This window comes from Pedobacter hiemivivus (genome assembly GCF_004331685.1).
GTDB classification, from domain to species: Bacteria; Bacteroidota; Bacteroidia; order Sphingobacteriales; family Sphingobacteriaceae; genus Pedobacter; species Pedobacter hiemivivus.
The window spans coordinates 1-115,343 of the sequence record NZ_SJSM01000005.1; the positions used below are offsets into that span (position 1 = coordinate 1).

The window sequence follows — 115,343 nt, forward strand, 5'->3', positions numbered from 1 at the left end:
CTTAAACATACGGATCGGACTCTCCGCAGTACGTCCATTGGTGTGGCAGTACTTCTCGAGCAGTTCATCATAAATGAAACTGAAGTCTATTAGATCGTTGATCTTTCGAAGTAAATTGTCTTTGGGAATGATCAAATCATACAATCCTGAGTAGGCACTGAATTGAATCTTTTGTTGATGAGCTAACATTGGGCACCTTTTAAAACCTACTTTTAAGGTACAAAAAAAGAGCAGATAACCATAGTTCTTCTGCTCTTTTTGGACTCCAAATATTTAAAAGGACTTTTTCAGTGCCCTCGAATAAATCAGCAGGGCTTTTTTAATTATAAAACTTAAGGCTTACGCTACATTTACAGCGCTTCAACTTTATCCAACAATTCCTGAGCAAGCTTTTGAATTTTAGAAGTCTCCGCATTTGCCAGTTCCCTCGACTTTTTTGCAGCTGTAAGTGCTTCCGGTTTCTTTTTCATCGCCAGGCACACATATCCAAAAGTAGACTGGATACTGTATTCCTCTGGATCAAGCACGACAGCACGTTTAGCCATCAGGTATGCCTGTTGCAAAATAGCTGGTGAGGCCTGATCATTACCGATTTTACCTCCCGAAGCCCTTCTAGCCAGAAAACTCAATTTCTCCGCGTCATCCTTCAACTCATTTTTCAAGGCTGCAGTCGTTAGCTTCACGTAATCATCAGTCCTTCCCTTTTCAAGATAATACTCAGCCTCTAACATTACACCTTGTTTTTTACGACCAATTTTATCCGACTTCTTGAAATAAGCCAGTTTGTCCATAAAAACCTGCTCGTCACCAGTCCTCATCAAACCATACATGGCGCTCGTAATTAAACGATCCTTAAGCTGCTCTCTATCTTCCAACTTACTCCAACTGTTGTAAGCCTGTTGATTGGCCATAAAGTGTGCGCCCAATTTATCGCTTTCAGTTCTTGCCAAAGCCTTTATGATCTTCCAACCCAGCTCTGTGTTTAATCCTGGTTCAGTAACTTTAGCCACAATCTCTGCACTGATTTGATTGGCAGTATTGCGATCAGCCCGCTCCAGCGCAAGGTAATAATCCAATAAGAAAGGCAGGTCTCTGGCTCCTTTGTCGAACTTATCTTTCAACGCCGCTGTATTTCTTTTTGGATCGGTTGCTCTCTTTGCTTCAGCAAGAAAAGCTTCAGCCTCCATCTTGGAAGCGGTGCGATGCACCACATCACCTGCGGTATTTACAAACAAGTAAGTAGGGAAAGATTGTACGTTATATTTTTTACGCATCTCAATACCTTCGCCCTTTTCCATGTCAACCTTTAAATTCACAAAGTTGTCATTGTAATACTTGTAAACGGCAGGCTGGATGAATATATTCTTTTCCATCCATTTACACGGGGCACACCATGAAGTGTAACAATCAATAAAAATAAGCTTCTTTGATTGAATTGCTTTTTCCTTCGCTTCGCTCCAGGAGCTGTTGAAATGAATTTCTTCCTGCGCATATGAGCCTATGGCCACAAACAGAAAAAGAAAGGTGAATATGTTTTTCATAATTATCAGTTAATTTTAAAATTTAACGTTGATACTGAGGTATAGTAGGATTAAAATCAAGCACTTTTGGTGGTACAGGCAAAATATACCTGTTATCATTTGGAGGTAACGAGTAAGACTGAGCTCCAACTTGATGCATTACCGTTTTAGCAAAACGGCTATCCATATTTAAACGTTTTAAATCTATTAAACGAGTAATACCTAAATAAGGCATTTCTCTTCTACGTTCATCAAGCGTGAGCGCTAAAGCTATATCATTGGTAGCTGCTGATAGATCTATATTATTGATAATCCTCGATTTGCGTAAGGTATTCAGATAGCCCACCGCTATATTCCTATCTCCGATTCTGGCTTCACATTCTGCGGCGATTAAATAAAGTTCTGGGGTACTAAAACCAAGGTTAGGTTGTATATAGGGTGCCCACAAGAACCTTCCAGGAAATAATACAGGTGCAGAGCCGAAATTGGATTGTCCATCGCAAAAGAAGAGTGCCAGACGTTGATCTGTTGCTCCTACAGGAAGATTGCCCCTATAAGTAGCGATTAAATTATCGCTTGCATACAGTTTTGCATCTAAACTAGATAAGCTAGCAGAACCTGGAACACGTGCCCAAATGCTCTCAACACTCTTATATCCATCAGGGAAGGTCACCAAGGCATTCGCCTTAGTACATACTCTACCAAAAGTGGTCCCGTTCTTTGTGGTGTACAGGCTGTAATCGATCAAAGCACTATTTATTTTAAGTGCTTCTTTCACATTTTTCAAAGCTTCAGCATAATTTCCCATATATAGGTACATCTTGCTCAAAAAGGCAAAACCTACACTTTTACTCGGGTGAAAAATATTAGGTACTGTAGCAGATAAATTTGGCAAAGCTTCATCAAGATCCTTTTTAACCTGTGTATACACTTCGGCTACTGTATGTCTTGTATACGGTGCATTGATATCTTCTGTTAAGATTATCGGAACTCCCAAATCAGTTCCCGCAGTAGTTGGGCTATAATGTGCTGAATAACCATTAACCAATGTTAAGTATTCAAAAGCACGACCTATCTGAGCCTCAGCCTTCAATTGTTTTCTACTGGCATCTGTTCCATCAGGTACCTTTTCTATGTTATTGATTACCGAATTATAAACATAAATATGTGCATAAGCAGTTTCCCAAAATGGATCGGCAGCTGCCTGGTCAAAAACTGCTCCTCCTTTAAATTCATACAAATTACGCAGTTCTAAACCCATTATCGGATACTCGGTGGCTCTGTTAGGATCATTGACTTCACCTGCACGGAGGTTATCCGTTAAAAAATTAGCGTAAGGCGAGGAAAGTCCTGCCAACGATTGATTATTTAGTAATTTCTGATAGTCGTCAAAAGTTGAAGGAATGGTATACCCTTTCGGTTTAACATCGAGGTATTTTTTACATCCAGAAGCAGCTATACTTGTGAATGCGACGAATAATATAAATATTTTCTTCATGATGAGATTCAATTAAAAATTAGCGGAAAGACCGATTGTATAAGAAGCTGGGTACAATGTACCTCTGGTAGGTGATATAGGTTTTGTACCATTCCAAATCTCTGTATCCAGGTTATTTCTGTTAGCAGCCCATCTCCATGCGTTTTGTACCTGCAAGCTTAAACGCATCCTTTGTAAATAACTCTTTTTCATCCAATTACCTGTAAAATTATAACTCAACGTAACATCTCTTAGCTTAATGTAATCGGCTTTTTGAATATTCTGATCACTAGCTTCCCATATATTGGTTATTGCACCACCTACAATGCTAAATGCTGGAGCCATCCCCGGAATTAACTCATCCCCTGCCTTTTTCCAATAAGTTAAAGCTGACCTTTCCATGTTAGTGGTATAGTTTAACTCTGCAAGTTTAGTTAAGTATGGTGCAGTTACATCACGCATTACATTTCCACCATAGTAGATAAACATAAAGAACAAATCAAAACCTTTATAGCTTAAAGTGTTTTGCAAGGATGCCGAATATGGAGGTATTGTTGTACCATTATAAACTAAATCCTTTACACTCAATTTATCAGTCGAACTAACTTCTACTCCATCGGCAGTAAATGCCTTCGGATTACCTTGACTATCTAAACCTGCATACCTAACACTATATAAAGCCCCCATTGGTACACCTACTCTATTCTGAATATCGCTCAGATAAAAGCCAACCGTATTGGAAGTGTTTTCAAGCTTGGTTAACCTGTTTCTGTTATAATTGAAATTTAACCCGGTTGACCATCTAAAATCTGTGTTGGTTATAATGTTACCATTTAAATTAACATCTACGCCACGGTTTGTCATGCTACCATAATTGAGCACTAATGAATTCCAGCCCAATGTTGGATCTGATTTCAAATCACCCAGCAAATCGTTAGTTGATTTATTATACACATCTACCGAACCATACAAACGTCTGTCAAGTACACTAAAATCCAAACCAAAATTAGTTACGTTGGTTCGTTCCCAACGCAGACCATTATTAGGTGGACTTGAAATATTATCCTGTGATTCACCTGTCAAACCATTATTGCCATTAGAAACAGAAATCATATATGGACCACCTCTTTTAGGCACATTTCCACTCACACCGTAAGTAGCACGTACCGCAACACGGTCCAACCAGTTCATCTTATTTTCAGCAATTACATAAAGTAATCCGGCTGACCAAAATGGCTTGAACTGATATTTAGGATCTGTTCCAAAAAGATTAGACTGATCAACTCTGATACTACCCGAAACTGTAATTTTATTGTCATAGGTATATGAGCCATTTCCGTAAAGAGACACATACCGATCATCTGTACTTACGAAACCTTTTTCAGCCCTGAGATCTCCTTTGGGAAAGTTAAACTGATCAAATAAAGCCTGCGTGTTTTGGACAGCCGAACTTAAAAGTTGTTCATCGATTGGCTTATAGTTTAAACTAAAATCGTCGTATCCATATTTATAGATATTGGTAGAAGAACCAACAATTTTTCTTTTTTCAGTTCCAACAATTGCATCAACACGATGTTTCGAGTTAAACTCTTTATTATAATTCAACTGTGCCCTAATTGTGTAGGAGTTCTGATCCCCCCTTTGTTCATTCATCTGTCCACCTACGGGGATCATCTTTGTCTGCTTTACGTCTTTTACGGTAGCATCATTAATCATTGTTTTTACCCTGTAGGCGTCTTTACTATAAAATTGTTTGTAATACAGCTCTGTTCTCTCATTTTGATAAAGTAAATCTAAATTTAACCCATCCATGAGCTTTAAATTAGCTGAAACATTAAGATTTAAGTATTTACTGGTATTGGTGAGGTGACTTTTATTAAGGTCTGTAATCGGATTATAATTTTCATCCTGAAGTCCCAATGAATTTAAACGATTTATTTCAAACGGTGATTTCGAGTTCAACCAGTTGGTCGCCAAGCTACCATCGCTATTCCTAAGCATATAAAAAGAAGCCTTACCTGTATTCAAGAGCCCCATTCCAGGAGTATAAATAGTCGTTCCTGCAAGAGGAGCTAAAGAAGTACCATTGTCGTAATCGTTTTTGGTGTTACTTCCCAATACCCCAATATTTACAGTTGCCCATTTCGTGAAGTTAAAACTGTTTTTTAAGTTAAACCCTATCCTATTGTTAGTTTGTACGCGTTCGTAAGGTGCATTAGCCAAATAATTTCCGGAAAGGTTGTATTTATAAAAATCTGACCCACCTGAAAATGACAGATTGTGCTGTTGGGTAATTGACGTTTTACGTAAAAATTCATCCACCACCTGATCATACCTATCTCTGTTGCGAAGAACATCCAATTGTTTTTGCAGCTCAGTTTCCGTAATAAGACCTTGCCTCGCATCATAAAACAAACGATAAGTTTCTACCATTGATTTACGGGGATCTATAGATGCAAACGAACCTGAACGTTTGTTAAACATTTCTCTTTGAAAATCAACCAGTTCAGCACTGCTCATTTTATTGGCATAAGCCCTATCCGGCAAGCCTACAAATTTTGCAGTTGCATTATACCCTATGTTTAGCTTACCCTTGCTACCGCTTCTTGTGGTAATTACAATTACACCATTAGCTGAGCGAGTTCCATAAATAGAAGCTGCTGCAGCATCTTTCAATACAGTAACGGATTCAACATCACTAGGATTAATCGCCTGTATATCACCTTCAAAAGGTGCTCCATCAACAACATATAAAGGCATCATCGAATTAGTAGTTAATGTCGATACACCCCTGATCTGGATATTCGGTTTATCATCCCTACCACTTTTAAACGAAGTTAAACCGGCAACCATACCTTCCAACCTTTCCATAATATTAGTTTGCAGTTTTCCTGCCATCGCCTTATCAGACACTACGACGTAAGACCCAGCAGCACGAGTAACAGGTATTTTCTGATAACCTGTTGATACCACTGATACCTCAACCAATTCTGAAGGATTAATGTCTAAACGAATTACAAGTGGGTTCGCTTTGCTTGCGGAAACCTCCTTTGTAGTATAGCCAAGAAAAGAGATCACCAATATGGTTTTATCATCTACCCCTTTCAATTCAAATTCGCCTTTCTCATTGGTCAGTACGGTTCTGTTGGTATTTTTAACTCGAATGGTTGCCCCCGGAAGTGGCTTACCACCTTCATCCAGTATTTTACCTGTCAAATCTATTGCGCTGAAGTAATTCGCTACTTTATCCAACAGACCGATCTCTTTCTTTTTAAGGAGTACTGTTTTTTCAATGATTTTGAAAGTAAGATCCTGGTTCTCAAAACAAGCCTTTAATGCTTCTTCCAAGGTTGCCTTTTCTAAATTAACAGATACAGGCTTTGCATCCTTAAGGAGCTTGCTATTGTATAAAAAAGTATAGTTGGTTTGATTGCGTATTGTTTTAAGCACTTCATTAAGACTCGCATCTCTTTTATGTAGTGTGACCAGCTGACCAAAGCTACTGGCTGCAGCTTGCATAAGCGACAGGGTGAGCAAAATTGCAATTAAATTAATTCGCATAATAATCTGTCTTCTCGTTGCGGGTTGTATAAGCGAAATCCACTTATAAACGTCCACAAATGGTTTAAAGTATGGTGTAACCCGAGGCTTACCCATACCACATGAAGTATTAATAAAATACATACATTTGTAAGGTTAGGTTGATAATAGTAATCGTTGTTGCTACATGTTTTTCATCCTGATTTTAATCAGGATAAACTGAAGAATGGTTAACCGAACGGTGACAAGGACTGCAATCCGAGTCTATGCCGGGTAAGGTGCTTCAACACTTTTCCCGGTTTTTTTATTCAGTTACCTCCTGGTCTTTTAATTTGGATGTAAATGTCTTTTCATTTGTTTTGGTTTAAGGTTATAATTGATTCATGTTACGGTTATTTAGAAACAACAATTCTACTTCTGTTATTTCCAATCTTTTCTATGCTGAATTTTACATCAAGATATTTTAACATATCTAAAAAAGCTGATGCATTTACATTTCTTGATACTTCTCCACTAAACTTTACATTGGGGATTTCACTTTCGTAAACCACATCTACATCATACCATCTTGAGGCCTGACGCATGATGCTGGTTAAGTCGCAGTTATTAAACTCAAACATCCCATTCTTCCAGCTCATCACTTCATCTATATCGGCTTTAGCAACACTAAGCTGGCTTTCTACCAATCTAGCCTGCTCTCCTGGTTTCAATATTACATCCGCTGACGTTTTCGCATTCGACTGTTTACTCAGGGCAATAATTTTCACCGAGCCCTCTAATAAGGTTGTTTTAACCTCATTTTCATCCCGATAAGCACTCACATTAAAGTGGGTTCCTAAAACCTCCACGTCTTGTTTGGTAGTTTTAACATGAAATGGTTGGTGTTTATTTTTAGCTACTTCAAAATAAGCTTCGCCAGTCAACTCTACTCTACGTTCATTTACAGCAAATACTACAGGGAATTTTAACATTGATGCGGCATTTAGCCAAACTTTACTTCCATCAGGTAGGTTTAACTGATACTTACCCCCTCTTGGGGTAGAAATGGTATTGTATAACAACACTCCCGATTGCGCTTTTTTCTCTGGTACAGACGGGTCGATATTGTAAATAATCGTCCCGTCTTCAGATTTTGTGATTGATATCCCTTCCTGTTTTGCTATCTCTCCGTTAGCAGTTTCGTTAAGTATTATTTTTTGCCCGTTAGCCAGGGTTAACACAGCATTGTTTTTGCCCGGAAGTAAATCTGACGCTAACTTATTTGTTTGTTGAAATGGATTTAATTGTTGGAGGTAGAAAAACAAGGCAATACCAGCAACAACAATCATGGCTGCCGCTACTGCAATTTTAGGCCACAAGGTCAACTTTCTAGTTACTGGCTTAGTCTCCGGCTGCAACATATTCCACACCTGATCCAGATCTTGTGCCTGCTCATCGAGACTTATATTTTCTACCGCATCAAGCGGATAACTTAAATGCCAACTTTCCAATAAAGCTTTCTCCTGCTCAGTACACTCACCCGCTTCATATTTTGCTAACAGCGCTTTTGCCCTTATTTTCCCCATAGTCTAAAGCACCTTATCGTGCTTATATGATGGAAGACAAACAACTTTACCCCATGGGGTAAATAAAAATGAAAATAATTTTAAAAGATGTGATTTTAGCTCACAATGTGAACAGGAACAGGTTTAAACCTAGTCTTGTCCTTAAAATTTTAAGCGCATGCTGAATGTGTTTCCTTACAGTTTGATCGGAAAGTCCCAATTGGTCGGCAATTTCTTTATGACTTAAGTTCGATTTACGACTAAGCTCAAAAACTTCACGCATCTTTTGAGGCAGTGCGGCAATTTCTTTTTCAATAAGATTGCTCAACTCTTTTTCCCGAACCAGGTGATCCGTGATACAATCGCCTCTATCTATAAAACTTTGAAGGGAGGTAATGTATTGCGATTCTAACTTTTTACGCGATACCCTATTGAAAATTTTATTCCTTAAGGAAACGTAAAGATAACCGGAGAGGCTGGTGCTAAATTGAATGCTCTCTCGTTTGTCCCATAAGACAGTAAAGAGCTCATGGATAATGTCCATGGCTTCATCTCTATCCCGCATCCATTTATAAGCATGGGTATGGAGGATCAACTTATATCTGTTATATATTTCGGTATATGCCGATCTGTTCCCAGACTTGAGTAAACAGACAAGTTCAGTGTCCGACGCAGATTCATATTTGGTTTCCATACCTTAATTCCCTAAACAAAGGTAACAAATAGGAAACAATTCCTATTTCAAATAAAAAAGCGCCGCCTACTTGAGCTATTAAACAGCATTTTACTATTAGTTAAAAGTAATACCAGTACTTCGCTCTAAGACAAGAACCTACCTTTTAGGTACATGATAGGTACCGCAGCCCTACATAGAAGGTGTTTACACCTATGAGGTACCTATCATGTACCTATGATGTACCTATAATGTACCTGTTTATTATAGGCCCTAACCGAATAACAAGTGGAGGACTACCGGAGCTAAACCTCAGCCACAAATCAACACATAAATACCTCATAATAAATAATTTACAACACAAAAAAGCAATAAAATCAATAAAAAATGGAGCATATCGTAAAATGTCCGTTTATGTCGAGAAATGTAATAATACGTCACAAAAACATTGTTTTACTACACGACCAAATATTACTTTATATTAAATAAAAATACAATTAATAAATAAAATACTTTATAATAATAAACAAGGGAGATAAAACAATATACAATGTTCAAAAAAATACACTGTTACTTTCTTAATAAGAATAATATCAACTAAAAACGACAACAATATTAATCAAACACATAAAAAAAGAGACTGTACAAAAAGGCACAGTCTCTAAACAAAGAGCTAACAAATTAACTTAGAGGTTACTTATTAAAAACCTTAACAGAACGTCCTGCTTTTCCTTCAGTATTAAATACGCGAAATTGCAATGTTCCCTTTGATTGAATTGATTTTGAATATATCTGGCTTTTCACCGTTGGTACTGTTCCATCAGTAGTATAGCGGATAATGTAACCAGGCAGCTGAACATTCGCTGTTACCTGCCCCCCTTCAACCACCACTCCAGCAGTAGGAATCCTGTAATTAAAACCACCCGAATAATGATTCAATCGTGGCATTTCCCTTTTCCCTAGTATATTCACAAACTCCGACCAAGCCTGATTGTACAAGGCAGTACTTTTAGCTGGATCTGCTTCTGTAGCCCATTCTGGGTCCTTAGACCAAGCTCTTTCTGCAATACCAAATAACTTTGGCAATAACAGATATTCAAATCTTTCATGGCTTTTTATAATCTCACTCCACAAAGGGGCCTGCATACCAACTATATTTGATTTACCGAATTCAGTAAGCTTCTCTTTACCTTCCAATTTTTTTCTGTCTATCGGATTACCACGCTCATCTTCCTGTATATTTTTAAACATATCATAAGGAATAAAATAAAACGGCTTATCCACATCAACGTATCCGCCCCAGTACTGACCTATTTCTTCAAAGCTTTTAGTGGTTGCCATGTCGATGTAAAGGTTAGTTACCGGAGTAAGCACAACTTTATAACCGGCATTGGCCATTTTATAAGCCAGATCTTCATTACCTTTCAAATTGTTCCATACATCGGCATGAAAGTTTTCTTGGGTAAAGCGCTCATCCAATACCATTTTCTTTTGACCGTTTACTAGCGCTTTTTTCAAACCGATCTCTTCCCAGCCAGACAAATAAAGGCCTTTGGATTTAAGCATGATGTTAATTTTATTAAAATAGTAATGCCACATTTCATCAACCCCTTTAATTGAAGGATCTTTTTTAAGCAGCTCTGCTACTAATGGAGATTTCTCCCAAACACCTTCAGGTACCTCATCACCTCCGAAATGAATGGTAGCCAATGGGGCATCTGCAGCCACATACATCGCTCGCATTTCATCCACTACTTTTTCAAGGAAATTATAGGCCGAAGGAAGCGCCACATTGATCACATTATCATTAAAGCCCTGAACAGACTCGTACACCGATTTATCATTTAAATCGCGCAACAGATAACGCTCAGCCTCTTCTTTCTTACCTTCTTTCATAAACCGCGCATACCTTGCATTCATTGATTTTATAGCAGCTCTGGCATGTCCTGGAGTTTCAATTTCAGGTACCACACGAATGTGACGTGCAGTTGCATATTTAAGAATCTCAATAAAATCATTACGTGTATAAAACCCACTTCCAGAGTTTACACCTTTATCGGCACCTGATCCATAAGATGGAAGAATGCAGGTCATCTCATCTACTGAATGTCCACGCTGCGACCCAACCGTAGTCAGTTCTGGCAAGCCCGGAATCTCTAATCTCCAACCTTCATCATCGTTTAAATGAAAATGGAGTACGTTCATTTTATAAAGCGCCATCAGATCCAGCACTTTTAACACCTCCTTTTTAGATTGAAAGTTTCTAGCCACCTCCATCATAAAACCGCGAAATCCAAACCTTGGCGCATCCTCAACTTCTACCGCAGGTACTCCAATTTCCTTTTGGACAGCTTCCCATGATGTAGGAGGAAATAATGTTTTTAAAGATTGCAGGCCATAAAATGCACCAGCGGCATCATTCGCAGTAATCAATATTCTTTGCGGCGTAACACTTAATTTGTAAGATTCCGCACCACTTACTACTCCTTTTTTAAGGATAATAGCGTTTGTTGTACCTGCCTCAGCTATCACTGGCTTTTTGCCTAAAACCTTTAACAGTTCCTCAGCGAAAAGTCCAGCATCCTTTTTAAATGTATTATCCGCAACTATTGCAACCTGAGGCGTTAGCTTAAATACACCTTTGGTTTCCTGATATGAAATTGGTGTTGGGAAAATCTTTGGAAGGTTAGTCAGCGGAATATCTTTTATTGTTTTATTTTGATGGAAAGTATGTTCGGCAACTTGAATTTCGAGTTTGTCAACCTGGGCTACCGGATTAATATTGGTAAGCTCGATATTGTATCCTTTTGATGGCGCATGATCCCATACCAGGTAAAAACCTGAGGACAGATCGGTTTTATTTTTAACTTCCGTTGAAAGTACTTTGTTCTTGGCCGATGCACCTGGTTTTAAAGCAGCAAAGCCATTTAAAGGCAGCAACTGAAACAAATCTCCATTTACCTGTTTTATTTTTGCAGCAGTAGCATCAGGACCATCAACATTTAATGGTCTGGAATTGAAATAAAGTGTCCAGCCTGCTGCAGGAAATATTTGTTTCCCCTTGTTGGTGATGGTTAACACTGATAAAGTCTGATCTCCGACATTATTCAACACCTCTCGGGTGATGTGAAGATTACTTACGTTAAATTTGGATACAGACTGTGCATCGGCAATCATAAAACTACAGAACATCAGCATGGTTAAGGCACAAAATTTCTTCATTTGATTAAATAATTAAACACGTATGTATATTTTTCGTTTGTCGAGGATATAGCCCACAACCCAGCAAACAAGCATAAAGCAAATGGCAAAGAGCAAAGAACCTAAGGCTCCCGGTGCTATTGCCTGGAAAAAATTATTGTTGATCCATCTGTTAAAATCTGAATTAGGAAAAAGCGTATTAATGATTATGAGCAATATTTCGGATACAATATAGATAAACAATGGATTTTTTCCAAAAACAGTAAAAAAACTAGTCCATTTCATATAAGACTTTACTTCAACGACATAAATCAAACTTCCAATCATAACCAGGTCAAGTCCACAAGTGATCAAGACAAAAGAACTTGTCCACAATTTTTTATTGATTGGAAATACCCCATTAAGAGAAATGGCCAATAAAATCAGTAATCCACCGGCCAGTAACAATTTGGAAATGGTTTCGTAGCCCTTCCCTTTTTCCTGAATAAATCTACCGGCATAATAACCAATAATCACATTTACACAAGCAGGTATGGTACTCAATATTCCTTCAGGATCGAATGCAATCCCCTCACCATGGTAAAGGTGTTGATCACCCAACAGGTGCAAATCCAGGTATTGACCTGCATTTCCAATCATGCTATAAGGGTCTGCTGCATTTCCAAATAACAATAAGACTGCCCAGTAGCCAATTAAAAATAAAACACTAATCAGCACCACAGTTCGGGTGCTGAAGTAGTGAATCAAAAGGGACGCGAGACCATAACAAAGGGCTATCCGCTGTAAAACACCAAAAATACGCGTGTGTGATATAGGAGATAAACTTATTCCTCCACTTTCATTGTATCCGAAAAAAGGAAACCAATACATCAGATAGCCGATGAGGAAAATGAGGAGCGTACGTTTGAATATTTTTGCCAGTACAGCAGCGTTTTCCATCTGTGCAAATTTCTTCATTGAAAAGCTCATGGCATTTCCTACGGCAAATAGGAAAGATGGAAAAACAAGATCTGTAGGTGTAAAACCATGCCATGCCGCATGTTGCAGCATGGCAAATGGTTCTGCACCACTTCCCGGTGTGTTCACGATGATCATGAAACAAACGGTCATTCCCCGAAATACATCAAGGGACAAAAAACGTTGTGGTTGATTCATTTATGTATATTTTGATTAGTTATATCCTGGGTTTTGTTTCAACACCGCAGCGCCCTGAGCTTGACTCAAATCGATCTGGCGTTGTGGTATTGGGTAATAATCATTTTTACCTTTAACAAATTTACCTCTCCTCACATCCGAAGTGATACTACCTTGATAGCTAAAATAGGCATTCAATTCCTGATCCGCTATCCCCCAACGAACAAGATCAAAGAACCGATGTCCCTCCATAGCCAGTTCAATTTTCCTTTCGTAATAAGTCGCTTTTAATGCATAATCTTTACCATTAGCTAAGAAATTACCAAGAGGATACTGATTAATTTTATAATTAGCAGCAGGCTCATGAGAAAACCCAGCCCCTGGATCGTGATCATCCTCGTACTTATATAGCCAGGTTACCGGATTCGCAGCCCTTGCTCTAACTAAATTCACATAACTTTGTGCCTTATCTAAACTCCCCACCTGCGCTTCACATTCTGCAGCCATCAACAATACATCAGCAAATCGGATAATTGAATAATTGATAGCGGTGCCAGGAGCCCAAGTCCCCTGGTCTCCATCAACTTCGGCCGTTTCGCTCCAATAAACATTCTTCTTTGGACCATAAGGTCCGCCATAACTTTGATCCCTAGCCCAAGGCTTACCCGGGTAAATCCCCCAATCATGGTACGGAATCCCCCTGCGCCCAGCCGTCCAGTCAAGCCGTGGATCAAGTGTACCTGCGTCAGGTGTAAAATCCTCATCTGCCTCTACCCCCATATCCGTTTTTATTGGAAAATTATTATAATCTGTCAGATATGGTAATCCTGTAGCCGGGTTGGTGCGAAAATGATTCACCATATCAATAGATGGTTGAAAAAAGCCGCAACAGCTAAAGGGACTTCCATCACCATACGGGAAGTTCAACATATCACCATTGTTCGCATTTGATGGCCCAGAAGCATCTACATTTGCAGCCATCTGAATCACAAACACCGCTTCGGGGTTATTTTCCCGACTTGGCCTCCAATTGTCTTCAAACTCTTCATTTAGCGCATACTTTAAACCAGAACTTGTAGTTCCCTGCGCAATTACGAGATCATATATGGGTTTAGCATCTAAATATTTATGCTGATACATATAAGCTTTTGCAAGGTATGCACCTGCTGCCCATTTATTTGCCCGCCCCAAGTCTGATTGGGTTGGAAGAAGATTATCGTAAGCATACTTTAAATCATCTACTATTTTTGGCCACAAATCTGTATTATTGGGTTGATTAAAAACGACGGTATTTTCATCAATCCAAGGTACCATGTTCCACATTTTTTTAAGCTCGAAATAATAGTGAGCACGAAGAAAGCGCCCTTGAGCACCAAGGTTTTTCCGTTCGGCATCGCTCACATCAGTAGCCCTTGCCAAAAACTTCAATACATTATTTGCACGAGCTACGCCTTCAAATAGGGCTTTCCATTTCCCATTGAAATAGGCATTATTGGCATCCGAATAAAAATTAGCGATTGGATCTATGGCTGGCTGATCGGCCCCATCACTACCTTTCGAGGCATCTCCCCCGGCTACCGATCCAAATACCCAATTGGTTGGTGAAGCATGCCAGGCCTCGCCGCCACCGAGCGCCTGATCACCACCTTGCATACCATCAAGGGCTGCATAAGCACCTATAAGCAATCCATTAACTCCATTTTTATTGGCAATAATAGGCTCGCTCAGTGAACCCAAAGGAGGCTGTTCCAACGCCTTTTTACACGCGTAAAATTGTATGGTAAAAAATAGTACCATTAATATATATGCTGATCTTTTCATGAGTTTAAATATTAAAATTGTAAGTTTAAACCTAGCAGGAAGGTACGCTGACTTGGATATGATCCATCGTCAATTCCATAAGCCGTTTTTCCACCTGTTTTATCTGAATTTTCACTTGAAATCCCAATCTCAGGATCTACACCAGCGTATTTGGTGATCGTAAATAGATTGGCTCCCGACAAATAAACCCTCAATTTGTTAATGCCCAATTTCTCTAATTTACCCGCTGGCAAAGTATAACCTATCTGTGCATTTTTTAATCTCAAATAAGATCCTTTTTCAACAAAATAGGAGTTCGGGACACTGTTTGTACTAAATGATTGTGCCGTTTCTTGTATTGGAGCTTTTGCATTTTTGTGATTTGGAGTCCATGAGTCGTAAAGTGCAGTGTAACTTTTTGCACCTTTAAAGGAAGATTGAAAATCTGTCCACCATTTTACCTGGTTCCAAATTGAATTTCCTTGTACGCCGTAAAAGAAAACGCTAAAATCAAAATTCTTATAAGCTGCGCCTAAATTGAGTCCATAACTAAAGTCTGGATTTGCATTCCCTAAAAAAGTACGGTCATCAGCAGTTACCCTTCCATCGCCATTTACATCAGCATATTTAAAACGCCCTAAACCTATATCATTTTGATAAACGGCTGTTAAATCATTTGTTGCAGCCTGAGCGCGTGCGTTCTCTGCGGCAATTTCTTCATCCGAGTTCCAAAAACCAACTACCTTATATCCATAAAATTCACTTACGGACTGCCCTACTGCATTTCTGATGATGTTACTCCCATCAAACCTACGGGCATCAATATCATAATATTTAGCATCAGCAGAGATCTTCTGAATCGTATTGCGGTAAGTAGTGATTGTGGCCGTTCCATTTATTTTAAAATTGCTGCTTAAATTGGTGTTGCCAGATATCGAAACATCGAAACCGTCATTTTTCATTTCACCAATATTTACAAAAGGAACGGTGGCCGAACCTATTGAACCTATCATTTCAGGATTGTACAATAAATCCCGAATATTTTTGCGGTAATAATCTGCAGAAATCTCCAATTTCCCGCCCCACAAAGTAGCATCAAAGCCAATATTCGAATTTATATTCTTCTCCCATTTAGCGCCGGGATTGCCAATCTGGTTTTGATAAAAACCTGAAACAATATTGTTCCCCCCATTTATAGCATAATAAGACTGCGCTATGGCGCTGCCATAGGTAATAAATGAATTTCCACCAGTTACATTAAGCTGATTACCCATGATCCCCCATCCACCTCTTAACTTTAAATCTGTAAGCCATGGAACATCAGTCAAAAAGCTTTCTTTGGAGATTCTCCAACCCGCACTTACAGCTGGGAACCAGCCATATACATTCTCTAAAAATTTAGAAGAACCATCCCTTCTAATGGTAGCACCCAACAGGTATTTGTCATTAAAATTGTAGTCCAACCTTCCAATTAAAGAAAATAAGGCATCGGCTGTTCTGGAACTTGATGTCTCCATTGGTCCGCTTCCTGTCGAGAGGTTGGTATAATCTGGATCAAATGAAAAATATCCCCTATTGCTCCCGTTCATGGTACTGTAACGGTTTTTAAAATACTCTGTACCCACCAACACCTTTAGATTATGTTTATTAAAGGTTTTATTAAATGTCAGCGTATTTGTCCATACATACTCTAAACCCGTATACGAGGTTTCCGAATAGCTGTTATTGATGTTGTTTTCATTATTTTCATATTGAGGATACACAAATGAATGTGAAGAGCCTGAATAGGAATCACCGCCGAATGTAGTGCGTAGTGTAAATACGTCGAAAAGATCTGCTTCTGCAAAGATATTTCCAAACAACCTATTGTCGGCCGCTTTATTATCCTTAGTACGGTACAACATAGCCACCGGATTAAATGCATCGCCGAGCTGGGAGCCATAACTACCAGCAAAATTCCCCATAATATCGTATACAGGAATTATTGGTTGTTCACGAAAGGCATGCCCAATGGCATTATCACCACTTAAGCCTTCTATCTGTGGATTGTTAGTGATGCTATAAGCCAGATTTTCGCCTACCCTAACATGCTTACCAATGTTGTATTGTGTATTGGATCTTATGGTATATCGTTTTAAATAAGTTCTATCCAACGTTCCCTTCTGATCAAAATAGTTTACAGAGAAGAGGTAACTACCTTGATCAGAGCCCCCACTTACCGCAATATTCTGGCTGGTGATTGGCGCCGGATTAAATATTTCTTCATACCAGTTGGTACCAGCCTTATTGGCTTTATTAATTCTATAAAAATCATCGTACTCAGTCTGCGAGGTAAATAAAGGTTTTACTTTGTACAATGATGGGTTTACTGAAGGATCCCCTTCTTTAGCTCCTAAAGGATAAATATAATCTGGCAAAACATAAGTTGGTCCATTTCCATATAACGGATCGTCAAAATCATGTTCTCCTGAATTTGTTTCCGCCAGCCTTTTTAGGTTCGCCATATCCTGAGGAGATAAGATATTCCATACATTTCCACTTTTGGGACGTTGTGTACCATAATAAGCATCGTATTTTACGGTTACTTTATCCTTTCCCTTCTTGGTGCTAATTACGATAACCCCATTGGCAGCCCTTGAGCCATAGATTGAAGCAGCTCCGGCATCCTTAAGTACCTGCATAGACTCGATATCATTTGGATTGATATCTGCAACATTAAGGGTGGGTACACCATCTACTACATAAAGCGGATTGTTGTTACCAAATGTATTTACACCCCGTATGCGCACTTGAGGTTCTTCACCTGGTTGTCCGGAACCTAAAATAGTAACACCAGAAGCCTGACCTTGCAGCAGGTTACTTACCGAGCCACTTGGTTGTTTAATCATATCGGCAACATTTACCACAGAAACAGCGCCGGTAAGGTCTTTCTTCTTTTGAGTTGAATAACCCATCACTACAACTTCTCCCAAAGAAGTTTCCTCTTCAGTAAGCTGCACATTTAAAACCTTTTGTCCGTTAACAGCTACTTCTTTCCGAATAAATCCGATATAGGAAAATACTAGAACAACATTCCCTTCTGGAACATTGATGACATAATTCCCATTTGAATCAGTAATAGTAGCTGTAGTGCTTCCCTTTACTTTTATACTTACGCCCGGTAAGCTCTCTCCCTTAGCAGAGCTTACTTTACCCTTAACAGGTGACTGCAATTGTTCTATATTTAACTGGTTTCCCTTTTTCAAGGTCGACTTATCATATAGTATAATCCGGTTATCTATGACTTTGTAAAAGATATTTAATGGACTTAATGTCTCGTCAAGAATATCTCCAAGCCGTGTTTTAATATAATTGGCAGATGTTTTACGTTCCGTTTTAACTACAGATGGGCTGTAGATAAACTTAACTTTAGTTTTATTTTGTATTTCTTTTAAAATTTCTGCGATCCTTCCCTCTTTAACACTGAGGGAAATTTCTTTATTCAATATTTCCTGAGCGCCGGCGTTTTTTGCTGCAGCACTACAAGTAAACAGAGTTACAAGAAATATTTGGGCTATAGATAATCTCATTGCTATTTTTATTAAAGCAACAAATCGCTTTTTTTTCATAACTTTAGAAGTTTTGTTCGTTAATGTGAAAATTTCGTACAGAATCCTTTAACTGGCAATGTCCCGCAACATTGTCAGTTTTTTTTTGACCTTTTGGTTAGTAAAATTCTTTTCTTTTCATAAGCTGGTTAGGTTTAAGTTTAGGTGATTTTGTTTATTGGTTTGTTGAAATAACTATTTTCGTGCCTTCTACACGGTAGTTGGCTTTTATAGACTCACATAAGAAATCCAGCTGATTGTACAGGCTTTGCTCAGACAAATCGCCGGTAAACGTATAATTGTACAAAGCTTTATCTTCCACTACAATTTCGACTCCATAGGCTATTTGCAGACGATTCAACACCTCTGCTACACGAGTATCATTAAATGAATAGCTTTCTTTAATTACTTGCTTATTTTCTTTTAGATCAATTGGTAATGGTCGATCTACCAACGTTGTAGCAAAAGTATTTTCTGCTGCATTATAAACTGTTTTTTGATTTGGGCTAAGCACCACCTCATGGTTTGATTTTAACAGGTTTTTCATATTGAAAGCCAGGTTTTCTGAATTCGCTGAAACAATTACCTTCCCTGTTTTAACGATTACCTCCGTCTCATTTCCCCAACCATTGTTTTTTACGATAAAGCTGGTACCTACTACCCTGGTGATGACATTCTTATTGTACACCAGAAATGGTCTTTCCGGACTTTTGCTGATCTGAAAAAAGCCTTCCCCTTCAAGGGATACTTCGCGAAGAGATTTTGAAAAATGTATTGGATATTTCAAACTAGCTTTAGGTTGAAGGGTAACCTGGCTCCCATCTTCCAATTTAAACAGCACCTCTTTATCTGTGCTATTCCTGTACTCCTTAAGTTGGTTTAAAGCCAGCGAAGCCATAAACTTTGGTGCTTTGCTTTGATTCACAAAAAACGCATAACCTGCAAGTAGTATAAACCCTGCAATTGCGGCAGCTGCCCATATCCTAAGCGATGGAGAGAACTTAACAACTGGTGTAATGGCGTCCTTATGTACCCTTTCCCAGAGTTTTTGCTCCAACATATTTATTTCAGTGGCATCCACATCCTCCATGTCCTGCTTATCCAACATCCCATACCATTTCTCAACAATTTCTTTTTCTTCATCTGTACACCTGTCCTGCAGGTATTTTTCTAATAATAGATGAAATGCTTCTCTGCTCATTTTTATAGCTTTTATAAAACATGTAAGCTAAGTGGCAGCTATCCCTAAAAAATAATTCAAAAAAATTAAAGCTTATAAAAAGAACCGGATAATCAATGCTAAAAAAAGATACTCTTTAAGGTAAAAACGGATGTATTTTAGCGATTGGGTGATGTGGTACTCTACGGCCTTTTCGGAGATATTAAGCTGCTTAGAGATGTCTTTTACAGAACGATGTTCCATGCGGCTCATTCTAAATACTTCGGCAGTTTTTTTAGGCAACAATGCAATCCCTTTGGCAAGGGCATCAGAAAGTTCGTTAAGCATCAACAAATAATCGGTGTTATTTACTACACCAAAATTATTAGATGCCTTTATATAGTTTTGATAATTCTCCTGAACAAGCAGAGACTTGTAGTGATTGATGATGCTGTACCTTAAGCTTCCAAACAGATAAGCACCCAGAGATTGAACAGCAACAGTTTCTCTTCTTCGCCAAAGCTCAACAAACAAATTCTGGGTTAATTCTTCGGCTAGCTCTTTATGATGTACCTTTCTATAGGCTACACGATATACCTGCTGCCAATAGCGCAAGTATATTTCTTTAAACGCGCGCTCGCAGCTGCCCTTAAAAAGGACAATCAATTCATCATCAGATAAGAGCTTATAATCCATGATTTTACGTCTGCTTAAGACAAATTTAACAATATAATTGAAAGTCCGTCATAAAAGTGTTACAATCCTATAAACGCAAACACCCAAGAAATTTGTCTTCTTGGGTGTTTTATAATTATAAAATGGATTTAAGATTGTTTACATAAAGCTTCCATCTCCTCTACGCATAATTCCTCTGCCGCCACGCCCTTGGGCGCCCGACCATTTTTGCAGTCTCATGCTGAGTTTAAGCATAAAGTATCTACTAATAGGATTTACCCTTGTGTTCGTATAGCCACCATCGGCTAATTGATCATAACTAAGCGTATTATTCTGGTTTAAAATATCAAATGCCTGAAAAGTGATCTGACCTCTGCGATTAAACAGCTGACGCTCCAAACTTGCGTTTATCACTAACGGTCTATTATTCGTATTTCCAACTACCCCATCTATGTACTGCTTACTACCATTGTAAGCAAACATCCATACGTCCCATAAATAGATCCGTCCATCTAGATTAAGAGAAAGCGTGTTGATCGTATTGTTAACAAAGCCAGGTGTTGTATTGTCAGATTTATCAATTTTATATCCGATATCGGCATTGATCTCAAACCATTCTGTAGGATTGATTTTCGGGCCAAAACGTTGATTTAAAGAGGTGATATTAGTCGTATTCAAAACTCCATCCCTCATACTCAGGTTATGGCTATAGTTTGCAGTACCGTTAAGTTGCAGGTTATATTTTCTGTTGTTGAGCTGCTTACTGATGTTGTAATTACCAGTCAACCTATACACTCCGCTAACATTCAAAAAGCGTGTTTCATTTATTCTGGTTCCCGCGAGGCCTGGATTCTCAACATTTGAAATATTCTGAATTACAGCATTCTCCGTATAAGACCCATTTGCAGTGAATGAAAGATTAAGCTTCGAATTTGCTATATAATTATTATAATCACCTCTTATAGTATGCACAAAAGTAGCACGCAAATCAGGATTACCAATAATCGGATTATTTGGATTCGTAACATCCCTTACTGGTTGTATCTGATCAAAAGTTGGCTCAACTGCATTTCCTGAATAGTTTAGAGACACTTTTTGTTGTCTGGTCCAACGATACTCAAACCTCGCGATAGGAATCAAATTAAAGCTGCTGCGTCTTGTTGTAGTGCCGAGACTTAACTTAGTACCAGATAATAAAGATGGCACACCTGTTAAACCAACAGAAAAACGAACTTTGGACGTATTAGACATTCCATATCTAAAATTCAAAGCAACCCGGCCTTGTGTAAAGGAATAATTATAGATATTACTCAATGAATCTACGACACCAGACAAACCATCCGGCAAAATATCTCTTGTAGTGGCAGTATTGTCATATCCATTATAATTCACCTGAGCATTCACCTCAAATTGTGTATTGACTCCGAGAGGTTCAACATAAGTCATACTTCCTCGATAATTATCCCGACGATTCTTACGGGCGATGATCTGATTGGTTGTTGAATCTTTAGTAGTTAAATCTTCAAGAAAATACTTCGTGAAGTTAAGTCTAGCCTGCTCGTTGTCCTGATTATTTTTATTCAGATCTATCTGTGTCGAAAAATTTCTTCTATATTTTTTAAATGTATGCTGATAAAAAACAGAAACACCAAATTCAGGCGCTGTTCTGGAAGTTTTGTTCTCTATAGTACGGTCCTGATCCATCTTCAGCGCGACGTCACTTCCCCTTTGCGTTACCTTAGAATTATTCGTATTATCAGAAGAATTTAAATTAAAAGTTGGGATAACTTTTAAGTAATCATTTGAGTCCAGATTTACTTCGAACTCAAATTTAAACTGATGGTTATTCGATTTTTGAAGGCCATTACTAAAATTACTAGAGCGCAATTGTCCGCTGACAATACTACTATCTGGATTACGAATAGTTATATTCCTTAATGATTCAGCGTCATTCTCATTGTCTCCATTCGAATTTCCAAATTGATAATTCAAATTATATTCTATCTTCTTCCCGATTTTATCACGCAAACTAAATCTGGCATCGGCATTCGTATTCGAACCACTAAGTGCGTTGAGATTAATCACATCCTTATAATTGCCATTTAATCCCATCTGTTGATTTCCGTTAATTCGAGTAGTGAATAACCCAGCTTCCTTTCTCTCGTTACTACCACCAGCAGCGTTCAAATTCATCATATTACCAACAGACTTATCCGTTCTGGTAGTAATGTTCAGTATTTTCTGAGGATCTCCATCCTTAACACCTGTACGAGCTGCCTGATCACCATAATCGTCTACAATCTGAATTTTATCAACGATCTCTGCAGGAAGGTTTTTAATTGCGTTTGCGATGTCCCCCCCAAGATATTCCTTACCATTCAATTTAGCTCTGGCTACTGTCTCTCCCTGATGTACTAAACTTCCATCGGTTCCGACCTCCATGCCTTCCATCTTCTTTAACAGCTCGTCAACCGTAGCATTCTTCCTTACTACATAATCACTGGCTTTATATTCAACCGTATCGGTCTTATAGGTTATAGAGGGTGTGCCATTAATGACAACTTCATTTAAGGTATTTTTTTGCTCTTTAAGCATAATGGGATCCATTACAATCCTCGGAATGATATCATTTTGTTTAAAACGCATAACTGGCGATTTTTCATAGCCTATACTTTGCACAACAAGCGTATAAGTTGCAGATTTCACGTCTTTGAAAACAAAGATACCATCACTATTGGTGGAAGTTTTTAAGGTATCCTTATCCGATGTTAAACTAACCGTTGCACCTATTACTCCCAAATCTGTACTGTCTTTTACAATACCGCTAATTTGCCTGCTCGGCAACGGCGGAGGAGTTTCCTTTTTAGCTGGCTGCTGGGAAAACACCTCTGTAAAGCTAAGCGTCAATAATAAAATGACTGCTAGTTTTTTAAAATGCTGTAGGTATTTCGACTTAAAAAGGACATCATAATCCTTAGCCGCGACCCAATTAAAATAATTCATTTGTGTGTTTGTATGGTTGGGGTGTATTTGTGTGTTTCTTTACTTTATTGAGGTTTTATTTCTTTGCAAGTGTGTACTTTCCCCAAAAATCGGTCGGGCTTAACATAGCCTGGAAGTCCATCCCTCCACGGCCTCCGCCACCAAAGTGACCTCCGCCACCACCACCGCCGCCAGAACCTCCACGACCGCCACCGCCAAAGCTACCGCCACCTCCACCGCCACCAAAATCTGGCAACTGTAAGCCGTTCAGCTTAATGTTATAAGCGAATTCTTTTGGTTCGGCTACTGAAATACCTAATGCTTCTAGTGGGATTGCTACTTCATAAAAGAAAGCATTATCCTTATCAATATTGGCGAATGCTTTAATACCATATTCGTTATAGATAGATACTAAGGTATCCGTTGTATTTTTAAACCCTCTTATTTTGATCTCCTTAGCAGCTGCCAATTGTGTTTTTTGCCTGGCAACCATAAAAGAATCTCTTTGTTTTGCGCTCTGTGGACCACCGCCACCACCCATAGACATCGTCATTCCCATTGCCCGTCGGCCACCGCCACCGCCGCCACCACCTGGCCCTCTACCAAATTGGGTCGGAATCGGATAAGTCAATGTTATACTTTCCTTCTCTTTCTTTTTGCCATCCGGGTTTACCGAAAAAGTAATACCTCCAGCCAATATTTTAGAATTGTTCCCGATCTCAGTAGATTTAATAATCAGATAAAGATTTTTATCATCATTACTGATAATATAAGAAAGGTTGGTCCGCTTATTTCCTGAAAAATCCGAGTCTTTCCACTCGAAATTCTTACCGTCAATTTTAATCGCGTGAGGAGCGAATATGCTAACTTCTTGTAGATTATTTACCTTTTGAGCCTGAGCAACTGAGCCTAGACCGGCAAACAAAACCGTACAAAATGTTATTTTAATAAATCCTGTTTTCATATTTGGTGTTATTATATTAATTGCGATATTAAATTTAAGACTTTATAAAGTGGCTTAGGTTTAATGTCCCATTACATATTAATGGAATTATTAATTCATCAATTTATAAAAGACCACGAATTAAGCACAAAAACCACTCTATTAGAAATTGTTATCGTAATTTGTTACACAAGCATCCAAACTTTAGGATTATTTTTTTGCTAATGATCAGCAATTATCTCTTTAGGTTTCTGGAAAATATAGATTAAATAAACCAAGGCTGGTAAAATGAATAGACTACCAATAAGCAATGCATACCCTAATGAGGCTATCGTTTTTACTTGCCCCTGGTGGGCAACAAGAGAAAGATTTTCACCATTTTTTAGCAATACGATATCAGGAAAATGTGTATACGTTGCAGCAAACAAAATCATAGCCACCTGAAACCCTGCTAACAATCGCAACAGAATCGGTTTATCCTTATTTAGTGCATAAAACATAATAATTAAAGAAATACTTGCTGCAATAATTGCAATTAAGCCCGGCGTATCGCCAAAAATCCATGTGGCTAACGGAATATGCTCCGCATAGGCTGCAGCAAAAACCAAAGCTCCACAAAACATAACGATAAAGATCGCGCGCTTCGCTTTCCCAACAAAATGCTGTCTGTCGCCATCATTATCTGTTTGTCCAATGATAAAAATAATAGCCAGGAAACCACAAATACTCACCGTAAAGATCCCTACGGCTACAGAAAACCAGTTTAACCAGCTAAAAATATAAGCCGACACAAAATCATTTGCCTGGGGATCAATCTGTCCTGAAACAGAGCTAGCCGCAATAATTCCTAAAAAAAATGGGGTAATTAAGCTCGAATACACAAAAATTGGGGTATACACTTTTTGCATATCATCTTTCACCGCATCATAGTTCCTGAAGACAAAAGCCGTCCCCCTTGCAATGATCCCCAACAGCATACACACCAATGGAATGTGTAAGTAAACCGAGATCGTAGTATATATTTTAGGGAACCCTACAAATAAGATCACTACCGCAATAATAAGCCACATATGATTAGCTTCCCAAATAGGCCCAATGGCCTTATACATCGTTTTACGAGTTTTGGCTTTATTGGTTTTAGAGGTAAACAATTCGATAATACCGGCACCAAAATCAGCTCCACCCAGCAGAATGTACAACAAAATGGAAGTCCAAAGGAAAATAATAACTACATAAATCATAATTGCTCATCTTTTGATTGGTTTGCGGAATCATACAATTTGTCGACCATACTGATCTGTCTAAATAACAATAAACTTACGATGACAGCCAAAGAAATATACACCGCTGTAAATAAGTAAAAGGAATAAGCGATACCGGGCATAGGCGTTACGGCATCTGCCGTTCGCATCACGCCCCGAATGATCCAGGGCTGTCGACCTACTTCTGTAACCGTCCAGCCAGCTTCGAGGGCTATAAAACCCAAAGGAGTTGCGATGACAAACAATTTTAACAACCAACGACTACGTAGCCAATCCTTTTTCTTCCACAAAGCGATGAAATATAAAACAGCAATTAATACCATAGCCATCCCTAAGCCGACCATAATCTGAAAAGCATAATGGGTAACCGTTACTGGTGGCTGGTCTTCCTGAGGAACACTATCGAGTCCCTTAACTTCTCCATTAAAATCGCCTGTAGCCATAAAACTCAATAAGCCGGGAATTCTAATCGCATAATCCACTTTCTTATTCGCCGTATCCGGTATCCCACCTATGATGAGCGGCGCAAATCTTTCGGTATGAAAATGAGCTTCCATGGCCGCTAACTTTTCTGGTTGTCGCTTAGCCACATCTTTGGCCGAGATATCACCACTTAAAGGTTGCAGACAGGCTGCTACAGTACCAAATACAGCAGCAATTTTAAACGCTGTACTATGAAATTTCACACTTTTTCCTTTAAGGATCATTAAAGCATGAATACCTGCAACCGCAAAACCTGTTGAAACAAATGCGGCGATACACATGTGCAGCGATTGAGAAAACCAAGCCTCATTAAACATGGCTTTTATAGGGTCTATGTTTAAATACTGTCCGTTTACATAATCAAAACCGGCAGGACTATTCATCCAGGCATTTGCGGCAACCACCAGAATTCCTGAAAGTAAGCCGCTGATACCAACAACCACTCCTGTTGCCCAATGAAACCATGGATTGAGCCTATTCCAACCATAGAGATAAAAGCCCAATGCAATCGCTTCAATAAAAAATGCCGTTCCCTCCAAAGAAAACGGCATTCCAAATATCGGTCCAGCGTGCTCCATAAATTTGGGCCAAAGCAGGCCGAGTTCAAAAGACAATACAGTGCCCGAAACTGCTCCCGTGGCAAAGAATATAGCTACTCCCTTACTCCAGGCTTTGGTCACATCCCGGTAGACTACTTTTTTTGTCCTGAGCCAATAAAAATGGGCTAGAGACATAAAAAAAGGCATTACCATACCGATACAGGCAAAAACAATATGAAAGCCTAAGGAGAAGGCCATCTGGAGGCGGGCAGCTAAAAAATCGTCCATAATATAATTTAATAAACGTACGTGCTAAAAAGAAATCGTGCCGTAAAAGTACTGCTTATCCAATCATCCAATGCATGTTTTTCAATGAAAATTTATCTATTGAATGAAATAATTTAATATGAATATTTTTTTTTTATACGCTAAACATCGAGAGGTTTACCAATAAAAATTCTGATAAAATCAACATAAATCAATTGAACCATGAGCAATTTAAAACATTATCACTTTTCAGCTCTCTTTGCATTATTGTTAGTACTGGCTTGTAAAAAAAATCAAAACACTAAAATAGAGATCATAGCGCCCGAACCACCCGCCGTAATTAAAAAATTTATTCCTATAAAGCTTGAAGGTTCCGGATTAATTATCAACTTAAAATATATGGAAAACACGACATTACTCACAGAAATTTCTGAAGCAGCAGGCGTCAAAGCCCTCATCATTTATGATGCAGATCAATATCCATCCATACTTGAAAAATATCAGCGCGACAAATTAATTTATAAAACGTATTACAGAAAGGAGGATAAAAAAACAATCAACAAAATGCTGATGTTCGATTATAACGACCTTCAACACAATTTCAGTCCAATAGGATTCTACACACTAAGCTATAATAATCTGCAACAGGTCAGCACAATTAATTATTACAACAAATCAGATCAGCTGACAGATACCCATATCCAATCCTACACCACATCTGGAAACCTATCAACAGTAAACGCAACCAATAATTTAGGATCGACAAATGTGCATACTTATATCTTTGATCAAAAAAACGGTATTGCCAGTAATATCCGCTACACTCAACTGCTTGCGTTTGAATTCGAACATTGGTTCCTAAGCTACTGCATTAACAATCTACTCAATTATCGAAACCAGAAATTTCCATTGGAAAATGTAGATTTCAGCTATGAATACAATGCAGATGGCTACCCTTCAAAAATGATCATCACCAAAAACAAAAGCATACAAAGTATTAAAATAACCTACAAATCCATCGAACTATAACTACTGTAAAAGCTTTTGTGCCCTGAACAAGTTATCGGAAGATTGTAATATCTTGGCCTTTAATTTAGGGTTATAATCAGGATGATTTTTTAAAAAATCAGTCACAATAGTAGCGGCCTCTGCACTTTGATAATAACCGAATGTAGCTTGTAACCAACTTTGAGGGAAGAAGATATCACCTGTAGTTTGGATCTCCTCCAGCAGTTCCAAACTTTTCTGCAGATATTTCACAGAAGTCGACTGTCTTAAAGGATGGTGCAGGTAGTAAAGTGCCGCTCCTACATTAGATTCCTTTTGTCTGTTTACTTTCTGCTCGAGGCTCTTAAAGAACTGATCTCTTTCTGCCTGATTGGAAGAAAGCGCAGGCATGATGAACTCAAACCGAATCTTTCTATCCGCGTCAGTAATACGTAACAGTTGATCCTTCAAAATATTGGAATCGTTCCCCGCTCTTAATGCCAAAGAAAAAGCTAATCCGGTATAGTCATCTTCAGAAAGCTTCAAGCCTTCAGGGGCTTTTTTTGTTTTCCAAATATCATATAACTTACTGTTGGCATCCTGACTTAAGAACACGTCCTGATAAGCTTTAAACAACAGTTTTTTAGAATTAGGTGCGAGCTGTATCAACATAGCACTCCAAATTCTTTTTTCCAGTAATTCGCCTAAACTGATTCGCTCCTGGGGAGTCATAAATTCCCAATAAATGGTACCTATATAATTTGTCATCAATTTGAGATTCAATTCTTCCTTTTCTTTTCTCAACCCATCCAGAAAAAGGGTTAACAATTCTGCAGGTTTCACAGACCTGCTATTCAGCATATTCTCATATAGCGAAATATATGCCGCAGCACGATTTAGTGGTTTATCAATGGTATACAATTGAGGAAACATTGCCCGATCTATCGGCCATAAACCATAACCTTGTCCAGAAGAATTGAACAAAACAAATAATGGCAGGTCCATTCCCTCCACTTCTTTCAATTCAACCTGTGGAGCGTTTAAATTAACCGTTACTTCCTTCGTATGATCAGGGTAATATAAAGTCAGTTCAAAAAACTGAGGCCAAATCCTCTCCCTACCATACTCTGCAACCTGTTTGATTACAAATTTGTTTATTTTATCACCTTTCTTTTCTATGGTATATTCCAGCACTGGTCTTCCAGGTTCATTTACCCACACTTTATTCCAGGCTTGTAAGTCAGCATCCGCATATTTATCCAAAATGGTAATCAAATCGGGCCAGGATGCATTGCTATTGGCAAACTTCTTAAGGTATTCTCTTACCCCTTGCTTAAATTTGTCTTTTCCCATCAAACGCTCCAACTGCTGCATCATAATAGGAGCCTTATGATAAATGATATTTCCATACAAAGTCCCTGCATCTTTTAAGTTATCCAACTCCTGTCTTATCGGATTAGACCCCGTCGTACGATCCACACCATAAGCTGCAGGAAAATGATCCACTAAAAATTTCAAATCAAATACATCTTTACCAACAGTACCTTCCGCACTTTTATCAGCCATAAAATTGGCGAACACTTCTTTCATCCAAACATCAGTAAACCAGTTCATCGTTACCAAATCACCAAACCACATGTGTGCAGTCTCGTGGGCAATCAGGTTACTTCTAGAATTCAACTGATCTTTTGTAGCTGTTCCATCCAAAAACAAGGTTGAAGCCTTGTATTGTACCGCCCCCACATGCTCCATTCCGCCAAATTGGAAATCGGGAATGGCGGCAAAACCAAATTTCTGAAATGGATATGCAATGCCTGTCCAGTCTTCAAAATACTTAAGGGCATCCGTATGGATCTTAAATAGCTCATGCATGCTGTACCGTATTTTTGCTGTATCCGTTTCTCTGTACAAAAAGTCCGTGTTCATCTGTCCTACGCTACCTTTTTGGAGTTCAAATTTTCCGGCGACAAATGAGAACAGATAGGTACTTAAAATATCGGATGTTACAAAACGATAAATTTTACGACCATTTAACAGCGTCGAATCTTTTAATGGCGCATTTGCCATTGCTTTCCAGCTTACCGGAACTTTTAAAGTTAAATTATAGGTGGCCTTTAAATCGGGCTGATCAAAGCATGGAAAAACAGTTCTTGCTCGATCTGGAACAAATAAAGTATATAAATAATCTCCATTGCGGTTCAAAGCAGATTCACCTGCCTGAAATTCTATTTTAACTTGATTAACTCCTTTTTTTAGGTATTTAGCGACTATTAGCAAGTGTTCTTTATTGTGTTGAATGGGAACGACCTTCTCATTTACAACCAGTTTTTTCAATTTCTCAGGGTCCTCTTTGAAGTCAAGCTGTAAAATCTGTTTGTTTTCAGTTAAATTAAAGCTTAGCACCTCTATAGCAGCAATTTTTTCCGCTTTTTTAGCAGGAATATCAAATTCAAGTGCATAATGAATGTCACTTATAGTTGCTTTTCTATGTATAGCCAGTTTTTTTGAAACACCAGTTTCAACTTCCTGTCCAATCACCTGCTTAGCGGCAATCAATAAAATAAAAAAAACAATAAAGCCAGATAAAGCGTTCCGTGTATTAACCATAGCAGCTAATTTAAGTATGATTTTCTAATTTCTTCGTCAAGTTTCCACTTAGCCCTTATATTTAATACAGAATATACAATGATAGGTGTAGATTAGTAGCATCAAATTTATAATTGGTTAATTAACCTTTTAAATATATATATTCATATGAAACAGACTATTAAAGCAATTTTGTTGTTCGCGTTAACCGTATCATTAACGGCTGACCTTCAAGCTCAAGGCTTAAAAATGCCTCAACCGAGCACAAGTCAAACTGTTACCCAGAACTTTGGGTTAGGTAAAATCACCCTTAATTATTCTCGTCCCAATGTAAAAGGTCGTAAAATTTTTGGCGATCTGGAGCCTTATGGATCGGTATGGCGTACTGGTGCAAACTCGGCTACTACAATCAGTTTTACTGAACCTGTTAAAATTGATGGTAAAGAGTTACCTGCTGGCGAATATGGTTTATTTACCATTCCAGGCAAAGATGAATGGACAGTTATATTCAACAAAGGCGCGAAACAATGGGGATCTTATGAATATAAAGAAGCTGATGATGCTTTAAGAGTTAAAGTTAAAGCCAACAAATTGAAAGATAAAGTTGAAACTTTCACTATTCAATTTACCGATGTATACCCTACAACTGCTAAATTACAATTGATGTGGGAAAATACTGGTATAAGTGTAGACATGACCACTGAAGTGGATGCTACAGTAATGGCTAGTATTGATGCAGCGATGAAAGGCGAGAAAAAACCTTACTTCCAGGCAGCTCAGTATTATTATGCAAATGATAAGGATTTAAATAAAGCTTTAGAATGGGCTACTGCAGCAGATGCTGCTGATGGTAAAGCACCCTGGATAAAATTATTAAAAGGCCGTATCCAATTAAAAACGGGCGATAAAGCAGGTGCTGCAAAAACAGCTGCATCTGGTTTGCAATTAGCTACAGAGATGAAAAATCCTGAGTATGTTCGTTTACATACTCAATTACTAAACGAGGCTAAGAAATAGTCTCCTTTGTTTTATTACAAAAGCCGGATATTTTAGTAAATATCCGGCTTTTGTATGTCTAATACACGAAGTCTGAGATCGCTCTCCAATCATCAACATTAAAAGTAAGTAGATAACCCGAATTGAATAGCAGCTGTTTTGGCAGGTGGATTACCTAAAAGATCTTTTTGCTGCTGTATTCTATAACTCATTCTTAATACAGTTTGCGGTCTTGGTCTAAAGCTAAGCCCTGGCATTATACTCCATAACTGATCCCCAATATTTTCACCAGTTTCTACAAACTTGCCGACATTCCAATCCACATATTCCAGTCGACAGGCAAGACTAACCGTCGCCTTTTGCCAGCCCAATATTGTCTTTTTTAAAATCGGTTGAACGATATCTGCAAACCCGCCCTGCTGCCTATTACCGAATTGCTGAGTATACGTTGAAGGAACATTTACCTTAATCCAAGCCCACTCTGCAGTAATAAAAGTATGGAGTCGCGGTAAAGTAGTATTAAAATCTACCGCAAATACATCCAATCGTCTTTTATCATCGATCACAATCCCATCATCCTGCCATTTGTTATAGATCCCACCCATATAGGACAATCCTATTTCTCCTATTTTATTGTGTCTTACCGCAATTTTTCCGGTTAGCAAAGGTTGTCCACTTGCCATTTCTTCAAATCTTTCCGTATTTTCCTTAGCCGCAGGCAAAAAGGTCCTATTTTCCACATTGGCAATAATCGAATTGTCAAAGCCACTTGAAGCGTAGAGTTCATATCCAAACATCCAATTGGTATTGTAGTATTTGCCATAAATACCAAATCCAGCATTGCTCCAAGTTGCTGGTAGCATCTGTGTCATGGCAATAGGCCGATCTGTAAACTCCCACTTTGGCCCATCATGATTCTGATTAAATGCACCTATAGGATTCATGATCATTCCACCTCTTAAATTCAACAATGGGTGAAGTTCAAGATCCAATGCAGCAAATTCTATGGCGATTTCCTTATCGGCAGGTTCAAATTCAATTTCTGACAAGAATTTAATTCGTTTTCCAATACTAGATGCCACAAACAAGGTCATTCTTCTAAACTGAAACTGCTGTCCATCAGAAATGCCATCTGTACCTGTGTATTGCCAGTTGGCTTCCATATATCCTCCAACTGAGACCGGTAATTTCCCTACCGCTACAAATGGACGATCATATACAGCATCCATATTCAATGTTTGCTTTACGGTATCACTCCCCGGCTTTTTTAAAAGTTTGGGATCTATCTGAGCCTTGACCGTAAGGCTGGTGATTAGAATGATAGTTAATATAGTAGCTAATTTCTTCATACTGCTTTTAGCGAAATTTTGAGATGATCTTGTTCAATCGTTATGGGGAATGTGCGTAAATCGGTATCCGCAGGTCCATTTTGCATGATTCCTTTGTTGTTAAATTCACTACCATGAGCAGGGCATTGTAGCTTATCTCCAAATACCTGTAACTCTGTACCCTGGTGCGTACATTGCATCCATAATGCACTATAGGTCTGCGCATCAAAACGGTACACACAGATGGGGTATTTCAAAAGGTCATTGTTAATGATCACATACCGCTTAAACTCCTTTTTACTTGCCTTTTTGATTTCGAAATCTGTTATTGGCACAATTAAATTACTATCTGCTATTTCTCCTGTTAATACTTGTAGCGAACCGCAGCTTTCTAAAAGGGTAGAAATTCCAATTCCGCCTAAGCAGGCAAAGCCACATGTTTTTAAAAAATCTTTTCTTTCCATGGTTATAGTGAGCGTAAGAATTTAAGTAGATTGTTTTTTTCAGTGGCAGAAAGTTGGACAAATTTATTCTTTGCTGAGGTCGCCTCTCCTCCATGTAACTGTATGGCTTCTTCAATACTTTTCGCCCGCCCATCGTGCATTAAATGATATCCTCCACCTTGCGAATTTGCAGAGAGCCCTAAGCCCCACAATGGTGGTGTTCGCCATTCATAAGTCTTTGCAGAACCTTCTGTGTAACCATCATCCAACCCCGGCCCCATATCGTGTAGCAATAGGTCCGTGTAGGGTTGAAAAGTGGCATTTGATAAGGCTTTGATAGATGAAGGGCCTGTTTTGAGCGTAGGTTTGTGACAACCAGAGCAATTGATACGGTCAAATATTAACCGACCATTTTGAACTTCTGGATCTCCTTGATTGCGTTGAATTGGTGACTTTAGTGTTTGTAAGTAAAACACAACATTGTTTACGGTTTGAGTAGAAATTTCCGGATCGATGGTTAGGTGAGTATAAACATCTACTGGATCATAGCTAGAGGCAATACCGATATCCTGGTTGTATGCATTAACGGTTTGGTGCAGTAAATTATAGGCCGCCGCTTTTTTACCAAACCGATGAATGTACTTCCCATTTTTAGGAATAGCGTTGTTAAATGGCGTTACATAATTAGGTAAGCTACCATAGTTCGGAACTCCAGAAATGCCATCATGATCAAGGTCATCTGGATCAGCCATAGCCAAAATATCTGTATCAGAAACGAGTTCAAAAAAACCTAATCCAGTATTTGCAGGTGGCGTAAATTTAGAGAAAGTCGCTCCGGCTGGTATTTGTTCGGGCATATGCCCAGGTATTGCCCTATTTTGTAATTGCGGTCCACCCTGAGCTAAGAACTTGTTACCGGTTTCATCAATCTGCCCAAATCTGGTGAGTGTGGTAAAAGGGTGTCCTTTACCGTCTCCAGCGTGACAACTGCCACAACTGGTAGCAACAAAGATTGGCCCCAATCCCATTTCTGGTGTAAAAACTTCATCATTAAAAGCCACGTCTCCCAAGAGAAACCGCTGGCTTTGCTCGTAGCTTAATTCTGCTACGGGGCCGTCAAGCAACTCATCCTCTGGAGCCGCTGATGGCATGACCTTCTCGCAAGCCACCATTAAGGCAACCAGACTGCAGAGAGATCCAAGCGTAAAAAATAATCGTGTTGACATTTCGTTAGGTTATTTTACAAACCTAACTATAAAAACATAAATAACTAACAATTATTTTAGATTAATCTAACTTTTAAGTAAGGTAAGACTTTTTTACCCTCTATTGAGATATGGAGCATCGGCTAAATAGTGTAAAATAGATTCAGGATCTTTATCTGCCACCTGATTGGCGGTGAATTCCTGAAGGTGCCCTAATTTTAACAAAGAGCCACAACCAGCATCTTTAAACAGTTTACTTAGTTGTTCATTTTTCTCAATATGATATGCATTGAAAGTCGGAAGTGTATCTATCTCCAGATATTTTTTATCCTCCTTAACAATACTTAAAAGACGTCCAAGTTTTTCACCTTCGAAAGTATCGTTGTTGGTTAGAAATAAGAAAGTGTGGATCATCAGTTTACTTCCATGTAGCTTCACAACAAGATATCCAACTTTCTGACCAGAGACTAAAAAATCGACATGACTCTCGTTTCCGTTCCATCGGTGAGCTATTTCTCGCTGTAAAAAGGTAAGCAACAATATTTGGTGCATGATACCAGGGGTGATATTGATTCTTTTCTGTAGCCTGTCAAAAGTATGCGTACTGATGTATAATTCCAGAGGAATATCAAGACCTGCAGTCATAAATCCCAATTGGGAAGGCTTCACATTAAAGTGCTCCCACTGGAAGTCCGGAGAAACCCAGCCCAGTCGTATAGCAGCCCGCATGCCTTTGCTTGTATCTATCGTCTCTTTTTTAGGTTTAAAAGTGTAGATAATAATATCATTTAAGGGATTAAATGGGGCAAAATAAGGTGTCATTGAAAGATCTGCCCTGTAAATATGGTCATTGTAATCACTCAGAAATATACAGGTTTCAGTTACCAGGTCAATCAATATTTCCTGCAGATCGTGGTGGAACTTACTTTCATGTGAACCGAAAGCAAAATGCTTCTTCATTTCTTTCCGGCTTGGATCACCATTAATTTCAAGCTCGCTCATACTATCGCTTAATGTCATTCCTTCGGAAAGATACCACGCTATCGGGATTTTATTGCCATTCGGTAGCGTCAATTCAACACCGTCCATAAATTGTAGCAACAATTTATTAAACTGAACTATTCTGGCCTTCGCAATATCTGTACCGGGAGCGGCTTTAGCTTTTAGCACTGGATAACGACATTCGTAAAGTTTATCGAAATAAATGGGTGAATACTTTTCCAAGAGGTCTTCACCACCAACAAGTGTAATTAATTTCTTAATACGATCTAAAAACCTTTCCTTTAAAACCTTGCGTTGATGTTCGATATTTGCAGCAGACTTAACTGCTGCTTGTTTCTTTTTCTTTCTATCCATTTTAGCGTTATGTGATATTAGCAATATAACTAAAAATCGCATACAGAATAGGGCTGAAAAAGAACTACCTTCTTTCGCCAATTTGCTGCCGCCACATCGAGTAATACAAACCCTTCTCTTCCAGTAAATCCTGATGTGAACCTGATTCAGAAATCTTTCCTTTTTCCAACACATAAATCACATCGGCATGCATCACGGTAGACAAGCGGTGTGCGATCAGGATCGTCATCTGTTTGCGGCTGTCAGATATTTCCCTGATCGTATTAGAAATCTCCTCCTCTGTCAGGGAATCCAATGCGGAAGTGGCCTCATCGAAAATCAGCAAACGGGGTTCTCTTAATAAGGCCCTGGCAATTGACAAACGTTGCTTTTCACCGCCTGAAAGTTTCATACCATTTTCACCAAGTACAGTATAAATTCCGTTAGAAGCTTTTGCAATTAAACCGGAAGCCGATGCTTTACTAAGCGCAAGGTTGATCTCCTCATCCGTGGCGGTAGGTTTAACAAAGCGCAGGTTATCCTTAATGGTACCTGCATACAGCTGAGTTTCCTGTGTTACAAATCCAATCTGCCTTCTCAGTGGATTGTAGCTAACCCGTGTTGAGGAAATCCCATTGTAACAGATCTCCCCCATAACCGGCCTGTACAAGCCGACAAGAAGTTTAACCAGCGTCGACTTTCCTGAGCCCGAAGGCCCGACAAAGGCTATGGTTTGTCCGGACTTTATGCTAAACGATAAATCGTCTATCGCATTATATCCGGCTGTTTTATGTTTAAATACAACATCATTGAACTCCAGGCTTTGCAAATTGCCTACTTCAACCGAATTATCTGGGCGTTGCTCCACAGGGCGTTTCATCAATCTATCAAAAGTATTCAAAGACGCATCGGCTTCCCGATAAAGAATGATCATGTTTCCAAGATCCTGCAAAGGTGTAAATATTGCGGTTGAAATAAACTGCATCGCGATCAATTCACCCGTAGAAAGTACCTTTCTAAAAATCAGCCACAAGAGGATAAATAGTATGGATTGCTTCAGTATGCTGAGCAAATTTCCCTGTAAAAAAGAAAGCACGCTTACTTTTCTTGCCTTAAGCATCTCGAGGTTAAATATTTTCAGAGTCTGCTCGTTTAACCTCCTGATCTCCGAAAAGGTTAAGCCAAGGCTTTTGACTAATTCTATATTGCGTAGACTTTCGGTAATCACCCCCGCCTGGCTATCCGTCTGTCTGTTAATAGAGCGCTGTATATATTTTATTCTTTTAGAGAGTAATCCGGTAAGCGAGCCCAATAATAGCACTCCGACAAAGAACACGGGCACCAACAGCCAGTTCTTGCTGATACTGTACCAAATCAGAAAGCCAACTCCAACCAATGAAGAAAACAGCACATTGATAAATGCATTGGAAAAACGCTCAGTATCTGTTTTTACCTTTTGCAGTACTGATAAGGTTGTACCACTCCTGCTGTCCTCAAATTCCTGAAAAGATAGCCGAAGCGTTTGTTTCAACCCATCGTTGAAGATATGCATGCCAAAACGTGCTACAGCTTTGCGGGTCACATAATCCTGCGCGGCCTTGCAAAGCCTGGCCAGTATGGCAATTCCTAAGGCCAATAATAGCCAATACAGAATACCACGTATCAGTTCATTTTCGGGAAGTCGATCCTTATTCGTTGCATATTTATCAATGATAAGACCAAATATAATCGGATCGAGCAGGCTGAGTAGTTGTGCCGAGGCCGCAAGTAAAAGCGATATGACAATTAGCAGGCGATGAGGACGAAGATACTTCCATAATATAATCATAGTTTAATGGGGCTCTTACGTTCCATAATCGTATTTCATGTATTTATAACACCTCAATATTGACAATTGTTTAAGTTGTTGTTTTCCAGAAAGACCAATTAAACCATTTGATTTTATTCTACTCTATGGAGTTATAATCACTTTGAGTTTTATAAAACACAGAATAACTATGATTTTAAGATTCCACCTGTTCTGCACCTTTATTCTGGCTGTTTTGCTAGTTCCTTCGATGCCTTCATATGGCCAAAGTGTAAAAATAGAGAATCCCAATCCACAGGTCATGGAATGGAAGATCGGCGACACCATAAGGAAAGCATTGGTGTATATCCCTAATGGCGCTAAAACTAACAAAACGCCCATTATTTTCACTTTTCATGGTCATGGTGGCAACATGGAAAATATGTACAAAACACGGAGATTTGACCAGTTGTGGCCAGAAGCCATCTTTATATGTCCGCAAGGATTGAATACAGTTGGGCAGTTAACCGACCCAGAAGGAAAATTGCCTGGCTGGCAAAAGGGTATTGGAGCATATGGCGACCGCGACTTGAAATTCTTTGATGCTATGCTCGCGTCTTTACAAAAGAACTACCACATTGACACAAATAGGATTTATGTCACTGGGCATTCTAATGGAGGGGGTTTTACCTATCTACTCTGGGCTGCCAGAGGGCCAGTATTCGCGGCTGTGGCACCAACTGCCGCTGTTGCGGCAAAAGTAATGAAACAACTCAAACCAAAACCTGTATTACATCTTTATGGTGAAAAAGATGAGCTCGTAAAAACCCAATGGCAGAAAGCTACTTGCCAGTTCTTGTTAAGATTAAATGATTGCAGTGATACAGGCGTACCTTTTGCAGCTAATGCCATCTTATATAAATCCAGTATCGGCAGCTCTGTAGTGATCTATAGTCATCCCGGAGGACATGCTTATCCTCCTGCTGCCAACCAGGTGATCATCGATTTCTTTAAACAGCAGTCGAAATGATCATACAAAAACATCATCAATAAGATAGATAAAAATGGTTATTTTCGATATATGAGATTTAGCTTATTATACGTGTAGTTTCAATCCAAAAAAACGCAATGAAATTAAAAGTCATCATAACTGGAGCTACCGGAATGGTAGGTGAAGGTGTACTACAAGAATGTATAGCCAACCCAAAAGTAGAAAAAATCTTGTTGATCAACCGCAAGCCAAGTGGATACGCACATTCTAAAATTGAAGAAATCATACACAGTAACTTCAATGATATAGGCCCCATTGTGGATAGCGTAAAAAACTATGATGCCTGTTATTTTTGCCTGGGGGTTTCTTCTCTAGGGATGAACGAAGAGGCTTACACCAAAGTAACCTACAACCTGACTTTAGATTTTGCAAAAATTTTATCAGCAGTCAATCCGCAAATGACATTCTGTTATGTTTCCGGAGCCAGCACCGACAGTACCGAAAAAGGAAAACAAATGTGGGCCAGAGTAAAGGGAAAAACAGAAAATGACCTGATGAAACTTCCGTTTAAAGCTGTTTATAATTTTCGCCCTGCTTTTATGAAACCAACAAAAGGTGCTAAAAACATGAAAGGGATCTATAAAGTGATCAATGTCCTGTTTCCGTTATTTAGAGTTTTTAGTCCCAGTTATTTTCTCACCCTGGAACAGGTGGGAAAAGCAATGATAAATGTGACTATTGATGGATATTCGAAACAGGTTTTAGAAGTAACAGATATACTTTTGCTTTCTAAAACATAGTTTACTTCCTTAGAATCTTATCCATTGCTTTTCCTTTTGCCAATTCATCAATCAATTTATCCAAATAACGTATCTTTTGCATAAGTTCATCTTCGATTTCTTCCACACGGTAACCGCAGATTACACCGGTAATTTTTGAAACGTTTGGATTTATTTGTGGCGCCTGAGCAAAAAAAGTTTCAAAATCAGTCTTGTTATCGAGATGTAGTTGAAATGTTTGTCTATCATATCCAGTCAGCCAAAATATGATTTCATCTACTTCCTCTTTTGTGCGGCCTTTTTTCTCCGCTTTTTGGATGTAATGTGGGTAAACGCCTGCAAAAGACATTTTATATACTCTATTATTATTCATTTTACCCGTTATTAATTAACACAGCAGATCCAAAAGGATTGTCAACTATCCACAACCAATTCCCCTCCTCATTTCTTTTCATTACACAAGAAGTATGGCCTGTCATTTTAATCGGATGTCCATCTGGTGTATTTCCAGTCATTTCCCATTGATCAAGCCACATAACCAGATCATCAACCACAGTTACATGCGGAGTTCCGCCTTTAATATCTAATTTTAATGCGCATATGTTATTCATCGCCGACTGAATCTGATCAAGTCCCCTTAGCTCCTTCCCCTCTCTATCTATATAAACCGCCTGAGTATGAAAGCAACTTAATGCTCCTATTGCATCTCCATTTTTTATACAATGGCGAAAATATGCTACGGCTCCAGTTTCTGTTTTTCTATTAAATTCTTGCATGCTACTTTTTCAACTTTTCTTCATCAAATATAGATTCATTATTAGTAAATTAGAAAACCGTCTTTATTGAAATAAAGACGGTTTTCTAAACAATGATAACACAGCATGTAAGCTATCTTCAATTTTTCTCCTTTTAAACTCATGTCAAATCCAAAAACCAGCATACTATTGCAGGTATTAGAAAGCGTAATCAATCATCATGACAGGATTATGAAGACTACACTTAAACCCGAGAAATGTTTAATATTTTACTAGGTTTTGATATCATATACCCCACCTATTCTATACAGGTTCTCTACGGGTTCTTTACGACTTTAGCCGTAGGGGAGCCGTAAGGAATACGGTATCTAATTGGCATATTTCTTTGTCCCGGCAACACACAGAATCACCCCAGCTGTTACGCCTAACCTAGCAAAAATGATTTAGTTCCTCAAATAGAATCTATAATTTTATGTATTGAGTCTTTTTGCCTTTTGATTACAAATTCCTTTGCCTTAGCCAATTTCTTGAGTGCTTTGGGATAATCTCCATGAATTTCCATCAGTGTATCTCCAATTTGGTTCCCACTGGTAAAATCAATTTCAAAAAGCCATTCTGACAAACCAATATCTGCCCACATCTGTCCCTTTCGAGTATCTGTTGGCTGTCTGAGATGAATAGCAGGGACATTTGATGAAAAGGCAATGATCGGTGAGTGCATTTCGAAACTAATCAGCGCCCTTGCCTGAGCATAGACCGATTGAGCCTCATCCGGAATCCAATAGGTATCCCGCCACACTACCTGTTTTTTCACATCTTCGGGAAGTGGATCTACCAATATTTCTTTGGCTAGCTCAACCTGATAAATAACTTCGGGGCAGGCCAATACCTTTAAGCCGGTTTCCCTTACCCATCTGATGATCACCTCACGAAGTTTTGCATGGTCTGTTTCATTATAATACTGGGAAATCATGTATTTCTTTGACTCCTCCTCTGTGGGCTGTACCCCCTTCATTTTCCAGTATGGCGTATACCGAAGGCGAGGTATCACACAGATAAATTCTCCTTTTTTCAAACCTACCCTATTCAGATAATCAGTTGCAAGCTGATCATTTCTAAGGTTAATCGCAAAAGTTGCATCCGGAGCAAACTCCGTTAACGGGCATTTTGACTTTAAAGATTTTAAATAATCTAATGAAGCAGTATCCCTGCAATATATAAACGAAGCCTTGTTGATTAAGTCTAAAGATGCTACATCACCATCAACCAACGAAATACCGTACATACCAAAAGGCTTACCAGTTTGTTTATACCATGCCCTTAGATCGACTGGAACAACAATCCAGGGACCAGAGCCATGTACCATAATGTCGCATGTTTCAAATGCTTGCTGCAGTTCTGGTGTAGTTGGTTTTCCGTTAGTATCAATTTTTCCAGGAGCAAGTTTTAATTGACTAAAACTCTTCTTTAGCAACTTATCCACACCATTCTCCAGATTATTTGGCCATAGCGTTATCTCAGCCCTAGGGAGATAGGTATTAAACAGCTCCATAATTCCAAAAGTGTGCCCAATATCGCCGATATTAACAGTCTGCCAGGACGAACGCAATAAGATTTTTGCATTGGGTTTAATTGCACCGCTACTGATGGCCCCCATCAGTGGTGCAGCAATAGGAAGTGCAGCAAAGGCCGCCAGATCCTTTATAAATTTTCTTCTTTCCATCTTCAAGTTCTATGGCTTTTTTTCAATTTTAAAAATATGAGGCTTTGGCTGGTTTACCTCGTAAATAGCCGCAGCTAGAACCGGTAATTTCTTTAAGGCCTCTGCTTCTCCATTCTTTTTCAAAATGTAGTTTTTAAATTGTTTCTGATAATATTCATAATGGCCCCCATCTTTTAAAGATTCCAGTCTTTTATCCAGATATTGCTCCACTACAGTTATATCGGATTGATCTTTAAGGCCCGAAAGCTCGTTAAATTCAACAAACCGAAGATTACGAATCACTGCTTCTGCATCCCTGTATTTTACACAGGCATCCATCACATTTATAGCCTGCTGATATTGAGGTGTGTTTTGATATAACGACAGATTAATTCCGGTTAAAAACGCTTCATCGGTAAAGGAAGCAATTAAAACATCATCAATAAAAAGATTATAGCTCCCCGGTTGTAAACTTTTCACCTGCAATAGCTCAGTGTTAAATTCTTCATAAAAAGGAACCCAACTAAGCGCTTTTTTTGCAGATTCTTTAACCGGACAAGGCAGACTCTTTTCAATACATTCAAAACTGAGCACGTTATTTTTATTGGATTGCTTTTTTATTTCTGCGTTAAAGCTATTCTTTTGTGATGCCGACAGGTCATTCCCAATCACTAATTTCGAGACATATTGAGGGGCCTTTGTATCCTTAAGAAACTGGTAAGCCATTACAAAATGACCGGCAGACAAGGGATGTACTCTATCTTTACCGATAATGGTAAATGCAGGATCTTTTGCCTGTTCTTCTCTATTGATACGCAGCAAAACAGTCTGAAAATCGACTAAGCCGGTTTGGTACTTTTCAGATAGGGAATGCATTTGTTCAGCACACCTTTGTAAAGCATCATTAACACCATACAAATTCGGAGTTTCTATAACTGCCGTCTGATCATAAATTGAAGGTTTAAGGAGAATTACATTCCCTACTCGTTTTTTCAAGATACTTACAGCGGCATCTGTATTGCTGTTGTAAGCCGTCAACGCCTTTTCCTTTAACTCATCATTAGCATCTTTTTTCCCATAAAGATCTCGTTTCACATCGTTCATCCCAATCATCATCACCGCATGGGTAGGTTCATGGATCAGAACATCCTTATCCATCCTTTTCAAGATTCCGGCAGCAACATCTCCGGAAATCCCACAATTGAAAAAATTGATTTGTTCCTTCGGGAACCGTGTGGCATAGTACATCCACAAATCATTGTAATACTCCCCGTTATTAGTAATGCTATTACCGACAAAGCAAACCTTACTCCCATTAGGAAAAAGGGATTTATTAAGCGCTTGTGCAAATCCATTTAAGGTATGAATGAACAGCCCCAGGAACAGAATTATTTTATATTTCATATGCATTGACAATAGATTAATTAAAACACTCTATTTTAAATACCCAGGCATGTTCGCATGGCATTGTTGCTGGATTTAAAGTAGGAGCTTGGATCCTTAACTGATCTCCTTTTATGACAGATTTAACTGAAGCTCCAGAACCTAATAAACTTACTTTACCTGCTTTTTTAACCTTACTGATCAGCAGATCAGTTTCTGGCCATTTTGTACAGATCACGTAAAGATCTTTTCCTTTTTGAGTGTAAAAAATAGTTTGGCCCTTACTATGCTGAGGTCTGTTGGCCCATGAAGAAGTACCATATATGGCTTCTCCGTTTACCTTCAGCCAGCTACCCATATCCAATAAACGTTCCTGCATAATTACCGGAATGAGTCCATTGGCATCGGGTCCGATATTAAGCAAAAGATTGCCGCCGTTACTCACTTTATCGATCAGCAAATCGACTAACTGTTTGCTTGAAAAATAATGATCTAAGGTTTCGAACCGATTAAAACCATAGGAAGTTCCTATTCCGCGGCTCTCTTCCCAGGGATGTTCAGCTTTTTCACCTATCCCTTTGGCATCATGTACCAGCTCATATTCAGTTGTGTAATAGCCGCCATGTTTACTTCGTGTTTCTTTTCCCCAACGGTCATTTACCACAACAGTATTTTTCACTGCAGATTCATTATATAACCAGGATAGAAACTTCGTGCTTTTAAGTTTTCCCGATTCATAATCCCATTCCCCGTCCGAAAAGATCACCTCTGGCTTATAACGGTTAACCAAGTCTTTCATTTGAGGCAACATATGGCTCTCCACGTAACTGTCTATAGTTTGGGGTTTATAAAGTGGGTTAGTCCATTCCAGCAGGGAATAATAAAACCCCATCTTCAATCCCTTAGCTTTAACCGCATTGGTAAGATCACCAGCAATATCGCGACGTGGTCCAACATCAACACTGTTCCATTTATTGCTTTCAGCACTGGGCCATAAACAAAATCCATCGTGGTGTTTAGAGGTAAGCACCACATACTTTGCACCTGATTTAACGAAGAGCTCGGCCCATTCATCTGCTTTAAAATATTCTGCTTTAAACATTGGTGCAAAATCGCTGTATTTAAACTGTTCGCCATAAAACTTCCTATGATGCGCACTAAATAATTTATTGCCCTGTATCAGTCTGTTTTCATAATGTTCGGCATATTTTTCGTAAACCCCTTCAACTTCATTAACAGGTGCATAGGCTGGGACTGAATAAAGCCCCCAATGAATAAAGATACCAAACTTAGCATCAGTCCACCAACCCGGAGTTTCTCTTTTATCCAGTGATTGCCATTCGGGCTGATACGTTTGGGAAAAGCTATTCCCAGTTATGGTCATTAGTAATAAGCAGCACAGTAATCTCATTTATCTTAGGGGTTTAAAAGTCATTGAAATGGCACCTTCCTTAACCTGTTTGGTTAAACGGATAGCCAAACGGGTATAAGGTTTTCCTCCTTCAGACAGCTCTTCACTTTTAATTTCAAATTCATTTTTACTCTCTATGGTAACTAACATCTTATCTTTCTTACCGGTGATTTCAATTTGACGGGGATTGATCTGCTTCCAATTTCCCCTTGTAATTAAGGCAGTCTCATAGGTTTGACCATTACTGAAGCTGAAATTGTCACCAACTGTCAGAGATCCCCTTGGCTTGCGGTTGTAAATAAATTCCCTTTCTAGTTTTTTCAGTTCCTTTACCGGGTAAGCTGAAGCAATGTCCATCACCAGCTTATCCTGATCATCAGTAAAGTTAGTACTGATGATATTGGCTTTCGCCGCAGCTCCAGGTACCTGCTCCTGACCTGCAACAAGAGGTACCGGATGCCCATAAGAAGCAATGGTTTTATAAGTGTACCTTTCCGGCCCAAAAGTTTTGGAAGTATAAGGTATAATTCCCGGATCCCCCATCAATACCTCATCTCCAATCACAACAGAGAAAGATCCAATATCGTTGTGGTTATGGTGTTCATTATTGTTGCCTCCTTTAATAGCAACACCCATATCTAAATCCGAGTTTTTCCCCGGCCGAACAGTAAGTACCCCTGCTTGGTCGAAGTAAGACCTGAGTTCAGTACCCTTAGCATTTACGGTAACCTTCGCAGAAGATATTTTTTCGGGGAAAACGGCTAGAATACTTTCAGCCAAATCTGTGGAACGGCCTTCAAAAGTGCTTTTCTTAAAGCTTGAAATATCTATACCAAGGTTCCTATTTACATAATAGAGAATAAATGCGGATGGCTGGGTATAGGGTCTGCAATCACCAATTGAAGGAAATACATCATGGATAATTACTGTCTTGGGAAGAAATTCTGCAATCAGTTTTACCTTGGGGTCTGCAAACAGGTCAATTTGGCCATTAGTGCTTTTGTATACTGTTTCACGTAAAAGAACAAAATGCCCGAAACCATAATTATAATAGCCCAAACCTTCAGTACAATAGCCATCAGGCAGAAAACCATGAACGCCGTTTTTATGATAGCGCTCCGCAATGGCGATAAATTTAGCTCTTTCTGTTTTGTCGTTAATGACAGTTTCGGCAGCACCAACAGTACCTGAAAGACAAACCGCATTAAAGTTATTGGTATTCGTTAAAAAGAAATTCTCCTTGTTGCCAGTGGCAACTGAGTTCAATACAGGATCGAATACCCGCAGCTGCAGGGCTTTGATCGCTTCTGCTTTAACCTTTGGATCGATCTTGTCATCCAGCAGGTATAATGCCTGAGCAATATGATGGGCATAACTTACGGCCGATAACTCGACCAGATATTTTTTCCCCTCAAAATTTACTTTATTATAATCATGTGTAGGATTTACCCATGATTTCTGACGACACAGCTCGAGTATTGCATTTTCTGCTGCCTTGGTATATTTCCCTTGATCCATAAGGCATTCTGCAAATACATACTGTGTTAGCCATAACAACCGTTTTTGAAGCATGTTCTTTCCAGGAACAGAAGTTCCCTTAGTCCAGTAAGCGAGGTAGTCTGAATCGCTCCAGGCTGGAAAAGGTTCGTTTAATGAACTATCGGCACTTTTGAGCAGTTTAGCATATTTCCCGGTCTTAAATAGCCTGTCCCATTCTTTACGATTGTTATAAGTTTCCCCAAATCCAGCAGGTTTTTCCGGCAACATCGCTGCAATTTGCTGAACCCTTTGCATATCCAAGGGCTGCAGTAGTACTATCGGCTTAGAATTGTCATAAACATCATTTTTAAGGGTTTGCCCCTTTACCATACCACCTCCAATCAGAAGCAAAAAGAGCGTAACTTTTTTCAATAATTCCATCTCTACTATTTTATTGCGTTACAGTAATTTCAAATTCCCTGACCACTTTTTTATTGCCATCAATATTGTTATTAAACCCAACTAAAGTTACTTTATAAACACCTGGGTTTTTATACACATAACTATAATTGGTTAATCTGCGTCCCGCGAGATTCTGTATTGCTAATCCAAAATCAGCAACTTCCTTTGTTGCATTTAAATTTAAAGGTCCTGTAACCAGCCAATCTTCATTATCTGCTGAGTTTGCAGCCCCACCATTCATCCTCAATTCAGTTGCAGAAACCACCCATGCAGCAGTTGGATTTTTAAAGTTATAGGCCATCCATGGCCCCGTGGCTAATGAAACAAGGGGCAGGGTTGATTTGTCGGGAAACAAATTACTGATAGAAAAGGCGCGGACAACCCAGGTAGGCTGTGCAACTGTGGGTTTCATTACCGCATCATACTTAAATGCCAGTGCAAAAGGAGTATCGTCTGCAGCATATGTGCTCAGATCAATGATTCCAGATACTGTGCTGGTGGAATTGACAGCCAGCGTTACCTGATCACTGATGTCCGTCCAGTTACTGGCCAATATGTTTTCTGAAGTCTTTCCAAGCAGATTCTTAGTAACCAGAACTTTAAGAGAATTGGCTTGTGCTGTTCCCGCAAGGGCTGTTGTAAACTGTAGCTGCGGAATTCCACGCTCTATCGTCACCACATCTTTATTTGCATACCTGAAGCCACGTTCCCCAGAATAGAAAACAATATTTTCTACATCGCCAGAAAAGTTAAACCTCAGCGTATCATCAACTTTATATTGAAACTTGCTCAGTTGAACTTCGAAGTCAGGTTGAACAACATCCATTTTTTTGCAGGAAACAAACAGTAGCACAGCAAAAAGCAGCATATATATACATTTCATAATTTGAAGATTAATATCCCGGGTTTTGTACTAATAAATTATTCAGTTGAATATCATGGATAGGAATGGGCATAAAAATATTCCTGGATGAAACCTTGGTAGCAGCTGTGGTAATATTCGTTGCCGTTCCGGCATTGCCATTTGCATAGGTCAGAAAAGCTTTCATATCTGCTACAAATTTCCCCCAACGAATCAGATCATTTCTTCTTAAACCTTCAAAACAAAGCTCCCTTGACCTTTCTTCCTTTATCGCATCAAGCAGTGTTGTTTTGCTGGAAATCTCTAATGTCGACAGGTCTGCATCGGTAGATTGGGTGATCGTGGCGGTAGCGGTAGCACCTGATCCACCACCTCCGGTAATCGTAATGGTGGGTGCAGTTGTATAATAAGGCCCTGAGGCAGTCAAAGTTCCGGGTGAAGTAATGATGATACCAGTAACAACCCCAGCTGAAATGGTAGCCTCGGCAGTAGCTCCACTGCCACCACCGCCAGTAATTGTTACTGTTGGCACGCTCGTATATCCTGTCCCCCCTTTAGTTACTGCAATGTGTTTTACTACATTTCCATACAATATACCGTATGCTCTTTTACGAACCATATTCACATACTGATAGGCATTAGCAGGCCCATTCACTTCGTTTTCAGCTTCAGCAAGCATCAGCAATACATCCGAATAACGGAGGAATGCGAAATTCTGGGAAGTGTAATTTTTGTCTTTTGGCTCCACAATCTCGTATTCCCTACGCCATTTCCCTGCATTCATGAGCCATGTATTTGTAACATTCGTCTTCACAGCGGTTGCTCCTGAGCCCCAGGTATAATTGGCACAATTCCAATCCCTTCTCCAGTCGAATGAGGCTTTGTTTGGTGTGGCAGTACTCAATGGGTTTAATTGATAAGAGTTGTACAATTTCCGGGTTGCATTTACCGATCCGGAGCTAAATCCTTTATTTGCATCATTGCAGGTAATTCCGCAAAACCTGCCTGTATAGGTATTTCCAAAATTAACCCCACCCGTATTGTTGCCCCAAAATTCCAGTTCCCACATGCTTTCCTTCACATCGTACTGCTCTTTTGCATATTTTAGGAATATATCTCTGTAATCCGGATTTAGTGCATGTTCAGGTGCATTCCCTGTCGGATGTACTACTTTATCCGCCCAAAACAAAGCATCTTTATATTTTTCTGTATCGTTTAAAGGAAAGCCCGCCATATAAAGATATACCCTCGCCAACATTCCCTGAACAGCTGTGCGGGTAACTTTACCACCCATACCCAATGATGTAGCAGTCTGCGTTTGCAATAAGGATTCGGCATCAATCATATCCTTAGTGATTTGTGCATATACCTCCCGCATCGGGGTTCTCGCAATATTCACTTCAGTTACTGATGCTGTAGGCGTTAGGATCAGTGGAACATCTCCATAATTACTAACCAACATGAAATACTGAAAACCGCGCAGAAACAAGGCCTGCCCTTTGATTACGTTTTTTGCAGTCTGATCCATCTCCACATCATCAACCTTGGAAAGCAATAGATTGGCTCGCTGAATGCCCGTATAAAGGCCTTTCCAGAACAGTTCGTTCTTTGCATCCGCAGCATCGTACTGATAAGTAGTGGTTAACTCTACCGTCTTTCCATAAGATTCATCTGTATTGGTAGTAAACATATACAGGTAATTGTTTCCATATACCTCTATGGTGCCCAAAGCATTATAAACTCCATTGAGCGCACTTTGCAGCTGCTCTGGTGTTTTGTAAAAAGCTTTCGGATCAATAAAATCAGTAGGATTGGTGTCCAAAACTTTCTGACAGGAAGTAGTTATCGCTGCCAGTATGATGAGGTAAAAATATTTTAGCTGTTTCATACTTTTATAATTAAAATTTAGAGCGACACGTTTAATCCGAATATGAGTGTACTTGCACGTGGATAGGCAGAAAAATCGAATCCAGGTGTAAGTGCTGAGTTTCTAACAGAAACTTCGGGATCAGGTCCGGAATAGTTTGTCCAGGTAGCAATATTCTGAGCAGAAGCATAAATCCTTAAACTTTTAAAATTGGCCTTTTTGAATATTTTCGCTGGAAAGTTATACCCTAATGAAACTGTTTTTAATCTGAGGTATGAGCCATCTTCAACCACCCTGCTTGAGTAATAAAAAGGCCCCTGTCCACCTGTCCGGAACAAAGTATTGCTGGGGTTGTCAGGCTGCCATCTATCGGCATAACTAGCAAACTGATTTAAAAACCTCGACTGCTTTCCATTCCCCTCAAACAACAAACGGTTGGCATTGATGATGTCGTTTCCGTAAGACCATTGCAGGAACACGTTCAGGTCAAATCCTTTATAAGTAAAATTATTTGACAAGCCTCCTGTATGGATAGGAAGACCACGTCCGATTACGGTGAAATCTGATGCATTAACGTTTCCATCTCCATTGATGTCTTTATACTTAATGTCGCCAGGCTGTACTGTAGGATTCCCATTTCTTGGGAGATTGGCTTTAAGCGTATAAACACCTGTAGGACTTTTATCAAAATCTTCATATTGGTAAACCCCGTCCCAAATAACACCATACAATTGTCCTACAGGTTGCCCAATTACAGCGATATAAGGAGAAAGGGCATTCCATTTCTGGTCAAAACTTACCGGACTGGTTATTGAAGTTTGGTTTTCAGCAAGTTCCAGTACTTTATTTTGGTTGAAACTAATGTTAAAATTTGAGCTCCAACTAAATTCTTTACTTCTGACATTGATAGTGTTCAGCGAAATCTCAAGACCTTGATTTTGCATTTTACCTATGTTTTTAAAAGCATCAGATAACCCAGTTGTATAAGGCAATAAGGCCAATAGCAACAGATCATGGGTAGTTTTTCTATAAAGATCGACCGTTAAATTTACCCGCTGTTTAAATAGACTTAAATCATAACCAATATTAAGCTGCTTTGTGGTTTCCCATCTCAGCGTACCATTTCCAAAGGCCGTCAATATCGCCCCTTTTGAGGGAGAACCATTACCATAAGAATATCCGGCCGAATTGGGTTGGGTAATCTGATCCAGATATGGAAAGTCGCTAACGCGGTTATTACCAGTCTCCCCATAACTTAAACGTAATTTTGCGTCAGACACAAATTTCAATTTCTTCATAAAATCCTCAGCACTCATGCGCCATGATATTGCTCCCGAAGGGAAGTATCCCCAACGATGTCCAGGGGCAAATTTTGAAGATCCATCAGAACGGAAGGAAGTAGTAAAATAATATTTTGATTTATAATTGTAATTTAAACGTCCCAGATAAGATACCAGACCAGACCTTGAACTTAAGGAAGTACCGATCTGAGAAGGAGACTCATCCAGACCATCCAGTCCCAATGACTCGTTTGGAACATTGAGCGCATTGAAACCGGTTCTTGCCATTTTGATTCCTTGCACCGTATATCCCCCTAAAATGGTAAAATTATGTACTTTATTAAATACCTTTTTATAGGTAAGCGTATTTTCGTTCAATAAAATTGTGGTAGGATTATTATAAATTGATCCATTCACACCACTGGAATTGCGGTAATTACCTGCTTGTGTTGAAGAGTTATTAAATGTTTCATTTCTCAACATCGTATTGGTAATCCCACCTGTAACCCTTAGGGTAAGATCCGGTATAATTTTATACTCGGCATAAGCATTGGCAATGAATGTTGTGTTTAGGCTCCTGCGAAGTTCATTTTTGGCAGAAATCACAGGATTAACCCGGTAATCAGCAATTACGTTGTAATCAAAACCAGGATCAAACAGTTCATCATCCAGGTTATTGTCATTGCCAGTTACTGGACGATAACCCCATACTGCATAAAGGAGATTGGTACTGGCCGACTGTGAGGAAGAAACATCTTTTACTATCGTTCCATTAGAAACACTGTAGCTATAATTCACATTTGCGCCAATTTTCAGCTTCTGATTTACATTCTGATCCAAGGTAATACGGCCCTGGTAACGCTTGAAACCAGAATTCAAAATCACCCCATCTTGGTCGATGATGTTACCCGAAATCGAATATCGTGTTTTATCTGATCCTCCTCTTATGGAGATGTCATGGTTCTGCATAGGCGCAGTTCTATAAATCTGATCCTGGAAATTAAGCGCTTTTACATTTCGATAATCTTCCAGAGTTTTTCCATCTTTCAGATAAGCAAGAGCCGCAGCTGTCGGATCAAGCTCCAATTGATATCTAACAAATTCATAGGGGCTCATTAAATCGATGGTCTTCGTATTTTTCTGAACACCATAATAACCATTATAGGCAATTACAGGTTCGCCCGCCTTCCCCCTTTTGGTAGTAATGATAATTACCCCATTTGCCCCTCTTGCACCATATATAGCTGTCGCCGATGCATCTTTTAAAACGTCAATAGACTCAATATCGGCAGGACTTATAGAATTGCTATTCGCATCTTCCAAGGGAAAACCATCCACGACATATAAAGGAGAGTTATCCTGTGTGATAGAACCAGCGCCACGAATCACGATGTTGTTGGCTTGACCTGGCTGACCGTCAGTGCCTGAGACCAGAACACCGGCTACTCTGCCACCAAGGGCTTCGTCAAATGATCTTACCGGGGCCTTTTCAAAATCGCTCATTTTTACCTGGCCAACTGAGCCCGTAAGGTCTTTTCGGGTAGTTGTGCCGTAGCCGATAACGACAATTTCATTCAATGCATTGTCAAGGGATTTAAGTGCAAGGGTGATGGTGTTCCTATTATTTAAAGGAATATCTCTGGACTGGTAGCCGACATATCTGAAGGATAATGTAGCATTTGCATTTGAAACAGTAAGTACAAATTTACCCTCAGCATCAGTCGAAGCTCCGGTTTTAGTACCCTTTTCAAATACAGTGACACCAAAGAGCGGTTCATTGTCATCAGACGTCACTTTACCTGAAATCTTCTTGCTTTGTGCATTACTTTGGGTTGATAGAGCCATTAACAATATCCAGGAAAACAATACCCTGAAAGTAACAACGCCGCAAAGCTTTAGGGGTTTAAGTAACATATTTATATTTGGTTAGTTGCAATAAAATCAATATCTGATCAACATTCTTAGAGCGCTATACAAACCTAATAAATTATATATTGTATACAATATATAATTGAATAAATAAGAATATTTTAATAAAACATAGATAAACAGATGAATTTATCAATATATGGTTCGATATCTTGTTATTTAAACAATACTATTAAATAACTAAAGCATTTCACATTCAAACTTTTAGCGAAAATATAGACCACCGTTAATGTCTATTGTGGCTCCTGTAATATAGTTACCGCCCTCTCCTGCCAAAAATGCAACCGCAAGTCCGATGTCACGAGGTTGTCCAATACCAAGTGGTACACCTTCGGCTATTTTAGCAACCCCATCAATGCCATGTGTTTTATTTAACAGATCAGTTTCAATAATCCCAGGGGCAATACAATTTACCCGTATCCCAAATGCTGCACCCGTCCGTGCTAATGTTTTGGTTAGTCCTAAAATTGCGCTTTTGCTGGCCGAATAATGTGCATGGCCATACAAAGCCCCCTGCTGTCCAACCACAGAGCTGATGTTAATGATTCTTCCATCTTTCTGTTCGCGCATCATTTCCATGGCATATTTCGAACATAAAAAACAACTGGTTAGGTTAGTTTCGAGAATATATGACCAATCCTCAGCTGTGATCTCAAAAATATCTTTTGCCTGCGATGTACCGGCATTATTAACCAATATATCCAATTGACCAGTTTGATCTTTTACAAAATTAAAAAGTTCTGCTACTTCATCTTTTACACCCACATCAGCAGCCTTAAAAAACACTTTTCCATTAAACCTTTTAAGGGCAGTAATGAGCTCCTGAAGTTCATCACTTTCCGCTCTGTCATTCAATATAATATTTGCACCTTTTTCCGCAAGGGTTAAGGCTACGCCTCTACCTATTCCTCTTAATGATCCTGTTATTAATGCTGTCTTACCAATTAATTCGCTCATGACAATAAATTTTAATTAAAATTCTGATCTGGTGATGCTTTATGTACTTCCTTAAACAAGGTAAATCTTAAAGCAATAAAAATAAAAATGCTGCCCAATAAATAGGCAAAAGAAAGTGATGACAGGCCATCAGATAATCCCAAAGTAGGTTTTAAATACCCCAAAATCCAGGGTGCAAAAGCGCCAATTAAAAAAGCAAACATGATCATTGCCCCTGAAACCGAAGCTCTAATGCGAGCTGGAGTCACCAGGAACAAAGAGGCATAAATATTAGAATCATAAAGCCCTCTAAAAAAACCAAACAGTCCCATTCCTGTATATACCCAAAACAGATCATTTGCAGAACCCAACAAATAAATAAAAGGACAACCTAATAACAAGCCAAATGCTTGTGTTTTCAGTCTTGCACCAACATTAATCTTCGCAAATCGATCAGAAAAACGTCCGCCTAACAAAACGCCAAGAAAAGCAAACACATGATGGTAGAACATGGACGAGAATCCTGCATTTGCTAAAGAAAGGTTAAACTTTTCATGCAGAAAGGTTGGAGCCCAGGTTAAATATCCCACATTAACAAATACCATACAAGCGAATGCTAGGGTAAGCAGAATTGCTGTTTTTCTTTCAAACAATCCTTTTAAGCCATCAAACAGGGTTACTTTCTGAATCACCGCCGACACCTCTGGCAAAACAATTTTCTTAAACCTTAGCACAAGGATCCCAGAGAGCAGGATACCTATCCCACCAAAAAAATAAAATGCAGTACTCCATCCAAAGCGCTCGGCGATCAATGCGCCAATCAAACCGCTCATAATGATTCCTGCATAAAGCGCAGTTTGATGAATAGCCATAGCTAGACCAGTTTTATCACCATATTTTTCTCCGATGAGGGCATTAGCTGCCGGGGCATAGAAAGATTCGCTGCTCCCCACAATACCTCTTAAAATAACAAGATGAAACAGTCCTGCACTGAGGCCAGTAAAAAAGGTAGCCGTACTCCATAATAACAGGCTAAAAATAATCACCTTCTTTTTACTAAAAACATCCCCTATATAACCACTTAAAGGAACGCACAACCCTATTGCCCAAATAAATACGGATGCGATCATCCCCAATTCGGCATCTGTTAGCTTCAAGTCTGCTTTAATATGGGGTAAGATCACATTAAAGATCTGACGGTCTGCCTGATTGAAGAAAAAAACCAACCATAACAGCACAATCAATTCCCAGTTAAAGGACTTGGTACTTAAGCTACTCTGAGCATTTCGTTTGAACATATCTGATGTTATTCTCTAGATGGATTACTTTACAAAATAGCCCTTTGCATTTTCAGGCCGTATTTCGGTCAGTTTTCCATTGTAATGTCTTAAATCTCTTGGCTCATAGTTATACTCCGCAATTGCCTCTTCATTGATATCTATTCCTAGTCCTGGTAAATCGTTAATTTGCATCATTCCATCCATAAATTCAACTTTTTCAGTACTTATTTTATTCCGGTAAGGCACATCACTGCTCATGGTTTCCAAGAAATGAAAATTAGGGGTAGAAGCTGCAATATGTAAGGTCGCAGCATTGGCTATCGGTCCGCTTGGATTGTGTGGACAAAGCGGGATATAATAACATTCTGCCATAGTCGCAATCTTTTTAAGTTCCGAGATACCACCTGCATGACTTACATCGGGCTGGATAAAATCTGCGCATTCCTGGTTTAGAAAACTTCTGTAATCCCATCTGCTGTACAATCGTTCTCCAGCGGCAATCGGAACTTTGGTTTTCCTTCTTAATTGCGCCAGTCCCTCCATATGATCAGGTGGAATTGGTTCCTCAAACCAAGTAATGTCAAAATCTTCAAGCGCATGCGCAACTCTTATAGCGGTTGGCATATTAAACCGACCATGTCCTTCAATTAAAATATCAATATCACTACCCACAGCATCGGTTACTGCGCCAATACAGGCTAAAGCGTATGAAAATTCCTTTTTACTCAGGTTCATATATGCTGAACCAAATGGATCCCATTTCAACCCCTTGAATCCAGTTTTAACGGCTTCCCTGGCTTTCTCTGCAAATTCCTCAGGTGTCTTTGCAGGCGCAAACCAACCATTTGCATAACATGGCACAGCATCTCTTACTTTTCCACCGAGTAACTGGTACACCGGAACACCTAAATCTTTTCCCTTAATATCCCACAAAGCCATATCTATGGCAGCAAGGGCGCTCATTAAAACCACGCCACCACGCCAATAAGCATCACGATAGCAATCATGCCATATCGCTTCTATATTATGTGGGTCTTTTCCTATTAAATATCGCTTAAGTTCATTTATAGCTTGTAAAACTGTCTGCTCCTTCATTTCTAGAGTCGCTTCCCCAACTCCGTAAAGACCAGAATCTGTAATAACTTTCACAAACACCCAATTTGTTCTGTAAGCATGACAAATAAAGGTCTTAATTTCAGTGATTTTCATAATGGTTGTGTTTATAATTCTATGCTGGTATCTATTCGCATTATTTTTGTGTTTAATCCCTGGGCGCTGCACAAAAAGGCAAAATATGAGGGATCAGCTGTATTCTCGGCAAACATTCCATAATGGTTAGGAATAACAATTTCAGAATTCAAGTCGAGTGAAAAACGTACAGCATCTTCGGCATTCATGTTGCCCAACTTTCCGTTGATACAGACAAAAAATAAGTCCAGTTTTGCTCCCGACATTTTGGTAATCAAACCGGCAAGCTCAGGTACATATTCTGTATCTCCCGAAAAATAAATAGTATGTTGTTTATCATTAATTAATAATCCCGTAGAAAAGGGATCAGAGTGAAAAGCCGGAGTAGCGGTAAGTTTTAATCCCCCTAATTCAAGGCTTTCGTATTGCTGGATTAAAACCATATTCCGACCATTAATTTTCAGCCGTTTTGCGTGTTCAATCACACTTATAGGGCCTATTATTTTACACATCGGATAAAGCTCCAGAATACTGAGGATAGTTTGTGGATCAAAATGATCCAGATGGTTATGTGTACAATAAATATAGTCAGGATGTAAATCTTCAATGGCCACAGGTACGGGAACCATTCGTTTCAATCCTTGGATCTCTTCTATTGAATTACTTAGATAAGGATCTATGACTAACCTAATGCCCGCAGCATCTAAAATATAGCCGCTCTGTCCTATCCATTTTATAATCATCTGATGGTTTAATTTTTGGTTAGTATGCCTATACGCTTTTAAATCATGCGTATTCGACAGCAATCCAAAATTATAACATTATATATTGTATACAATATATAATTGAATATTTAACAAATTAGGAAATAATCCCACAAACTATTAATATTTTACTAATGAATAGGCGTGAAAAATAAAAAAAATGCTATTTAAACTTATCGCTCATCTGAGCCAACAGATCTGCTTTAGCGTTTACACAGTGTATTGCTGCAGCAGCTTCCACGGCTGCAGGATTTCTGCTTTCCAAAGCATCGAGGATAGCTCTGTGCTCCTCTATAACTTCCGTTGTCCGCCGCGAACCAAAGCCATAAGTAAGGCGTAATGTATTAATCAGTTGCCAATGCTTTTCCAAAATTTGCAAACCTTCGCTGTTATTTGCCAGTTCATATATAGTCGAATGAAACCTTCTATTTAATTGCAAACAGGTAGTATAATCTTCTTTTGAAGCCGCAGCTTCATAACTTTTTTGGATTTGATTAAGTGATTTGAGATCTTTCTCCTTTAAATTTTCAATACACTTTACAGTGAGGTATACCTCAATTAACTGCCTGATCTCGTAGATACTTTCTAAAAACTGTCTGTCTACCTTTCTTACATGAGCCCCTTTATTTGGCTCAATAATCAACAAACCTTCACCCTGCAATTGTTGCAAAGCTTCCCGAATTGGCATTTGGCTTACTTTATACCGTTCAACCAACTCTGCTATTTTTAATCTTTCTCCTGAAATAAAATATCCCGAAAGAATATCTTCCCGAAGTTTTTCTCTTACCCTGGAATAAGTAGGATTTGCCAGTTCGCTTAAAGAATCAGATTGTAATTTGTCTTTCAATTTCGAAATTTTTTAAATAACCATCAAATATACAATATATATTGTATACAATCAGATAGCACCAAGGCATACAAAAAGGGCTATAGAATAATCTATAGCCCCGTTAGCCCAGAATCTTTTTTAGAATTAAGGTGTTGGTGTTACCAGAGTTTTTGGCACTAATCCTACATCAATCTTACGCACCATCTCCTGCAAATGGAGCTTGGTTAAACCAGTAGCAACAGGTATCGCTTTTTTGATGTCGGTCTTAAGACTTATTAAATGAGCACGCATGATACTCGCACCATCTGATTTAGTAACATCAGGATTCATGTAAATATTAATCCCCCCTAATTGATTGGTCATCACAATTTCGGTGGTGGCAACAAATGTTTTTATAGCATTGCTGATATAAATCTGCTGAAGATTTCTTCTATAAATATCGATCGGTTGGTGCTTGTAAAGCTCTCCCCAAACACCCATTTTCAGATCTTTAAGGTACTCCATTACGGTATAATTTTTAACCGGATCTGTCGCTTCCCTATTGATCATTTTCACAAAAATATCCGACCCCATCATACGCATCAACACGACATATTGAAGATTACCTATGGTATTCACAGGATTAGCACCTGTTACATCCGATATCTGTTTGTTGATTAACCAGGTTGGTGTATTAAAAAACTGATCATTGATGAATTTCATGGCTTCTTTCTGTGTCGCATAAGGTACAGGGGCCAATAATCCGCCTGGCTGTTCCACACTTTTAAAGGTGGTGTAATTACCAGCAAAATTCCGGATCACATGGCCTAGATATAGGGTGTATTGTTTGATTACTTCCTTATACATTTCACCGGCCTTCTCATAACCTTCGTTCGGTTCACGGTTCCAGGTGATCAGATTCGGCACTACCCTTTTCAGATTTTTGATACCGTAAGCACTTGCTTTCATGGCATTATCTCCCATATCTTCACTTTGCGAGCGTGGATCTGTATACAAGTTTTCTCCACCAAAGAACAGGCGTTTATTGCTGCTTAAGCTGTCTATGATTAGTTTATTCAGGTAAGGAGTTTCATCTTCTGCAGTTTTAAATTCAGGCATCCAACGATAGCCAAACTGTATGGCCCATTTGTCGTAATCTCCTATTCTAGGAAAAATACCCTTCTCCGAAATACCATCTTCCGGTTGTGCCACATAATTAAACCTGGCATAATCCATAATAGATGGCGTATGTCCATGCGCTTCCACAAAAGCTTTGTCTCTCAACTTTTCTACCGGGACAGTAGAGCTTGATCCAAAGTTATGTAACAGCCCCAAAGTATGTCCAACTTCGTGCGAGGAGACAAAACGGATCAATTCGCCCATTAACGCATCATCAAATTTAGGCTTACGAGCCCTTGCATCTAAAGGCCCCGCCTGTATCATGTACCAGTTTCTAAGCAACTGCATGATATTGTGATACCAATTGATATGGCTTTCTATAATCTCTCCACTGCGCGGATCATGAACATTAGGTCCACTGGCATTTGCCACTGAAGAAGGCTTATAAACGATGGCGCTATGTGTAGCATCGTCAATACTCCAACTCGGGTCGTTTGTTGGTGCAGGCAGTGCCACAATGGCATTTTTAAAACCTGCTTGTTCAAATGCTTTTTGCCAATCGTTTACTCCGGCAATTAAATAAGGCACCCATTTTTTAGGTGTTGCAGGATCAATATAATAGACGATCGGTTTTTTAGGCTCGACCAATTCTCCACGCTTGTATTTTTCAATATCTTCATCTTTAGGCTCAAGGCGCCAGCGTACAATTACGGCCGACTGCTTTACCCCCTGAGCATCGCCATCAAAATCGGTATAGCCACGTGCAAAATAACCTACTCTAGCATCCGCATAACGGGCTTTCATAGGAACTTTTGGTAGCAATACCATAGAGCTATTCAGTTCATAGGTTACCGGGATGGTAGAGTTATTAGGCTGCCCACCAACAGGCCCCCTTGAATAAGTACGAACGGTGCGAACCTCTACATTCTTGGCAAAAGCACTTACTGAAGTAATATAAGATTTATCTGCCTGAATCCCCCCAACTCCTAAAAGTCCTTTGGTGGAAGCACTAAAGAAGAAAATCTCGTTTTCTGTATTCATAAAGTCAGTTATCTCTATAACCGAACTTTTAACACTACTGGAATCTCCTCCATATGCCTTAACCTGGAATGAAGCTACGATAGGCTGGATATTAGAATTCCGGACAGACTTGTATAATCCATTTGAAGTACTGTCGGCCGATCGTTCGTTAAAAGAATTGAGGCGTAGCAAGATGCGGTCATTAGGCCCTTTTTCAAAGCTTACCACATTTTCAGCAATACCATCACCTGCATATCCCATCATTTGTGGTCGTGGTCCTGCTGCAGATTTAGAGATCCTGTTTACCACAAGCATTTCCCTTCCCAGTATGGTATCAGGAATTTCAAAATAATACTTAAGACCGATCTGATGAACATTGATCATTCCAACAGAAGTTTTTGCTTTTGCTGTGATCACATCCTTATAGGCCTTTGGTGCACCGGGCACGCTGTCTGTTTTTTTTACCACTGCAACAGGTACTGGTGCAGATTTGGATGATTTCTTTTTCTGGGCAGTTGAGGCCATAGCAAAGGCCCCCAAAGCTAGAGTGAGTAGAATAGGTTTGAACATTTGTGTGTGTGTTTTGCCTGATTTTTAGGTCAGGCATCAAGAAATAAATACTATTTTCTGGTTGCTGATTCTGGAATAAGTTCGGCAAGTTTTTGATTAAGCTCCGCACCTCTCAGGTTAACCGCAATGATTTTCCCTTTAGGATCAATCAGAAAGTTTTGGGGAATAGAGCGGATCATGTATAATTTAGCAACATCATCATCCCAAAATTTTAAATTCGAAACATGCTGCCAGGTAAGCTGATCCTCATGTATTGCTTTTAACCATGCGTCGCGTTTGCCCGTCTGGTCTAAGGAAACAGAAAGAACATCGAAATTTCTGTCTTTATACTTTTGCCATGCTTTTACCACTATCGGGTTTTCTTCTCTGCAGGGTCCACACCAGCTTGCCCAAAAATCTAACAGCACATATTTGCCTTTATAATCTGCAAGGCCGATGCTTTTTCCTGAAGTATCTGGAGCGACAAACAAAGGAGCTATTTTTCCAATACTTACCGCCTCAAATTTATCCAACGTAGTTTTGGTTTTAATGCCTGTCGGTGTTTGTTGCACTTTGCTATCCAATTTATTAAACAACTTTTTTAGTGCAGGCACATTAGCCGGCAATGGTCCAATTACGTCATTCAGTGCAACCAGGCTAATAAAATAATCGGGATGTTTACCAATGAATACTGCCTGTTCTTTTTTCTTTTCCGCTTTAAGAACAGCCATTTCTGCACGCCATGCGCCTAAACCAATGGTATCGTATTTTACTTTTTTTGTCTGCGCATCTCTATACGCCTTTTCGCTTAAAACAAGTTTTTCCTGTACACCCGTTAAGGCAGCTTCTAATTCTATTTTTTGTTTTTGGATTGCAGGCGATTCCATATCTGGATCCTGCTGCGCAAAAACAGCCCCTGTTAGCATACAGGCTAACAGGGTGAAGTTCAATTTTAGTTTCATTTATGTTTTTATGTTTTTGTGTTTGTGTGTTTATTGATTAAAAAGTCCGGCTTCCGCTTCCTTTTTCCATGTAATTGATACTAGTAACCTTACCCTGACCTTCAAAGTTTGGCTTATCAAGTGCCTGGATTGTTCCGGTAGTACTGATTTTATGTAACCACACCTTATACTTGCCTGCAACGTAAGACGCAATCACCAAATAATCTGTAGTATATTTTTCAACGTTACCTGCCGGCTGTGGATATTTAATATGTTGTATACAAGTCACCGTTTCTCCTACAGGAAGTGCGAACTCCAGTGTTTCTTGCAAAGAAACAGCATCTGTTAAATAAACCTTGTTTTCTTTGGCGTAATAGATATAATCTGAGTCATAATTACCACCAATTATATCCGCTGACATCAAGCCATGTGCCTGAGGAACGGTTTTTGTATCTCGTACTAATGCCGCATTATTTGGAGAAGGTGGACCAGTAAATTGTCCATAAGATGTATTCAACCTTGCCAGGTAGCCTTCACCATTTTTTTTCCTAAATAATGCAATAGCCACATTCCTAACAGCAGGATAACCGGCCATCCAAACAATTTCCGCATCCAGATTTTTAATCAGATCAGCATGGGCTCCCAAAGGATAATAATTAGCATCATTGATACCAATGATAGACTTAGAATTGTCATCAAAAGCAATGCCCATTGCGCCAATTGCAGCGACAGGTGCTACTTTAAAATTAGCTATTGGAGGGTCAGCGAAATACGCTCCTTTTACCATGGTATATACTTTACCATCATTAATCAGATTCAAATAATTATTTCCCATTGGTTGTAAAATGTTCTGCGGTTTTCTAACAGCAGGCGTTGTAAAGAACATATTTTCAAATCCCATAAGTTTTTTCCCATTATCGATCCGATAAATACCGGCATCCTTATCAGACAAAACAACTAATACGTTGAAAAGCTCGTTAGAATTGATGCCTGTTTTAAATCCGCTGGAGAATATAGATTTTACTGATTTACCCAGTAAACTTTGCCCTCCGTTAAAGTGAGCCATCCAGTTATCTATTCTGCCGTTTGCATGAATGAAATCAAAGTCCGTATTAACACCATCATCTTTTAACAAATACCATCCGTTCATTGTTAACGTTGAAACAGAAACGTTACTACTGATCATTTGTGTTATTCCGGTTTTTTTGTTTTTTACATTGAATACCAGAAAATAATCTCCCGGATTAACTTTTACTTCATATGTTAAGTCTTTAGTCCTCGAAAGCGTGTCTCCACGTGCAACAACTCCTGCAGAAGGAGTATAGTTACTAGTAAATAAAGTCCAGAAATAATCGTAGTCCGACTCATTTGCAACCGTAGGATTAATTTTCAATACATCTTGAAAAGTATATACGCTGTAAGTTTTTTCAAAACCATTTACAACAGGTGTGGCAAGATCAGGCTTAAATTGATTCTTATCTTTTACACATGAATAGGTAAGAATGCAAAATAAACCTATGATTAAAATATATATTTTTTTCATCAGTATATATTATTATTTAATTATTAAATTAAACATGGTCTTATAACCATGTGTTCTTGTTATTTCTGATGCCAATTATGGGAACGCCACTATAGGACTAGTGGGATTGCTTGTTTCTCTTAAAGGAGCCTTACCACTTGCTAAATTGGCCGGATCAGCATTAAATATTTCAAGCCTGGCTTTTAATAAGTTTTTATAATGCTGTTGTCCACCAATCTTGGCAATAGCCTGGTACCATTCCTCATCAACGCGCTCTTTTAGCGTGTCGTACATAAATTGGTGTTTACCTGTACTATATTTACCGAACGAACTGAAAGCCGCAGCAAGATAACTATCTACTCGCCAGGAAAAAAAACGCTCTAAACGGTCAGAAAACAAAACGGTACAACTCCTGTCTTTTACTTGGCCCAAACCAAACTGGTCATTCGCAACCAGTCCCAGTCGTAAACGAACACTTTGCACTTTCAAACTTGGATCACGCAGCATGATGATAGGGATCATGGCTACCACTGCATTAGCCTTAACAACCATCATTTTTTTTAATGATGGATCGTCTAAAGGAACATAGTGTACACCAGGAATAGCAGGATTGAGTACACCTTGTTCAACAACAGGCATTAAATTTACAGCCCTGTCAAAATTTGCGATTGGACCTATTGTGTTCACTTTAATATAAACAGTATCCCGTGTAACGGTTGCCGGCTCATAAAAAAAAGTATTATTTACTGTAGAGGTATCATTCAATTGTACACGTGCTATATCACTATACAACAACCCTTTTGGTTTAGAACATCCGGTAACAACAGCTACCAGATAGATCAGTACAAAATATATTAATCTTTTCATCTTTTTAATTAGTTATTGGTATAAGATATTTCACGGTCGGGTTTTGGAATTAAATACCTTTCTGGCTTTGCATTATAATACGAACCGGTCCAGCCCGATGGTAAAGTGGTTACATTATACCGCTTAAAAGTAAAGAAGCTTTGTCCCTCTGCATAAAATTCACGTACATATTCCCTAATCATTTTATTTCTGCGATCTCCAGTCCAGTCATTCACATTAAATGAGGTAAAAGGAATTCCCTTTTTTACACAATAAGCAATATAAATTCCTTCCGCCTCAGTCTTTGACTCTGCACATTCTGTACCGATCAAGTACATTTCACTTAAACGAAGCAATGGAATTTGAAGCACTTGGTAATCTGGCAATCCTTTTTTCTGTATAAACTTTTTATACATCACTTGAGTAGATGCTTTGAGCGTCCACATATCCTTCCATCGTATATCAGCCAATCGCTCTGAAGGAGGAAAAAGATTATTCAAATAAAAATATCCATCACCACTTGGGTAATCTATACGAAGAAGACCTCCATCTTTTCCAAATGATGAATTGGCTATGTCTTCAAGATTATATACACTTAAGGCTGATATATGCTCTGCCGACATTGTATAATCCTCTGCAGCACGATCGGTTTCTACACCTAACCTAAAAGTATGCGCTCCGTTATCATCTACTGCATCAATTACCATTTTGGCGTATCTGGCAGCATTTTGTTTGTTCGCATTATCTAATGGTACCAACCATAAATACACACGTGCCTTTAGGGCCAGCACGGCATAATAATTCATCCTAACCTGTCGGTATTGTAAATAAGGATCATTAACTACAGGAGTAACAGTTGAATTTAATTGCGCAATAGAATATTTCCGGATCGGATCAACATCTTTTAGTAAAGCTTCTGCTTCCTCAAGATCCGACAAGATAGACTTTGCAAATTCAACATAACTTAATGGAAGATGGGTATTTTTAGTAACTGTTTTTACATAAGGTAGAACACTATTGGCAGTTATATTTGTTGGTAAAGGCCCAAACATGCGCAATGCATCAAAGTGACAAAAAGCACGTAATGTAAGCGCTTCACCTTTTACAATCTCATAGTTACCTCCAGTGAAAACAGCTTTTTTTGCATCAATGTTTTCTAAAATACCATTTACATCTGCTATAACCTTGTATAAATTTTCATATGTACTGCTAAACCAGTCCTTAACAGTTTGATCTGTATAATCACCGTTAATTAATTTGGTCCGCGAGATATTAGCAGAATTGGGATTATCCCAGTTGATTGCCAAATACTCTACATTACCCCACATCATATCACCTCCATAAATGCTGCCACCTTTCATCCGAATATAGGCACCTGTTAACACATCACGGAATCCTTTCTGTGTTTTAAATAATTCCTCCTGAGTAGATTTACCTTGTGGACGAACATCAAGAAATTTCTTGCAACTAGTGCTTAAAATACTCAATAATATAATAGTTGTTAGTATTCTTTTCATGGTTCTAATTTTTAAAACGATGTGTATAATGACAAAGAGAACTGTCTGGTAAACGGATAAGAGGTTCCACGTTCCTGGGGAACTGTAGAAATGTAGAAAAGCTCTCCTGTATTAGCCGATAATGACAGTGAATTCATACCGAATCGACGTAAGAATTTTTTATCCAGCACATCATAAGACACATAAACATTTTGACAGGTTAACGTATTTTCATTCTGAACAAAACGAGAAGAAGCATTTAAGTTTATAGTCTCATTTAAACCTCTGTAAAGACTAATGTCTCCTGGCTGTTTCCAACGATCATTATAAACGCGGGCATCCACATTCATTATGCGATCTGCATTCTCTACTTTATCAACTACCGTTTGGTTGTACAACTGACCTCCAAAACGGAAACCAAAAGAAGCACTTACTGATAGATTGCGGTAACGTACCATCGTATTAAAATTACCTCTATATTTAGGCTGACCAACACCTGCCGCAACACGATCTTTTGGATCCCAAAGATAAGTTACACCACCATCCTTGTTTAAAAATAGTTCTTTTCCTGTACTTGGGTCAATTCCCAGTGAACGAACTACATAAATAGTATTTTGAGAAGTTCCTTCCCGGATAATCTTGTTTGGAGTACTTGTATTCTTAGTATCCAGCGCTAATTTCTCATTTGCCGCCTTCATTACTTCAGATAATTTAACAATCTTATCCTCACCATAAGCAATATTTCCACTAACAGACCATGAAATTCTACGTTCATTGTCTCTGATCAGAAACGCATTTACACCAACCTCAACACCACGTGTCTCTACTTGACCTATATTTTCATTATAGCTGCTAAATCCATTAGCATATGGCAGGTCCATTGAAGAAAGTAAATTTGAGGTTCTCTCCAGATATGCGTCTGTAGTCAACCTTATTCTATCATTAAACAGACCTAATTCTAAACCTGCATTGTATTTATTTGTAGTCTGCCATTCCAAATCTGCATTTCCCAATTCATTTTGACGCACACCTACCCAGCTTTTATATCTATCATTCATGATATAACTGTAGGTACCTAGTGCTTGATAGGCATCAAATTGAGTAGATCCAGTAGAACCATAAGTCGCCCTCATTTTCAAATGATTTATAAACTTTAGATGATCCTTGATGAAAGATTCATTATGTAGATTCCACCCAAGACCTGTAGACCAGAAAGGAGCAAAACGGCGGTTTACACCAAATTGAGAGGCTCCGTCAACACTATAAGAAAAATCAACCATATACCGATTATCCAACATATAGTTTGCAAATGATGACATCCCCACTCTTCGCTTAGTAGACTGTGAACCACTAGGAGTTGAATTCTCTTTATATTGAAGTGCTAACGCTAAATAATCAATAGATTGATCAGGGAAACCCTGTAAGCCGAAAGTGTAATATTTAGAGTTACTCTCAGACACATCTAATTGCGCACCTGCAGAAATTTGATGAATATCTGCAAAAGTCTTATAAAAAGCTGCTCGAACATTTCCCGTATAACTAAAGTCTTTTCCGCTGGCATAATCATAACTACCTCTTTTAAATACATCTTCAGGTTTATAGCCTGCAAAGGAAGAGTGGTCTGCTGGCTTAAAGCTGTCACGATCAATCATGTTTGTTGTTACGCCAATTCCACTACTTAACGTAAGTTCTCTTATCGGACGGTATTCAAGTTGAAAGTTATTGGTAATACTGGTGTTATTCTTTATGTCAAACACATTCAATGTCGCATCATACAATGGACTAGCGTATGGTTTATTTGGATGCTTTCCGTTTATACTCATAACATCCGCATTAAACGGTGTAAAGAATTGCACTGGTCTTCCTGCAGCATCATATGGTTCCCAATAAGGATTCAACACTACATAATCTGAAAATGAACCATAAGGTGACTCATTGGATTTGGTATGACCAATCACTAAATTATTACGGAAAGTAAGATTGTTAAGTCTGTAACTTAAGTTCACAGTACCATTAAAAGTATTCCGGCCAGACTCCTTCATCACTCCGTTGATATTGTTATATTGTAATGCCATATCATACCTGAACGTCTGGTCGCCTCCTTCCACTTTTAAATTGTGTGTTTGATCAATTTGCGTACGCAATGGAATAGACATCCAGTCGGTATTTACTCCTTTAAGAACCTGCCCTAAAACCTGATTATAATATTGTTGCATTTTTATATTCTGGTCTGGTGTTTTAGTCGGACTTTCATAATAACCAGATAAACGCTCTAATTCCAACTTATCCTTTGAGTTCAACAAATTATAACTCTCAAGGTCGGGTACACTTAAATTTAATCCAACCCGATAAGTAACGCGCAGTTTTCCGGGAATCGGCTCTTTTGTTGTAATTACAACTACCCCATTTGCTCCACGAGAACCGTATTGAGCTGTGGCAGAACCATCTTTCAATATAGTAATGGATTGAATTTCGTTGTTATCCAAATCCATCATACGTTGCATGGTTGTCTCAAATCCATCTAATATAATAAGAGGAAGATTCAATGCTCCCGCGGTTTGATCTGTCAGCTGATTAATATTCGGTAAACTTTTTGAGCCCCTGATTTGAATATCAGGAATTCTGTTTGGATCAGAACCAAAAGCATTACTAGTAATTACATTGAATGCCGGATCAATATTGCCCAATGTGGTAAATATATTACGTCCCTGAAATTGTCTTAGTTCTGCCGCAGTAATTGTTTTTGCAGCACCAGTGTAACTTTCCTTAGTCCGCTTAAAAATACCTGTAATTACTACATCATCCATTTTGTTTTCTTCTGGCTCCATTTTTACGGTTATGGCAGACTGATCTTTTTTAAGCTTTACCTCCTGCATTGTATAGCCTAAATAAGTGACCACAAAAATTGCCTTACTATCAACCTTAGTCAACAGGACTACCCCTCCAGCTCCAGCTACAACCTTACGGTTCGTCCCCTTAACAGCAACCGTAGCACCTGGCAAAGGCAGCCCACTTTCGTCGGTTACAATTATCCGTACATCTACATCGGCAAAAGCCGAAATAACTTTATCCAGAAAGGTTGATTCTTTCTCTTTAAGCATGACGGCCTTGTCCTCAACCTTATAAACCAGCGGTTGGTTACGAAAACAAATAGCCAAAACTTCCTCTAAAGAAGCTTCTTTAACATGAATGGTTACAGGATTGGCCTTTCTTAGCAATTCGTTGCTATAAAAAAAGTCATATTTACTTTGGTTCCTAATCTCATTAATAATCTGAGTAAGCGGGACGTTGGTTTTGCTGAGTGTAATTTTTTGTGCAAAACCTATTGCAGATACCTGCATTAGCGACGATATCAGTATAACGGTGGTTAATCGCATAATAAACAACATTTTTCGGAGATACCCTTCGGGCACACCAATTTTCTTAGTATAAATTCTATACATTTGTTTTGGTTTGGCTTTATGCAACATGCCTCAGGCTTCGAATCTTAGAGCAGTTGCAATAAATAGTTGATAATTAATTTATTAATGAAGGTCTTACTCAGCCAGAGGTGCTTCCAGGCACTTCTGGTTTTTTCCTTCCGTTTGCTATCGAATGGGCTTTTGTAGATATTTTTTCATGTTTGTTGGTTTAGGTTTAATACTGAATTGATTCTCTTTTTATTATTTGATAACGTAGACTTTTTTTCCTTCAATCTTAAAGCGAACATCACTGTTAAATCCAATGATTTTTAAAACAGCTGAAATGTTCCTGGATCTTGATATTTTGCCCGAATAAGTTAAATCACGTTCTGGAATCGTCTCGTAAATCACCTCAACACCATACCAGCGAGAGATTTTACTCATGATACTTTCCAGACTTTCATTAAATTTAAAATAACCATTTTTCCATGCCACCGCATCCTCCAGGTCAACATGATCAATTACATTGACCTTAGCCCCCTCAAGTTTACTCTGTTGTCCAGACGCAAGTAAAGCACTAGCCTTTCCAGCACTTACCTTTACAACTCCCTCTAAGAGTGTAGTTTTAACCACTGGCTCATCTGCATATGCCATTATATTAAAATGTGTGCCCAAAACCTCAACTGTTTGTCTGGAGTTATTTACCTTAAATGGCATTGCCTTATTTTTTGACACCTCAAAATAACCTTCTCCCTTGAGCTCCACGTTACGATATGCACCAACAAATTTAACTGGATAACGTAACGATGATCCAGAATTTAGCCAGACCTTTGTACCATCAGAAAGATTAACCTGATATTGTCCACCTATTGGAGTTTCTATGGTATTGTATTGATCTGAGGCAGTTTTATCAGCTACATCGGAAATCTCATAAATAATCTGCCCATCTGCCTTTTTAACAACTTTAATTCCAGACTGACTCATTACGCCTCCATTGGCTACCTGTTCCAGGTCAACCTTTTGACCATTTGCCAGTATCAGAATCGCACTATTTCCCCCTGGAGAAATATCCTTTGCATTTACTATATCTACAATCTCACCCGTATTTTGACTGATAAACAGTCCTCCGCCAACTATTAGTAAAACCGCAGCAGCTGCAATCCCCCATCTTTTCCAGAGTGGATATGATTTTGGATTAATATTTACTTTAGATTGGGCTATTTTATGCTGCAATTCCGCAAAGTTTGCATCGTTGACCCGTTTTCTGGATTCCTGCCCCATCGATATTAGCATTTTTCTGAAGCCATCAATTTGCTTCCTATCCTCAGGATTTTTTTGCAACCATTCTTCCCAATACTGTACATCATCACTGTTCCTTTTAAAACAATAATTGAGAAAACTCTCCTGATTTACCAGCTCCAGAATATCTTTACCTAGCATTTAATTTTATTAAACTTTAAACAATAGAGCAGAAATTTGAAATATTACCTATGAATTTTTTAAATAAAATAAAATTAATAGTGAAAGCAGGGAAAGAAGAATAGACAACGGCCCAACTCCTTCCTCTCCAATTATCTTTTTAAGCCTTTCTACAGCATTGTAAATGGTATTATAGGCTGTTTTAACAGTAATCTGATTAGATTCAGAAATTTCATCATAAGAGAGCCCTAGATAAAACTTTTGATAGATCAATCTGGTCTGGCTCTCCGAAAGCCGATTGATATAAGATTTTAAAAGTGAGGTAACACTAGCATTAGCATGCTGCTGTATATGCAACGCCTCAACAGAAGGATGTACAAGTGTATCTTCAAAATTTAAAAGATCAAGACTTTCTTCAGCGCTAAAATGCTGTTTGCGCAATAACTTCCGAAGGAAACAAGTGACTAAATAATTATGGTGATTAAGAATATGACCTAATTTTTGTCTGTTTTCATAGATATACAAAAAGAGGTCATTTACACAGTCTTTCGTTTTTTCAGGATTTGCACCTTTCTTTAGCCCCAGATAAGTAAGGTAATCGTGATAATGGGAGTATAAATCATAAAAAGAAGACTGGTCTCCATTCTGAATGAATGATTCCCAATCCACTATTAAATCTTTGCCTTTTTTCACGATCTTTTTGTTCCCCAACAATTCTGTTTATAGATTCAAACAGAAAATTGTTCAATATTAAGCATTTATATATTCATTCAAAGCAGTTTGATCAATTATAGAAATTTTTACATTAATTTAAGAATTGCGTTGACTCGACTGAACTATTTGAAATAGGATGCGACAGATTAGATTGTCAATCAATTTATCAGATAAAATTTAAAATATAGTTGGATTGTTACACAATAGTCCTATAAACAGATCATTAAATTATTTTATTAAAAATTTAATGATATTATCAATAGTTTACAAATCACCTAATTAAGCAACATAATCTCTCTGCAAGACCATTAATTAGAATAGTACGCTAGCTGCGTAACGTTATTTCTTATTGTTAGCGGGTTTATTGAAAGTAAGCTGGATTAGTTACTTCAGAAAAATTACGGGCACTTCCTTTGCAAGTGTGGCTGTACTTGAAGACTAATCATCTCCCCTATTATTTCAAATTACCAAGCCCGGTTGGAAGATTCTTATCCAAGTTTATCAAATAATTATGAAAAATAACTTTACTCAAATCCAGGGGGGCAATTCCGTGCGCAAACTCCCGCGCCATTCAAAAATGTATCAAATGCTATTTTTGGGTATTTTAATGCTTCTCACTACTATTGGTGCCTGCAAAAAGGATGATTTCAAAGATGAAATCATTGGGCTTTGTCCGGTTGTTGTTTCAACTGATCCCATGGACAAGGCTGTTGACGTACCTTTGAACAAGGTGATTTCTATAACCTTTAATACGGATATGGATTCTACCACTATAAATAACCAGACACTTACTATAAAGCAAGGCGCAACCGTCATTATCGGTAAGATTTCGCCGACAGCAGATTTGAAAGTATTCACTTTTACGCCCAATGTACCGCTTAGCCCGTTTTTATTATACTCAGGCACCGTTACTACCGGAGCAAAGGATGTATTTCATACCACTATGGAGAGTAACTATTTATGGAGCTTTACAACGATTCCTGGAGTAAGCCTAACGGCAAGTCCCGCTATTGGCGGTGTGCTTTCAGGTGCAGGGACATTTGCGTTGAACTCATCGGTTGCGGTTACTGCAGTACCTAATGCAGGCTATACTTTTACCAGCTGGACAGAGAATGGCAACGTAGTTTCTAATAGTTCGAGCTACCAGTTTACCATTACAAACAACAGAAATTTAATTGCAAACTTTACGGTGATCCCTCCGGGTAACTTTGCGGTAAACTTATCATCCAGTCCTGCTGCAGGTGGTACAACCACTGGCTCCGGTGCTTATGTCATCGGTACTTCTGTTACAGTTGTTGGGGCTGCCAATCCAGGATATACTTTTGTAAACTGGACAGAAAATGGTAACGCCGTATCTGCAAGTTCAAGTTATCAGTTCACAATCATTGCAAACAGGACTCTGGTTGCCAATTACAGGGCGATCCCGGCTGCTCAGTTTTCAGTAACTTTAACCTCCAACCCTGTTGCAGGCGGTACAACCAACGGCGAAGGATCATATCCTTCAGCCACTTCGGTTACCATTACATCTGCTGCAAATCCAGGTTATACCTTTACCAACTGGACGGATAAAACCACCGGGCTTCCCGTGTCTACAAGTCCAAGCTATACATTTGCTTTAGCAGGCAACAGGGCGTTTGTGGCAAACTTTACACTAAACACCTATACCTTAACTGTTACCGCGATTAATGGAACGGTAACCAGAACACCGGCACTGGCCAGTTATAACCCCGGAGCACTGGTTACGCTTACGGCTGTTCCGAATGCAGGCTATTTATTTACGGGTTGGAGTGTAGATGCTACAGGCTCTACGAATCCATTGACGATAAGCATGACTTCAAATAAAAATATCACCGCTAGTTTTGCCGCAATCCCGGTAGTGGGAATTGGACCAGGTGCTATAAATCTGGGTGGTGCAGGCGATTTTGCGGTGTTGACAAAATCTGGTATATCTACCACTGGTATTACTTCTGTCATTGGTAACATAGGTGTAAGTCCGGCAGCTGCAACAGCCATTACGGGCTTTGGCTTAATCATGGATACCAATGGTCAATCATCTCAGACGCCAATTGTAACCGGAAAAGTATATGCATCTGATTATGCCGCCCCGACCCCTGCTAATATGACAACAGCAGTCAGTAATATGGAAACAGCATTTACAACCGCGAATGGGTTAGTTACCCCAGCACCAATTGTAGGCTTATATGCCGGAGATATTAGCGGCAGGATATTAACTGCAGGGCTTTATAAATGGTCTACTGGTGTACTGATATCAAATGCAGGCGTAACGTTAACAGGCGGACCTAATGATACCTGGGTATTCCAGATCGCGCAGGACCTTACCGTCAACAATAGCGCAAAAATTACTTTGTTAGGCGGTGCACAGGCAAAGAATATATTTTGGGTGGTTACCGGACAAGCGACACTTGGATCTAATACTGATTTTAGCGGGATCATTCTGAGCAAAACACTGATCTCTTTAAACACAGGAGCAAAAGTTACGGGCAGGTTATTGGCACAAACTGCTGTTACCTTAAACGCCAGTACTGTTATTCAACCCTAGTCATACAAACAAATTAAAAAATCAGTTATGTTATCCATATATAAAAACCTAAATAAAGTCCTCATTTGTTTGCTGGCAATCACCTTTGTCGCCACAAATGCAAGCGCACAAACCGAAAAACCTAAATGGTCGTTCGGCGTGTCAGGAGCAGCCAACGGCAATTTCTTTGACGGAACAACCCAAACGCTTAACAACTCACTCATGGTTCCAACAGCGTTTCATAAAGGAAAAGGAATTCGCCCATTTGGATCTATACTGGCTGAATACCAGCCCAGCAGCAAATGGGGTATTGCCCTTAACTTCGGGTATGACGGGCGCGGTGGTAAGTTTGATGGCGTAATCGCCCCATGTAATTGTCCGGCAGATCTTAAAACCAATGTAAGTTACCTGACGGTAGAACCTTCACTTAAGTTTAGTCCTGGCGGAGGTAATTTCTACCTCTTTGCCGGTCCGCGTGTGGCCATGAATTTACAGAAAGATTTTAATTACACCCAGCTTAAACAACCCAATACCAATGCCGAATTTTCGGAGGTGCGTAAAACCTTAATTTCCGGTCAGGTAGGAATAGGATATGATATCCCCGTTTCTGCTCCGGAAAGCAACACAAGGTTTGTGATTTCGCCCTTTGTTTCCTATCATCCTTACTTCGGACAAGATGTAAGAGAGATCGAAAGCTGGTCGATCACAACAGTACGTGCCGGTGTGGCCTTAAAATTTGGAAAAGCCAGAAAAGCGGTGCGCCCAACTGAACCGGCTCCGGTAGCCCCTGTGCAGGAAGTGAGTTTCTCCGTACGTGCACCAAAAGAATTCCTGGTAAAAAATGCGGTGAGCGAAACGTTACCATTACTAAACTATGTATTTTTTGATGAAGGAAGTACCGCCCTACCTGGCCGCTACACCCTGCTTTCAAAAAATCAAGCCGTCGATTTTAAAGAATCACAGCTTCAAAATGAAGTTGTAGCAGATATGTCAGGACGTTCGGTGAGGCAGTTATCGGTTTATTATAATATCTTGAACATTGTCGGTGCCCGTATGAAAGCCAATCCTGAGATTAGCATCACTTTAAGTGGTGCTTCAAAAGCTGGTCCTGATGAGGGTAGGAAATTTGCGGCTGCTGTAAAAAACTACCTGACAACGGTATTTGAAATTCCAGAATCAAAAATTGCAATAAATGGCCGTACCAAGCCGGTTGATCCTTCTGAACAACCTGGTGGCACAAAGGAACTGGAATTATTAAGAGCTGGAGATCGCAGGGTCGACATTCAAAGTACATCCGATAAATTGATGATGGAAATAGGGGGTGGAATGATGAAGCCGGTGCAGATCAATACAACGCAAGCAGACCCAATGGACAGCCATGTTGTATTTAACATAAACCGTGCAACTGAACTCCTCAAATCTTATACTATAGATTTAACGGACCAGCAGGGAAAGGTTCAGCATTTCGGTCCTTTTACTAAAAACCAGGAAAGCATAGCTGCACAACGCATACTTGGCACCAACGAAAAAGGTATTTATAAAGTAGTGATGCTGGGTGAAACAAAAGAAGGGACTATGACACAAAAGGAAAGTTCAGTTCAGTTACAAAGCGAACAGGAAATACTTCAAACCGGGCTTAGGTATAGTGTTTTGTTCAATTTTAACAAAGCAAATACCGCAGCTGCTTACGAACAGTTTTTAATTGAAGTGGTCGCACCTTTGATTAGTAATGGTTCTGCTATTACTATTCATGGCTATACTGATATCATCGGCAGTGAAGATTATAACAGTAAGCTCTCTCAAAAGCGTGCCGAGCAGGCACAACATATACTCGAGCATGCATCGACCAAAGCAGGAAAAAGTAATTTGAGGTTTCAAACCCTGGGTTCAGGAGAGGATAGTGCACCGTTTAATAATAACCTCCCTGAAGAACGTTTTTACAACAGGACTGTTATCATTGATATCATTTCGAAATAATTTTATTATTTCTTATCTATCAGATAACTGAAAATTAAGAAATAAAAAAAAGGCTTAAGCCCAATCATGGTCGGAAGATTTATCTTCCGACTTTTTTGTTTTACAAAGAACAAATATTTCTGTCCTATGCATAAAAGATAGGCAAGTGGAAAGCCTGTTTTAATTCAGTAAATTTGTTATAAGAATGCTACCCAACATTCCTGTAAACAGTAACCGTAAAATAGGAGAAAATGTTAGAAGAACTTCAGAACTACTATCTTAAAAAGGAAGAGCCAAACAAAAGCTGCCTACTTGCGCTACGAAGTATTATTCTTGAGCAAGATGAAAACATTACCGAAACGCAGAAATATGGAATGCCCTGCTTTTGCTATAAAAAGAAAATGTTTTGCTATTTGTGGACGGATAAAAAAACGGACGAACCTTATATTCTGATGGTAGAAGGGAAATATCTGGACCATCCCCTACTGGAACAAGGCGACCGTTCCCGAATGAAGATTTTCAGGGTTAATCCAATCAAAGATTTGCCGATAAAGACAATTAGCAGCATTTTGCAAAAAGCATTGGACTTATACAGGAACGGAATAATAGAAATCAAAGAATAATTATATCTGAATCGCTGTCCACAACCATACTGCCAGGTGGTACACCCCATAACACAGTAAAGCCGACATGAGGACAAGGACAACAATTACAATTATAATCGTGTTTTTGCCGCTCCCCTGATGCTTACCATCCAGGTAGTGTGCTTTCATTAATCCAATATTCCGGGAATTGGCTTTAAAAAAGAAGTCAAAGATTTGACCAACAATTGGTATGGCACCTATTGTTGCATCCAGTAAAATATTTAGCAACATTAATACGACCAGTTTGTTACTTGCTCCCTTTTTAGCAATGGCGAGCAGCAATCCGGCTGAAATGACCAGTCCGGCCATATCGCCTGCAACAGGAATTAAATTAAATATAGGATCTAGCCCAAAACGAAGTTTCGTACCTGGGAATCTAAACTGCTCATCCATTAAATATGAAATCCTGCTCAGTAATGGAAATTTGTTGTTCGTATTGTTATTGTCGCTCATTTTAGCCGATGTTTAACAAAAACATTCCTGTCGCCTTATTGTTTGAATAGTTGTGATGGGTGTGCAGGTTACCCCATCACAACTAAATATCTATCCCATTATTTCCCAGCCTTTAATGGTTTAAATAATATCGCATCAGCTACCACTACACCACCAACTTTATGACCAATAACTTTAACAAAAGCCTTCCCGGTTCCTTTAAAATTGTACTTACCCAATGACACCCACTCGCCTGATGTTTGTCCAAGCACATTAATATCGGCTTTTACAATCGTATACTTATGCTGATCAACACCATCAAACACTTGCAATTCAGTTGTCGCAGCACCATTGTTTACTATCGGATGGTAGCTAAACAACTCATAATGACCAGCTTTCAAGTCATTCGCGTAAAAAGTAACAGATGCGGCAGCATCACTTTTCTGATTGTGATAAAGTGCATTAGGTCCATATGAACGACCTTTTCTCAAGCCCCATTCACCTTCTGTTTTTACCTCTTTTGAAAGGTTGTCAACAATAAGCTCGGGATAACTACCATCCATCAATGGATCTTTAGACAACCACTCATTGATCTTGCGATAATCAACACCCTGCACCGCGACTTTTTGATCTACCGCTAAATTTGCCGCTACAGCTGCCGCTTGTCCAAGCACCATAAATACTGGCTCCATCCTGATTGAGCCATAGGCAATGTGGCTGGCCGATAAACATACCGGTACAATCAGGTTGCGGCATTCCTCTTCCTTAGGCACTAAAGCTCTGTAACTAATCGGATATGGAGACAAACCCGGAATCTCTACATTACCCTCATTTTTTACCATGTGGTTAATAACCATACGGTCAGTATTATGAGAGTCCATATTATAAGCCGCCAATGCAATTCCATCTTCAGCTACAGATTCACCAACACAATTTGCCTGACTAACCACATATGCGCCCACCATTCTCCTGGCTTCCCTTATATAAGGCTGATGCGACCAGTTATTATTTCCCTTAAATTCACCTTTTGGATAACCCCACTGCAACATTTCGTTTCTAAGTACCAAGGGCACCCTTTTATCATGGCCAAAAAAGTACAATAAGCCCTTTGTATATCCTGTTAAATCATCAATGTATTTTTTTCTAACGATATAATCTCCATCAGGATAGGCAAAATTAAGACCAATCATATCAGTAGAAAATCCATTGCGATTGTTGATGTCCGTTTTCCGGTTAGGCATTGCACTCCAAATAAAATAATCTTTCAGTTGTACTTTATCTTTCTGCTTCTCCATTAACCTTACCAGCAACTCAAATTGTGTACTGTCATATCCTTTTGGTTTCTGTATCGCGATGCGATTCTTAGGGTCGTCCGTCAAACAAATTCTATAATTATAAGATTGAACTTTATGATCTCCAGAGCCCTGTGGCATTAAGCGATTTTTGCTAACTCCCCAAATTAATCCGCTTGTAGAATCTCCTTTAATGCGATATGGATCGATGTGATCCGGGAACTGATGTCCATCCAACAACTGAACCCCGTTATAGGTTTCATTGTATTTTGAATTGGCCTCACGCCCTACAGTATACGTCACTTTTGCTTTTGCCATTAAATCGCCCTCATAACTACAGTCTATAAATACTTTAGCATTTACAACTTTATGTTTTAGTTTTGAAGCTGCCCCAGAAGGTTCAATTGTGATAGATTTAATCGCATTGTTAACCTTGGTTACGTCCGAAAGCCTATAATCATACAACACATCTACAGCAGCCCGGTTAATGTAATCCTTAAAGATGTTTTCTGCCACATGCGGCTCAAAAATCCATTGTTCAAGCTTTCCATAATGTGATCCGATTCTGCGGTAAAAATCCTTGGAAAGACCAGTTACCACATTCTTATTTCCTATGTCTGTATAGCCTAATCCCCCGGAACTTAATCCTCCCAAATTTTTGCCTGGCTCAATCAGCAAAACAGTTTTTCCTAGTCTTTTTGCACTGTAGGCCGCAATTACACCTGCCGAATTGCCGCCGTAGATACAGACGTCAACCGTATAATTGTCCACTTTCTGAGCATTGGAAAACTGGACGTTTAAAAAGTAAATTATAGAAAGGATCAGTAATCTTTTAAAAATATTGACATTCATATTGATTTCGTTAATTGACGGTTTAATTGATTAATTTATAGCTGATCACATCTGCACGCAAAGGCTGTCCAGCCTGTTCCGCAGTGAGTTCCACATAGTTATTAGTACCTCTCGATAATTGATAAGTACCTAAGTCAAACCATTTCCCCTGGTTGGCGAATTGATCTACCTGGATTGTTTTTACATTTTTTCCGCCCACATAAACGGTATAAAGGGCATTCCTGGTCGCATTAACTTTTAAGGCAGCATTCGAGGGAAGGTATACGGACAACTGATAATCTCCAGGTATCGCAATTGCAGATTTCCAGGTTACCTTAGCTTCAAGATCAGCTTTAGCCACTACCCTCGTCCTTTTACCATCCTGGCCCTTCACTTCTTCTATCGCCGGAAACCATTTACCAGCAGATTCCGTATAACCTCCAGCATAAAATCCATATTTCAATTGTACCGGACTGCTCGCATTGAGCACATACTCTTTAGCATATGGCGACTTCAGTTGCCCTTTAATATAAATAGCGTTTTCATCCAATATTAGAGAAACGACCCCGTTTACTGCCTTATACGTTTTAAGGTTACCCATCACATCAACAACATCGATAGCGGCTTCTTTAGGATAAAGATGAACACCTGTTCCCGAAAGCGCATACATTACACGTACATCTTGTCCGCCTTTTTTGAACTTATAAGCATGAATTAAGCCTGGAGAAACCGCCTCTTCCTCCACAAACTTTGCCCCGGATAATTCACGAGTCAACGCTGCATAAGTTGCGAAACCGGGCTTAGGCGTATAAGCACCCAAAGTATCATTCTGATGCCTGATTAACCCATAAGCACCTTCCCGATCAAACAAAGTAGATTTATTCTGCAAATTGTAAATGCCTATTCTTTGGATACCGTTGGACAAAGCGCTCACAATCCTTCTTGGTAAAGCACTGGCCTGCTCCTTCTCCGTAAATGTAAAAGAGGTAAATCCGGTTTCTGACAAGTTTATAGGAATCAGCTTGTCCCCATTATGTGATCTCATGATGGCTTTATGCCTATCGATATCTAGTGCTATCAATTCAGGAACGGGTCGGTAAGAATGAAAAGAATACTCATCCATAAACTTCAACGCCCCTTTTTGTAAGATCTTATTTACTAACTGATCCGTTCCAACATCGCCCAGCACCATACCAATCACCTTTACCTTTGGAAATGAGGGATGAACCTGCTCATAAGACGTTTTTAAAAGATTGAAGTAAAAATTGGTCTTTTCATCCGTTGTGGTCAGGCCCTTTGAAAAGGTAGGAATATCTGGCTCGTTCCAGATCTCGATATCCGCAATTGCGGGATACCGCCCCAGCAGCTGTTTCACATAATTTGCAAAAGCCAGTTGAGCCGGTTCAGTAACAGGCGACAAACCGTTGTCATAAAGTGGATTGTACAAAGCACAAACGATGTAAGGCTTCATACCATTCAGCGCAAGCAAGGAAATAAACTGATCCTGCTTGTCACCAAATTTATAAATCCCCTTCTGTTTTTCAATGGCATCCCACCTGATCGCATCACGAACATATTTCACCCCCATTTTTTTGGCAATAGGGAGCAATATTTCGGCCGATTGCCAGGAATGTGTTTGCCCCATAAAGGCAGACTCGCTGACCTTACTCAGATCAAAATTTGAAACAATGGCAAAAGAAGTTTCTTTTAGCCCTGTACTCAGTCCATTTTTCTTTGCATCAATCAAAAGCTTAAACCAGCCAAGCCCTTTAGGTTCAATGCTAAATGCTACTGTATTGGCAACAACTACATTTTTCCCCGACAGCACTTTATTGTTCCAATAGTCATAACAGGCCCATTCAATCGAATCAGCGGCTACCTGGATGCTAAACTGCTTTGGATCATGCGCATAAAAAATATTCCCCGGTACGGTTTGCACAATATTGATCTGGCCCGGTTTAACTTCCTTTGCAGCCGACTGCTGTTGTCCATAAGCAAAACCCAGGTTTAGCAAACAAAGTTGCACAGCAACAACCAGTGAAACGCATAGGCATCTCACTAATAAAAGATTTATGTTCTTCATTAGTATCCTGGATTTGGTGTTAACAGTTTATTTAAGGAAAGGTCATAACTCGGAATCGGCAACAACAGGTTCCGTTCAGTCACCATTCTTGATGCAGTGGTGATGGTTAAGTTATTACCACCATTGGCAATAGCATAGGCCAAAAAGGTCTTCATGTCCTGTACAAAATTGCCCCAGCGAATCAGATCAGGCCTTCTTAAAGCTTCAAAACAAAGCTCTCTCGACCGTTCTGCTTTAATGGCATCCAGAAATTTATCCTGTAGTAGCCCCGGTGTCAGGGCCGAATTTACAGTTGGATTTGGTGGCGTTGGCAACATCAATCCATAAGCTCTTTTTCGTACTTCATTAATTGCATCGTAGGCAACTTTTGTCGGCCCGTTCACCGCGTTTTCAGCCTCTGCAAGCATCAACAAAACATCGCTATACCGCAGCATTGGGAAGTTCTGAGGGGTGAAATTGGAATTCTTAGGAACAACCTCCTCATACTCTCTTCTCCATTTCCCTGCACACATTAACCATGGACTGGTAACAGCGGTTTTCTTTGCAACGGCTGCAGATCCATAATTGTAATTCGCACAATTCCAATCCCTGCGCAGGTCAAACGATTCCTTGTTAGGTGTGGTAACGCTGGCCGGATTAATCTGGTAAAGATCAAATAGCTTTCGGGTAGCCACGATGCTCCCTGTGCTATAACCCACAGAATTGTCTGAACACCTGATGCCGCAAAAACGGCCTGCATAGGTACCACCCTTATTGGCAAAGCCATTGTTGTCTCTAAAAAACTCAAGCTCCCAGAGGTTCTCTTTTACATCATATTTATTTTTCGCATAATTGATAAAAACCTGACTATAGTCGGGATTTAAGCCATGTTCTTTTGAGTCTACCACTTTCTGCGCCCAAAACAAGGCATCCGCATACTTGTCTGTCTGCATTAGCGGAAAGCCTGCCATATACAAATATACCCTTGCCAGCATGCCCTGTACTGCAGTCTTGGTTATTTTACCGGAATAACCAACTGAAGTGATGGTTTGCGTTTGCAGCAAGGTTTCTGCCCTAATCATGTCTTTCACAATTTGCGCATAAACATCCTTCGTTGGCGTTCTTGCAATGTTAACATCCTTTACGGAAGCAGTAGGCGTAAGTTTTAAAGGAACATCTCCGTAATTGCTTACCAATAAAAAGTAGAAATATGCCCTTAAAAACAAAGCTTCTCCTTCAATGATACCTCTTTTGGTCTCATCCATCTGCGGCTTATTGATATTGGCCAACAACATATTTGCCCGTTCAATACCAATGTAGCTGCTATTCCAAAGTACATTTACCTTCGTATCTGTAAAAGTGTATTGGTAAGAAGTGATTAAATCAATACTGAATCCGTAAGATTCATCTGTATTGGTATTGAACATATATAAATAGTTGTTCCCATAACAGTCCGCATCAATAAGCTGTGAATAAACACCATTTAATGCCATCTGGAGTTCGGCAGCATTGGAGTAGAAAAATTCCGGAACCACAAAATCCGTTGGCTTAGTATCTAACAGCTTTGAGCAGGAGAAATTAAAAAACAAAAGCGTTGTGAGGATAAAAAATATTTTTTTCATGATCGTTTAATTAAAGAACCAGGTTTAATCCAAAAGTTAGCATTCTGGGACGCGGGTAAGCGGAATAATCAAAGCCTGGGGTAAGGGCAGAATTACGAATAGACACTTCAGGATCAGGCCCCGAATAATTGGTCCAGGTCAATAAATTTTGAGCAGAAGCAAATACCCGAAGCGACTTTATAGCCAGCTTCTTCGCATAGGCATCTCCAATTTTGTAGCCCAGAGTAACCGTTTTAAGACGGAGGTAAGATCCATCTTCAATGATCCTGCTCGAGTAGGCGAACGGCCCTTGTCCACCTGTTCTAAATAAGTTATTACTTGGGTTATCAGGCTGCCATCTGTCTGCCCAATTCGCAAACTGGTTCAGCGATATCGTATTTTTTCCATTCCCTTCAAAAACCAATCTGTTGGCATTCAGGAGATCGTTGCCGTAAGACCACTGGAAAAAGATATTGAGATCAAAATTCTTATACATAAAATCATTTACAAAACCCCCGGTATGCAGCGGTACACCTTTCCCGATGGTGGTAATGTCACTCGCATTCACAACCAAATCGCCGTTAAGATCCTTATACTTAATGTCGCCCGGCTTCACATTTGCGCGTGCAGTACCATTGGTTGTCACCGTGCTTTTAAGCACATAGTTGCCCGGTGTAGGCTGATCGAAATCGCTGTATTGGTATACACCATCCCACAAATAACCACGCATCTGTGCAACCGGCTGTCCTTTTTGTGCGGTATAAGCAAACAATGAATTATAAGAAAAATCAAACAACACAGGACTTAGTATTTCCTGCTGATTTTCCGTCAGCTCCAGCACCTTGTTTCTGTTAAAACCAATATTAAAACTCGTTTTCCAGTTAAAGTCTTTTGTACTCACATTAACCGTAGTCAACGTAAATTCCAACCCTTCATTCTGAACTTTGCCTACGTTTTTAAAAGCAGAGCCAATTCCCATAGTAAAAGGAAGATTTGCCATTAACAACAAATCCTTGGTCGTTTTCCTATACACATCTGCAGTTAACATAATCCTGTTTTTAAACAATCCCAGGTCGTAACCTATATTTGTCTGGGCTGTTGTTTCCCATTTCAAGTCAGGATTACCCATCGAATTGAGCTGTGAACCTGTAGAAGTTGCCCCATTGTTATAGGAATAACCTGGCAACACGCCCAATGTGATCTGTGATAAATAACCAAAGTCGGCAATCCTGTTGTTACCTGTCAAACCGTAGCTTATCCTTAATTTTGCTTCTGATATAAAGTTCATTTTGGCAAATAATTCTTCCTTGTTCATGTTCCAGGCAATGGATGCAGAAGGAAAAGTGCCCCAACGATGACCGGGAGCAAACTTAGAAGAGCCATCCGCACGAATTGAAGCTGTTAACAGGTATTTCGACTTATAGTCATAGTTTACCCTACCTAAAAATGAGGCCAGGCCCCAACGAGAACTCAAAGATACGGCAGACAATAAGGCCGACTGATCCAGCCCATCAAGTCCAAGTGCTTCATTTGGCACTGATGTGGCACTAAAACCATAACGGCCCGACTCTAAAGCCTGCATCGTGTAACCTCCCAGTGCAGTTAGGTTATGGCCACCCTTAATGCTTTTCTTATAATTTAGCGTATTTTCATTTAACCAAGAGTTAGAGACTGCCGTGTAGATAGATCCATTTACACCAAAAGTATTGTAGATACTTCCTCTGCTGGTCATAGAATTAAAAAAGCTTTCTGTTTTCCTGGTATTTCTGGTTACGCCGCCTGATATGCGCAGACTAAGATCAGGAGTAATCGAATAAATCAGTACACCGTTGGCAATCAGGTTGTCTGTGATGGCATTTAAAACCTCATTTTTTGCAGAGATCACAGGATTTACCCGATAGTCAGCAAAAAGATTTCCTTCTAAGGAAGGATCTATCAGATTGTCCAATAATACATCATCGTTATCACGGCCAGTAACGGGCCTATAACCCCAAACGGCATAAAAAAGGTTGTTGCTATACGAAACATTTGACGTTGGTTCTGATGGACTTACGCCATAAGATTTGCTGTTGCTGTAGTTGACGTTTACGCTGGCCTTCAACTTTTTACTGATGGTCTGATCCAGATTCATCCTACCCTGATAGCGTTTAAATCCCGAGTTGATGACAAGACCTCGCTGATCAAATATATTTCCAGAAATGGCATACCTGGTTTTGTCATTTCCGCCCCTTAATGAAATGGAATAATTTTGAACAGGCGCAGTTTGATAAATAAGGTCCTGCAAATTGATCCCTTTTACATCTTTATAACTATCTAAAGTTTTGCCTTGTGTGAGGTAAGTTTGCGGGGCAATTGTTGGGTTAAGTTCCAGCTGGTACTTCACAAATTCATAAGGACTTAATAAGTCCATTTTTTTAACAACGTTCTGTACACCATAGTAGGCATCAAACCCAAGCACCGGCATCCCTGCTTTCCCTTTTTTTGTGGTAATGATGATTACACCATTTGCGCCCCTGGCACCGTAAATAGCGGTCGAAGAGGCATCTTTAAGTACACTGATGGATTCAATATCAGTAGGATTTATCGAGTTGTTCATCCCGTCTTCAAGCGGAAAACCATCTACGACATACAAAGGAGAATTGTCCTGAGTTATTGAACCATAGCCCCTGATGACAATGTTATTTACGCCACCAGGCTGACCATCATTTCCAGAAACGCTAACACCGGCAACTCTTCCCGCCAATGCCTCGTCGTAAGATTTAACTGAGGCCTTGTTAAAATCTTTCATATTAACTTCTGCCACAGAACCTGTCAAATCAGTTCGCTTTACCGTACCGTAGCCAATAACCACCACTTCATTTAAGTCCGTTTTTTTTGGTTTCAAGGTAACATTAATGGTCGTTTTTCCGGCAACAGGAAGTTCTTGCGTATCAAAACCGATCATAGAAAAAACCAGTATCGCATTTTGGTCCGGGACAACTATTTTGTATTTCCCATCTTTAGTACTGGCTGTAAAAATCTGTGAATTTTTCAGTTTAACTGTAGCCCCAAATAAAGGTTGATTATCTTCGTCTCTAATCACTCCTGTGATGGAGACTTGCTGTATTGGGGCCATAGTCACTTTAGGAGTAACTAAAATGGTCTGCTTATCAATTTTATAACTGAAAGGCTGCTCAAGAAAGCATTTATTTAAGGCCTCCTCCAGCGAAACATTTTTAACATTGATGCTGATCTGTTTTGCATGATTAATGAGATCGACATCATAAAATATGTTATATCCACTTTGGTGACGAATGTCATTCAATGTTTCCTTAAGTGAGGCGTTTTTTTTATTTAAAGTGATCTTCTGCGCTACCGAAGCTGCGCTCAATGCATTCAAGGAAATAAGACATAGAAGATATGATAGTCTCATAATCAGCAAAAATTTAGGGTGAAAGAAGTAGCACCTCCCGCATCTGATTGCAGTAGTTTTTTTATACATTTGAATGTTAGGTTTCTTAAATATTTGGTTGATTGAAAAGCGATCATTAGGCTACTTAACAGCAGCTACAATTAGCTACACTGTCAGGAGCGGTGGTACGCTCCTGACATTTGTTAAATTCCTATGATTTATGGGGTACCCGTTAATTCATAAGAATCACCCTCCTTCCTTCGATTTTATAGTTAACGCCCCCTGTTATTTTCATATAATCAAGTAACTCTGTGATGTTCTTATATCTGGATGTGGTTCCGCCGAATTTTTTACTTTGCACATTGCCCTGGTATTCCACATCAATGTCGTACCAGCGACTCGCTATTTTCATTACTTCTTTTATACTCAGGTCTGCAAATACAAAGGATCCTTTTGTCCAGCCCATAACTTGTTCTATGTTGGCATTCTGCACAGAAACGGTTTTTAGGCCCGATCTTGAGATGCCTTGTTGCCCCGGTTTAAGCAAAGCAGTAACGTTTCCTTTATTTATACTAACAGAGCCCTCAAGTAAGGTGGTAGTTATTACCGGATCATCCTGATAAGCTGAAATGTTAAAATGGGTGCCCAAAACTTTAATTTCAACATCGCTTGTTTTTACTACAAAAGGCATTGCCTTTCTTTTTGCAACTTCAAAATAGGCCTCTCCTTTAAGCTCCACATTTCTTTGCTGACCATTAAATTGTGTTGGATACGTTAATGAAGATGCAGCATTCAATAAAACCTTAGTTCCATCAGGTAAAATCACCTCATATTGTCCCCCTCTTGGGATGGTGATGGTATTGAACAAAGTTTGAGGATTGGCATCCTTATTTTCAACCTGATAAGCCAGTTCTCCATTGGCCTTCTTAACAATTTTAGTTGAACCTTGGTTGGTCAATACCCCATTGTCAGCATCCGACAAAACGATTTCCTTTCCGTTACTTAAGGTCAGCACGGCCTTATTTGAACCCGGCGAAATGTCGTTCGCCTTCAAATTCGCAGTTTGCACTACTGGACGCGGGGTTTTAGCCTCATAAAAATAACTTCCAACAGTCAATAGCAACAATATGGAAGCAGCCATGTACCAAATTTTATAACTACGTTTCAGCTTTGGCTCAACATGCTCTTCTTCTGAAGCTATACGGCTTTGAATCTGTTGCAGCATGGATTGCTGAAATTTACTTTCTTCCTGATCAGACAGTTCAAGCTCAGACAATGCATCTAATCTTTTATAATATTCTTCCAACAGGCCCTGCTCTTCTTGCGTAGCTTGCCTGTTAATATATTTGTCCAATAAAATTAAAAAGCGTTGTTTTTCCATGGGGCCGTTATTGTCCGTTTATTATAAGTGTAAAAAACGTGTGGACACCCTACGCAAAAAAGAAAAATAATTTAAAAACCTAGTAACTAGTCAGCACTATAAGGCATGAGCTGAAGCTTAAACCATTGCGAATATGTTTTAAAGATTTGCTGAGGCGCTTTTCTACTGTCTTTTCAGAGATGTTCAACAAGGCCGCAATCTGCTTATAAGTCATTTGCTCTTCCCGGCTCAAACGAAAGGCCTCCTTACAATCATCAGGCAAGGATTCAATGATGTTCTGCAACAGTTGTTGTTGCTCTTTAAAAAGTAAAGGATTGTCGGTAATCAGATCAGTGGTCACCAGGGCCAGGCGATTATAAAAAGAATCATCGTGTTTTTGTTCGCGGATCGCCTGAAACACGCTAAACCTGGTAGCTTGCTGCAGATATGCTTTCAAGTTTAAAATTTTTGCTTCTTCGCGACGTTTCCATAAACTGAAAAACACGTTCTGCACAATATCTTCAGCGGCGGCCGTATCATTGAGGACACGGTACGCGCTACGAAAAAGCACCTTCCAATAAGTATTGTAAATGGTTGTAAAAGCATTTTGATTCCCCTGCTGGAGTAAAGCAAGCAAATCAGAATCGGCAATATGGCGGTTGTCAACCATTAATTATTAGCTGGTTATTACAATTTGGTTAGAATGGAATATCAATAATAATTATTCTTTCCGGTTATTCATAACGCGCTGCAAAGTATTATTCTTGAGCAAGATAAAAACATTACTGAAATGCAGAATGAATAATATACCGAAGAGGCTTCACAGTCGCATTTCCCCCCTTAACTTGTCGTTATTGCACATTTGAATGTACATGGCATTACTGTACCTTTGAATAGAACGAAAACAAAAAGATAATATGGCAACTCAAATTTTTGTAAACCTACCCATTAAAGACCTCAACAGATCTGTAGCGTTTTTTACCAAACTGGGTTATACTTTTAACCCAAAATTTACCGACGAGAAAGCAACCTGTATGATCGTCAGCGATACCATTTACATCATGCTGCTGACAGAACCTTTCTTTCAGACCTTTACTAAAAAAGAAATTGTAGATGCCCACAAAGCGGTAGAATGCTCTATTTGCTTATCTGCCGACAGTAAAGATACCGTTAACGAAATGGTGGACAAAGCAGAAGCAGCGGGCGCCACTATACCTAATCCGGCCACAGATTACGGCTTTATGTACCAACACAGCTTCGAAGACCTTGATGGCCACCATTGGGAATATGTATGGATGGATCCTAACAGTTAAAACTATGGAAAATAACAAATTAATAAGAATGGACAATATGGGCATCGTTGTGGAATCGCTCGACAATGTAATCCCTTTTTTTATAGAGCTAGGCCTAAAGCTTGAAGGTCGGGCCACCATTGAGGGCGAGTGGGCTGGTCGTGTTACCGGACTGGGCGATCAGCACGTAGAGATTGCCATGATGGTTACCCCTGATGGCCACAGCCGTCTGGAGCTTTCGCAATTTCTCAGCCCTACTGTTGTTTCAGACCACCGTACAGCCCCCGTGAACTCGCTCGGTTATTTACGTGTCATGTTCACTGTTGAAGACATTGACGAGATGGTATCCAGGCTCATCAAACATGGCGCTCAACTCGTTGGCGAAGTGGTGCAGTATCAAGACTCATACCGGCTGTGCTACATTCGCGGAGCAGAAGGGATTCTGATCGGTCTGGCAGAACAACTCGGTAATAAACGGTAATAAATTTAGTTTTTTAATCATGCTAAAAAGGGCTGTTAAAATAACTTAACAGCCCTTTTTACAAAAATTATCTGTACTAGAATCTATGGATTCTGTTCCTGAATCAAATCGTTATAATTTAATTCAGTGTTTAAAGGTATTTGTAAAGTGAATTCTTTACCGGGAAGTACAACGTTTTTAAATTGGTGGTTGGCAGATGAAGTTCGATCAACCCCCACGTTCCAACGTTTGTTGTCATAGAATTCCATACCACCTTCTCCCCACAATTCAATTCTTCTTTGCAATTTGATTTCATCCAAAAGCCCTGCACCGGTTTTTGCGCTTTTAACATAACTTGGATCGCGTTTAGAAACCAGGTTAAAAAGGGTGGTTTGGGCATCGCCATCTTTATTCCCCCTGGCTTGTGCCTCAGCTTTTGCTAAGATAATTTCAGATGCCCGAATGTAAATTTCATTTTGATTATACTCAGGAATAGCGGCCGAAATTTTAGGAGCAGCAAACTTGAGGTTATAATATTTTTCGAATTTTACTTTTGCGCCGGAAGTTGGATAGGTGTATTCGATAAAATCCAGGTTTACAAAATTTTTCTTTCTGTAATCCGAATTCGGAATCTGATCAAATAAACGTTGATCAATAGCCATCCAATGCCCTTGTGAACCCCCATAGCCACCTTCAGATTTGATGTTCATCCAACCATAAAATGAAGAAGTCCCCTTTCCGGTTATACTGGAGTACGCATATCCAAAAATAGCTTCTTTAGTCAATAAAGTCATCCCAACAGTGGTATAATCTGCTTCATTGAACAGATCAGGGTAAACCGCTAAAATGTCATCTGCTGCACTAATGGCTTTATCCCAATTTCCCATAGTTAACTGGGCACGAACAAGAAATGCGGATGCCACACTGCCGTCTACATCTGTTCTGGATTCAGTTTTATAATTGCCAATTTTCTTAAATAAATTTACCGACAACTCCGCATCTTTGATGATCAACTCCCAAACCTGTGCCGAAGTAGCTCGTGGCTGGGGGTCACCCGAAGGGTCTACAATAGGTACACCTAATTTGTCTTTTCCGCCATGCAAATAATCATCCTGATAAAGCCACATCAAATTAGTGTAAGCAAATGAACGCATAGCCAATGCCGTTGCTTTATAGCGCATGATAGATTTATTGGTAGTAGACAATACACTTTCGTCTATTTCAGGAATTACCGATAGTATTTGATTAGCCTGGAAAATATAACGGTAAAATGTCCCCCAATAGATCTGGGTACGTGGCGAATTTTCTTCTCGATAAGCACGCATCTCATAGTCACCCTTTAACCAACTTGTTGAATTGGCCAATACCATGTCATTACCTTTCAGACTCAGGAGCAAATTATTTACGGAATAATTTCTTGTGTCTACAGAATTGCTGTAGGTATAATTATTTACCTGCTCAACCAGATTTGTGACCAGGGGATTCAAAACTTTATCTGGATCTCTTTTAACTATTTCTTTGATATCATCTTGGGTCAAAGTGCTTTCTGGATCAACCATTAATGATTTCTGACAGGATGCCAATACCAGGGAGGCTATAGCGAGTAAATATATTTTTCTGATTTTCATGATTTATAAAGTTAAGTTAATGGCAAATGAAACAACTCTTGATTGTGGATATCCGAATGCACCTACACTGGAGCCATCATCAAATGCAGTCCTTGGGTCGACACCTTTTTTAGCGGAGATAAAGAATAAATTCTCTGCAGCCAGGTAGCATCTTAGTTTTTGAATTTTGTATTTCGATAATAAACTTTGTGAGAAACTATATCCTAAAGTCATCGATTTTAGATTCAGATAACTGGCATCAAATAGGGCAAAATCAGAATATTGGCCGGCACCACCACCCAGCGGTACACTGCCATAGTTGGTGCCGCCCAGCATGCGCATAGGGATATTGGAATCTTTATTTTCAGGAGTCCATGCATCCAATAGATCTGTGTGTATACCCCTTCCAATTGAATTTCCTGTCAGTCCCTGATAGGATAAGGAAACGGTTTTACCCCCTAACTGATAACTTGCATAGATAGAGAAATCAAAATTTTTATAGTTGATACTGGTATTGAAACCACCAACTAAATCAGGATTTGATGTACCTAATTCGTAACGGGTACCATCGATGCCTGTAGTGGTTACGATATCACCAACTTTATTATTCGGATATTTAGTGAAATCATCCGTTTCTTTCAAGGTTTTATAGATCATTCCTAAGCCCGTATTCTGATCAACACCAGCATATTTGTACAGATATAAGTTGTAGTAATCTTTACCCGGTCCTCTCAGGAAGTTTCCCTGAACAAATGCGCCGCCCAGGTCTTTACTACCAACTCCCGTTGGCATCGAAACTAAGGTCGTTTTATAGTACGATGCATTTGCGCCAAACGACCACCTTAAGTTATCATTACGAAGGATAACATAGTTCAGATCAATCTCAAACCCTTTATTGTTCAGCTCTCCTGAATTTTCCAATCTGGAGGAACGTCCTGTTGAAGCGGGCAATGGTTTACCGAACAATAAATTCTTTGTATCTCTGTTAAAATAATCAAAACTGCCAGATAAACGGTTAAAGAAACTAAAGTCAAGTCCGATATCATAAGTATTGTTCGTTTCCCAGCTAAGATCTAAGTTACCCCAGGTTGCCTGCGCAAGCGAAGCAACTGGTGTGACCAAGGTACCGGCATTGCTGAGTGTCCATGTATCAATCCAATTGTTTGCTCCTACTGCGTTATTACCTTGAACGCCCAGACTACCACGGATTTTTAAATCATTGATCCAGCCAATTTTTTTCAGGAACTTTTCTTGTGAAAGACGATATGCACCACCCACGGACCAGAAAGTTCCCCATTGGTTGTCTCTAAAAAAGGAAGATCCATCAACACGCACACTTGCTGAGAGGTAATATTTCTCATCATAGTTATAATTGAATCGGCTTAAATAACCTTCTATGGTTGATGAGCTTTCAGTTCCATTAAGATAGCTAATGCCAACTGCGTTGTTAAAGGTAGGTTTGTCATAGGCCAGCATCATATATTTCTGGCCTGATTGATCGTCTGAACGTGCCCACCTGAATTCATGACCTAATAAGGCATCGACATGGTGTTTTGCAAATTGTTTATTCCAGGTCAACAGTTGTGTTGTATTTACCTGAGAACCGCGTGCCCAATAGCCTGCAATAGTTCCCTGAAAATCACGCGCAGCTGTTCCACTTTCGTTATTGCCATAACTTTTATTAAAGAGATAAGAGTTGTCTAATGCCAGATCAACCTTAAACTTGAAATCTTTTAAGAAAGTAGCTTCCAAATATGTTCTTCCTGAAAGGACATCTTTTTTTTGATTGGTATAGTCCTTTTGAAAATAAATTCCAGGAGAATAACCATTAAAGGCTAATCTGGCTGTAGAACCATAAGGCGAATAGGTTTCACCGGTACCTAAATCAAATAAGGTTTTACCAAATTGATCGTATTTAATTTTACCCTGTTCGTCATGGGCAAACAAGGAATTGATTGGACTAAAGTAGTTTAACCAGGTAAACAGGTTGGTATTAACCGTACCACCAGTATAGCCTGGAACATCAGAATTCGTACGTGAGTAGAACAAAGAAGCTCCGCCTTTTAACCAATTGTTAATCTGTGAATTTACATTAATACGTGCGTTATAGCGATCAAAATTTGAAGCCATTACATAAGCTGGATCATCCAGATAGCCTAAGGAAATGAAAAAGTCATTTTTCTCAGAACCTCCGCTTATGGATAGGTTATATTCTTGTCTTGTAGGGGTTTTGAAGAAATAATCCTGCCAGTCATCATTGTACAACAATTGCGCATCCGGGCGAATTTTACCAGTAGTTGGGTCGATTAGCGTTGTACCATCGGGTATTTTATAGGACATGTAATTTCCAAGACCATTTCTTGCTGACAATGCGTTTCCATTGGCTTTGAATAAGTTGTCTGCAGCATATTTTTTTAAGTCTGCATCGCTCATGGTTTTAAAACTTGCGTTACGATCTGGAGAATACTTGACGTAATTGTAAATTCCTTGCCAGGTATATTCATAATAGGTAGCGGGATCGGTTACTTTATCAAAATCACTCTGACCAATGCTGGTTATACCAAGACGCATATCAGCAGAAATAGAAGTAGCTCCTTTTTTCCCCTTCTTTGTTGTTATTATTATTAATCCATTCGCGGCTCGAGAACCATAAAGTGCATTCGCCGCTGCATCTTTCGATACAACAATTGACTCAATATCCGCTGGATTTAATGAATTTAAACTCACATTGCTAGGTGATCCATCGACTACAACTAAGGGGTTGCTGCTGGCGTTTAGTGAGCCCAATCCACGGATTCTTAAGGTTGCATCGGCACCAGGTTGTCCTGAATTTGTAGAAAACTGAAGCCCTGGAACTGTTCCTTCAAATGCCCTGGAAATTGTAGAGACCTGACTTTTTTCTATAGTCTCGGGCCCAATGGAAGAGACAGCGCCTGTAAAGTCTTTCTTTTTCATAGTTCCGAATGCCACTACCACCACTTCATCTAATTTGGATTCCTCTTCCTTCATCGCTATACTAAGCGATGTTTGATTAGAAATGCTGACGGTTGTACTTTCATAACCAATGTATTTAAAAGTTAATTTTGAATTTGTTTTTGACCCAATCTCAAATGAGCCATTTGAAGATGTGGATGTTGAATTTTTGGTACTGGCATCAAGAATAGAAACTCCCCCTAGCGGAGTTCCTGTTTTTGCATCTACAACAGTACCTCGGATTTTGAGATTGCCTTGCGCATAACTTTTTACGTTTACGTTCACGAGGAGAACACAGAGCAATACTGAGCAACAACTCCATAATTTAGATTTCATCATGTTTTTAATTGGTTAATTGTTGATTTAATTGGTTAATTGTGATTTTCTTTAAATCCACTGCGTTAATTAATGGCGTCTTAAAGTCTTGATTAGTGGAATTTAAGTGACTGTAAATTAATGAAATATAGTTATTTTGACAAAATTTTTTCGGAAGGTATTAGCCCGCTGTCGATTTTTTTTGTTGATATTAGTCGGTATTCGGCTTTATAAATCGCGATATGAGATTACTAACCATTTGTTTTTTTTTATGCGCCTTCACGAGTCTGTATGGACAAGTTCCTGAAATCGTCTTTTCTACTCAAAAAAACTATACAAAACGCGAGGTGCATATAACCATGCGAGATGGTGTTAAATTGTTTACCATCATCTACGAACCGAATGATAAACTGCAAGATTATCCTATTATGATGATTCGCACACCATATAGTGTAGCCCCTTATGGTCAGGATAATTTCGGAAATAGCCTCGGACCAAATATTGAATTTGCTAAGGAAGGTTTTGTTTTTGTGTACCAGGACGTTCGTGGTAAGTATAAGTCAGAAGGTGATTTTATTGCCAACAGGCCGTATATACAGCATAAGAAAAAACAGGAAACCGATGAAAGTTCTGATACCTATGATACGATTGATTGGTTAGTTAAGCATATCAAATCAAACAAAAAGGTGGGTATTTGGGGTGTTTCTTCGCCGGGCTTTTATGCATCAATGTCCTTAATTGACTCCCATCCGAACTTAAAGGCTGTATCCCCTCAAGCACCTGTTACAGATTGGTTTTTAGGGGACGATAGACATCATAATGGTGCTTTTATGTTAATGGGTAGCTTTTCCTTCCTCTCTTCCTTTGGAAAAATAAGAGACTCCATAGGAACCAGGCATCCAGGTGGGTATGCTGCTTACCATACAACTGATGGATACGATTTTTATTTAAAGTCTGGTCCGCTTAAAAATTTCAATCAAAAATATTTATTGGGTAAAAGTGTCCTCTGGAATGAAATGATGAATAACCCTGATTACAATGATTATTGGAAAGACAGAAGTTATACTAGATATTTAAACAAAGTAAAGCCCCATGTTCTTGTTGTAGGCGGTTGGTTTGATCAAGAAGATTTGTATGGTCCTTTAAAAACCTACGCCGCTTTAGCTAAAGCGCCTGGTCACCAAGTTTCTTTGGTGATGGGCCCCTGGTATCATGGATCCTGGACTCGCGGAGAAGGAAATGCATTGGGGAACCTGGATTTTAACGCCAATACATCTCGTTTTTACAGAGGCGAAATCGAACTCAAATTTTTCAAAAAACATCTGAAGGACAATAAAATCCCGGCAATTGATCCAGTTTCTATATTTGTTACTGGTGCTAATGAATGGAATTCTTTTAATCAATGGCCTCCTGAAGAAAGTAAAATGACGCCGTTATATCTTAGTGCCAATCAAAAATTAAGTTTCCAAAAACCTATTGAAATCAATAATGGCTATGCTAAATATATAGGTGATCCTCAAAAACCAGTTCCATATACAGCTGAGAAAACATTAATGCGTGGTTTTCAATATATGTTTGAAGATCAGATTTTTGCTTCTCGTAGACCTGATGTATTGGTCTTTGAAACAGAAGTACTTACAGCGGATGTAAAGATTATGGGTAATATTCAAGCTAATCTTTTTGTAAGCTCTACAGGAACGGATGCTGATTTCGTGGTTAAATTGATAGACGTTTATCCTTATGATAAAGAGAGTAAATTATCTGATTGCCAATGTTTAATCAGAGGAGAGGTTATGCGCGCCAAATACAGGAATAGTTTCTCAAAAGCTGAACCTTTAGTGCCAAATCAAATTGCGAATGTCAGTTTTGATATGCAAGATGCTGCGCATGTTTTTAAAAAGGGACACAAGATTATGGTGCAAATCCAAAGCTCCTGGTTTCCGCTGGTAGATCGTAACCCACAAAAATTTCTGAATATTTATGAAGCAAATGAAAGTGATTTTGAAACCCATGAACATACAATTTATTTCAATCAAAATCATGCATCCAATATTATCCTTCCAATTTTTAAATAGAATAAAATGAAAATTAAACTCGTACTGGTATCGTTATTTCTAATTGTTTCTGGTAAATTATTTAGCCAGGTAGAATATGGCAAAAGTGTTGTCAAGGTATTAGCTTCTGATAAGTTTGCAGGAAGAGGCTATGTTTTTAATGGCGACAAAAAAGCTGCGTCGTTCGTAACTCAGGAAATGAAGAAGTCCGGCTTACAGCCTCTGGGAAACTCCTTTGAACAAAAGTTCGATTTAGCAGCTAATATTTTCCCTAAAACAGCTAAGATTAGTATGGATAATAATCCTTTAAAAATGGGGAAAGACGTGTTGATTGATGCTACAAGCCCATCTATTAAGGGAACTTTTGACATTGTTCCTGCGGAATTACCTTCGGCAGATTTAGCTGATTTGAAAAAAATGCAAACTGATGCTCAATTCAAAAACAAGATTATTTTTATTGACGAAGCAAATCACATTAAAAAAATTACTGCCGATGGGTACAGAAAAAGTTTAGCATTTCTAATGACTGAAGGAAATTATGCTGCTATTTTAGTTAAAACAAAACAGAAATTTACCTGGAGGGGGGCTACGCTACAAAATAAGATACCGGTAATATATATTCAGGAAAGCGTTTATGATTTATTAAAGCAGCCTCATCATATCACCTTAGATATTACAGCTAAGTTTCAGCCCGCTTATCAGAGCCAAAATATATGCGGATTTTTAAAAGGAACGAGCAATTCCGATTCCACCATAGTGGTTACAGCTCATTATGACCATATTGGATCAATTGGTAAAAAGGTGATATTTAATGGCGCTAATGATAATGCAAGTGGTACCGCAATGATGCTTTATCTGGCGAATTATTATGGAAAAAATAAGCCCAAATACAACATGATCTTTTTGGCTTTTTCTGGCGAGGAAAGTGGCCTGCTGGGTTCAAAATTTTATGTCAACAATCCTCTAAATGATTTAAGTAAAATTAAGTTCCTATTGAATCTGGATATGGCCGGAACAGGTGACGATGGAATTCAGGTCGTTAATGGTACCGAATTTAAAAAGGAATTTGAATTACTTCAGCGGATTAATGCCGAGAAGAGTTATTTGCCAAAGGTATTAGTAAGAGGGCCAATGAATAGAAGTGATCATTTTCCTTTTTACGAAAAGGGCGTACCTTGTTTCTTTATTTACACCTTAGGTGGAATTGCAGCTTATCATGATATTTTTGACCGTTATGAAACGCTGCCTTTTACAAAGTTTAATGGATATGCAAACCTATTGATTCAATTTTTATCACAACTATAAGATGAGGGGGTTGATTGGACATCCATAAAACCCCACCTCCATCAATAAACCAACTCCGATCCTTTTACCACCACCTCAAAATCCTCAGACATCTCCGCATCATACACCCGAAAACAAATCTCCCAGGGATCCCTCACCAGATTCATGATATAAGCTCTGAACAACCTTTCAAACCGCTCGAAATCAATCCCAGTTTTACAAACCAGCAAATACTGACGATCCCCCTGCGCAATCACTTCCTGCAGATAAGCCTCCCAATGTATTTTGATCTCCATCGGAAAACGGTTAAAATGCTGCTGATCAATCAATCCACCAATACCCTCAATCAGCTCCTGGGGAATGCTCAGCTTCCCTTTCACATACCACAAACCATCCAGCTTTTCCATACACCAGATCAGCTCTCCTGCATAAAAAATCCGCCATGGTTCACCAGCACGAAACTGCAGTACCTGATAAACTACGCCATCAGCTCCATCCGGGAAATAATCTAACTCAATCATCTGTCTTCCAATCCTTTATTTTGAACAACAATCAATATAGTTTTACTCTTTTCAATCACCTGGCTACCATAACCTGAACCTCAAACTGAATCCTTGTGCATCAAAACCAATCTCTTTAACAAAGCCTATCAACACCGGATTGATCAATTCTATAAACCTCAGACAGTATCCCTCCATATCGGGCAAAATAAACTTCTCGCGATAAGCTTCAGAAAATTGCATCAAATTGAACTCAATTGCCTCCGCGGTATTGTTCACAAAACGGTGCTTGTCAGCAATATTGTTGCGTAGCTTCTCATTGAGCCTTAAAAACAACACCAACTTTTCCTGTAATAATTTAACTGTATCCCGGTACTCCAGTTGCCTGAGATACCCATCAGCTGTATATCCTAATCTTTGCATAACCAAATCCTTTGCCCTTTTTAAACTTAGGTTCCACAAATCTAGATCAATTAAGGTATCAATTCCAAATAAAATACTAATATTTTTAGTTAATAAAGCTAATTAATTTAGTTCTATTCTTTAATACTCCATACAAACAACAGATTTCGGCGGTGGAGAATAATATATTTTTCATTTATAGGTAATTGATTAGGAGTTAGTTAAATTTAGGCACACTCGGTCTCAAATTTAATTATATGATAAAATTAACCTCTGGTCTATTTAATGATCTAATCACAGGCAAATTAAAAGCCGATAGTTTCTTCGGTTTATGGTATAGTCGTCGCAGGGAGGGTAATATGATATCCATTCAAAATTGCGTTATCGAACAACCCATGATCTTCGAAGAAGATCTGAAGTGTGACTTTCACATAGAATTTTTGAAATGTGAGTTTATTAGTTCTTTACAGATCCGCAATGGTATATATAAAAATTTAATTTTTCGAGATGTAAAACAACATGAAAAAAGCAGCATCGAGCTGGGAGTAGAAGAATGTGGTGGAGTCAGTTTTATCGATAACTGTGTATTTAACGGATATTTTAATTTCGAAAAAGGATCATATAATAAAATACATGTTCAAGATGTGAATTTTAAAACGCTTACATTCGACAACGGCGCTTACAAGTATATTTATTTTGGAACAAGTGGTTTTAGCGGAGGATTATTTTTTAAAAATGGTGTATATGAAATACTGCGTTTAGCTGGTATTAAGTCATCCGGGTTATATTTTGAACACGGCAAATATCTTGACTTATCCATAGAGAGCGTTTCCCAAGTTGAAACAATATACTTTACATACGGTTCGTTTAGCTTACTTAGCTTCGCTTCAGAAAATATTTCCAAAATAGTTACTACAACTACTATTGATTATGATAGATTACATATAGAACAACTATCGTTTGCTCAACTCGGTAAGATAACTGCATTGTTTGACGATGCAATTATTGATTCAATCATTTTTTCACCCGCATTTATGAATAAAGATGCTGTCCTACGCTTTCAGAATGTTACTTCGAATTCACTAAGGTTTAAAAGTTTTATAAATTATGGTCAAGTTAGCTTTTTTGATTTACGCCTGGACGGAGAACTATTAATTCAAAACAGTGATCTTGGTAAAACAGCTTTCATCAGTTGCACAATTAAAGGCGCGCTACTAAACCTTGATAATTCTAAAATTACAGATGCTTCTTTTAACAATACAGCATTTCCTATCAGAATAGCTCAAGACAATAATCAACAAAGATTAGCTTACGCTCAATTAAAAAAAATTTCAGAATCCAAGGGAGATTATCTGGAGGCAAACCGCTTTTATTCAAGTGAAATGAATTCATTTTATGAGAGCATCACATGGAAAAAGAATTTTTGGGAAAAGTTAAATCTCAGCTTTAATAAATACTCAAATAATCATGGACAAAGTTGGGAATTGGCGCTGTTTTGCATACTACTACTTTCTATTGCAACTTACTTGCTATACTTACACCTGCTTGGAATACGTCCCGGCCACCTTATTTCGAGTAAAGACAGAGACTATTTTTGGAAATGCCTAAGTTATTACTTCGATTTTCTTAACCCTGTTCACCGCACAGACGAAATAGCCAAAGGGTTATCGGTAACTGCTGCCTCAACAGCCAGAATAATTGAAGGAGCAAGCAGAATATTTATTGCATTTGGAATTTATCAATTTGTTCAGGCATTCAGGAAACACGGGAAGAAGTAACACTGTGTTTAGTGCCATCAAAGCTAAACGATCGGCTCTCATAAAAAGAGGTCATATCATTTTGGATGAATGATATGACCTCTCTTTTTTATCTATTTATTCTACTGACTCTACCCAACTATAATTTCCAATAAGTTTGGCCGTATGCTTACCCGTAATATCCTTAATTTCATCACTTTGCCCTGCCGGTTTTGTTCTGAAATCCCAGGCTCCAACTAAATCAGGATCCTGAGGATCAATAGTATTTTGTCTGTTATAGGATAATTTTATTTCTCCCGGAGTTTTGGCTATTTTCCAAATCCGCATGTATTTGATAGATCCATTAAAATATTCCAGTCTATTACCATTAGCATCCAGACGGGTAAATGCTGTCATTTTCATTTTTTTAGAAATAGCAGATGCCGCATTATACTGGCGTTCTTTTTCTCCAATTCTGATGATATCACCGGTTTGATTTCCGTTTTTATAAATCTTCGATCTGTTATCAGCGTCGCCATCCAGTCCTTTATCGCTATAGATAAATACAAAATGCATCCATTCGTCCTTATTAGAATAGCTAAATGCAGGCTCCCACAACATTCTGTTCTGATTATTAACATCTACTATGCCTACAGACCCTCTAACAATATTCTTGTTTCGTGATTGAACGCGCCAACCCGAGAAAAAACTATTTTCCGTAGTATAAGTGGAAAGGAAAGTACTATTGTCTTCACCTGCCAGATTGCAATAATCTTTAATCTTCACCCACAATTCAATGGTAAACGCCTGATTGCCCTGCGCTCCAAACTTGATATAATCATCACTGTATCCAAAGTCAATATAACCACCGCTATTTCCGTTGACCAGCAATTCATAACTTATATTATCTACAATCCGAACAGAAGCTTTAAATTTCGTTATTTCTATTTCAGCATCATTTAAAGCTGCATTTATTTCTTCATTGCCGACAGTTAGCATGGTCCCACCTTTAATCCTTTCAATCAATTGATCTAACTTTTCGACTGCTTTCTGAAGTATTTCTTTGCTCAAAGGCGGATAATTACCCTCATAATTTCCATAGGTAGTATTATCTCTCATATCCTTAATGGACTTAGATTTAAGTTCTACTTTTTCTAATAAAGCGGTTGCTGCAGGATTCAGGTTGATCCGCCTGGAATCTTTGAATTGGTCTATAGCCACATGCGCCCTTTCTATTGCTGCCTTTACCGTACCCTCATCAGGTATACTTCCATTCTTTATTTTAGCAAGAAGTTCATCTATTTCAGCAATAGCTTTATCCACTATAATTTTGCTAGACGCTGGATAAGTACCAGCAACATCGCCATAGGTAGAATTTTCACTTAAATAATTCAGTGCATTTTTAGTTACCTGCACCTGAGAAACATAAGCAGGATTAGTGTCTTTATTTTCATCTTTACAAGCAGCAAAAACGAACAAGATACATAGCCATAAAAATAACCGTTTTACACCGATCGTTCCCGCTCTATTATTTATTAATTTCATAATCATTTTCAATTATTGAATGTTCAATTATATTTTAAGATCATTGGTTTTTAATGATGATCCCGACTATTATCGATTTTCCCACTTGTATGTACCAATAATTTTCGCAAAGTGTCTTCCCGTTATGTCAGCAATTTTTGAGTCATCAAGCGCTGTATGCTGCAGGTCCCAACCGCAAACTAAATTAGGATCACTGGCACTTATGGTCTCAGTTCCATCTTTTGAAGCTTTTATATAAGCATCGTTTTTATCCGTTTTCCAGATACGGATTTTTCGCATATAACCTGCAAAGCCTTCTATGAGCTTCTTTTCCTTAGTAAACCGGGAAAACGCTGTCATAGGAATCTGTAACTGTGCTGCCTTTTCCGAATTGTACTTATAATTTAATTCGGAAACATTAAGACGCTCGGTAACCACTCCATTTTTATAGAGTTTTGCCCGCAGACCAGGATTTCCATCTAAGCCTTTATCGTTATATACCACAGCAAAATGTATCCATTCTGCAACACCACTGTAGGCAAAGTTAGGTTCCCATAACCTGTACAAATCGTTGTTATCTGTGTTTTTAACGCCCGTTGTAAGGCGTAAAATGTCTCTATTGCGCGAATACATCATCCATCCTGTACGGTATTTTGGATCATTATCCATATCTACAAAAGTGGAAAGCAGAATACTATTGTCTTCTTTACCATAAGTGGTAATTTTTACCCAAAACTCAATAGTGAATGCCTGGTTACCGGTTGCTCCGAAAGTACTATAGTCCGGACTATAATCAAAATCCAGGTAACCGCCATGATTACCATCCACGAATAAATATGCAGCTGGAGTTTCAGCGTTCTCGCCGCGTTTACTAGCTTCGAAACTGGCAATTGCAGACGTTGCTTTTTTAAGAAAGCGATCTTTCTCTTCTGAAGATAGCTTCGGCACCCCGTATTTAATTAACAAAATATCTCTTTGTGCACCACTAATGGCCGCAATCAATATTTCTTTACTCTCCTGAGGATACTTGTCTTTAGCAAAACCATAACTTGAATTGTTCATCAATTCAGTCATTTGGCTAATCAAAAGGTCAAGTTTTCCAACAATAGGATCAGGAGCTGGTTCAGCTATTTCATTCTTATCAGAGCAGGATAGCAAATTAAATGTAAATGCAATAAGTAAGGTATAGCACACAACCCTAAGTATGGATAAGTTTCTTGATTTACTCATTATATAATTTTATTTGGTTCAGAATTTAAACATGAATTATTTTTCTGCCGGAATAACCAGCATTAGTGCGGTAATTCCCGACGCATCGTAACATTCAATCACATCATTCGCAGTATATTGCTGAGTATAGTTTTTTCCCATAAGATTTCTTGATTTATCTCTGTTCTTCCAACCATAATTGATGGTTCTCTGGAGCCATGGTAAATATTGCTTCTGATTTCCATCTTCAATTAAACGAACAATATATTGAGCAAAGATTGCCGTATAAATTCCCTGTTCAATTCCGTTTTTATAAGGCATGATCATCAATGGGGCCGACATCGTATTCATGGTATAATCTGCCGTCAACTTTGCCGCATCAAGATATCGTTGTTCACCAGTAGACTTATACAACATGGTGGCAGCGCCAATACAAGTTGCCTGATTATAAACTTGTGATGTCCAATCGTTTGCTTTACCGTGTCTGGAATCTGCAACCAACCCTCTTTTATTGTCAAACAGATTTTTGTAAGACCACTCGTAAATCTCCTTTGCCTTACTTAAATACTCTGCTTTGCCTGTAGCATTATATAATGTCATCGCAGCAATAATGGTAGGATAATTAATGCATGCCATTTTACCAGCTTTCAGCTTTGATGGATTATTGTTTTCCCATGCCCAAAACATGCCCCCCTCTACCGGATCGTATGATCCCGGGTCACCTAGCTGAGGAGAACCGCTCCAAACTCTCTTAAAACCAGATTCTGCCAGTTCAAGATATTTTGGGTCTTTAAACAATTCATAGGCACGGGCATGTGAGATTACCCACCACATGATATCATCGTAGATAAACCAAACCTGACCATTATTCCAATTGTAATTGTCATAATAGTTTTTGTTTCCCTCAAAGAGATCATTAACCAATTGCAGGTATTTACCATCCTTATCTCTTTTGTAGGCATTCATCGCCATATCCCAGAAAATTGCCTGCGTCCATATCGCGCCTACTGCATTCGCATCACTAGCTTGTCGGTTAGTATCGCGGAAATAAATTTTGCGGTTCTTATCTAACAGTGATTCATTAAATGCATTATAAGCCACCCAGGTATCTGCGTTGGTGTAAGGAGTTACCAAAGTATATTCAGGTACAAATATTTCATCCTTATGGTCTGCGTTGCAATTGGTAAATAACAACGAGCTGCTAAGCATACTTAGCGCGAAAATCAAATTAATCATGATATATTTTTTTTTATTTAGACCGTTCATTTCATGGTTTTGTTTATACATTTCCTAAAGATTGAATTTGATTAATAGCCATTGTTTTGAACCAGATTTTTATCAACATCTATTTCCTTCTGAGGAATAGGGAAGAAATATTGTCTTGGCGCGAATGTGCGGTTGGCAACTTTTGTTCTGTTATAAAAAGCATTCCCGTCAGCTTCCACATTCATCCCATAAATAGGTTTATTCAGATATTCATTAGCCATTCCCCAACGCCTCAAATCGAAATATCTGGTATTTTCAAAAGACATCTCTACCCTTTTTTCAGCCATAATAGCTTTCATAATATTCTCCTTACCTGTAGGTGCAGGAATTCTGCCCGAACCACTTCCATATTGAGGTATACCTGCTCTTTCTCGAATTTCGTTTACATATTTCCAGATATCCGGATTTGTAGGATCGTACTGACATAGCGCCTCTACATAGTTAAAATAAACCTGAGGCAAGCGAAGAAGAATACAAACCCTATCCCCTGTTCCCCAAGGACCTTCTGGAGCACATTTACGAACTACATATCCGGTTTTAGAATAATCATTAACTCCGTTTAGCTTTCCGGCATTGCCACTGTATTCCATTGAGGTATAAATGTTCCCATCTTTGTTATAAAGCCACTTCTGATTGTTAAAAGTAACATCGGCATAAAAACGTGGCTCCCGTTTATAGTACATGTTTGAAGAACCCGCTGGTGCATATAACTGGTCAGTACCGCTGCCTTTATAATCTGTTGCAATGGTTCCACTCTCCACATAACCAGACGCGCCATTAATAATTGGACTCTTTCCATCAGCTTGATAACCCAAAACAGGAGGCAATCCATTGTCCATAAAATAAGCATCTACCTGTTCTTGTGTAGCGCCCAGGAAACCTCCGCCACGATAATCTCCACCAGCACCCTTATGGTTAGGTGTTCGGTCATATTGCATAGTTGCGGCAGAATTGTCGATTCTATAAAAAATCATCTCTGTATAGCCAGTCATTTCACTATAACTACCCCTCGTGGCCGTACGATACGATTTATAAGGATCAAGAACCCCATTTGTCAGTACCCTTTCCAGCTTATAATAAGTTGGCACATAAGTGTTCAGGAATTGCTTTGACTCATTAATCACATCCAGCCATTTAGCCGTAGCCTGAGACGCATTTTGTGGAAACAATTTCGTGCCATCCGGATTTGCCATATTTGAATAATAGGCATTACTACCATTAAACAACCAACTTGCACGGAATGTCAACGCTTCAATAATAAATGCCTGAGCTATACTCTGATCAATCCTTCCTGCTCCGCCACTGCGGTCTTGCGAAACATGTACTAACAAGCCCTCTTGCTGGGCGGCTTTTAATTCAGAAACGATAAAATTAAAACATTCATCTACGGTATTTCTGGGCAATTGTAATTCTGCCGAAGGTGTATCCTGAGTAAAATTACCCTTAATAAGTGGTACCGGACCATAAGCACGAACCAGGTAAAAATAGTAGATGGCGCGCAATGCTCTTGCCTCCGCTCTCCATTGATTTTGGTTTTCTACGGACAGTTGGGAGGTTGGACACTTATACACATTGTCCATAAAAACAGTAGCTTCCCGTATGCCAATATACCAGCTTTTCCAGCGGTTTTTAACAAACGTATCCTCTGTAGCAGTAAGTGTATTGTTATTGATCAGTTGCGCTTTATTTCCACTTGGATACTCCGTCTCATCGCCCGCAGCGGTCCATGGCCCTGGCGTACGAAAAATCGCTTGTTCCTGAAGCTGCCGCTGGTTAAACTCATCTGGAATATAGGTGTATACACCTGCAAGGTGTTTTTGAACGCCATCTCGGGTATTGAATATTTCGGCTAATGAAAGGCGGTCTTGCGGCACCTGGTCAAAATACTTCTTACAGGAAACCGTAAATAGTAAAGACACAATCCCTAATAATATTATTATTCTTTTCATGTTATTAAATTAGAAGGTGAAATTAATACCCAACGAATAGGTAGTGGTATTTGGATATTTACTGCCGTTATTGGTATTTAACTCAGGATCCCACAGTTTAAATTCACTGATTGTAAACAAATTATTCCCCATCATATAGACCGCAGCATTCTTAATATTAATTGCGTTAATCCATTTTTTAGGTAAGTTATAGGAGATTTGTAAAGTCTTCAGACGAACGAAACTCATATCATGAATCCACCAGTCGCTGGGCTGAAAGTTATTGGTATTACCATCCTGATCATCACCATAAGCTAACCGGGGATAAAAGACATCCTGACGGGGGTTACTTTCCATCCACCTGTCTTTAATATTGGTATAAAGATTTCCTCCACCTCCGGTACCGCGGAAAGGTTGAATACTATTTCCAGACACCATTCTATCTGCATTTTCTGATCCTTGAAAAAGAAGTCCAATAGAAAGTGCTTTATAACCTACATTGAATCCAAATCCATAAATAATCTGAGGGACATCTCCGCGACCAACATAAGTTTGATCATAAGAGTCAATCACACCATCGCCATTCAAATCTTGATATTTAATATCTCCAGGTTGCATCACCCCCCATTGCTTAGCAAAGGGACGAGGCGTAATCGCTCTATCTACAGGAGTCATAGACTCCCATCTTTTGATGTCGGATATGTCATCCTTGGTAAATAATCCCACTGCTACATATCCCTTTTGTGCCAGAATGTTATGACCATTTAAATTCATCCAGGGATAGCGTTGATCTGGAATCTCACTTTTTGTCCATTTATCATCATTGTAAGTGATATTTCCGCGAACTGATAAAGACCAGTCTTTGCCAAGTGACTTACTATATTCAATTGTTCCATCAAACCCTTTATTGTCAACCACACCTATGTTTCCGTAGGGAGCGGCCATATATCCTAAAAAGCCTGGAATAGAACTTTCCCGTTTTAATAAAATATTTGTACGGTGTTCCTTAAATAAATCGAATACAATGGACAAACTATTGTCAAAGAGTTTCAGGTCCATACCTAAATCCTGCTTTCTGGATTCTTCCCAACCAACGTTTACTGCGTTATTTCTAACTTCGTAGCCATTAATCCTACTACCTGTATTACTGCCTAATTTATAACCAAAGTCACCGTTTTCTACGATTTGATCCAGGTACATAAAACGTCTGTCAGACACGTTACTGTTACCGATCTTTCCATCCGTATACCTAAATTTAAGGAATGAAATAACAGAAGATAAGGGTTTGAAAAATGATTCATTGGAAACTACCCAACCGATACCAAATGCCGGGAACACCCCATAACGACGAGCTGGTGAAAAGTTTTCGGCACCGTTATAACCGATATTGAACTCTGCAAAATAGCGATCATCATAAGAGTAAGTAGCTCTTCCTGCAACGCCCATCATCCGGTAAGGAATAGAAGCCTCCAAAGTTGTTGTTGGATAAAGTAACTTTTGTTGTGAATTAAACAAGGTTAAACCACTCACACGATGCTTACCAAATGTCCTATCGTAAGTAAGAGAAGCCTCTAAATATGTTTTTTTATTGTTAATCCCTTGTTCACTTCTTTGTTCAAAACCCAATACATTAGAACCGCTATAAGTCTGCACTAAAATAGGCTGCTTATCTAATCCGTAAGGCACAGATCGATCTGCGAAATAAAAGGTAGACTCTCTTTTACTTTGTATTAAATTTACCTCATTATAAACATCGTATGCAAACATAGCTGAAGCCTTCAAACCTTCAGTTACCATACTTAAATCCTGAGTAACACGAAGGTTGGAGTAAATCTGATTTCTAACATTATTGTTATATCCCCTTCTAGTAGCGTCGGCATAGGGGTTACGATAGCCTCCATTTGGATTAATCCCAGGAACAAATGACGCTCCATTAACGTAAAACATTTTCGGATAATCAACTGGAGAAATATCCATAGCCGAATTGTAAATATCAGATGAAGATATAGCGGGATAATTACCCTCTCCTAGATACCCTTGTGCACCAACATCTACGGTTGTAGTTGGTGTAGCTTTAAGACTTAAATTGGTTGTAAAATTGTATCGGTTATAGCTTATTTTTGAATTAAATTCACTCCTTTTATCTGTTTTAGTCATGCCCGCTTCATTATAATAGCTGACAGATGCATAATATGTTGCACTCGGACTACCTCCACTCACATTTACATTCATCCGTTTGTTACGACCATATTCGTTAAATATTTCGTCCAACCAATTCACATTAGGATATAAATAAGGATCAAGTTTATTTTGAGTACTCTCAATGTAGGCGTTAGCATACTTAGGGTTATAACCATTATTTGCCAGGGCTTCATTTGCTGTCTTCATATACTCAACCCCATCAATAAGATCAACCTTTTGAGTAAACCGGCTGATGGATTGATAATAGTCTGCACTTATAACCGGCTTTCCGATTTTCCCTGGTTTTGTTTTGATAAGGATAACCCCATTGGCACCCCGAACACCATAAACTGCTGTAGCCGAAGCATCTTTTAGTGTGGTTAAAGACTCCACATCCTCGGGATCAATGTCATTAAATCCACGTTCAACACCGTCTACCAATACCAAAGGACTAGAAGAGTTTGGTGTAGCAATACCTCTTATCCATATATCCGCTCCATCTTTGCCTGGTTCGCCAGTACGTTGCACCGCGATCACTCCAGATAGTCGCCCAGCTAAAACAGTTGATAGGCTGCCAGAAGGAGATTTAATATCCTGACGCTTCAAGGTCGATTGTGCGCCAATATTACTAATCTTCCTTTGTTCACCAAACCCAACAACAACCAATTCATTAAGCTCATTTTTATCCTCTTGCAGTGTAACATTATAGGTGTTCTTGCTGCCAATGCTGAGCTCCACCATCGCATAGCCGACAAAAGAGAATCGAAGAATTGTTTTCTTCTGATCTATAGAAATTTCATAACGTCCATCAATATCCGATTTAACGACCTTGTTCGTTCCAACCAAAGCAACACTTACACCCTGCATAGGTTCTCCTTTTGAGTTAACCACACGTCCGGTAATTTTCTTTTCTTCCTTTTGTAAAGGATGCGTTGCTGCAGGTACCTTTCTAGAAACAAAGATCTGGCGGTCTGATATCCGATAAGTATAATCTGTACTTTTAAATAACTCAGTTAGAAGATCATCAATGCCTTTATTTTTGATATCCAACGTTATTTTTTTGTTCAAATCAACAACATTATCAACATAGAAAAATATATACTTACTCTTACCTTCTATTTCTTTAAAAACATCTTTAAGGTTTCGATTGTACACGGATAAAGTGATCGGCGTACTTTGAGAATAGCCAACCGTTGCAAAAGAGCTACTAACTCCAAAAAGGATAAGAGATATCATTAACCGTATCGTCCTAAATCCCCACCAATGGACTTTTCCTAAATCCATATCATTGATTTTATCATACATTTAATTTGGTTTATTTGGTTACACTAATTGTTTATTATACCTCAAACGTCTTTGAGTTTAAAATCCCGGGTGTAATTTTGGGTAATTAATTTTTTCTTCTTTCTATTCTAAAATCTCCATTTTCTTTAACTGCGCTTACCGGAGCCAAAAATGAAAAGTCTTTCAATATAGTTTCAAGGTTATCCTTCAGATCTAATTTTCCGGAACACTTTAATTGAGCAGTTTCTGAATCACAGATAATTTTAACACCGTAAAATCTAGACAACCTTTTAAAGATTGAACCTAACTCCTCACTGTTAAATTGATATAGACCCTTTGTCCAGGATACATAGTCCTCAACATTAACTTGACTAACAGTTTCTAACTGTCCTTTAGCTTGGAACATTTGATTGGGAACCAATAAAGTTTTAGGTGTCTTCGCCGTTTCTACCTGCACACTTCCAGATAATAGCACTACAGACTGCTGATCATCCGAATCATAAGACATCACGTTAAACTTGGTTCCTAAAACCCTTACGTCCATGTTTTTTGTCTTTACAAAAAAAGGCCTTTTTTTATCTTTAAAGACTTCAATGTATATTTCGCCATCCACATACACCTCTCGCTTATCCTTCGCAAATTCAGCAGGATATATCAATCTACTTCCAGAATTCACCCATACTTTGGTACCATCGGAGAATGTAAGTGAAGATCGCTTACCATATGGAACAATCAATTGATTATATCCGGCATATTGGCTTTTTGAAAGCCGTTCCTCGTTCGTTTGAATATTAGCAGAATCGTAAATAACCTCGGCATCCTGTTCATTTAAAAGAATAGTTTTATTCTTCGAAAGAATAAGCTGCGTTTGATCACTACCATTTGTATCCGCCTTGTGCGCTGCAGCGAATGTGGTAATATCTGTTGACCTATCTATATTCATTAAGCTCTTTATGGCGAGAGTAGAAATCAGTATAACACCTATACATGCTGCTACTGCCATTGAGACATAATATAACTTGTGTTTCTTTCGGGTATGAGTGTTCTGCGCTACAATACCGTCCCATAGTTCCTCCTCTTCCTGATCGGTAAGAGGAATTTGTTGTGCAGCAAAGCGTAAGCAGTGATTTTTGGCGGCAAGGTACTCCTGTAAATTCTCGCAAGAATGCTCAAATTTATCCCAGAATTCTTCAGTTTCAGGAGTTGGATTTAAAATGGAAGAAATAAAAAAATCATCCTTTAGGAATTGTTCGTAGGTATATAAAAGATATTTTTTACTTGCTTCGATGTGGTCTTTCATTACTATTATTTTGCTGTTTTATATTAGAACAGTTAACAGTAACTTTTATACTCGCCTATTTGGTTATTTTTTTATTAAAGCTTTGATTTTTATTAAAGAGCGCTGAATAATATTGGATACCGATTGATAATTAACACCTTGCTCTTCGCTAATCTCACTTATACTCATCCCCTTGATAAACCTACTAGAAATAATTCCACGCTGCCGATCTGTAAGTTGAGATAAAAGTAAATCAAGAGTAAGATGATTCTGGGTTTGGGTCTCTCTGTCTATATATAAAGATTCAGGTGTTTTTTCATCTTCCCATGATTGCTCATCAACAGCTTCCAGGTATTGAACCTTACGATTGTGTTTCTTTACGGCATTTATAATACTATTTTTTACCGCTACAGCTAGATATAAAAAAATGTTATCGGTTGAACTTAACCCTCTGCGCTTATTGTATATTTTGACAAATACATCCTGAATACAGTCTTTTACGACATCCCTATCTGATGAATAAAATACCCCGTATATAAACAACTTTTGAAAATGTTGTTTATATACTTGGGCATAAGCTTCATCATCACCCATAAGAAACTTATTCCATAAAATGGAATCGGGTGACTCATGAAGCTTTTTATCCTGCTTTTCCAACTGCTCCTACTCTTTTACCGTCGATAATGAATAAGGGTAGTCTGCACGATCCACTCCCCTTTTTTTGTTGGGTACTGCAGACATTTCAAACTCTAATACTCCTCCTTTTTGTAAGTCCGAATGACTTAACCAATTCTTGGAATATGCTTTTCCATTATATGTTAAGCTTTTAATATACCTGTTTTCCTTACTGTTTTTAGGCGCGTTAATCGTCAATACCTTCCCATTTTCAAGTTTCAAAGTTACCTTTTTAAATAAAGGTGCACCGATAACATATTGGTCAACTGCAGGTGTAACCGGGTAAAAACCCATGACAGAAAACACATACCATGCAGAGGTCTGACCATTATCTTCATCACCACAATAACCATCTGGAGTAGGTTTATACATTCGGTCCATAGTCTCCCGTACCCAATATTGGGTCTTCCATGGCGCACCTGCATAATTGTATAGGTAAATCATATGCTGTATCGGCTGGTTTCCATGTGCATACTGCCCCATGTTGGCAATCTGCATCTCGCGGATCTCATGAATTACGCTACCGTAATAGCTGTCATCAAAAACTGGAGGAAGTGTAAATACAGAATCCAGTTTGGTCACAAACTTCTCTTTACCCCCCATTAATGTAGCCAAGCCGTCAATATCCTGAAATACAGACCAAGAGTAGTGCCAGCTATTTCCTTCCGTAAAAGCATCTCCCCATTTGAAAGGGTTAAATGGAGTCTGGAACTTTCCATCTGCATTTTTACCACGCATTAAGCCTGTTGAAGCATCAAACAGGTTCTTGTAATTCATGCTGCGTTTTTTATAAATCTCGATTTCTGAAGCAGGTTTTTTTAATGCTTTGCCCAACTGATAAATGGTAAAATCATCATAGGCATACTCTAAAGTTCTTGCTGCATTTTCGTTGATCTTCACATCGTAAGGTACATAACCCAGCTCGTTGTAGTATTTAACACCACGGCGACCTGTTGCCTGCGGCCCTTCATTGTTCGCACCATGCTTAAGGGCTTCCCATAAGGTATTAATATCATACCCACGCCCTCCTTTAATGTAAGCGTCTGCAACAACTGAAGCTGAATTATTACCGATCATACAGTCTGCATAAGCGGGGCTTGACCATTCTGGCAACCATCCGCCTTCTTTATAGTCATTAATTAAGCCTTCCTGCATTTCTTTGTTTACGGATGGGTACATCATATTCAGGAAGGGGTACAATGCCCTGAAAGTATCCCAGAACCCAGTGCCTCCAAACCTGTAACCAGGTAAGGTTTTCCCAGTGTATGGACTCCAATGCACGACTTTATTGCTTTTGTCCAATTCATACATCTTATGCGGGAAAAACAACATGCGATATAAGCTGGAATAGAATGTTCGTGTTTGATCCACAGTACCACCCTCTACAGCAATTCTGCTTAAGGTTTTATTCCAGATTGCTTTTCCTTTTTGTTTTGTAGTCTCAAAATTATCGTTGGACAATTCTCTGCTTAGGTTAAGCTCTGCCTGCTCAAAACTGATGAATGATGAAGCTACCTTCATGTTGACCTGTTCGCCTTTTGCTGTTTTAAATCCAACAACAGCACCAGAATGATTTGCTGTAACCTCAAGCTCCCCTTTTAACAGTTCATTGCCTTCCCATCCGTTTGCAGAAGTAAAGGCTTTATCGAAATAAATGACAAAATAATTCTTAAAGTTTTCCAGTTTACCGCTACTGTAACGGGTACTGTAACCAATTATTTTACGCTCGGCAGGGATGATCTTAATGTAAGATCCTTTATCGAATGCATCTACAACTATATAAGAATCATCTGATTTTGGGAAAGTGAAACGGAATTGTGCAGCTCTTTCCGTAGGCGTAATCTCTGTGGTTACATCTGCATCAGCAAGGTATACGCTATAATAATATGGCTTTACAATTTCGGATTTATGGGAGAACCAACTGGCCCTGTCATCCTGGTTAAACTTCATTTTACCAGTTACCGGCATTATCGAAAATTGTCCGTAATCATTCATCCATGGAGATGGCTGATGTGTTTGCTTAAAACCCCTGATCTTATCTGCATCATAAGTATAAGCCCAGCCGTCGCCCATTTTACCGGTCTGTGGAGTCCAGAAATTCATTCCCCAAGGCATTGCAATTGTAGGATAAGTGTTTCCATTAGAAAGACTCGGCTTACTGGCTGTTCCCATTAAAGGGTTTACCCAGTCCACAGGGTCAGTGATTTTACCTACTGTCTGTGCAGACAAAGCAGAAGACACAAATAGTAGTGAGGCAGTCAAAAGTTCTTTAATCATATCTGTATGTTATCAAATCTTATATTTATAGTACTAGATTTTTTAGGTTAAACTCCAACAAGAACCTGCACCAATAAGCGCAGCATCTTCTTTTAACTCGGCAATTTTTATTTCTGGACAGCAATTCTCTTTTTTAAGATATAGCTCCAAATAAGGCATGAAACACTCGTGTGCATTCACTATATTTCCACCCAAAACTAGGAGATTCCCAGGCCTTTCCACAAGCAGCCCCTTAATAAACAGCCCCAAATTGTTACCAAATTCTTCAAATATTTGACGTTCGGGCTGCTCAAAGCATTCAGAACGATTTAGTTCCTTTACTCCCCGAATAGTCCTACCTGTAAGTTCAAAGTACCGCTTAACAAACCATCCGGTAGCCAAATAGTCTTCTGCAATACCATCTTTAAAAGTAGATTTCCACAATGCAGCATCTTCGGTTACTCCATCCTCAAAAAATGCAGAACCTAAACCCGTTCCCAGCGTTAGTCCGATTGCCTTATCATACCCTTGAGCTGCACCTCCAAACGCTTCCCCCTTCAGAAATCCGGCAGCATCATTGATAAACCGAATGTTATCTGTTTTAATATTTAAACGTGCAGCCAGTTCATGTTTAACATTTACGTTATACAAACTCTTAAATTTATCCTGATCCTTGATAAAGGAGATCCCATCATCATACTCGAAAGGTCCTGGAATTGCAATTCCAATTCTCTTTTCTGAAATATTCCCCACACCGAAAGATCCTTGGATGACATTGCACCAATTGTCAAAGATTGCCCCTGCTGAATCACCAGAATTGACTTGTTTTCGTTGAAAGGAATCTTTGATCAATGTCCCGGCTGCTAAATCTACTAACGCTGCCGTTATATGTGAGCCACCTATATCAACACCTAACACAATAGGATTTTTCATTTATATTCTTTGTTTGAATGAGTAATTGCTAAAACGTTTTACTAATATGAAAAATATATTTGAACATTACAAATTCCCTTGAAAAGAATAAATTTAGAATCTAGCAGGATGGTACAGGATGCGAATCCCCCATAAGGGATTTATTATTGCAATAATAACACCTAAATTTATACGAATGAGCCACTATTTAAAGAATTTGTTTTTTCCATTACTGCTGTTGCTAATTACTTGGTCATCAGCTGGAATGGCCAAAGATCCCCTGGTCGTGAAACCTGCCACCTTACAATGTGAATACCTCCTCAATCCGATAGGAATTGACGCGCTCAAACCGCGTTTATCCTGGTTAATGATAGATAATCGTCAGGATGCCAGGCAAACTGCTTATAGAATTATAGTTGGAAAGGATTCGATAGCAATCAGTAAAAGAATGGGGAATTCATGGGATTCCGGGAAGATAAATTCCTCAGATCGTCTAGTAAACTATGGAGGGCAGCCGCTAGAAGCTTTCCACAAATATTTCTGGACCGTAGTGCTTTGGGACAAAAATGGAAAATTAGCTGCCCCTGGTCCGATTTCAAGTTTTGAAACAGGCATGATGACAGCAGCTCATTGGAAAGGTGACTGGATCAGTGATGGGAATGACATTAATAAGCGTCCTGCCCCGTATTTCAGGAAAGCATTTGAATCTTCAAAACAGGTTAAATCGGCCAGGGCATATATCGCTGCTGCAGGATTATACGAGTTGTATCTGAATGGTAAAAAGATTGGTAACCACCGCTTGGATCCGATGTATACGCGTTTTGATAAAAGAAATTTATATGTGTCTTATGATGTGACTGCCCAGCTGCAAAAAGGCAGCAACGCAATCGGTGTTCTTCTCGGAAATGGCTGGTACAACCACCAGGCAATGGCAGTCTGGAATTTTGATAAAGCAGCCTGGAGGGCAAGACCTGCTTTTTGTATGGACCTCAGAATTACCTATACTGATGGCACAACAACAGTGATTACTTCGGGTAAAGACTGGAAAACCAGCTTAAGCCCAATCATATCAAATAATATTTATACTGCTGAGCATTATGATTTCCGCCTGGAACAACCGGGATGGAATACCTCAGATTTTGACGATCGTAAATGGGAATCTGTTGTGGTAAGAAAAGCACCTTCAGACTTGGTGGTCAGTCAGGCCATGCAACCTATCCGGAATGTGAAAGAAATTCCGGTTAAATCGATGAAAAAACTGGATGATACGACTTATGTTTTTGACCTTGGTCAAAATATATCCGGTGTAACTAAAATCAAGGTAAAGGGAGAAGATGGTACCATCCTCCGTTTAAAACACGGTGAACGCCTGTATGCCAATGGCAGAGTTGACCTTTCTAATATTGATGTTTACTACCGCCCTAAAGATCAAACTGATCCTTTTCAAACAGATATCATCACCTTATCAGGAAAGGGACAACTTGAATTTATGCCCAAATTCAACTATAAAGGTTTTCAATATGTAGAAGTAACCAGCAGTAAACCAGTTCAGCTAAGTAAAGAAAGTATCACTGGCTACTTCATGCATAGCGATGTGGCTCCAAAAGGCAAAATCAGCTCATCTAATCCATTAATAGATAAGTTATGGTGGGCAACGAACAATTCTTATTTATCCAATCTTATGGGCTATCCTACAGATTGTCCGCAAAGGGAAAAAAACGGTTGGACTGGTGATGGACATTT

At 39.0% G+C, this 115,343-nt stretch carries 76 protein-coding genes and 1 pseudogene (1 of these 77 running past the window's edge); 13 read left to right on the plus strand and 64 right to left on the minus strand.

Annotated elements, in window-relative coordinates:
- The 16 genes and pseudogenes from EZ444_RS10640 to EZ444_RS10715 all read right to left on the minus strand — a co-directional run.
- A pseudogene (locus EZ444_RS10640) lies at window positions 1-189 on the minus strand (IS5/IS1182 family transposase); the annotation flags it as partial.
- A gap of 161 nt (window positions 190-350) precedes the next feature.
- Complete coding sequence (locus EZ444_RS10645; protein ID WP_131608731.1) at window positions 351-1,541, minus strand: thioredoxin family protein; 1,191 nt, start codon at window positions 1,539-1,541, stop codon at window positions 351-353.
- Window positions 1,542-1,563: 22 nt separating this feature from the next.
- Window positions 1,564-3,018 (minus strand): RagB/SusD family nutrient uptake outer membrane protein, encoded by a 1,455-nt coding sequence (locus EZ444_RS10650; RefSeq protein WP_131608732.1) that lies wholly within the window; start codon window positions 3,016-3,018, stop codon window positions 1,564-1,566.
- Between the two features lie 12 nt (window positions 3,019-3,030).
- Window positions 3,031-6,681, minus strand: a complete 3,651-nt coding sequence (locus EZ444_RS10655) for a SusC/RagA family TonB-linked outer membrane protein (RefSeq protein WP_131608733.1) — start codon at window positions 6,679-6,681, stop codon at window positions 3,031-3,033.
- A gap of 248 nt (window positions 6,682-6,929) precedes the next feature.
- The gene (locus tag EZ444_RS10660; RefSeq protein ID WP_131608734.1) at window positions 6,930-8,102 is read right to left on the minus strand and encodes a FecR family protein; all 1,173 of its coding nucleotides are present in this window, start codon (window positions 8,100-8,102) and stop codon (window positions 6,930-6,932) included.
- A gap of 100 nt (window positions 8,103-8,202) precedes the next feature.
- On the minus strand, window positions 8,203-8,775 hold the full coding sequence (locus tag EZ444_RS10665; RefSeq protein WP_131608735.1) for an RNA polymerase sigma factor: 573 nt from the start codon (window positions 8,773-8,775) through the stop codon (window positions 8,203-8,205).
- 672 nt (window positions 8,776-9,447) lie between these two features.
- Entirely contained in the window at window positions 9,448-11,976 is a 2,529-nt protein-coding gene (locus EZ444_RS10670) for a family 20 glycosylhydrolase (protein WP_131608736.1), read from the minus strand.
- 12 nt (window positions 11,977-11,988) lie between these two features.
- Window positions 11,989-13,110 carry an acyltransferase family protein gene (locus EZ444_RS10675; protein WP_131608737.1) on the minus strand — a complete coding sequence of 374 codons (1,122 nt, stop codon included), beginning with the start codon at window positions 13,108-13,110 and terminating at the stop codon, window positions 11,989-11,991.
- 15 nt (window positions 13,111-13,125) lie between these two features.
- Window positions 13,126-14,910 carry a RagB/SusD family nutrient uptake outer membrane protein gene (locus EZ444_RS10680; RefSeq protein ID WP_131608738.1) on the minus strand — a complete coding sequence of 595 codons (1,785 nt, stop codon included), beginning with the start codon at window positions 14,908-14,910 and terminating at the stop codon, window positions 13,126-13,128.
- Between the two features lie 11 nt (window positions 14,911-14,921).
- A complete protein-coding gene (locus EZ444_RS10685; RefSeq protein ID WP_205945251.1) occupies window positions 14,922-18,458 on the minus strand; it encodes a SusC/RagA family TonB-linked outer membrane protein in 3,537 nt (1,178 codons plus the stop codon).
- A gap of 193 nt (window positions 18,459-18,651) precedes the next feature.
- Entirely contained in the window at window positions 18,652-19,677 is a 1,026-nt protein-coding gene (locus tag EZ444_RS10690) for a FecR family protein (protein WP_131608740.1), read from the minus strand.
- A 72-nt stretch (window positions 19,678-19,749) separates the two neighbouring features.
- A complete protein-coding gene (locus tag EZ444_RS10695; RefSeq protein ID WP_131608741.1) occupies window positions 19,750-20,331 on the minus strand; it encodes an RNA polymerase sigma factor in 582 nt (193 codons plus the stop codon).
- A gap of 138 nt (window positions 20,332-20,469) precedes the next feature.
- Window positions 20,470-23,313 (minus strand): beta-sandwich domain-containing protein, encoded by a 2,844-nt coding sequence (locus EZ444_RS10700; protein ID WP_131608742.1) that lies wholly within the window; start codon window positions 23,311-23,313, stop codon window positions 20,470-20,472.
- Window positions 23,314-23,368: 55 nt separating this feature from the next.
- Window positions 23,369-24,256, minus strand: coding sequence for a hypothetical protein (locus EZ444_RS27385; RefSeq protein ID WP_131608743.1), 888 nt, complete (start codon window positions 24,254-24,256; stop codon window positions 23,369-23,371).
- Window positions 24,257-24,456: 200 nt separating this feature from the next.
- Entirely contained in the window at window positions 24,457-25,476 is a 1,020-nt protein-coding gene (locus EZ444_RS10710) for a cytochrome d ubiquinol oxidase subunit II (RefSeq protein ID WP_131608744.1), read from the minus strand.
- The gene (locus EZ444_RS10715) at window positions 25,473-26,807 is read right to left on the minus strand and encodes a cytochrome ubiquinol oxidase subunit I (protein ID WP_131608745.1); all 1,335 of its coding nucleotides are present in this window, start codon (window positions 26,805-26,807) and stop codon (window positions 25,473-25,475) included. The genes EZ444_RS10710 and EZ444_RS10715 overlap by 4 nt, the downstream gene beginning before the upstream one ends.
- Window positions 26,808-27,008: 201 nt before the next feature.
- Between EZ444_RS10715 and EZ444_RS10720 the strand changes: the two genes are divergently transcribed.
- Window positions 27,009-27,815, plus strand: a complete 807-nt coding sequence (locus tag EZ444_RS10720; protein ID WP_131608746.1) for a hypothetical protein — start codon at window positions 27,009-27,011, stop codon at window positions 27,813-27,815.
- Here the strand turns inward: EZ444_RS10720 and EZ444_RS10725 are convergent, their stop codons facing one another.
- Window positions 27,816-30,380: a M1 family metallopeptidase gene (locus EZ444_RS10725; RefSeq protein WP_131608747.1), complete on the minus strand. Its 2,565-nt coding sequence runs from the start codon at window positions 30,378-30,380 to the stop codon at window positions 27,816-27,818.
- A 147-nt stretch (window positions 30,381-30,527) separates the two neighbouring features.
- On the opposite strand from EZ444_RS10725, the gene EZ444_RS10730 reads away from it, so the two are divergent.
- Complete coding sequence (locus tag EZ444_RS10730; RefSeq protein ID WP_131608748.1) at window positions 30,528-31,376, plus strand: DUF2911 domain-containing protein; 849 nt, start codon at window positions 30,528-30,530, stop codon at window positions 31,374-31,376.
- A 98-nt stretch (window positions 31,377-31,474) separates the two neighbouring features.
- On the opposite strand, the gene EZ444_RS10735 is transcribed toward EZ444_RS10730, so the two are convergent.
- The 5 genes from EZ444_RS10735 to EZ444_RS10755 all read right to left on the minus strand — a co-directional run bounded on the left by EZ444_RS10735 (window position 31,475) and on the right by EZ444_RS10755 (window position 37,494).
- Entirely contained in the window at window positions 31,475-32,704 is a 1,230-nt protein-coding gene (locus EZ444_RS10735) for a hypothetical protein (protein WP_131608749.1), read from the minus strand.
- Window positions 32,701-33,147: a Rieske 2Fe-2S domain-containing protein gene (locus tag EZ444_RS10740; RefSeq protein ID WP_131608750.1), complete on the minus strand. Its 447-nt coding sequence runs from the start codon at window positions 33,145-33,147 to the stop codon at window positions 32,701-32,703. The genes EZ444_RS10735 and EZ444_RS10740 overlap by 4 nt, the downstream gene beginning before the upstream one ends.
- A gap of 2 nt (window positions 33,148-33,149) precedes the next feature.
- Window positions 33,150-34,352 (minus strand): di-heme oxidoredictase family protein, encoded by a 1,203-nt coding sequence (locus EZ444_RS10745; RefSeq protein WP_131608751.1) that lies wholly within the window; start codon window positions 34,350-34,352, stop codon window positions 33,150-33,152.
- Between the two features lie 93 nt (window positions 34,353-34,445).
- A complete protein-coding gene (locus EZ444_RS10750; protein WP_131608752.1) occupies window positions 34,446-35,687 on the minus strand; it encodes a hypothetical protein in 1,242 nt (413 codons plus the stop codon).
- A 64-nt stretch (window positions 35,688-35,751) separates the two neighbouring features.
- On the minus strand, window positions 35,752-37,494 hold the full coding sequence (locus EZ444_RS10755) for an ABC transporter ATP-binding protein (RefSeq protein WP_131608753.1): 1,743 nt from the start codon (window positions 37,492-37,494) through the stop codon (window positions 35,752-35,754).
- A gap of 169 nt (window positions 37,495-37,663) precedes the next feature.
- Between EZ444_RS10755 and EZ444_RS10760 the strand changes: the two genes are divergently transcribed.
- On the plus strand, window positions 37,664-38,482 hold the full coding sequence (locus EZ444_RS10760) for an alpha/beta hydrolase family esterase (RefSeq protein ID WP_131608754.1): 819 nt from the start codon (window positions 37,664-37,666) through the stop codon (window positions 38,480-38,482).
- Window positions 38,483-38,580: 98 nt separating this feature from the next.
- The gene (locus tag EZ444_RS10765; protein WP_131608755.1) at window positions 38,581-39,243 is read left to right on the plus strand and encodes an NAD-dependent epimerase/dehydratase family protein; all 663 of its coding nucleotides are present in this window, start codon (window positions 38,581-38,583) and stop codon (window positions 39,241-39,243) included.
- Window position 39,244: 1 nt separating this feature from the next.
- Here EZ444_RS10765 and EZ444_RS10770 read toward each other — a convergent pair whose 3' ends face one another.
- From EZ444_RS10770 to EZ444_RS10875, 22 genes are all read right to left on the minus strand, one after another.
- Window positions 39,245-39,595, minus strand: a complete 351-nt coding sequence (locus EZ444_RS10770) for a DUF2200 domain-containing protein (protein WP_131608756.1) — start codon at window positions 39,593-39,595, stop codon at window positions 39,245-39,247.
- Between the two features lies 1 nt (window position 39,596).
- Window positions 39,597-39,998 carry a YybH family protein gene (locus tag EZ444_RS10775; protein WP_131608757.1) on the minus strand — a complete coding sequence of 134 codons (402 nt, stop codon included), beginning with the start codon at window positions 39,996-39,998 and terminating at the stop codon, window positions 39,597-39,599.
- Between the two features lie 430 nt (window positions 39,999-40,428).
- Window positions 40,429-41,700, minus strand: a complete 1,272-nt coding sequence (locus EZ444_RS10780) for a polysaccharide pyruvyl transferase family protein (RefSeq protein WP_131608758.1) — start codon at window positions 41,698-41,700, stop codon at window positions 40,429-40,431.
- Window positions 41,701-41,709: 9 nt separating this feature from the next.
- A complete protein-coding gene (locus EZ444_RS10785; protein WP_165503588.1) occupies window positions 41,710-43,083 on the minus strand; it encodes an SGNH/GDSL hydrolase family protein in 1,374 nt (457 codons plus the stop codon).
- Window positions 43,084-43,099: 16 nt separating this feature from the next.
- Window positions 43,100-44,473, minus strand: a complete 1,374-nt coding sequence (locus EZ444_RS10790; protein WP_131608760.1) for an alpha-L-fucosidase — start codon at window positions 44,471-44,473, stop codon at window positions 43,100-43,102.
- Complete coding sequence (locus EZ444_RS10795; protein ID WP_131608761.1) at window positions 44,474-46,393, minus strand: heparinase II/III family protein; 1,920 nt, start codon at window positions 46,391-46,393, stop codon at window positions 44,474-44,476.
- A gap of 10 nt (window positions 46,394-46,403) precedes the next feature.
- Window positions 46,404-47,297, minus strand: coding sequence for a DUF5017 domain-containing protein (locus tag EZ444_RS10800; protein WP_131608762.1), 894 nt, complete (start codon window positions 47,295-47,297; stop codon window positions 46,404-46,406).
- Window positions 47,298-47,307: 10 nt separating this feature from the next.
- The gene (locus EZ444_RS10805; protein ID WP_131608763.1) at window positions 47,308-49,164 is read right to left on the minus strand and encodes a RagB/SusD family nutrient uptake outer membrane protein; all 1,857 of its coding nucleotides are present in this window, start codon (window positions 49,162-49,164) and stop codon (window positions 47,308-47,310) included.
- Between the two features lie 17 nt (window positions 49,165-49,181).
- Window positions 49,182-52,337: a SusC/RagA family TonB-linked outer membrane protein gene (locus EZ444_RS10810; protein WP_131608764.1), complete on the minus strand. Its 3,156-nt coding sequence runs from the start codon at window positions 52,335-52,337 to the stop codon at window positions 49,182-49,184.
- A 219-nt stretch (window positions 52,338-52,556) separates the two neighbouring features.
- Complete coding sequence (locus EZ444_RS10815; RefSeq protein WP_131608765.1) at window positions 52,557-53,309, minus strand: SDR family NAD(P)-dependent oxidoreductase; 753 nt, start codon at window positions 53,307-53,309, stop codon at window positions 52,557-52,559.
- A gap of 11 nt (window positions 53,310-53,320) precedes the next feature.
- Window positions 53,321-54,586, minus strand: a complete 1,266-nt coding sequence (locus EZ444_RS10820; protein ID WP_131608766.1) for an MFS transporter — start codon at window positions 54,584-54,586, stop codon at window positions 53,321-53,323.
- 24 nt (window positions 54,587-54,610) lie between these two features.
- On the minus strand, window positions 54,611-55,777 hold the full coding sequence (dgoD, locus tag EZ444_RS10825) for a galactonate dehydratase (protein WP_131608767.1): 1,167 nt from the start codon (window positions 55,775-55,777) through the stop codon (window positions 54,611-54,613).
- Window positions 55,778-55,788: 11 nt separating this feature from the next.
- On the minus strand, window positions 55,789-56,499 hold the full coding sequence (locus EZ444_RS10830) for an MBL fold metallo-hydrolase (protein ID WP_131608768.1): 711 nt from the start codon (window positions 56,497-56,499) through the stop codon (window positions 55,789-55,791).
- Between the two features lie 184 nt (window positions 56,500-56,683).
- A complete protein-coding gene (locus EZ444_RS10835) occupies window positions 56,684-57,367 on the minus strand; it encodes a GntR family transcriptional regulator (RefSeq protein WP_131608769.1) in 684 nt (227 codons plus the stop codon).
- A gap of 126 nt (window positions 57,368-57,493) precedes the next feature.
- Complete coding sequence (locus EZ444_RS10840; RefSeq protein ID WP_131608770.1) at window positions 57,494-60,037, minus strand: zinc-dependent metalloprotease; 2,544 nt, start codon at window positions 60,035-60,037, stop codon at window positions 57,494-57,496.
- A 50-nt stretch (window positions 60,038-60,087) separates the two neighbouring features.
- Window positions 60,088-60,978: a peroxiredoxin family protein gene (locus tag EZ444_RS10845; protein ID WP_131608771.1), complete on the minus strand. Its 891-nt coding sequence runs from the start codon at window positions 60,976-60,978 to the stop codon at window positions 60,088-60,090.
- Between the two features lie 37 nt (window positions 60,979-61,015).
- Window positions 61,016-62,500: a PKD-like family lipoprotein gene (locus EZ444_RS10850; protein WP_131608772.1), complete on the minus strand. Its 1,485-nt coding sequence runs from the start codon at window positions 62,498-62,500 to the stop codon at window positions 61,016-61,018.
- 75 nt (window positions 62,501-62,575) lie between these two features.
- Complete coding sequence (locus EZ444_RS10855; protein WP_205945252.1) at window positions 62,576-63,346, minus strand: DUF4843 domain-containing protein; 771 nt, start codon at window positions 63,344-63,346, stop codon at window positions 62,576-62,578.
- Between the two features lie 8 nt (window positions 63,347-63,354).
- On the minus strand, window positions 63,355-64,842 hold the full coding sequence (locus EZ444_RS10860; protein ID WP_131608773.1) for a RagB/SusD family nutrient uptake outer membrane protein: 1,488 nt from the start codon (window positions 64,840-64,842) through the stop codon (window positions 63,355-63,357).
- An 11-nt stretch (window positions 64,843-64,853) separates the two neighbouring features.
- On the minus strand, window positions 64,854-68,264 hold the full coding sequence (locus EZ444_RS10865; RefSeq protein WP_165503589.1) for a SusC/RagA family TonB-linked outer membrane protein: 3,411 nt from the start codon (window positions 68,262-68,264) through the stop codon (window positions 64,854-64,856).
- 219 nt (window positions 68,265-68,483) lie between these two features.
- Window positions 68,484-69,662, minus strand: coding sequence for a FecR family protein (locus EZ444_RS10870; RefSeq protein WP_131608775.1), 1,179 nt, complete (start codon window positions 69,660-69,662; stop codon window positions 68,484-68,486).
- A gap of 48 nt (window positions 69,663-69,710) precedes the next feature.
- Complete coding sequence (locus EZ444_RS10875) at window positions 69,711-70,334, minus strand: RNA polymerase sigma factor (RefSeq protein ID WP_131608776.1); 624 nt, start codon at window positions 70,332-70,334, stop codon at window positions 69,711-69,713.
- A gap of 532 nt (window positions 70,335-70,866) precedes the next feature.
- Between EZ444_RS10875 and EZ444_RS10880 the strand changes: the two genes are divergently transcribed.
- From EZ444_RS10880 to EZ444_RS10890, 3 genes are all read left to right on the plus strand, one after another.
- Window positions 70,867-72,915, plus strand: a complete 2,049-nt coding sequence (locus tag EZ444_RS10880) for an ice-binding family protein (protein WP_131608777.1) — start codon at window positions 70,867-70,869, stop codon at window positions 72,913-72,915.
- A gap of 27 nt (window positions 72,916-72,942) precedes the next feature.
- Window positions 72,943-74,871, plus strand: coding sequence for an OmpA family protein (locus EZ444_RS10885; protein ID WP_131608778.1), 1,929 nt, complete (start codon window positions 72,943-72,945; stop codon window positions 74,869-74,871).
- Window positions 74,872-75,101: 230 nt separating this feature from the next.
- Window positions 75,102-75,473: a DUF1801 domain-containing protein gene (locus EZ444_RS10890; protein WP_131608779.1), complete on the plus strand. Its 372-nt coding sequence runs from the start codon at window positions 75,102-75,104 to the stop codon at window positions 75,471-75,473.
- On the opposite strand, the gene EZ444_RS10895 is transcribed toward EZ444_RS10890, so the two are convergent.
- The 7 genes from EZ444_RS10895 to EZ444_RS10925 all read right to left on the minus strand — a co-directional run bounded on the left by EZ444_RS10895 (window position 75,474) and on the right by EZ444_RS10925 (window position 87,133).
- Entirely contained in the window at window positions 75,474-75,947 is a 474-nt protein-coding gene (locus tag EZ444_RS10895) for a DUF4112 domain-containing protein (protein ID WP_131608780.1), read from the minus strand.
- 98 nt (window positions 75,948-76,045) lie between these two features.
- Window positions 76,046-78,070, minus strand: coding sequence for an FAD-dependent oxidoreductase (locus tag EZ444_RS10900; RefSeq protein ID WP_131608781.1), 2,025 nt, complete (start codon window positions 78,068-78,070; stop codon window positions 76,046-76,048).
- Between the two features lie 22 nt (window positions 78,071-78,092).
- On the minus strand, window positions 78,093-80,132 hold the full coding sequence (locus tag EZ444_RS10905; RefSeq protein WP_131608782.1) for a golvesin C-terminal-like domain-containing protein: 2,040 nt from the start codon (window positions 80,130-80,132) through the stop codon (window positions 78,093-78,095).
- Complete coding sequence (locus tag EZ444_RS10910) at window positions 80,132-81,733, minus strand: RagB/SusD family nutrient uptake outer membrane protein (protein WP_131608783.1); 1,602 nt, start codon at window positions 81,731-81,733, stop codon at window positions 80,132-80,134. The genes EZ444_RS10905 and EZ444_RS10910 overlap by 1 nt, the downstream gene beginning before the upstream one ends.
- A 10-nt stretch (window positions 81,734-81,743) precedes the next feature.
- Window positions 81,744-85,124, minus strand: a complete 3,381-nt coding sequence (locus tag EZ444_RS10915; RefSeq protein ID WP_131608784.1) for a TonB-dependent receptor — start codon at window positions 85,122-85,124, stop codon at window positions 81,744-81,746.
- Window positions 85,125-85,335: 211 nt separating this feature from the next.
- Window positions 85,336-86,484 (minus strand): FecR family protein, encoded by a 1,149-nt coding sequence (locus EZ444_RS10920; RefSeq protein ID WP_131608785.1) that lies wholly within the window; start codon window positions 86,482-86,484, stop codon window positions 85,336-85,338.
- Between the two features lie 79 nt (window positions 86,485-86,563).
- Window positions 86,564-87,133: an RNA polymerase sigma-70 factor gene (locus EZ444_RS10925; RefSeq protein WP_131608786.1), complete on the minus strand. Its 570-nt coding sequence runs from the start codon at window positions 87,131-87,133 to the stop codon at window positions 86,564-86,566.
- Window positions 87,134-87,380: 247 nt separating this feature from the next.
- Between EZ444_RS10925 and EZ444_RS10930 the strand changes: the two genes are divergently transcribed.
- Complete coding sequence (locus tag EZ444_RS10930; RefSeq protein WP_131608787.1) at window positions 87,381-87,776, plus strand: VOC family protein; 396 nt, start codon at window positions 87,381-87,383, stop codon at window positions 87,774-87,776.
- 4 nt (window positions 87,777-87,780) lie between these two features.
- The gene (locus EZ444_RS10935; protein WP_131608788.1) at window positions 87,781-88,236 is read left to right on the plus strand and encodes a VOC family protein; all 456 of its coding nucleotides are present in this window, start codon (window positions 87,781-87,783) and stop codon (window positions 88,234-88,236) included.
- A gap of 83 nt (window positions 88,237-88,319) precedes the next feature.
- On the opposite strand, the gene EZ444_RS10940 is transcribed toward EZ444_RS10935, so the two are convergent.
- Both EZ444_RS10940 and EZ444_RS10945 read right to left on the minus strand, forming a co-directional pair.
- The gene (locus tag EZ444_RS10940) at window positions 88,320-89,843 is read right to left on the minus strand and encodes a RagB/SusD family nutrient uptake outer membrane protein (RefSeq protein WP_131608789.1); all 1,524 of its coding nucleotides are present in this window, start codon (window positions 89,841-89,843) and stop codon (window positions 88,320-88,322) included.
- 3 nt (window positions 89,844-89,846) lie between these two features.
- The gene (locus EZ444_RS10945; RefSeq protein WP_131608790.1) at window positions 89,847-93,134 is read right to left on the minus strand and encodes a SusC/RagA family TonB-linked outer membrane protein; all 3,288 of its coding nucleotides are present in this window, start codon (window positions 93,132-93,134) and stop codon (window positions 89,847-89,849) included.
- 218 nt (window positions 93,135-93,352) lie between these two features.
- Between EZ444_RS10945 and EZ444_RS10950 the strand changes: the two genes are divergently transcribed.
- Entirely contained in the window at window positions 93,353-95,185 is a 1,833-nt protein-coding gene (locus EZ444_RS10950) for a CocE/NonD family hydrolase (protein WP_131608791.1), read from the plus strand.
- Window positions 95,186-95,191: 6 nt separating this feature from the next.
- A complete protein-coding gene (locus tag EZ444_RS10955; protein ID WP_131608792.1) occupies window positions 95,192-96,469 on the plus strand; it encodes a M28 family metallopeptidase in 1,278 nt (425 codons plus the stop codon).
- Between the two features lie 41 nt (window positions 96,470-96,510).
- On the opposite strand, the gene EZ444_RS10960 is transcribed toward EZ444_RS10955, so the two are convergent.
- Both EZ444_RS10960 and EZ444_RS10965 read right to left on the minus strand, forming a co-directional pair.
- On the minus strand, window positions 96,511-96,969 hold the full coding sequence (locus EZ444_RS10960) for a hypothetical protein (protein ID WP_131608793.1): 459 nt from the start codon (window positions 96,967-96,969) through the stop codon (window positions 96,511-96,513).
- A 63-nt stretch (window positions 96,970-97,032) separates the two neighbouring features.
- Window positions 97,033-97,371, minus strand: a complete 339-nt coding sequence (locus tag EZ444_RS10965; RefSeq protein ID WP_131608794.1) for a hypothetical protein — start codon at window positions 97,369-97,371, stop codon at window positions 97,033-97,035.
- Window positions 97,372-97,607: 236 nt separating this feature from the next.
- Between EZ444_RS10965 and EZ444_RS10970 the strand changes: the two genes are divergently transcribed.
- Window positions 97,608-99,128, plus strand: coding sequence for an aldo-keto reductase family protein (locus tag EZ444_RS10970; protein ID WP_131608795.1), 1,521 nt, complete (start codon window positions 97,608-97,610; stop codon window positions 99,126-99,128).
- 96 nt (window positions 99,129-99,224) lie between these two features.
- Here the strand turns inward: EZ444_RS10970 and EZ444_RS10975 are convergent, their stop codons facing one another.
- The 9 genes from EZ444_RS10975 to EZ444_RS11015 form a co-directional block, all read right to left on the minus strand.
- Window positions 99,225-100,631: a DUF4972 domain-containing protein gene (locus tag EZ444_RS10975; RefSeq protein ID WP_165503590.1), complete on the minus strand. Its 1,407-nt coding sequence runs from the start codon at window positions 100,629-100,631 to the stop codon at window positions 99,225-99,227.
- 69 nt (window positions 100,632-100,700) lie between these two features.
- On the minus strand, window positions 100,701-101,840 hold the full coding sequence (locus EZ444_RS10980) for a DUF4972 domain-containing protein (RefSeq protein ID WP_131608797.1): 1,140 nt from the start codon (window positions 101,838-101,840) through the stop codon (window positions 100,701-100,703).
- A gap of 36 nt (window positions 101,841-101,876) precedes the next feature.
- Complete coding sequence (locus EZ444_RS10985) at window positions 101,877-103,055, minus strand: glycoside hydrolase family 76 protein (RefSeq protein WP_131608798.1); 1,179 nt, start codon at window positions 103,053-103,055, stop codon at window positions 101,877-101,879.
- A 71-nt stretch (window positions 103,056-103,126) separates the two neighbouring features.
- Complete coding sequence (locus EZ444_RS10990) at window positions 103,127-105,034, minus strand: RagB/SusD family nutrient uptake outer membrane protein (RefSeq protein WP_131608799.1); 1,908 nt, start codon at window positions 105,032-105,034, stop codon at window positions 103,127-103,129.
- A gap of 9 nt (window positions 105,035-105,043) precedes the next feature.
- The gene (locus EZ444_RS10995) at window positions 105,044-108,499 is read right to left on the minus strand and encodes a TonB-dependent receptor (protein ID WP_205945253.1); all 3,456 of its coding nucleotides are present in this window, start codon (window positions 108,497-108,499) and stop codon (window positions 105,044-105,046) included.
- Between the two features lie 85 nt (window positions 108,500-108,584).
- Window positions 108,585-109,778, minus strand: coding sequence for a FecR family protein (locus EZ444_RS11000; protein WP_131608800.1), 1,194 nt, complete (start codon window positions 109,776-109,778; stop codon window positions 108,585-108,587).
- A 63-nt stretch (window positions 109,779-109,841) separates the two neighbouring features.
- Entirely contained in the window at window positions 109,842-110,414 is a 573-nt protein-coding gene (locus tag EZ444_RS11005; protein WP_205945254.1) for an RNA polymerase sigma factor, read from the minus strand.
- A gap of 6 nt (window positions 110,415-110,420) precedes the next feature.
- Window positions 110,421-112,709, minus strand: a complete 2,289-nt coding sequence (locus EZ444_RS11010) for a GH92 family glycosyl hydrolase (RefSeq protein ID WP_131608801.1) — start codon at window positions 112,707-112,709, stop codon at window positions 110,421-110,423.
- 42 nt (window positions 112,710-112,751) lie between these two features.
- The gene (locus EZ444_RS11015; RefSeq protein ID WP_131608802.1) at window positions 112,752-113,621 is read right to left on the minus strand and encodes an ROK family protein; all 870 of its coding nucleotides are present in this window, start codon (window positions 113,619-113,621) and stop codon (window positions 112,752-112,754) included.
- A gap of 175 nt (window positions 113,622-113,796) precedes the next feature.
- Between EZ444_RS11015 and EZ444_RS11020 the strand changes: the two genes are divergently transcribed.
- On the plus strand, window positions 113,797-115,343 hold the 5' portion of the coding sequence (locus EZ444_RS11020) for a glycoside hydrolase family 78 protein (protein ID WP_205945255.1). 1,138 nt of this gene lie beyond the right edge of the window; the window shows 1,547 of its 2,685 coding nt (coding positions 1-1,547); the start codon lies at window positions 113,797-113,799; its stop codon lies beyond the right edge, outside the window.

Bases quoted from the DNA above. Each gene is read 5' to 3' on its own strand.
- EZ444_RS10770 (WP_131608756.1), bottom strand. From the start codon at position 39,595: ATGAATAATAATAGAGTATATAAAATGTCTTTTGCAGGCGTTTACCCA.
- EZ444_RS10995 (WP_205945253.1), bottom strand. From the start codon at position 108,499: ATGTATGATAAAATCAATGATATGGATTTAGGAAAAGTCCATTGGTGG.
- EZ444_RS10920 (WP_131608785.1), bottom strand. From the start codon at position 86,484: ATGGAAAAACAACGCTTTTTAATTTTATTGGACAAATATATTAACAGG.
- EZ444_RS10860 (WP_131608773.1), bottom strand. From the start codon at position 64,842: ATGAAAAGAATACTAACAACTATTATATTATTGAGTATTTTAAGCACT.
- EZ444_RS11000 (WP_131608800.1), bottom strand. From the start codon at position 109,778: ATGAAAGACCACATCGAAGCAAGTAAAAAATATCTTTTATATACCTAC.
- EZ444_RS10990 (WP_131608799.1), bottom strand. From the start codon at position 105,034: ATGAAAAGAATAATAATATTATTAGGGATTGTGTCTTTACTATTTACG.
- EZ444_RS10855 (WP_205945252.1), bottom strand. From the start codon at position 63,346: ATGAAAAGATTAATATATTTTGTACTGATCTATCTGGTAGCTGTTGTT.
- EZ444_RS10850 (WP_131608772.1), bottom strand. From the start codon at position 62,500: ATGAAAAAAATATATATTTTAATCATAGGTTTATTTTGCATTCTTACC.
- EZ444_RS10905 (WP_131608782.1), bottom strand. From the start codon at position 80,132: ATGAAGAACATAAATCTTTTATTAGTGAGATGCCTATGCGTTTCACTG.
- EZ444_RS10750 (WP_131608752.1), bottom strand. From the start codon at position 35,687: ATGGATAGAAAGAAAAAGAAACAAGCAGCAGTTAAGTCTGCTGCAAAT.
- EZ444_RS10790 (WP_131608760.1), bottom strand. From the start codon at position 44,473: ATGAGATTACTGTGCTGCTTATTACTAATGACCATAACTGGGAATAGC.
- EZ444_RS10870 (WP_131608775.1), bottom strand. From the start codon at position 69,662: ATGCTAGGTAAAGATATTCTGGAGCTGGTAAATCAGGAGAGTTTTCTC.
- EZ444_RS10650 (WP_131608732.1), bottom strand. From the start codon at position 3,018: ATGAAGAAAATATTTATATTATTCGTCGCATTCACAAGTATAGCTGCT.
- EZ444_RS10840 (WP_131608770.1), bottom strand. From the start codon at position 60,037: ATGTTCAAACCTATTCTACTCACTCTAGCTTTGGGGGCCTTTGCTATG.
- EZ444_RS10715 (WP_131608745.1), bottom strand. From the start codon at position 26,807: ATGGACGATTTTTTAGCTGCCCGCCTCCAGATGGCCTTCTCCTTAGGC.
- EZ444_RS10660 (WP_131608734.1), bottom strand. From the start codon at position 8,102: ATGGGGAAAATAAGGGCAAAAGCGCTGTTAGCAAAATATGAAGCGGGT.
- EZ444_RS10745 (WP_131608751.1), bottom strand. From the start codon at position 34,352: ATGTCAACACGATTATTTTTTACGCTTGGATCTCTCTGCAGTCTGGTT.
- EZ444_RS10965 (WP_131608794.1), bottom strand. From the start codon at position 97,371: ATGCAAAGATTAGGATATACAGCTGATGGGTATCTCAGGCAACTGGAG.
- EZ444_RS10680 (WP_131608738.1), bottom strand. From the start codon at position 14,910: ATGAAAAGATCAGCATATATATTAATGGTACTATTTTTTACCATACAA.
- EZ444_RS10695 (WP_131608741.1), bottom strand. From the start codon at position 20,331: ATGGATTATAAGCTCTTATCTGATGATGAATTGATTGTCCTTTTTAAG.
- EZ444_RS10985 (WP_131608798.1), bottom strand. From the start codon at position 103,055: ATGATTAATTTGATTTTCGCGCTAAGTATGCTTAGCAGCTCGTTGTTA.
- EZ444_RS10805 (WP_131608763.1), bottom strand. From the start codon at position 49,164: ATGAAACAGCTAAAATATTTTTACCTCATCATACTGGCAGCGATAACT.
- EZ444_RS10955 (WP_131608792.1), top strand. From the start codon at position 95,192: ATGAAAATTAAACTCGTACTGGTATCGTTATTTCTAATTGTTTCTGGT.
- EZ444_RS10975 (WP_165503590.1), bottom strand. From the start codon at position 100,631: ATGAAATTAATAAATAATAGAGCGGGAACGATCGGTGTAAAACGGTTA.
- EZ444_RS10730 (WP_131608748.1), top strand. From the start codon at position 30,528: ATGAAACAGACTATTAAAGCAATTTTGTTGTTCGCGTTAACCGTATCA.
- EZ444_RS10845 (WP_131608771.1), bottom strand. From the start codon at position 60,978: ATGAAACTAAAATTGAACTTCACCCTGTTAGCCTGTATGCTAACAGGG.
- EZ444_RS10725 (WP_131608747.1), bottom strand. From the start codon at position 30,380: ATGGTTAATACACGGAACGCTTTATCTGGCTTTATTGTTTTTTTTATT.
- EZ444_RS10960 (WP_131608793.1), bottom strand. From the start codon at position 96,969: ATGATTGAGTTAGATTATTTCCCGGATGGAGCTGATGGCGTAGTTTAT.
- EZ444_RS10775 (WP_131608757.1), bottom strand. From the start codon at position 39,998: ATGCAAGAATTTAATAGAAAAACAGAAACTGGAGCCGTAGCATATTTT.
- EZ444_RS10865 (WP_165503589.1), bottom strand. From the start codon at position 68,264: ATGTATAGAATTTATACTAAGAAAATTGGTGTGCCCGAAGGGTATCTC.
- EZ444_RS10670 (WP_131608736.1), bottom strand. From the start codon at position 11,976: ATGAAGAAATTTTGTGCCTTAACCATGCTGATGTTCTGTAGTTTTATG.
- EZ444_RS10685 (WP_205945251.1), bottom strand. From the start codon at position 18,458: ATGAGATTATCTATAGCCCAAATATTTCTTGTAACTCTGTTTACTTGT.
- EZ444_RS10645 (WP_131608731.1), bottom strand. From the start codon at position 1,541: ATGAAAAACATATTCACCTTTCTTTTTCTGTTTGTGGCCATAGGCTCA.
- EZ444_RS10820 (WP_131608766.1), bottom strand. From the start codon at position 54,586: ATGTTCAAACGAAATGCTCAGAGTAGCTTAAGTACCAAGTCCTTTAAC.
- EZ444_RS10885 (WP_131608778.1), top strand. From the start codon at position 72,943: ATGTTATCCATATATAAAAACCTAAATAAAGTCCTCATTTGTTTGCTG.
- EZ444_RS10720 (WP_131608746.1), top strand. From the start codon at position 27,009: ATGAGCAATTTAAAACATTATCACTTTTCAGCTCTCTTTGCATTATTG.
- EZ444_RS11010 (WP_131608801.1), bottom strand. From the start codon at position 112,709: ATGATTAAAGAACTTTTGACTGCCTCACTACTATTTGTGTCTTCTGCT.
- EZ444_RS10755 (WP_131608753.1), bottom strand. From the start codon at position 37,494: ATGATTATATTATGGAAGTATCTTCGTCCTCATCGCCTGCTAATTGTC.
- EZ444_RS10815 (WP_131608765.1), bottom strand. From the start codon at position 53,309: ATGAGCGAATTAATTGGTAAGACAGCATTAATAACAGGATCATTAAGA.
- dgoD (WP_131608767.1), bottom strand. From the start codon at position 55,777: ATGAAAATCACTGAAATTAAGACCTTTATTTGTCATGCTTACAGAACA.
- EZ444_RS10915 (WP_131608784.1), bottom strand. From the start codon at position 85,124: ATGAGACTATCATATCTTCTATGTCTTATTTCCTTGAATGCATTGAGC.
- EZ444_RS10980 (WP_131608797.1), bottom strand. From the start codon at position 101,840: ATGAGTAAATCAAGAAACTTATCCATACTTAGGGTTGTGTGCTATACC.
- EZ444_RS10760 (WP_131608754.1), top strand. From the start codon at position 37,664: ATGATTTTAAGATTCCACCTGTTCTGCACCTTTATTCTGGCTGTTTTG.
- EZ444_RS11015 (WP_131608802.1), bottom strand. From the start codon at position 113,621: ATGAAAAATCCTATTGTGTTAGGTGTTGATATAGGTGGCTCACATATA.
- EZ444_RS10780 (WP_131608758.1), bottom strand. From the start codon at position 41,700: ATGGAAAGAAGAAAATTTATAAAGGATCTGGCGGCCTTTGCTGCACTT.
- EZ444_RS10810 (WP_131608764.1), bottom strand. From the start codon at position 52,337: ATGTTACTTAAACCCCTAAAGCTTTGCGGCGTTGTTACTTTCAGGGTA.
- EZ444_RS10890 (WP_131608779.1), top strand. From the start codon at position 75,102: ATGTTAGAAGAACTTCAGAACTACTATCTTAAAAAGGAAGAGCCAAAC.
- EZ444_RS10795 (WP_131608761.1), bottom strand. From the start codon at position 46,393: ATGGAATTATTGAAAAAAGTTACGCTCTTTTTGCTTCTGATTGGAGGT.
- EZ444_RS10880 (WP_131608777.1), top strand. From the start codon at position 70,867: ATGAAAAATAACTTTACTCAAATCCAGGGGGGCAATTCCGTGCGCAAA.
- EZ444_RS10925 (WP_131608786.1), bottom strand. From the start codon at position 87,133: ATGGTTGACAACCGCCATATTGCCGATTCTGATTTGCTTGCTTTACTC.
- EZ444_RS10735 (WP_131608749.1), bottom strand. From the start codon at position 32,704: ATGAAGAAATTAGCTACTATATTAACTATCATTCTAATCACCAGCCTT.
- EZ444_RS10710 (WP_131608744.1), bottom strand. From the start codon at position 25,476: ATGATTTATGTAGTTATTATTTTCCTTTGGACTTCCATTTTGTTGTAC.
- EZ444_RS10930 (WP_131608787.1), top strand. From the start codon at position 87,381: ATGGCAACTCAAATTTTTGTAAACCTACCCATTAAAGACCTCAACAGA.
- EZ444_RS10740 (WP_131608750.1), bottom strand. From the start codon at position 33,147: ATGGAAAGAAAAGATTTTTTAAAAACATGTGGCTTTGCCTGCTTAGGC.
- EZ444_RS10895 (WP_131608780.1), bottom strand. From the start codon at position 75,947: ATGAGCGACAATAACAATACGAACAACAAATTTCCATTACTGAGCAGG.
- EZ444_RS10945 (WP_131608790.1), bottom strand. From the start codon at position 93,134: ATGATGAAATCTAAATTATGGAGTTGTTGCTCAGTATTGCTCTGTGTT.
- EZ444_RS10675 (WP_131608737.1), bottom strand. From the start codon at position 13,110: ATGAATCAACCACAACGTTTTTTGTCCCTTGATGTATTTCGGGGAATG.
- EZ444_RS10970 (WP_131608795.1), top strand. From the start codon at position 97,608: ATGATAAAATTAACCTCTGGTCTATTTAATGATCTAATCACAGGCAAA.
- EZ444_RS10940 (WP_131608789.1), bottom strand. From the start codon at position 89,843: ATGAAAATCAGAAAAATATATTTACTCGCTATAGCCTCCCTGGTATTG.
- EZ444_RS10800 (WP_131608762.1), bottom strand. From the start codon at position 47,297: ATGAAATGTATATATATGCTGCTTTTTGCTGTGCTACTGTTTGTTTCC.
- EZ444_RS10785 (WP_165503588.1), bottom strand. From the start codon at position 43,083: ATGAAATATAAAATAATTCTGTTCCTGGGGCTGTTCATTCATACCTTA.
- EZ444_RS10690 (WP_131608740.1), bottom strand. From the start codon at position 19,677: ATGAGCAGAGAAGCATTTCATCTATTATTAGAAAAATACCTGCAGGAC.
- EZ444_RS10950 (WP_131608791.1), top strand. From the start codon at position 93,353: ATGAGATTACTAACCATTTGTTTTTTTTTATGCGCCTTCACGAGTCTG.
- EZ444_RS10900 (WP_131608781.1), bottom strand. From the start codon at position 78,070: ATGAATGTCAATATTTTTAAAAGATTACTGATCCTTTCTATAATTTAC.
- EZ444_RS10830 (WP_131608768.1), bottom strand. From the start codon at position 56,499: ATGATTATAAAATGGATAGGACAGAGCGGCTATATTTTAGATGCTGCG.
- EZ444_RS27385 (WP_131608743.1), bottom strand. From the start codon at position 24,256: ATGAAAACAGGATTTATTAAAATAACATTTTGTACGGTTTTGTTTGCC.
- EZ444_RS10910 (WP_131608783.1), bottom strand. From the start codon at position 81,733: ATGAAAAAAATATTTTTTATCCTCACAACGCTTTTGTTTTTTAATTTC.
- EZ444_RS10655 (WP_131608733.1), bottom strand. From the start codon at position 6,681: ATGTATTTTATTAATACTTCATGTGGTATGGGTAAGCCTCGGGTTACA.
- EZ444_RS10665 (WP_131608735.1), bottom strand. From the start codon at position 8,775: ATGGAAACCAAATATGAATCTGCGTCGGACACTGAACTTGTCTGTTTA.
- EZ444_RS10765 (WP_131608755.1), top strand. From the start codon at position 38,581: ATGAAATTAAAAGTCATCATAACTGGAGCTACCGGAATGGTAGGTGAA.
- EZ444_RS10700 (WP_131608742.1), bottom strand. From the start codon at position 23,313: ATGAATTATTTTAATTGGGTCGCGGCTAAGGATTATGATGTCCTTTTT.
- EZ444_RS10935 (WP_131608788.1), top strand. From the start codon at position 87,781: ATGGAAAATAACAAATTAATAAGAATGGACAATATGGGCATCGTTGTG.